The organism is Ruegeria sp. CDSC079 (genome assembly GCF_059610505.1).
The window spans coordinates 223291-335677 of sequence record NZ_JBXWNT010000004.1; the positions used below are offsets into that span (position 1 = coordinate 223291).

111 protein-coding genes and 1 tRNA gene (2 of these 112 running past the window's edge) are annotated in these 112387 nt (G+C 57.3%); 58 read left to right on the forward strand and 54 right to left on the reverse strand.

The window, feature by feature from the left end; all coding sequences use genetic code 11:
* Both AC2FIC_RS09215 and AC2FIC_RS09220 read left to right on the forward strand, forming a co-directional pair.
* Window positions 1-2140, forward strand: the 3' portion of a protein-coding gene (locus tag AC2FIC_RS09215; RefSeq protein WP_496691064.1) for a baseplate multidomain protein megatron. 1823 nt of this gene lie to the left of the window's left edge; the window shows 2140 of its 3963 coding nt (coding positions 1824-3963); its start codon lies beyond the left edge, outside the window; it ends in the stop codon at window positions 2138-2140.
* Between the two features lie 5 nt (window positions 2141-2145).
* Window positions 2146-2442, forward strand: coding sequence for a DUF7742 family protein (locus AC2FIC_RS09220; protein ID WP_496691065.1), 297 nt, complete (start codon window positions 2146-2148; stop codon window positions 2440-2442).
* On the opposite strand, the gene AC2FIC_RS09225 is transcribed toward AC2FIC_RS09220, so the two are convergent.
* Window positions 2423-2782, reverse strand: coding sequence for a TraR/DksA family transcriptional regulator (locus AC2FIC_RS09225; protein WP_496870143.1), 360 nt, complete (start codon window positions 2780-2782; stop codon window positions 2423-2425). The genes AC2FIC_RS09220 and AC2FIC_RS09225 overlap by 20 nt on opposite strands.
* Before the next feature lie 63 nt (window positions 2783-2845).
* On the opposite strand from AC2FIC_RS09225, the gene cysE reads away from it, so the two are divergent.
* Window positions 2846-3655 (forward strand): serine O-acetyltransferase, encoded by an 810-nt coding sequence (gene cysE, locus AC2FIC_RS09230; RefSeq protein ID WP_496676121.1) that lies wholly within the window; start codon window positions 2846-2848, stop codon window positions 3653-3655.
* Between the two features lie 61 nt (window positions 3656-3716).
* On the opposite strand, the gene AC2FIC_RS09235 is transcribed toward cysE, so the two are convergent.
* From AC2FIC_RS09235 to AC2FIC_RS09255, 5 genes are all read right to left on the reverse strand, one after another.
* Window positions 3717-5021: a pyruvate dehydrogenase complex dihydrolipoamide acetyltransferase gene (locus AC2FIC_RS09235; protein ID WP_496691067.1), complete on the reverse strand. Its 1305-nt coding sequence runs from the start codon at window positions 5019-5021 to the stop codon at window positions 3717-3719.
* A gap of 15 nt (window positions 5022-5036) precedes the next feature.
* A complete protein-coding gene (locus AC2FIC_RS09240) occupies window positions 5037-6407 on the reverse strand; it encodes a pyruvate dehydrogenase complex E1 component subunit beta (RefSeq protein ID WP_142633211.1) in 1371 nt (456 codons plus the stop codon).
* 15 nt (window positions 6408-6422) lie between these two features.
* On the reverse strand, window positions 6423-7412 hold the full coding sequence (pdhA, locus tag AC2FIC_RS09245; protein ID WP_142633213.1) for a pyruvate dehydrogenase (acetyl-transferring) E1 component subunit alpha: 990 nt from the start codon (window positions 7410-7412) through the stop codon (window positions 6423-6425).
* A gap of 175 nt (window positions 7413-7587) precedes the next feature.
* Window positions 7588-7887 (reverse strand): FtsB family cell division protein, encoded by a 300-nt coding sequence (locus AC2FIC_RS09250; protein WP_185956602.1) that lies wholly within the window; start codon window positions 7885-7887, stop codon window positions 7588-7590.
* A 126-nt stretch (window positions 7888-8013) separates the two neighbouring features.
* Complete coding sequence (locus AC2FIC_RS09255; protein WP_496688400.1) at window positions 8014-9204, reverse strand: phosphoglycerate kinase; 1191 nt, start codon at window positions 9202-9204, stop codon at window positions 8014-8016.
* A 133-nt stretch (window positions 9205-9337) separates the two neighbouring features.
* On the opposite strand from AC2FIC_RS09255, the gene AC2FIC_RS09260 reads away from it, so the two are divergent.
* Entirely contained in the window at window positions 9338-9844 is a 507-nt protein-coding gene (locus AC2FIC_RS09260) for a peptidylprolyl isomerase (protein WP_271947577.1), read from the forward strand.
* A complete protein-coding gene (locus tag AC2FIC_RS09265; RefSeq protein WP_142633219.1) occupies window positions 9837-10385 on the forward strand; it encodes a peptidylprolyl isomerase in 549 nt (182 codons plus the stop codon). The genes AC2FIC_RS09260 and AC2FIC_RS09265 overlap by 8 nt, the downstream gene beginning before the upstream one ends.
* A gap of 59 nt (window positions 10386-10444) precedes the next feature.
* Here the strand turns inward: AC2FIC_RS09265 and aqpZ are convergent, their stop codons facing one another.
* A complete protein-coding gene (aqpZ, locus tag AC2FIC_RS09270) occupies window positions 10445-11131 on the reverse strand; it encodes an aquaporin Z (protein ID WP_271947574.1) in 687 nt (228 codons plus the stop codon).
* Window positions 11132-11308: 177 nt separating this feature from the next.
* Between aqpZ and AC2FIC_RS09275 the strand changes: the two genes are divergently transcribed.
* Complete coding sequence (locus AC2FIC_RS09275; protein ID WP_496691068.1) at window positions 11309-12082, forward strand: hypothetical protein; 774 nt, start codon at window positions 11309-11311, stop codon at window positions 12080-12082.
* A 77-nt stretch (window positions 12083-12159) separates the two neighbouring features.
* Here the strand turns inward: AC2FIC_RS09275 and AC2FIC_RS09280 are convergent, their stop codons facing one another.
* The 4 genes from AC2FIC_RS09280 to AC2FIC_RS09295 all read right to left on the reverse strand — a co-directional run bounded on the left by AC2FIC_RS09280 (window position 12160) and on the right by AC2FIC_RS09295 (window position 15548).
* A complete protein-coding gene (locus AC2FIC_RS09280) occupies window positions 12160-12660 on the reverse strand; it encodes a bactofilin family protein (protein WP_271947570.1) in 501 nt (166 codons plus the stop codon).
* The gene (locus tag AC2FIC_RS09285; protein WP_496691069.1) at window positions 12650-13975 is read right to left on the reverse strand and encodes a DUF5930 domain-containing protein; all 1326 of its coding nucleotides are present in this window, start codon (window positions 13973-13975) and stop codon (window positions 12650-12652) included. The genes AC2FIC_RS09280 and AC2FIC_RS09285 overlap by 11 nt, the downstream gene beginning before the upstream one ends.
* A 210-nt stretch (window positions 13976-14185) precedes the next feature.
* Entirely contained in the window at window positions 14186-15058 is an 873-nt protein-coding gene (locus AC2FIC_RS09290; protein ID WP_496691070.1) for a ferritin-like domain-containing protein, read from the reverse strand.
* Window positions 15059-15086: 28 nt separating this feature from the next.
* Window positions 15087-15548, reverse strand: a complete 462-nt coding sequence (locus tag AC2FIC_RS09295) for a peroxiredoxin (protein ID WP_496691071.1) — start codon at window positions 15546-15548, stop codon at window positions 15087-15089.
* An 80-nt stretch (window positions 15549-15628) separates the two neighbouring features.
* Between AC2FIC_RS09295 and AC2FIC_RS09300 the strand changes: the two genes are divergently transcribed.
* The 4 genes from AC2FIC_RS09300 to AC2FIC_RS09315 all read left to right on the forward strand — a co-directional run bounded on the left by AC2FIC_RS09300 (window position 15629) and on the right by AC2FIC_RS09315 (window position 22164).
* The gene (locus tag AC2FIC_RS09300) at window positions 15629-19000 is read left to right on the forward strand and encodes a YhdP family protein (protein ID WP_496870146.1); all 3372 of its coding nucleotides are present in this window, start codon (window positions 15629-15631) and stop codon (window positions 18998-19000) included.
* Between the two features lie 44 nt (window positions 19001-19044).
* On the forward strand, window positions 19045-20091 hold the full coding sequence (gene queA, locus AC2FIC_RS09305) for a tRNA preQ1(34) S-adenosylmethionine ribosyltransferase-isomerase QueA (protein WP_496691073.1): 1047 nt from the start codon (window positions 19045-19047) through the stop codon (window positions 20089-20091).
* A gap of 111 nt (window positions 20092-20202) precedes the next feature.
* Complete coding sequence (locus tag AC2FIC_RS09310; RefSeq protein WP_282021879.1) at window positions 20203-21477, forward strand: MFS transporter; 1275 nt, start codon at window positions 20203-20205, stop codon at window positions 21475-21477.
* Between the two features lie 108 nt (window positions 21478-21585).
* Window positions 21586-22164, forward strand: coding sequence for a DUF924 family protein (locus tag AC2FIC_RS09315; protein ID WP_142633241.1), 579 nt, complete (start codon window positions 21586-21588; stop codon window positions 22162-22164).
* On the opposite strand, the gene AC2FIC_RS09320 is transcribed toward AC2FIC_RS09315, so the two are convergent.
* Window positions 22161-22595 carry a hypothetical protein gene (locus tag AC2FIC_RS09320; RefSeq protein WP_496691074.1) on the reverse strand — a complete coding sequence of 145 codons (435 nt, stop codon included), beginning with the start codon at window positions 22593-22595 and terminating at the stop codon, window positions 22161-22163. The genes AC2FIC_RS09315 and AC2FIC_RS09320 overlap by 4 nt on opposite strands.
* 214 nt (window positions 22596-22809) lie before the next feature.
* Between AC2FIC_RS09320 and lpdA the strand changes: the two genes are divergently transcribed.
* Window positions 22810-24204, forward strand: a complete 1395-nt coding sequence (lpdA, locus tag AC2FIC_RS09325; RefSeq protein WP_271947557.1) for a dihydrolipoyl dehydrogenase — start codon at window positions 22810-22812, stop codon at window positions 24202-24204.
* A 109-nt stretch (window positions 24205-24313) separates the two neighbouring features.
* Here lpdA and AC2FIC_RS09330 read toward each other — a convergent pair whose 3' ends face one another.
* On the reverse strand, window positions 24314-25699 hold the full coding sequence (locus AC2FIC_RS09330) for a M20/M25/M40 family metallo-hydrolase (protein WP_496691075.1): 1386 nt from the start codon (window positions 25697-25699) through the stop codon (window positions 24314-24316).
* 324 nt (window positions 25700-26023) lie between these two features.
* Here AC2FIC_RS09330 and hemA point away from each other — a divergent pair, with 324 nt between their 5' ends.
* The 4 genes from hemA to AC2FIC_RS09350 all read left to right on the forward strand — a co-directional run bounded on the left by hemA (window position 26024) and on the right by AC2FIC_RS09350 (window position 31506).
* Window positions 26024-27247, forward strand: coding sequence for a 5-aminolevulinate synthase (gene hemA / locus AC2FIC_RS09335; RefSeq protein ID WP_142633250.1), 1224 nt, complete (start codon window positions 26024-26026; stop codon window positions 27245-27247).
* Window positions 27248-27375: 128 nt separating this feature from the next.
* A complete protein-coding gene (locus AC2FIC_RS09340; protein WP_496691076.1) occupies window positions 27376-28587 on the forward strand; it encodes a helix-turn-helix domain-containing protein in 1212 nt (403 codons plus the stop codon).
* Window positions 28588-28657: 70 nt separating this feature from the next.
* Window positions 28658-29779, forward strand: coding sequence for a flavodoxin-dependent (E)-4-hydroxy-3-methylbut-2-enyl-diphosphate synthase (gene ispG / locus AC2FIC_RS09345; protein ID WP_496691077.1), 1122 nt, complete (start codon window positions 28658-28660; stop codon window positions 29777-29779).
* Between the two features lie 305 nt (window positions 29780-30084).
* Window positions 30085-31506, forward strand: coding sequence for a pectate lyase family protein (locus tag AC2FIC_RS09350; protein WP_496691078.1), 1422 nt, complete (start codon window positions 30085-30087; stop codon window positions 31504-31506).
* 39 nt (window positions 31507-31545) lie between these two features.
* Here AC2FIC_RS09350 and AC2FIC_RS09355 read toward each other — a convergent pair whose 3' ends face one another.
* A complete protein-coding gene (locus tag AC2FIC_RS09355) occupies window positions 31546-32304 on the reverse strand; it encodes a DsbA family protein (RefSeq protein WP_142633258.1) in 759 nt (252 codons plus the stop codon).
* Window positions 32301-33683 carry a M48 family metalloprotease gene (locus tag AC2FIC_RS09360; RefSeq protein WP_496688382.1) on the reverse strand — a complete coding sequence of 461 codons (1383 nt, stop codon included), beginning with the start codon at window positions 33681-33683 and terminating at the stop codon, window positions 32301-32303. Before AC2FIC_RS09360 ends, AC2FIC_RS09355 begins: the two co-directional genes overlap by 4 nt.
* On the opposite strand from AC2FIC_RS09360, the gene AC2FIC_RS09365 reads away from it, so the two are divergent.
* From AC2FIC_RS09365 to AC2FIC_RS09375, 3 genes are all read left to right on the forward strand, one after another.
* Window positions 33682-34845, forward strand: coding sequence for a pyridoxal phosphate-dependent aminotransferase (locus AC2FIC_RS09365; RefSeq protein ID WP_496691079.1), 1164 nt, complete (start codon window positions 33682-33684; stop codon window positions 34843-34845). The genes AC2FIC_RS09360 and AC2FIC_RS09365 overlap by 2 nt on opposite strands.
* Before the next feature lie 66 nt (window positions 34846-34911).
* Window positions 34912-36132, forward strand: a complete 1221-nt coding sequence (locus AC2FIC_RS09370) for an N-acetylmuramoyl-L-alanine amidase (RefSeq protein ID WP_496691080.1) — start codon at window positions 34912-34914, stop codon at window positions 36130-36132.
* A 95-nt stretch (window positions 36133-36227) separates the two neighbouring features.
* Entirely contained in the window at window positions 36228-38717 is a 2490-nt protein-coding gene (locus AC2FIC_RS09375) for a penicillin-binding protein 1A (RefSeq protein WP_496691081.1), read from the forward strand.
* On the opposite strand, the gene AC2FIC_RS09380 is transcribed toward AC2FIC_RS09375, so the two are convergent.
* Complete coding sequence (locus tag AC2FIC_RS09380) at window positions 38711-39544, reverse strand: aminoglycoside phosphotransferase family protein (protein ID WP_496691082.1); 834 nt, start codon at window positions 39542-39544, stop codon at window positions 38711-38713. The genes AC2FIC_RS09375 and AC2FIC_RS09380 overlap by 7 nt on opposite strands.
* Window positions 39545-39621: 77 nt before the next feature.
* Here AC2FIC_RS09380 and prfB point away from each other — a divergent pair, with 77 nt between their 5' ends.
* The 4 genes from prfB to AC2FIC_RS09400 all read left to right on the forward strand — a co-directional run bounded on the left by prfB (window position 39622) and on the right by AC2FIC_RS09400 (window position 43754).
* The gene (gene prfB / locus AC2FIC_RS09385) at window positions 39622-40749 is read left to right on the forward strand and encodes a peptide chain release factor 2 (protein ID WP_496691083.1); all 1128 of its coding nucleotides are present in this window, start codon (window positions 39622-39624) and stop codon (window positions 40747-40749) included.
* 14 nt (window positions 40750-40763) lie between these two features.
* Window positions 40764-41456 (forward strand): M50 family metallopeptidase, encoded by a 693-nt coding sequence (locus tag AC2FIC_RS09390; RefSeq protein ID WP_496691084.1) that lies wholly within the window; start codon window positions 40764-40766, stop codon window positions 41454-41456.
* 94 nt (window positions 41457-41550) lie between these two features.
* Window positions 41551-42945 (forward strand): amidase, encoded by a 1395-nt coding sequence (locus tag AC2FIC_RS09395; protein WP_496691085.1) that lies wholly within the window; start codon window positions 41551-41553, stop codon window positions 42943-42945.
* A gap of 29 nt (window positions 42946-42974) precedes the next feature.
* Window positions 42975-43754, forward strand: a complete 780-nt coding sequence (locus tag AC2FIC_RS09400; protein WP_281971948.1) for a DUF2189 domain-containing protein — start codon at window positions 42975-42977, stop codon at window positions 43752-43754.
* Between the two features lie 16 nt (window positions 43755-43770).
* Here the strand turns inward: AC2FIC_RS09400 and AC2FIC_RS09405 are convergent, their stop codons facing one another.
* The 4 genes from AC2FIC_RS09405 to AC2FIC_RS09420 form a co-directional block, all read right to left on the reverse strand.
* Entirely contained in the window at window positions 43771-44613 is an 843-nt protein-coding gene (locus AC2FIC_RS09405) for a helix-turn-helix domain-containing protein (protein WP_496691086.1), read from the reverse strand.
* A gap of 186 nt (window positions 44614-44799) precedes the next feature.
* Window positions 44800-45360, reverse strand: a complete 561-nt coding sequence (gene ilvN / locus AC2FIC_RS09410; RefSeq protein WP_496691087.1) for an acetolactate synthase small subunit — start codon at window positions 45358-45360, stop codon at window positions 44800-44802.
* A gap of 6 nt (window positions 45361-45366) precedes the next feature.
* The gene (locus tag AC2FIC_RS09415; RefSeq protein ID WP_496691088.1) at window positions 45367-45759 is read right to left on the reverse strand and encodes a hypothetical protein; all 393 of its coding nucleotides are present in this window, start codon (window positions 45757-45759) and stop codon (window positions 45367-45369) included.
* Between the two features lie 8 nt (window positions 45760-45767).
* The gene (locus AC2FIC_RS09420; protein ID WP_496691089.1) at window positions 45768-47519 is read right to left on the reverse strand and encodes an acetolactate synthase 3 large subunit; all 1752 of its coding nucleotides are present in this window, start codon (window positions 47517-47519) and stop codon (window positions 45768-45770) included.
* Window positions 47520-47941: 422 nt separating this feature from the next.
* Between AC2FIC_RS09420 and AC2FIC_RS09425 the strand changes: the two genes are divergently transcribed.
* Window positions 47942-48787 (forward strand): HalD/BesD family halogenase, encoded by an 846-nt coding sequence (locus AC2FIC_RS09425; protein WP_496691090.1) that lies wholly within the window; start codon window positions 47942-47944, stop codon window positions 48785-48787.
* Window positions 48788-48865: 78 nt separating this feature from the next.
* Here AC2FIC_RS09425 and AC2FIC_RS09430 read toward each other — a convergent pair whose 3' ends face one another.
* A complete protein-coding gene (locus AC2FIC_RS09430) occupies window positions 48866-49513 on the reverse strand; it encodes a response regulator (protein ID WP_496691091.1) in 648 nt (215 codons plus the stop codon).
* Window positions 49510-50943, reverse strand: a complete 1434-nt coding sequence (locus AC2FIC_RS09435; protein ID WP_142633292.1) for a cache domain-containing protein — start codon at window positions 50941-50943, stop codon at window positions 49510-49512. Before AC2FIC_RS09435 ends, AC2FIC_RS09430 begins: the two co-directional genes overlap by 4 nt.
* Window positions 50944-51188: 245 nt before the next feature.
* Between AC2FIC_RS09435 and AC2FIC_RS09440 the strand changes: the two genes are divergently transcribed.
* The 3 genes from AC2FIC_RS09440 (at window position 51189) to AC2FIC_RS09450 (ending at window position 55689) form a co-directional block, all read left to right on the forward strand.
* Entirely contained in the window at window positions 51189-52271 is a 1083-nt protein-coding gene (locus AC2FIC_RS09440; RefSeq protein ID WP_142633295.1) for a TRAP transporter substrate-binding protein, read from the forward strand.
* Window positions 52272-52390: 119 nt separating this feature from the next.
* Window positions 52391-53317, forward strand: a complete 927-nt coding sequence (locus AC2FIC_RS09445) for a TRAP transporter small permease subunit (protein ID WP_496691092.1) — start codon at window positions 52391-52393, stop codon at window positions 53315-53317.
* A gap of 17 nt (window positions 53318-53334) precedes the next feature.
* On the forward strand, window positions 53335-55689 hold the full coding sequence (locus AC2FIC_RS09450; protein WP_496691093.1) for a TRAP transporter large permease: 2355 nt from the start codon (window positions 53335-53337) through the stop codon (window positions 55687-55689).
* Window positions 55690-55823: 134 nt separating this feature from the next.
* Here AC2FIC_RS09450 and AC2FIC_RS09455 read toward each other — a convergent pair whose 3' ends face one another.
* The 4 genes from AC2FIC_RS09455 to AC2FIC_RS09470 all read right to left on the reverse strand — a co-directional run bounded on the left by AC2FIC_RS09455 (window position 55824) and on the right by AC2FIC_RS09470 (window position 58037).
* Complete coding sequence (locus AC2FIC_RS09455) at window positions 55824-56213, reverse strand: VOC family protein (protein ID WP_496691094.1); 390 nt, start codon at window positions 56211-56213, stop codon at window positions 55824-55826.
* A 6-nt stretch (window positions 56214-56219) separates the two neighbouring features.
* The gene (locus AC2FIC_RS09460) at window positions 56220-57044 is read right to left on the reverse strand and encodes an arginyltransferase (RefSeq protein WP_496688360.1); all 825 of its coding nucleotides are present in this window, start codon (window positions 57042-57044) and stop codon (window positions 56220-56222) included.
* A gap of 75 nt (window positions 57045-57119) precedes the next feature.
* On the reverse strand, window positions 57120-57551 hold the full coding sequence (locus AC2FIC_RS09465) for an RDD family protein (RefSeq protein WP_142635100.1): 432 nt from the start codon (window positions 57549-57551) through the stop codon (window positions 57120-57122).
* A gap of 63 nt (window positions 57552-57614) precedes the next feature.
* Window positions 57615-58037, reverse strand: a complete 423-nt coding sequence (locus AC2FIC_RS09470; RefSeq protein WP_496691095.1) for a DUF2852 domain-containing protein — start codon at window positions 58035-58037, stop codon at window positions 57615-57617.
* Window positions 58038-58319: 282 nt separating this feature from the next.
* Here AC2FIC_RS09470 and AC2FIC_RS09475 point away from each other — a divergent pair, with 282 nt between their 5' ends.
* From AC2FIC_RS09475 to AC2FIC_RS09490, 4 genes are read left to right on the forward strand one after another with little or no spacing between them, the layout of a single operon-like run.
* On the forward strand, window positions 58320-61109 hold the full coding sequence (locus tag AC2FIC_RS09475; protein WP_496691096.1) for a [protein-PII] uridylyltransferase family protein: 2790 nt from the start codon (window positions 58320-58322) through the stop codon (window positions 61107-61109).
* Entirely contained in the window at window positions 61096-61368 is a 273-nt protein-coding gene (locus tag AC2FIC_RS09480) for a hypothetical protein (RefSeq protein ID WP_281971953.1), read from the forward strand. The genes AC2FIC_RS09475 and AC2FIC_RS09480 overlap by 14 nt, the downstream gene beginning before the upstream one ends.
* 38 nt (window positions 61369-61406) lie before the next feature.
* Window positions 61407-62609: an RSP_2647 family RNA methyltransferase gene (locus tag AC2FIC_RS09485; RefSeq protein WP_496691097.1), complete on the forward strand. Its 1203-nt coding sequence runs from the start codon at window positions 61407-61409 to the stop codon at window positions 62607-62609.
* Window positions 62606-63148 (forward strand): RSP_2648 family PIN domain-containing protein, encoded by a 543-nt coding sequence (locus AC2FIC_RS09490; RefSeq protein WP_142633313.1) that lies wholly within the window; start codon window positions 62606-62608, stop codon window positions 63146-63148. Before AC2FIC_RS09485 ends, AC2FIC_RS09490 begins: the two co-directional genes overlap by 4 nt.
* 71 nt (window positions 63149-63219) lie before the next feature.
* Here AC2FIC_RS09490 and AC2FIC_RS09495 read toward each other — a convergent pair whose 3' ends face one another.
* A complete protein-coding gene (locus tag AC2FIC_RS09495) occupies window positions 63220-63906 on the reverse strand; it encodes a M48 family metallopeptidase (RefSeq protein WP_142633315.1) in 687 nt (228 codons plus the stop codon).
* A gap of 171 nt (window positions 63907-64077) precedes the next feature.
* Between AC2FIC_RS09495 and AC2FIC_RS09500 the strand changes: the two genes are divergently transcribed.
* Window positions 64078-65562, forward strand: coding sequence for an inorganic phosphate transporter (locus AC2FIC_RS09500; protein WP_496691098.1), 1485 nt, complete (start codon window positions 64078-64080; stop codon window positions 65560-65562).
* Between the two features lie 36 nt (window positions 65563-65598).
* On the opposite strand, the gene AC2FIC_RS09505 is transcribed toward AC2FIC_RS09500, so the two are convergent.
* The 5 genes from AC2FIC_RS09505 to AC2FIC_RS09525 form a co-directional block, all read right to left on the reverse strand.
* Entirely contained in the window at window positions 65599-66783 is a 1185-nt protein-coding gene (locus AC2FIC_RS09505) for a vWA domain-containing protein (RefSeq protein WP_281971955.1), read from the reverse strand.
* Between the two features lie 3 nt (window positions 66784-66786).
* Window positions 66787-66957: a hypothetical protein gene (locus AC2FIC_RS09510; protein ID WP_185956603.1), complete on the reverse strand. Its 171-nt coding sequence runs from the start codon at window positions 66955-66957 to the stop codon at window positions 66787-66789.
* Between the two features lie 16 nt (window positions 66958-66973).
* Window positions 66974-68326 carry a DUF2927 domain-containing protein gene (locus AC2FIC_RS09515; protein ID WP_496691099.1) on the reverse strand — a complete coding sequence of 451 codons (1353 nt, stop codon included), beginning with the start codon at window positions 68324-68326 and terminating at the stop codon, window positions 66974-66976.
* The gene (locus AC2FIC_RS09520) at window positions 68323-68772 is read right to left on the reverse strand and encodes a GNAT family N-acetyltransferase (RefSeq protein WP_496691100.1); all 450 of its coding nucleotides are present in this window, start codon (window positions 68770-68772) and stop codon (window positions 68323-68325) included. The genes AC2FIC_RS09515 and AC2FIC_RS09520 overlap by 4 nt, the downstream gene beginning before the upstream one ends.
* A 115-nt stretch (window positions 68773-68887) precedes the next feature.
* Window positions 68888-69733: an AAA family ATPase gene (locus tag AC2FIC_RS09525; protein ID WP_271948074.1), complete on the reverse strand. Its 846-nt coding sequence runs from the start codon at window positions 69731-69733 to the stop codon at window positions 68888-68890.
* Between the two features lie 373 nt (window positions 69734-70106).
* Between AC2FIC_RS09525 and dksA the strand changes: the two genes are divergently transcribed.
* Window positions 70107-70529 (forward strand): RNA polymerase-binding protein DksA, encoded by a 423-nt coding sequence (gene dksA, locus AC2FIC_RS09530; RefSeq protein ID WP_142633326.1) that lies wholly within the window; start codon window positions 70107-70109, stop codon window positions 70527-70529.
* A 70-nt stretch (window positions 70530-70599) separates the two neighbouring features.
* Window positions 70600-71751: an FAD-dependent monooxygenase gene (locus tag AC2FIC_RS09535; RefSeq protein WP_496691101.1), complete on the forward strand. Its 1152-nt coding sequence runs from the start codon at window positions 70600-70602 to the stop codon at window positions 71749-71751.
* Between the two features lie 4 nt (window positions 71752-71755).
* Here AC2FIC_RS09535 and xth read toward each other — a convergent pair whose 3' ends face one another.
* Together xth and AC2FIC_RS09545 are read right to left on the reverse strand one after the other, a co-directional pair.
* A complete protein-coding gene (xth, locus tag AC2FIC_RS09540) occupies window positions 71756-72535 on the reverse strand; it encodes an exodeoxyribonuclease III (protein ID WP_496691102.1) in 780 nt (259 codons plus the stop codon).
* A 290-nt stretch (window positions 72536-72825) separates the two neighbouring features.
* Window positions 72826-73149: a HesB/IscA family protein gene (locus AC2FIC_RS09545; protein WP_496691103.1), complete on the reverse strand. Its 324-nt coding sequence runs from the start codon at window positions 73147-73149 to the stop codon at window positions 72826-72828.
* 75 nt (window positions 73150-73224) lie between these two features.
* On the opposite strand from AC2FIC_RS09545, the gene AC2FIC_RS09550 reads away from it, so the two are divergent.
* Entirely contained in the window at window positions 73225-74397 is a 1173-nt protein-coding gene (locus AC2FIC_RS09550; protein ID WP_496691104.1) for a deoxyguanosinetriphosphate triphosphohydrolase, read from the forward strand.
* On the opposite strand, the gene AC2FIC_RS09555 is transcribed toward AC2FIC_RS09550, so the two are convergent.
* A complete protein-coding gene (locus tag AC2FIC_RS09555) occupies window positions 74379-74930 on the reverse strand; it encodes a putative pterin-binding protein (protein ID WP_496691105.1) in 552 nt (183 codons plus the stop codon). The genes AC2FIC_RS09550 and AC2FIC_RS09555 overlap by 19 nt on opposite strands.
* A 131-nt stretch (window positions 74931-75061) precedes the next feature.
* Between AC2FIC_RS09555 and argS the strand changes: the two genes are divergently transcribed.
* The 6 genes from argS to AC2FIC_RS09585 all read left to right on the forward strand — a co-directional run bounded on the left by argS (window position 75062) and on the right by AC2FIC_RS09585 (window position 80694).
* The gene (gene argS, locus AC2FIC_RS09560; protein ID WP_496870154.1) at window positions 75062-76807 is read left to right on the forward strand and encodes an arginine--tRNA ligase; all 1746 of its coding nucleotides are present in this window, start codon (window positions 75062-75064) and stop codon (window positions 76805-76807) included.
* Window positions 76808-76894: 87 nt separating this feature from the next.
* Window positions 76895-77959 carry an SPOR domain-containing protein gene (locus AC2FIC_RS09565; protein ID WP_496691107.1) on the forward strand — a complete coding sequence of 355 codons (1065 nt, stop codon included), beginning with the start codon at window positions 76895-76897 and terminating at the stop codon, window positions 77957-77959.
* Complete coding sequence (nagZ, locus tag AC2FIC_RS09570; RefSeq protein WP_496691108.1) at window positions 77956-78963, forward strand: beta-N-acetylhexosaminidase; 1008 nt, start codon at window positions 77956-77958, stop codon at window positions 78961-78963. Before AC2FIC_RS09565 ends, nagZ begins: the two co-directional genes overlap by 4 nt.
* Window positions 78953-79747: a segregation and condensation protein A gene (locus AC2FIC_RS09575; protein ID WP_142633343.1), complete on the forward strand. Its 795-nt coding sequence runs from the start codon at window positions 78953-78955 to the stop codon at window positions 79745-79747. Before nagZ ends, AC2FIC_RS09575 begins: the two co-directional genes overlap by 11 nt.
* Window positions 79740-80387 carry an SMC-Scp complex subunit ScpB gene (scpB, locus tag AC2FIC_RS09580; protein ID WP_281994496.1) on the forward strand — a complete coding sequence of 216 codons (648 nt, stop codon included), beginning with the start codon at window positions 79740-79742 and terminating at the stop codon, window positions 80385-80387. The genes AC2FIC_RS09575 and scpB overlap by 8 nt, the downstream gene beginning before the upstream one ends.
* A gap of 64 nt (window positions 80388-80451) precedes the next feature.
* Complete coding sequence (locus AC2FIC_RS09585) at window positions 80452-80694, forward strand: hypothetical protein (protein WP_281971963.1); 243 nt, start codon at window positions 80452-80454, stop codon at window positions 80692-80694.
* Here AC2FIC_RS09585 and AC2FIC_RS09590 read toward each other — a convergent pair whose 3' ends face one another.
* The 8 genes from AC2FIC_RS09590 to AC2FIC_RS09625 all read right to left on the reverse strand — a co-directional run bounded on the left by AC2FIC_RS09590 (window position 80695) and on the right by AC2FIC_RS09625 (window position 86044).
* Window positions 80695-81774, reverse strand: a complete 1080-nt coding sequence (locus AC2FIC_RS09590) for a 2'-deoxycytidine 5'-triphosphate deaminase (RefSeq protein ID WP_281971964.1) — start codon at window positions 81772-81774, stop codon at window positions 80695-80697.
* A 61-nt stretch (window positions 81775-81835) separates the two neighbouring features.
* Window positions 81836-81912, reverse strand: a tRNA-Pro gene (locus AC2FIC_RS09595).
* A 61-nt stretch (window positions 81913-81973) separates the two neighbouring features.
* On the reverse strand, window positions 81974-82573 hold the full coding sequence (locus AC2FIC_RS09600) for a MerR family transcriptional regulator (protein ID WP_281971965.1): 600 nt from the start codon (window positions 82571-82573) through the stop codon (window positions 81974-81976).
* A gap of 18 nt (window positions 82574-82591) precedes the next feature.
* Complete coding sequence (gene ihfA / locus AC2FIC_RS09605; protein WP_037316145.1) at window positions 82592-82894, reverse strand: integration host factor subunit alpha; 303 nt, start codon at window positions 82892-82894, stop codon at window positions 82592-82594.
* A 96-nt stretch (window positions 82895-82990) separates the two neighbouring features.
* A complete protein-coding gene (locus tag AC2FIC_RS09610; protein ID WP_271947477.1) occupies window positions 82991-83962 on the reverse strand; it encodes a beta-ketoacyl-ACP synthase III in 972 nt (323 codons plus the stop codon).
* A gap of 21 nt (window positions 83963-83983) precedes the next feature.
* Window positions 83984-85072 (reverse strand): phosphate acyltransferase PlsX, encoded by a 1089-nt coding sequence (plsX, locus tag AC2FIC_RS09615; RefSeq protein ID WP_142633356.1) that lies wholly within the window; start codon window positions 85070-85072, stop codon window positions 83984-83986.
* Between the two features lie 22 nt (window positions 85073-85094).
* Window positions 85095-85301, reverse strand: a complete 207-nt coding sequence (rpmF, locus tag AC2FIC_RS09620; RefSeq protein ID WP_037316137.1) for a 50S ribosomal protein L32 — start codon at window positions 85299-85301, stop codon at window positions 85095-85097.
* A gap of 206 nt (window positions 85302-85507) precedes the next feature.
* Complete coding sequence (locus AC2FIC_RS09625; RefSeq protein WP_496691109.1) at window positions 85508-86044, reverse strand: YceD family protein; 537 nt, start codon at window positions 86042-86044, stop codon at window positions 85508-85510.
* A gap of 85 nt (window positions 86045-86129) precedes the next feature.
* Here AC2FIC_RS09625 and AC2FIC_RS09630 point away from each other — a divergent pair, with 85 nt between their 5' ends.
* From AC2FIC_RS09630 to AC2FIC_RS09640, 3 genes are all read left to right on the forward strand, one after another.
* Window positions 86130-86606 carry an outer membrane protein assembly factor BamE gene (locus AC2FIC_RS09630; protein WP_142633360.1) on the forward strand — a complete coding sequence of 159 codons (477 nt, stop codon included), beginning with the start codon at window positions 86130-86132 and terminating at the stop codon, window positions 86604-86606.
* Window positions 86607-86704: 98 nt separating this feature from the next.
* Window positions 86705-87439, forward strand: a complete 735-nt coding sequence (locus AC2FIC_RS09635) for a GNAT family N-acetyltransferase (protein WP_281994502.1) — start codon at window positions 86705-86707, stop codon at window positions 87437-87439.
* 41 nt (window positions 87440-87480) lie between these two features.
* Window positions 87481-89289, forward strand: coding sequence for an ABC-F family ATP-binding cassette domain-containing protein (locus AC2FIC_RS09640; RefSeq protein ID WP_496691110.1), 1809 nt, complete (start codon window positions 87481-87483; stop codon window positions 89287-89289).
* Between the two features lie 81 nt (window positions 89290-89370).
* Here AC2FIC_RS09640 and AC2FIC_RS09645 read toward each other — a convergent pair whose 3' ends face one another.
* On the reverse strand, window positions 89371-90126 hold the full coding sequence (locus AC2FIC_RS09645) for a 3-hydroxyacyl-CoA dehydrogenase (protein ID WP_496691111.1): 756 nt from the start codon (window positions 90124-90126) through the stop codon (window positions 89371-89373).
* A 197-nt stretch (window positions 90127-90323) separates the two neighbouring features.
* Here AC2FIC_RS09645 and AC2FIC_RS09650 point away from each other — a divergent pair, with 197 nt between their 5' ends.
* The gene (locus AC2FIC_RS09650; protein ID WP_496691112.1) at window positions 90324-91079 is read left to right on the forward strand and encodes a hypothetical protein; all 756 of its coding nucleotides are present in this window, start codon (window positions 90324-90326) and stop codon (window positions 91077-91079) included.
* An 81-nt stretch (window positions 91080-91160) separates the two neighbouring features.
* Here the strand turns inward: AC2FIC_RS09650 and tyrS are convergent, their stop codons facing one another.
* Complete coding sequence (gene tyrS, locus AC2FIC_RS09655; RefSeq protein ID WP_281971972.1) at window positions 91161-92408, reverse strand: tyrosine--tRNA ligase; 1248 nt, start codon at window positions 92406-92408, stop codon at window positions 91161-91163.
* Window positions 92409-92639: 231 nt separating this feature from the next.
* Between tyrS and AC2FIC_RS09660 the strand changes: the two genes are divergently transcribed.
* Window positions 92640-93716 carry an anhydro-N-acetylmuramic acid kinase gene (locus AC2FIC_RS09660; protein WP_496691113.1) on the forward strand — a complete coding sequence of 359 codons (1077 nt, stop codon included), beginning with the start codon at window positions 92640-92642 and terminating at the stop codon, window positions 93714-93716.
* On the opposite strand, the gene AC2FIC_RS09665 is transcribed toward AC2FIC_RS09660, so the two are convergent.
* Both AC2FIC_RS09665 and AC2FIC_RS09670 read right to left on the reverse strand, forming a co-directional pair.
* Window positions 93682-94572 carry a fatty acid desaturase gene (locus AC2FIC_RS09665; RefSeq protein ID WP_496691114.1) on the reverse strand — a complete coding sequence of 297 codons (891 nt, stop codon included), beginning with the start codon at window positions 94570-94572 and terminating at the stop codon, window positions 93682-93684. The two genes, AC2FIC_RS09660 and AC2FIC_RS09665, sit on opposite strands and share 35 nt — an antisense overlap.
* Before the next feature lie 3 nt (window positions 94573-94575).
* Complete coding sequence (locus AC2FIC_RS09670) at window positions 94576-94995, reverse strand: cupin domain-containing protein (RefSeq protein ID WP_496691115.1); 420 nt, start codon at window positions 94993-94995, stop codon at window positions 94576-94578.
* Window positions 94996-95080: 85 nt separating this feature from the next.
* Between AC2FIC_RS09670 and AC2FIC_RS09675 the strand changes: the two genes are divergently transcribed.
* From AC2FIC_RS09675 to AC2FIC_RS09700, 6 genes are all read left to right on the forward strand, one after another.
* A complete protein-coding gene (locus AC2FIC_RS09675) occupies window positions 95081-96499 on the forward strand; it encodes a protein adenylyltransferase SelO (protein ID WP_496691340.1) in 1419 nt (472 codons plus the stop codon).
* A 127-nt stretch (window positions 96500-96626) separates the two neighbouring features.
* A complete protein-coding gene (locus AC2FIC_RS09680) occupies window positions 96627-97331 on the forward strand; it encodes an endonuclease/exonuclease/phosphatase family protein (protein WP_496691341.1) in 705 nt (234 codons plus the stop codon).
* Window positions 97332-97404: 73 nt separating this feature from the next.
* A complete protein-coding gene (locus AC2FIC_RS09685) occupies window positions 97405-97818 on the forward strand; it encodes a Fur family transcriptional regulator (RefSeq protein WP_142633379.1) in 414 nt (137 codons plus the stop codon).
* A gap of 136 nt (window positions 97819-97954) precedes the next feature.
* Window positions 97955-98836: a DMT family transporter gene (locus AC2FIC_RS09690; RefSeq protein ID WP_496691116.1), complete on the forward strand. Its 882-nt coding sequence runs from the start codon at window positions 97955-97957 to the stop codon at window positions 98834-98836.
* Window positions 98837-98960: 124 nt separating this feature from the next.
* Window positions 98961-100238 carry a phosphopyruvate hydratase gene (gene eno / locus AC2FIC_RS09695; protein WP_496691117.1) on the forward strand — a complete coding sequence of 426 codons (1278 nt, stop codon included), beginning with the start codon at window positions 98961-98963 and terminating at the stop codon, window positions 100236-100238.
* A gap of 273 nt (window positions 100239-100511) precedes the next feature.
* Window positions 100512-100679: a hypothetical protein gene (locus AC2FIC_RS09700; protein ID WP_185956604.1), complete on the forward strand. Its 168-nt coding sequence runs from the start codon at window positions 100512-100514 to the stop codon at window positions 100677-100679.
* Between the two features lie 52 nt (window positions 100680-100731).
* Here AC2FIC_RS09700 and AC2FIC_RS09705 read toward each other — a convergent pair whose 3' ends face one another.
* From AC2FIC_RS09705 to mazG, 3 genes are all read right to left on the reverse strand, one after another.
* Window positions 100732-101181: a GNAT family N-acetyltransferase gene (locus AC2FIC_RS09705; RefSeq protein ID WP_496691118.1), complete on the reverse strand. Its 450-nt coding sequence runs from the start codon at window positions 101179-101181 to the stop codon at window positions 100732-100734.
* The gene (locus tag AC2FIC_RS09710) at window positions 101178-102119 is read right to left on the reverse strand and encodes a nucleoside hydrolase (RefSeq protein WP_496691119.1); all 942 of its coding nucleotides are present in this window, start codon (window positions 102117-102119) and stop codon (window positions 101178-101180) included. The genes AC2FIC_RS09705 and AC2FIC_RS09710 overlap by 4 nt, the downstream gene beginning before the upstream one ends.
* Window positions 102120-102182: 63 nt before the next feature.
* Window positions 102183-103040 carry a nucleoside triphosphate pyrophosphohydrolase gene (gene mazG, locus AC2FIC_RS09715; protein WP_496691342.1) on the reverse strand — a complete coding sequence of 286 codons (858 nt, stop codon included), beginning with the start codon at window positions 103038-103040 and terminating at the stop codon, window positions 102183-102185.
* Between the two features lie 66 nt (window positions 103041-103106).
* On the opposite strand from mazG, the gene AC2FIC_RS09720 reads away from it, so the two are divergent.
* The 4 genes from AC2FIC_RS09720 to AC2FIC_RS09735 all read left to right on the forward strand — a co-directional run bounded on the left by AC2FIC_RS09720 (window position 103107) and on the right by AC2FIC_RS09735 (window position 106733).
* Entirely contained in the window at window positions 103107-104270 is a 1164-nt protein-coding gene (locus tag AC2FIC_RS09720; protein WP_281971978.1) for a M20 aminoacylase family protein, read from the forward strand.
* A gap of 12 nt (window positions 104271-104282) precedes the next feature.
* The gene (gene speB, locus AC2FIC_RS09725; RefSeq protein WP_142633391.1) at window positions 104283-105248 is read left to right on the forward strand and encodes an agmatinase; all 966 of its coding nucleotides are present in this window, start codon (window positions 104283-104285) and stop codon (window positions 105246-105248) included.
* A 63-nt stretch (window positions 105249-105311) separates the two neighbouring features.
* Window positions 105312-106259, forward strand: coding sequence for an agmatinase (gene speB / locus AC2FIC_RS09730; protein ID WP_496691120.1), 948 nt, complete (start codon window positions 105312-105314; stop codon window positions 106257-106259).
* A 69-nt stretch (window positions 106260-106328) separates the two neighbouring features.
* On the forward strand, window positions 106329-106733 hold the full coding sequence (locus AC2FIC_RS09735) for a DUF1499 domain-containing protein (protein ID WP_185956634.1): 405 nt from the start codon (window positions 106329-106331) through the stop codon (window positions 106731-106733).
* On the opposite strand, the gene AC2FIC_RS09740 is transcribed toward AC2FIC_RS09735, so the two are convergent.
* Entirely contained in the window at window positions 106674-106961 is a 288-nt protein-coding gene (locus tag AC2FIC_RS09740) for a hypothetical protein (protein WP_142633397.1), read from the reverse strand. The genes AC2FIC_RS09735 and AC2FIC_RS09740 overlap by 60 nt on opposite strands.
* A 63-nt stretch (window positions 106962-107024) precedes the next feature.
* On the opposite strand from AC2FIC_RS09740, the gene prfA reads away from it, so the two are divergent.
* The 3 genes from prfA (at window position 107025) to AC2FIC_RS09755 (ending at window position 109735) form a co-directional block, all read left to right on the forward strand.
* Entirely contained in the window at window positions 107025-108080 is a 1056-nt protein-coding gene (gene prfA / locus AC2FIC_RS09745; RefSeq protein ID WP_496691121.1) for a peptide chain release factor 1, read from the forward strand.
* Complete coding sequence (gene prmC / locus AC2FIC_RS09750; protein WP_496675942.1) at window positions 108077-108922, forward strand: peptide chain release factor N(5)-glutamine methyltransferase; 846 nt, start codon at window positions 108077-108079, stop codon at window positions 108920-108922. The genes prfA and prmC overlap by 4 nt, the downstream gene beginning before the upstream one ends.
* 237 nt (window positions 108923-109159) lie before the next feature.
* A complete protein-coding gene (locus tag AC2FIC_RS09755) occupies window positions 109160-109735 on the forward strand; it encodes a DUF4167 domain-containing protein (protein ID WP_496691122.1) in 576 nt (191 codons plus the stop codon).
* Window positions 109736-109793: 58 nt separating this feature from the next.
* Here AC2FIC_RS09755 and rsmA read toward each other — a convergent pair whose 3' ends face one another.
* From rsmA to AC2FIC_RS09770, 3 genes are all read right to left on the reverse strand, one after another.
* Window positions 109794-110636 carry a 16S rRNA (adenine(1518)-N(6)/adenine(1519)-N(6))-dimethyltransferase RsmA gene (gene rsmA, locus AC2FIC_RS09760; protein WP_271947438.1) on the reverse strand — a complete coding sequence of 281 codons (843 nt, stop codon included), beginning with the start codon at window positions 110634-110636 and terminating at the stop codon, window positions 109794-109796.
* 84 nt (window positions 110637-110720) lie between these two features.
* A complete protein-coding gene (pdxA, locus tag AC2FIC_RS09765; RefSeq protein ID WP_496691123.1) occupies window positions 110721-111683 on the reverse strand; it encodes a 4-hydroxythreonine-4-phosphate dehydrogenase PdxA in 963 nt (320 codons plus the stop codon).
* Window positions 111680-112387, reverse strand: the 3' portion of a protein-coding gene (locus AC2FIC_RS09770) for a peptidylprolyl isomerase (protein WP_281971985.1). It continues 546 nt past the right edge of the window; only the last 708 of its 1254 coding nucleotides appear in the window; the start codon falls outside the window, past its right edge — the gene reads right to left on this strand; the stop codon is at window positions 111680-111682. The genes pdxA and AC2FIC_RS09770 overlap by 4 nt, the downstream gene beginning before the upstream one ends.

A 112387-nucleotide genomic window follows, 5' to 3' on the forward strand; every position in this document is an offset into this window, starting at 1 on the left:
CGAAGAAGAGGCGGCACAAATCCGTACGCCGATCGAAGATGGTTCACATAACGAGCCGTGGATCTGGCGATATAAGGACGTTCGCAACTGGTGGTCACAACCGCATCACGAGCGAATCAATGGTGTGCGTAGCGACAACCCGACTGACTGGTTGCCAGAGTCCAAGCCCATCTGGTTCACTGAGCTCGGTTGTGCGGCAGTAGACAAAAGCACCAACCAGCCCAACAAGTTTCTAGACCCAAAATCTTCAGAATCCGGGTTGCCGAAATATTCAAACGGGCTTCGGGACGACTTTCTGCAGACGCAATACCTCAGGGCGGTCCTTGGCTATTGGTCGGACGCAGATATCAATCCAGTTTCATCCAGCTATGGCGGCCCGATGGTGGACGTGTCCAATGCCTATGTCTGGGCGTGGGATGCGCGGCCCTATCCGACCTTTCCAAACCTGCGCAGCCAGTGGAGCGACGGGGCCAACTATGCCCGCGGCCATTGGCTTAATGGGCGTTCCGGCTCACGAACGCTGGCCTCTGTTGTAACCGAGCTTTGCCATGCTGCCGGTGTTACCGAGATTGATGTCTCGGGCCTTTACGGTTCCGTTCAGGGCTATGCGGTTGAACAGGTTTCGGATGCCCGTTCGGCATTGCAACCGCTCATGCTGCGGTATGGTTTCGATGCGCTTGAACGCGAAGGAAAGCTGATCTTTCAGATGCGGGATGGCGCACGTGCCCTGACCCTGAATGAAGAGCAGTTGGCCATCACTTCGGACATTGACGGACACGTGGAATATCGCCGCGAGGCTGAGGCGGAAATGTCTGGCCGTGTCAGGCTGCGCTTTGTTCAGTCTGATGCTGACCATGAAATAGCCTCGGAAGAGGCTGTGTTGCCTGATGATGAAACCCATTCGGTATCGGTAAATGAGATGCCGTTGTCCATGACGCGGGCCGAGGGGCGTCAAACGGTGGAACGCTGGCTGAGTGAGACGCGTGTCTCGCGTGAAACGGCTAGGTTTGCATTACCGCCTTCGCTTTTGAATGTCGGGGCAGGGGATGTTGTGCGGCTGGTCAGTGGTGGGCAGGAAGCGCGCTATCGCATTGACAGGCTTGAACAGGCTGAAATGCAACTGGCCGAGGCTGTCAGGATCGAGCCCGGCGTTTACACACCGCCAGATGCCCCCGCTGATGGAGTTACAGCGAAGCCATTTGTCGCTCCGGTGCCGGTGCTGCCGGTATTCTTGGACCTGCCTCTGATCACCGGTTCCGAAGTGCCGCATGCGCCATATCTTGCGGTTGCAGCAGACCCTTGGCCAGGAAGCGTTGCGGTGTATGCCGCATCAAGCGATGAGGATTACGCGTTACAACAGGTGATAACAGGGCAGGCCATAATAGGCTTCACCGCAAGCCCGATGCGAAGGGCCAGTAGCGGACTTTGGGATGAAGGCGATGCCTTACGTGTCAATCTTGTAGATGGCGTCCTGGAGTCCCGTCCACGGTCTGCCTTGTTAAACGGCGCAAATCTTGCAGCGATTGGCGACGGAACGCCCGGCAATTGGGAGGTGTTCCAGTTCGCGGATGCTGCTCTGCAAGAGGAAGGTGTCTATACCCTATCCGGCCGGTTGCGCGGCCAGCTGGGGACAGATGCAATCATGCCCGATGTCTGGCCCGAAGGATCAATGTTCGTGTTGTTGGACGAACGTGTCTTCCAGACAGGGTTGTTGCGGTCAGAACGTGGCCTGACCAAACATTACCGCATCGGCCCTGCAACCAGAGGGTACGAAGATCCCTCTTACGAGCATCTGGTCGAGGCCCTTGAAGGCAATGGTTTGCGGCCCTATGCCCCCTCTCATCTTCGCGTGCAGCAATCCAGCTCGAGGGACGTGTTCTCATGGGTGCGGCGGACACGTCTGGATGGCGATGACTGGTCCGGGCTGGATGTGCCGTTGAATGAAGAAACCGAAGCCTACCTTGTTCAGGTCCGGCAGAATGGTAGCCTGATCCGCGAAGAGGTCGTTGCCCAGCCGGATTGGCACTATACGTCATCCATGAAGGCCACGGATACTGTTACAGGGTCTTTTGAGGTTTCGGTTTCGCAGATATCTGCGGCTTACGGACCTGGATTGCCTGTCAGGCTGCAGGTCGGATAGGCGCGGTGCGGCCCGTATTGCACGGAGATGTCAGCACGGCGGCGCGTGTTTTGTTGAACGCGCCGCCCGATCAGCGTGACCGTTTATGCCGACGTATGATTGCCGAAGCTGAAACGGCTGATGGCCATGTAAGTAAAACAGGGCGGCTACACCCGTTGTTCGGCAACGGTTCGTTAATGGCTGCGGCGCGAAACCGGCGCCTTGCCGCCGAACCCTCATTCGATGATCTGCAGTATTGCCGGTGTTTTGAGACGGTGCTGCGTCATTTGATCCGGTTCCGCATCAACCAGAAGCACAGCTGACACATCTGGTTGCGGCGAGGTCCAATTCCAGTCGGCCATTTGGAATCGGCTCGCCGCAATCTTCGCAGAATCCGTATTCTTGACTTTCAATCCGCTTCAGCGCGGCCAAAAGGCGTCGGTATTCCAGGTCCCGATTGACTTGGTGCGCCTTGGCCATGGCCTGGTTCTGTAGCGCATCCATCCGGCTCAGACGACCGATAGATTGTTGATCCAGTTCAACAACAGATTGCGCATCTTTCCCGGCCTGCGACTGGCGCGCCAATTCGTCCAGCCTGACAAGGATTTTCTCGTTGATTTGCTTCAGGTCAGCCTCATTCATTTTCGTTGCTTTGCCGATCACGGGTTTGCGTTTGGCGTTTTAGCCACTAAATGGCATTCTAGGCGCAGCAAAGGATCAAAAGCCATGTTGGAAAAGCGCAGTCATGTCACACCCGTAGATCCCGTTTGGGATCGCATCACGACCGAGGCTCAGGCCGCGGTCGAGAATGAACCACTGATGGGTGGATTGGTGCACGCCTGTATTCTGCATCATCGCAGCCTGACCAGAGCATTGTCCTATCGCGTTTCCGCTAAACTATGCTCGAACGAAATGTCGATGATGGTTCTGCGCGAGATCGTGGACGAAGCTTATGCTGACGATCCCCATTTGATTGAGGCCGCCCGCGCAGATCTGATGGCGGTCTACGAGAGGGACCCGGCCTGCCACCGTCTTCTGCAACCGATCCTGTATTTCAAGGGTTATCAAGCGATGCAGGCCTACCGCGTCGCCCATTGGCTATGGCTCAAGGGGCGATATGATCTGGCCTATTTCTTCCAGATGCGGTCCTCCGAAATCTTCGGCATCGACATTCACCCGGCTGCCAAAATCGGCAAGGGGATCATGATCGACCATGCTCATTCCATCGTGATCGGTGAAACGGCCATCGTTGGCGACAACGTTTCGATGTTGCATTCGGTCACGCTGGGCGGGACCGGAAAAGAAGAGGAGCAACGTCACCCCAAGATTGGTGATGGCGTTTTGATCGGCGCCGGCGCCAAAGTCTTGGGCAATATCGAAGTGGGCCATTGTAGCCGGATTGCCGCCGGTTCGGTGGTGCTGCAAGAGGTGCCACCTTGCAAAACCGTTGCCGGTATTCCGGCCAAGATTGTCGGTGAAGCAGGATGTGACCAGCCCTCGATCTCGATGGATCATATGCTGGGCAAAGATCACTAGATCTGAAGGTTCTTAAAGAAAAAGGCCGCCCAGAAGAGGGCGGCCATTTTTTAGTCAGATATCAGGCCAGCATGACCATCGGGTTTTCCAGATTGTCGACGATCGCCTGCAGCAGCTGCGCACCGAGGGCACCGTCGATGACCCGGTGATCGACCGACATCGTAACCGACATGACCGTTGCAACCGTCAGTTCGCCATCGTCACCAACAACAGGTTTCTTTGCGCCAGTGCCGACGGCCAGAATGCCCGCATGCGGTGGGTTCACGATAGCGTCGAAATTGTCGATGCCGAACATGCCCAGGTTCGAGACCGCAAATGTGCCGCCCTGATACTCATGCGGGGCCAGCTTGCGTTCGCGGGCACGGGCAGCCAGGTCCTTCATCTCGGTTGAAAGCGCTGATAGCGACTTGGTGTCGGCGTCTTGCAGGACCGGCGTGAACAGGCCACCTTCGATCGCGACGGCAACGGCCACGTCCGAGGGTTTCAGCTGCAGAACCCGATCTCCCGCCCAGACGGCGTTGCATTCGGGCACCTGTTGCAGCGCATTGGCCAGGGCCTTGATGATGAAGTCATTGACGCTGAGTTTGACGCCACGGGCCTCAAGTTGCTTATTCAACTGACCGCGGAATTTCAGCAGTGCATCCAGCTTGATATCCCGGCGTAGATAGAAATGCGGGATGGTTTGTTTGGCCTCTGTCAAGCGCGCGGCGATGGTTTTGCGCATCCCGTCCAGCTTAACCTCTTCATAGTCGCGGGATTCGTACATCCGCATGACCATATCCGTCGAGGGGCCGGTTGGCGCGGCTGTGGAGGCTGGTGCTGATGCGGCCTGTACAGGGGCAGCCGCCACAGCAGGGGCTGCGGTTGCGCTTTCGACATCCGCCTTGACGATACGCCCATGTGGGCCGGATCCACTGATTTGCGCTAGGTCGAGACCTTTTTGCGCAGCGATGCGACGAGCCAAGGGCGAGGCGAAGATACGACCGCCATCTGCCTTGACCGGCGCTGCCGGGGCGGGGACGGGCGCTTCGGACGCCGCTGGAGCGGAAGCCTCGTTGCCCGTGGCGGCTGGCGCCGCCGCCGGAGCCGCTGCAGGCGTTGCACTGATATCATCAGCGCTTTCGCCTTCTTCCAGCAAAACCGCGATGGCGGTGTTGACTTTGACCCCTTCGGTTCCTTCAGGGATCAGGATTTTGCCGATTGTGCCTTCGTCAACGGCCTCGAACTCCATCGTGGCCTTGTCGGTTTCGATCTCGGCCAGCAGATCTCCGGAGGAGACGGTGTCGCCCTCTTTGACTAGCCATTTGGCAAGCGTGCCTTCCTCCATGGTCGGCGACAGGGCGGGCATCAGAATTTCGGTGGGCATCTGTCTGTTGCTCCCTTACCGGTAGGTCACTTGTTTGACGGCTGCGATCACCTCGTCGGTGGTCACCAGCGCCAGTTTTTCGAGGTTCGCTGCGTAGGGCATCGGAACATCCTTGCCGGTGCAGTTGATGACAGGCGCGTCGAGGTAATCAAACGCTTCCTGCATCACCACCGATGAAATGTAGCTGCCGACCGATCCTTGTGGCCAGCCTTCTTCGACGGTCACAAGCCGGTTGGTCTTCATCACCGAATTGATGATTGCACCAGTGTCCATCGGGCGGATGGTACGCAAGTCGATCACTTCGGCACTGATACCGTCCTCGGCGAGCTTGTCTGCAGCTTCCAGTGCGAACTGCATGCCGATGCCAAAGCTGACGATGGTCACGTCTGTGCCCTCGCGCCAGATGCGGGCCTTGCCCAACGGAATGCTCAGGTCATCCACCTGCGGCACTTCGAATGAGCGGCCATAGAGGATTTCGTTTTCCAGGAAGATCACCGGGTTCGGGTCACGGATCGCGGATTTCAGCAAGCCTTTGGCGTCGGCCGCTGAATAGGGCATGACGACTTTGAGGCCGGGGATCTGCATATACCAGGCCGCATAGTCCTGACTGTGCTGGGCTGCCACGCGTGCGGCGGCACCGTTCGGACCCCGGAACACGATGGGACAGCCCATCTGACCGCCGGACATATAGAGCGTCTTCGCGGCCGAGTTGATGATCTGGTCAATCGCCTGCATGGCGAAGTTGAAAGTCATGAACTCGACAATCGGTTTCAACCCGCCAAAGGCCGAACCAACTGCGATCCCGGCAAAACCATGTTCGGTGATCGGGGTGTCGATTACGCGCTTGGCGCCAAACTCATCCAGCAAACCTTGCGAGATTTTATAAGCGCCCTGATATTCCGCGACTTCTTCACCCATGAGGTAGACGTCACCGTCATTGCGCATTTCTTCGGCCATGGCGTCGCGCAGGGCTTCACGCACGGTTTCGGACTTCATCTCGGCATCAGCTGGCCAATCTGGGGACAGATCTACCTTAGGTGCGGCTGGGGCAGAGACAGGAGCAGGGGCCTCAACCGCAGCAGGGGCGGCTTCGGTCGTCGCTGCGGCTGTGGGTGCAGCCGCGGGCAGGGCGGAGGCGTCTTCGCCTTCTTCGACGAGGATGGCGATAGGGGTATTTACTTTGACCCCTTCGGTGCCTTCAGCGATCAGGATCTTGCCCATGATCCCTTCATCAACGGCTTCAAACTCCATCGTGGCCTTATCGGTTTCGATTTCGGCCATGATATCGCCGCTTGATACGGTGTCGCCTTCCTTGACCAGCCATTTGGCCAGCGTGCCCTCTTCCATCGTGGGGGAAAGGGCGGGCATGAGAATTTCGGTTGCCATGTCTTAATCGTCCTCTCAGGCGTAGATATCTGTCCAAAGCTCGTCCAGCGACGGCTCGGGGCTTTCTTTCGAGAATTCAGCGGCTTGATTGACGATCTCTTTGATCTCTTTGTCGATCGCCTTCAGGTCATCCTCAGTCGCGTGTTTGCCGGAAAGCAGCAGCTCGCGGACATGTTCGATCGGGTCGCTTTGTTCGCGCACCTTCTGAACCTCTTCGCGGGTGCGGTACTTGGCCGGGTCGGACATCGAGTGTCCGCGATAGCGATAGGTTTTGATTTCCAGAATGTACGGACCTTTGCCCGCGCGGCAATGGGCGACAGCCTTTTCGCTGGCCTCTTTGACCGCTAGCACATCCATGCCGTTGACGATCTCGCCAGGGATGCCGAACGCCTCGCCCCGATGGTAGATGTCTTTGGTCGAGGTCGAACGTGCCTGGGACGTCCCCATGGCGTATTGGTTGTTCTCGATCACAAAGATCACGGGCAGTTCCCAGATCGCGGCCATGTTGAAGGTCTCATAGACCTGCCCCTGGTTTGCGGCGCCGTCCCCAAAATAGGTGAAGGTGACGCGGCCGTTTTCCTGATACTTGTCGGCAAAGGCCAGACCGGCACCCAGAGGAACCTGCGCCCCGACGATGCCGTGACCGCCATAGAAATGCTTCTCTTTCGAGAACATGTGCATCGAACCGCCTTTGCCCTTGGACAATCCGCCCTCGCGCCCGGTCAGTTCTGCCATTACGCCGCCCGGATCCATGCCGCAGGCCAGCATATGCCCATGATCGCGATAAGAGGTGATCCGCTTGTCACCTTCTTCGGCGGCTGCTTCCAGTCCCACAACAACTGCCTCTTGACCGATATACAGGTGGCAGAAACCACCGATCAGACCCATGCCGTATAGCTGGCCAGCCTTTTCTTCGAATCGGCGGATCAGCAACATTTCACGGTAATAGGTCTTGAGTTCTTCCGCAGAAACGTTTGGTTTCTTTGTGGTTTTTCGCGCAGCCATTGTGGCGATCTCCCCCTCTCGGCAAGATAGTTTAGCGTTAAACTATCTAATAGAACATTTGAGGCTTTCTGGCGAGTGGAAATATTGCGCTGTTGTTTGACACGCGGAAAACCGTTCAGGTAGGGACGTATGCGTTACCACAGCAGGGATTTCCGACGAAGAATTTTGGTCCCGCTCAGCGGATGACAATCTCATCCGAGCGGATCATACCAAGGATCGAGCGCGCCTGCTGATCCAGTAAATCGAGGTCAAGATAGGTGTCTGAAAGCCTGCGGGTCAGATTTTCCATTTCGGCGATTTCGGTGCTCAACGCTGCAAGGTCGCGCGACAGAGCATCCCGTTCCGCTGCAATCTCGACCCGTCGAAACAGGCCATAGTCTCCCTGGACGGCAGCAAAGGTGAAATACACACCCAGCATGAAAGCCACCGAGAAAAAAGCAACTGAGCCCAAACCGGGCCGATGGGAACGGGACACTCTGTTTACCGCCGTATGAAGTCTGCCTCAATGTCGTGCCATTATGCTTGGCATCTGACTGCACTATGTCACAGGCGATTCGGCTTGTGAATCCCCCGATTCGCAAAATTACCCGTGCAGCTGAATTTATTGTTCCAGCGCGGCGACGCCGGGCAGGGTTTTTCCTTCCATCCATTCCAGGAATGCGCCGCCTGCTGTCGAGATATAGGTGAAATCCCGCGCCGCGCCGGACGCGTTCAGGGCGGCTACGGTATCACCACCGCCCGCGACCGAGACCAACTGGCCCGAACGGCTGAGCGCGGCAGCTTTCAGTGCGGCCGCATTCGTTGCGGCATCGAACGGTTCCAGTTCAAAGGCGCCCAAAGGGCCGTTCCAGATCAGGGTTCGGCTTTGGCTGATGACTTCAGTGATAGCGGCGACACTCTCGGGGCCTGCATCCAGGATCATGCCGTCTTCGGGGCATTGGTCTGCGGGCAAAACCTGATGCGGCGCATTGGCCTGGAAGGCTTTTGCAACAACCACGTCACACGGCAAAACGATCTGGCAACCAGAGTTTTCCGCCTTGGCAAGAATCTCTGCGGCAGTGTCTTTCATCGCGGTTTCGGCCAGCGATTTGCCGACACTGATACCTTGTGCCACCAGAAAGGTGTTGGCCATGCCACCGCCGATGATCAGGTGATCCACCTTGTCGATTAGGTTGCCCAGCAGCTCCAGCTTGGTCGATACCTTGGCCCCGCCGACCACCGCTGTCACCGGACGCTCGGGCGCGCCAAGGGCGCTTTCAAGTGCCTGCAGCTCGGCCTGCATCAGCCGACCAGCGCAGGCAGGCAGCAGGCGAGCGATGGCTTCGGTTGAGCTGTGGGCGCGGTGCGCAGCGGAAAAGGCGTCGTTGCAGTAGACCTCGCCCAGTTTGGCCATGCCGGCGGCCAGATCAGGATCATTCTTGGTTTCAGCAGCATGAAAACGGGTGTTTTCCAACAGCAATACTTGCCCGGCTTGCAGGGTGTCTGCGACAAGCTCGGCCTCGGTTCCGACGCAATCGGCTGCGAACAGAACCTGCGCACCAAAGGCGCTTTCCAATGTGGGGATAAGTTGTTTCAGCGACAGGCTCTCGCGCCGCTCTCCGCCCGGGCGTCCGAAATGGGCTAGAAGGATAGGCTTGCCACCTGCGGCGAGAATATCGCGTACTGTGGGTACGATGCGCTGAATCCGGGTAGCGTCGGTCACGACCCCATCCACCACGGGCACATTGATATCCACGCGCACCAGCACGCGTTTACCGTTCAGGTCCATATCGTCCAGTGTTTTCCAGCCCATCGCGCGATCCTCGTGTTTGGCAACCGATCTAGGCGGTTCTTTTCCTGCATTTTGCCCTCAGGTCAATGCGTCACTTGGCTTTCGCGTGCGTGGCGCATAGGTATTTGCGCAAGACAAACGACAGGAGGGCCACATGGCCGAGATCAAGGATCCCGAAAACACAATCATCATCGAGCTGAAGGGCGGCAATGTCGTCATCGAGCTGCTGCCAGATGTGGCCCCGCAGCATAGCGCTCGGATGAAGGAACTGGCGCGCAGCGGTGAATATGACAACGTGGCATTTCACCGTGTGATCGACGGTTTCATGGCGCAAACCGGTGACGTGCAGCACGGCGATATGGAAGACGGATTCAACCTGCGCAGTGCAGGCACAGGCGGGTCATCGCTGCCGAATGTTCCGGCAGAGTTTTCGAAACTGCCGCATGATCGCGGCACGTTAGGCGCGGCTCGGTCGCAGAATCCGGACTCGGCCAATTCGCAGTTTTTCATCAACTTTAGCGACAACCATTTCCTGAACGGCCAATACACGGTCTATGGCCGTGTCATCGACGGGATGGAGCATGTGGACGCCATCGTTCGGGGCGAGCCTCCCGCAAGCCCGGATCGTATGATCAGCGTTAAGGTGGCTGCCGATGTATAAGCTGGCCGCCGCATTTGTCCTGTTGGCCGGTCCTGCACTGGCCACGGGCCTAGAGATCGAGATTGAGGGCGAGGGGGCCAATGGCACCGTAACCGTTGATCTGTTTGACGATATTGCCCCCAAGCATGTTGAACAAATTAGCGCCCTTGCCGCTGCTGGCCAGTATGATGGCGTGGTGTTTCACCGCGTGATCGACGGCTTCATGGCTCAGACCGGTGACGTTGAACACGGTCGGGTCGGTGGCGATATGCGTCGTGCCGGTACTGGTGGTTCGGATCGGCCGGATCTGCCAGCTGAGTTCTCGGACTATAACTTTGATCGTGGTGTTATTGGCATGGCCCGGGCGCAGGATCCCGACAGTGCCAACTCGCAATTCTTCATAATGTTTGAACCTGGGCCGTTCCTGAACGGTCAATATACGGTTGTCGGTCAGGTCACTGACGGTATGGACGTTGTTGATGCGATCAAGCGGGGCGAAGGCCCGAACGGAGCCGTAATCGGCCAGCCGGATGCGATGAAAAAGGTCACCGTGACCGAATAGATAAAAGGACCCCGGTGCCTGGTCAGGTGCCGGGGTCTTTTTGTAAGCGTGCGCTTGGATCAGTCGTCAGACATGGCCTTCCAGATCAGCGCACCAATCGCGCCACCAATCAGCGGGGCAACCCAGAACAACCATAGCTGAGCCAGCGCTGGCCCATCGGCAAACAGGGCAACACCGGTTGACCGTGCCGGGTTGACAGATGTGTTGGTCACCGGGATCGAGATCAGGTGGATCAGCGTCAGCGCCAGACCGATGGCAATCGGCGCGAACCCTGCCGGAGCACCGCTTGAGGTCGCGCCCAGAATGATCAGGATGAAAAACGCCGTCAGCACGATCTCGATCACCAAGGCGGACATCATCGAATAGCCCATGGGTGAAGCCTCGCCATAGCCATTGGACGCAAAGCCTCCAACCCCGGCGAAATCTGGTGCGCCGCTGACGATCAGATACAGAACAGCCGCTGCTGCAATGGCTCCGATGACCTGAGCAATCCAATAGGGCAGCAGGTCCTTAGCCGGGAATCGTCCGCCGATCATTAAACCCAGACTGACTGCCGGATTGAAATGCCCGCCTGAAATGTGGCCAACGGCAAATGCCATAGTCAGCACTGTTAGGCCAAAGGCGAAAGATACGCCCAACCAGCCGATACCGACATCCGCGACACCAGCCGCTAAAACAGCGCTGCCGCAACCGCCAAGCACCAACCAGAATGTACCGAAAAATTCAGCCATGAGTTTTGTTGACATGAAAAGTCCTCCGAAAACCAATGGGCTGTAGTGTAATCCAAAACGCAGAAATATCGAAGCTACTCATCACACATAGAAATTCGGCGGAGAATGAAGGGGTATTTGGGCGCGCTTGCCACGTCAAAAGTGGGCAGATAGACCTATGGGTGTGGCATGGAAATATGGGTTCAGCCTACGATGACGTCAAAGACGAATAAGCCGGTTAAGGCCAAGTTATTGCCGGATGATCCGTTCTTCCCGCTTATTCAGGATGCTTATCGCGTTTTTAAACGTCCAAAGCCAAGCAGTATCGAAGTCTGCGAAGGGTGCTGCATGGAACCGGATATCGAGGCTGATTTCTTTCACCCACCCATTCAGGAACTACCGTTGCACTATCTTCTGGACTGGTATTTTGCAGCGAGTGATCCGGAAGGGATTGCCAAGAATACCTGGGCCTATCTTTTGCCGCGTGTGCTAGAGGTCTTGGCCTGTGGCGAAGAGGTAAGCTCTGTCGGGATCGAAGTCAGCCTGAGCCGGTATCCGACGGGACAGGCCCGGAACTGGTCGTCCGAGGAGTGGCGTGTCCTGGACAATTTCCAGAAACGCTTTCTCCTGAAGGCGATCGAAGGGGGCTCAGAAGAATGTCTGGACGATACGCTCTGCATGTTTCGCCTCGGGGGTTGGCCAATGGATAGCCTTTTGGCGCAAGTAGCCGCAGTTAAAACGGCGACTTTGGCAGAACGGTTCTGGCAGGACTGGTGTTACGGGTATGCGCCCTCGGTTTGGATCACGGCCTTCTGGGAAAGCCCGGACGGCACGGCTGCATTTGATTTTTACACGTCTGAAGTCATGTATCGAAGAATGCAGCAGCTTGCCTTTGATGATGGCACGCCAACAGATTTGTCCGAAAAGGCGCTGATGGTCGCAGAAGTGATCGAGGCCAATGCGACCTGGAACCAACCTGATCAGTGAAAGCCTTTCGGTCAGAATTGCAAAAGAAAACGCCGCAGGCTGTCCCGCGGCGTTTGTTTCCTGTCAGTCTGTCAGAATTACTGTTTGACGTCTGCAGCCGGGTTAGCGCCCGGTTTTCCGCTGCGGCCAGGGTTCAGAGGATCGTCCTGACGCTGAACGGAGCCTTCGAAATGCGCGCCGCTTTCGATGGCGATTGTCTTGTGAATGATGTCGCCTTCGACCCGTGCGGTCGAGGTCAGGCGCACTTTCAGGCCACGCACGCGGCCAACGATACGGCCGTTGATGACAACGTCATCTGCAGTGACTTCGCCCTTGATAGTCGCCGTTTCACCGATGGTCAGCAGATGCGCACGAATGTCACCTTCCACCGTACCTTCGACCTGAATGTCACCCGAGGTTTTCAGGTTGCCGGTGATGTGCAGATCCGAAGACAGGACCGATGCGGGTGGCTTGGGTTTGGGCGCGGTGCTGGCCTTGGTTTCCGTCGGTGCAGGGGTTGCCGGAGTGGCCGGAGCGGCAGGCTTGGCGGCCTCTGGGGCATTGGTTCCGGGCTCGTTGATTTTGCTCTTAGAAAACATTTCTTGCAGCCTTGATGTAAGTCATTGGGTTAACAGGTTTTCCGTTTACGCGGACCTCATAGTGCAGGTGCGTTCCGGTCGACCGTCCGGTGTTACCCATATCAGCAATATGATCCCCGCGCGAGACCCTTTGGCCAACCTTAACCCGTAACTTGGTGTTATGAGCGTAAAGTGTCTCAATTCCGAAGGCGTGCCGGATTTTGACCAGACGCCCGAAACCCGATTGCCAGCCCGCATGGGTGACTACGCCGTCGGCGGTCGCAAAGATATCAGTTCCATGTGCACCTGCAAAATCGGAACCGTTATGCATGCGACGACCGCCCGTTTTAGGGTCACGGCGCGTGCCAAAGCCACTGGTAAAGCGGACAGCCGCTTTCACCGGGCTGGCAAACGGGGCCTTTTCTGCTGCGATACGATAGAGGTTCAGCTGGTCCATCTGTTGCAACAGAGTGTTCGCGCGGATCTCGTCGGGGGTCAGGTCCTCACCGCGCGTGCTGAAGGAAATTGGGGTGAGGGGGCCACCCATGCCGCTATAGCCACGCCGTACTTCTTCAATGATACGGTCAGTTGGCATACCTGCCTGTCGGAACATCTTGTCGAGCGGTTCAACCGAGATGATCATTGCTTCTTCTAGCTGACGGAAAATTTCGTCGCTGCGTTCCTGCATCAGCCGGATCTCAAGCTCGAGATCGTCCCGCTGATCCAGTGCGTTCCGGGCGTCGGCTGCGATCTGATCACGCTCTTGCGCGGTGCGAGTCAGAGCAACGGTCATAAATTCCATCTGTTCGGGGCTGGCAGTGTTTGCCAACGTGAGCCCATCATCAGAATCTGATTGTTGCAGCGCCGCAAGCTCCTGACGGGCAAATTCCCGTTGTTTCATGGTGGTGCGCAGGGTGGACTGGATTACCTCGATCCCCGTTTCCAATTCACGGCGGCTGTTTTCGGACGCCAGCAGCTCGGATTGCATCGCAGAGATCTGTTCAAGCGCAGCGTTGAACCGGTCCTGAGCCATCAGAGCCTCATGAGCGCGCACGTCACGCTCTGCTGACAGGATATTCAGCCGCTCCTGATATGTCGCCTGATCGCGCTTGGCCTGTTCCCGGAAGTTGCCTGATCCGATGCTGTCCATCAACAGGATTGCCGTAGTGACCGCAGTCCAGCCAACAAACAGGGCAACACCAGCAACTGCAAAGATCTGTGTCTCTGAGCTGAGCCGGATGAACCGTGTGTCATTGTCAGATTTCAGAAAGACCCGGCGTTCCGGGAAGTGCTGCTCAAGCAGCGAATGTAGTTTGATTGCCAGACGTGTTCGCACGCGCCTTACCTCTCGATCCCCAAATTCGGGATCGGTTGTGAGTGGTCTCCGTCCCTTGGGGCAACTGAATAGAGGGGACGTCCGATTTGGGCAAGTTTGTTAACTAGTTCACACAACAAACAGGGTTAATCCCGCCAATTCTCGGCGAGAAATTGCCGATTACATCAACTGGAGGATGTTTCGAAGACCGCTATGACCGTGCATGCCAACCTAGCGGGCAGAGCCGGGCGGCGGCAGGCCTTCGGTCAGCGGCCAATAGAAATCCGGCGGTAATCCGGCTTCGGCCCGCTTTTCTTCGTTGAAGGGCGGTTTAAGAACGCCATGAAAATAGCGCCGGACCAGATCGTGAAAGATACCCTTTGGGTCAGCGTTCTCGCGTCCGCAAAGGAAATGGAACCACTTGGACCCGTAAGCAACATGCCCGACTTCTTCGGTGTAGATCACCTCGAGCGCGGCAATGGCCTGTTCAGCCTTTGCCTTGCGGAAGATGTCAATCATGCCGGGGGTCACATCCAGACCCCGCGCCTCAAGCACCATTGGCACTACGGCCAAACGGCCCATCAAATCTTCTGCTGTATCTTCGGCCGCGCGCCACATACCCGCATGGGCGGGCAGGGCGCCGTAATGACTGCCCATCTGTTCCAGGCAATCGCAGACCATTTCGAAGTGGCGCGATTCCTCTTCGGCGCATTTGACCCAGTCGTCGTAGAAACCGATAGGCATAGGGACATGGCCAAATCGGGCGATGATATCCCAATGCAGATCAACCGCGTTCAGTTCGATATGGGCGACCGCGTGTAGCAGGGCAATGCGCCCAGCCTCGGAGCCGGGGCGGCGCTTCGGCACATCCCGGGGGGACAGCAAATCTGGTTTGTCCGGTCGGGCGGGATTCAACGGCGGTGTTGCGGTGCCCACTTCAATCGCAGGAGCGTCCCCTGATCGCGCCGCAAACCAAGCTGCGGCATGGCGCTTGGACAGGGCGGTCTTTTCGCGCTCGTCTGCTGTGGTCAGAACTTCGGTCGCCATTTGGGTCAGTGTTTTCGACACCGGGATAACTCCGCTTTCAAGATTTGTGCGGGTCATAATCCGGATGACGACCGCGGTGAAGGGGTTACAGCGCGCGCACGGTTTCCAGTACCTCTTCCACATGGCCGGGCACTTTGACCTTTCGCCAGATGCGAGCGATCTTACCGTCGGCGTCAATCAGAAAGGTTGAACGCTCGATCCCCATCGACTTGCGCCCGTACATGTTCTTCTCGACCCACACACCGTAATCCTCGCAAACGGTCGAGCCTTCGTCGGACAAAAGTGGCGTCGTAAGACCGTGTTTGGCGACGAATTTGTCATGCTTAGCCACCGTGTCGCGCGAGATGCCGAAAACCTGGGCGCCGGCATCAGCAAAGGCTTGAAGTTGTTCCGAGAAACCGATGGATTCCTTGGTGCAGCCCGGCGTATCATCACGGGGATAGAAAAACAAAACGACGGCGCTGCCTTGCAGGTCTGACAGCGTAACCTCACCACCGCCGTCGCGGGGCAAAGTGAAACCGGGGGCGATGTCTGTAACGTCGGGCATTGGAAACTCCGCTAAAGGTTTTTAAGTGCTGCCTGACATCAAGGTTTGGTGCAAGCAGGTAATAGGGCGTGGGTCGGAATTTGGCGCGGCAAGAAGATACACAAGAAGGCCCGGACGGGAAGCCCCGCCGCCGTCGGTCACGCCGCCGCATCGCTGCGTGGGGGATCGTCGGAACCTTCCTGTTGCTTTGCCTGCTGGCCTTTGGCGGCTGGTTCTTTCTGATTGGCAAACAGCTGCACGCGCCCGACTGGATGCGGGCCCAGGCCGAAAAACGGCTGGATCAAAGCCTTGGGGGGATCAAGATCCGCTTTGGCGATGCCAGCTTTATTGTCAACGAAAACTGGTTGCCACGTTTGCGACTGACGGATGTGACCATAAGCGACGCGGCGGGACAACAGATCGCGCAAGTGGCGGATATGCGCACCCGGTTGTCGATGCGGTGGCTGCTACGGGGGAAAATCCGCCCGCGCACGATTACCCTGCGCGATGCCCAAATCGCATTGACCCGCGGATTGGACGGGGCGCTTTCGTTGACAGTCGGTTCTGGCAGTGCACCGGTTCAGAGGGCGCGGACATTGATCGAGTTGATCGAGGAATCTGACGATGTCTTTTTGTCACCACTGCTGTCGGGGCTGCGGTCGGTCGAGCTTGAGTCGTTGACGCTGGACTATCAGGATTTGCGCCTGTCGCGCGCCTGGGTTTTCGACGGCGGACATATTTCGATCATCCGTACCGGTGACGAAATGCGCATGTCCACCGGGTTCTCTGTTCTGACAGGGCGCGATTATGCCAGTTCGATTGAGGTAAATTATACCAGCGTACTTGGAACGCCCCAGGCAAGCTTTGGCTTTGCCATAACCGACCTGCCTGCCGAGGATATTGCAAGTCAAAGCCTTGCCTTGTCATGGTTACAGGTCCTTGACGCTCCAATCTCGGGCGCGGTGCGCGGCAGTGTTGATGGCAACGCGGCGCTGGGGCCGTTATTTGCGACCCTGAACCTTGCGGCAGGCGCGGTGCAAGCCAACCAAGAGACAAAACCGATCCCGTTTGAATCCGCCAGGGCTTATTTCAGCTATGACCCAAGTCGGCAGGAGCTGGATTTCGACGAGGTTTCTGTAGTCTCTGCCTGGGGGTCCGTTCAGGCCGAGGGAAGGGCCTTTTTGAGAGGTATCGAGAATGGACTGCTGGAAAGCCTGACCTCTCAACTCCGTCTCAGCAGCATCGACATCAACCCGGCTGGGCTGTTTCCGGAACCCCTCAAGTTGGCGCGTGCCGACCTTGATCTGAAGATGAAGCTGGCCCCGTTCGAGTTGCGCCTCGGACAGATGACGGTTGAAGACGAAAACCTAACGCTGCGTGCTAGGGGTAATCTGATTGGTGAAGCCGAAGGTTGGTCGGGGTACCTCGAGGCTCATCTGGACGAGTTGGAGTCAGGCCAGTTGCTGAGATACTGGCCCCAATTACTTGCTGAGAAGCCGCGTAAATGGGTGTCCGACAATTTATATGAAGGCCGGCTCTCGGATGTCGATTTTGCATTGCGGTTGAAGCCGGACACCAAGCCGGACATTTACTTGGACTTCGGGTTCGACGACGCCAAAGTCCGCTTTGCCAAAACTTTACCTCCGGTCCAGGACGCTCAGGGGCAGGCCAGCCTGATCAACCAACGGTTTACCGTGACTGCCGAGAAAGCGGTTGTCATTGCCGATCAGGGCGGCCCGATAGACGGGTCAGGAACATCCTTCATTATTCCGGATACGTCGATCAAAAAGCTTTCGCCGGCGATTGTGCGCGTCAAGGCCAACGGCTCGGCAACGGCCGCCTTGTCTTTGATGGATCGTCCCCCTCTGCAGCTGATGACAAAGGCAAATTTGCCCGTGGATGTGGCCTCTGGCGATGTGGAACTGTCAGGCACCTTATCTCTGCCGATGAAGAAGGGGCTGAAGTTCGATGAAACCCAGTTTCACTTTACTGGTAAGATTGGTGATGTGCACAGTGATCGCTTGGTCAAAGGTTTTGTCGTCAGCGCGCCTCAGTTGACTATCTCAGGTGACCAATCCGCCGTCGAAGTCGGCGGCGACGGATATTTCGGCGACGTGCCCCTGCAGGCAACCTGGCGCCAGCCTATTGGGGGCCGAGAACCGAAACCCAGTGAACTGAAAGGGCAGATCGAGATTTCGCCCCGGTTGGTGACCGAGCTGCGTGCCGGGTTACCAAAGGGTATGCTGACTGGAAAAGGCGTTGCCGAAATAACCTTGGGCATCGGTGCTGGCCGCCCCCCGAAACTGACGGCGACATCGGATCTGGAAGGCGTAGTGCTGTCTATCCCCGAGCTCGGGTGGCGCAAAGGCGCTGGTACCAAGGGGTCGATGGATGTCGAGGCAACGCTGGGCGATCAGATGCGCGTGGATACACTTCGGCTGGATGCGGCGGGGTTGAGTAGCCTGGCCTCCATTAATTTCAAAAATGGTGCTTTCGATCGTGTTGAGTTCAGCTCATTCGAACTGGGGAACTGGCTTGCGGTTCCGGCGGAGCTGATATCACGGGGATCAGCCTTGCCCGACATCAGGGTTTTAGGGGGCGTGATGAATCTGGGGGGCGCGACCTTTGGATCCTCCGAAGGTGGTGGCGGTGGTTCCGGGCAGGGGCCCGAGCTGGATGTAGTGTTGGATCGCCTCCAGATTACAGAGACGATCGCCCTGACCGGGTTCAACGGAAAATTTGCGACAACTGGCGGTGTCAGCGGCGCGTTCACGGCGAATGTAAACGGCGGTGCTGCTGTGCGCGGACAGGTGACCCCGCGCGGAGGGCGCAGTGCAGTCAATCTAATCTCTGGTGATGCAGGCGACGTTCTGAGATCGGCCAAAATGATAACCCAGGCGCGCGGTGGCAAACTGGACCTGCAACTGGAACCGGTCGGCGGGGCCGGGAACTTCGATGTCATCATGAAGATCGTGAACACCCGAATTCATGACGCCCCGGCCATGGCTGCCTTGCTGAACGCAATCAGCCTTGTTGGGCTTGTGGATGAAATGGCTGGGCAAGGCATCTTTTTCTCGAGCATCGAAAGCCGAATGCGGATTACGCCGACCGAAATCAAGGTTCTCAGCGGCAGCGCCGTCGGTCCTTCGATGGGATTGTCCTTCGACGGGACAATCGACACGGTTAGCGAAATGCTGAACTTGCGTGGCGCGATTTCCCCAATCTATCTGGTGAATGCGATTGGAAGTGTCTTCACCAAAAAAGGTGAAGGTGTGATCGCGTTCAATTATACTCTGACCGGCCCTTTGAAATCACCCTCTGTCTCGGTCAACCCTCTGTCAGGGCTTGCGCCATTGTTCTTGCGCAACCTTCTAAGGGAGCCCGCGCCGAAGGTTCAGGATGGGCCAAATGCACAGAAAGCCAAGCCGGATGAGCCCAAGCGCACCTTTGGATCGCCGCCAAAAGACAACTGAACAGGGATATAGCCGAATCTGATACGACCCTGTAAGGCGCGCCCATGAAACTCAGCGATTTCGATTTCCACCTGCCCGAGAATTTGATTGCCACCCGGCCTGCCAACCCGCGGTCTTCGGCGCGTTTGCTTGTGGCCGAGGGCGATGCAATCTCGGATGCGCATGTCTTTGACCTGCCAGATTGGCTGCGACCCGGTGACCGGCTGGTGTTGAATGATACGCGGGTCATCCCGGCACGCCTCAGCGGGCGGCGTCATCGCGACAGTGCGCAAGGGCCGGTGTCTGCGTCGATCGAAGCGACGTTGCTTGATCCGCAGGCAGACGGCACCTGGGCGGCGTTGATCAAGCCTCTCAAGAAGGTCAAGACAGGTGAGGTGATCCGGTTTTCGGATCAACTGAGCGCTGAGTTGGATAGGGTGGCGGACGGGCAGGCCTTTCTGCGGTTTAACCTTACGGGGCAGGATTTCGATGCTGCGCTGGAACAGGCCGGCGCCATGCCGCTGCCGCCCTATATTGCCGCCAAGCGCCCTGCCGATGCGCAGGACAAGACGGATTACCAGACGATCTGGGCGCGCAACTCCGGGGCAGTGGCCGCGCCCACCGCGTCGCTGCATTTTGACGAAGCGCTGATGCAAGCGCTTACCGCGCGCGGTGTTTCTGTTTCCTACGTTACGCTTCATGTTGGTGCCGGAACGTTTCTGCCTGTCAAGGTCGAGGACGTGACGACCCATAAGATGCATGCAGAATGGGGCAGGGTCAGTGCGGAAGCCGTCAGTGAAATTCGTGAAACCAAAGCCGTAGGTGGCCGTGTCATTCCGGTGGGCACAACCGCGCTGCGATTGATCGAAAGCGCCGCCCGCAGTGGGCAGATCGTACCCTGGGAGGGCGATACCGACATCTTCATCTATCCGGGCTTTCAGTTTTACGTCACGGATGCGCTGATCACCAATTTCCATCTGCCGAAATCCACGCTGCTGATGTTGGTTTCAGCTTTGATGGGGCAGGATCGGATGCAAGAGGTTTATGAGCACGCGATTGCGCAGAACTATCGGTTCTTTTCATATGGGGATGGGTCGCTTTTGATCCCTTGAGCGGCGTGTTGTCGGGATCGTTGCGTTTCGATGTCGTAGACAAGCTGGCTCAAAGCCGTTTTTGATATAAAAACGAATCTCTAGTTCAGGTTAGCAATCTCGGAGGCCTCTATGCTTCAGGTCATTACCAGCGCGTGGTCACTTCTTCTTGGCATGGGCCTGCTTATGATTGGCAATGGCCTACAGGGCACAATCCTGGGCGTTCGAGGCGAGATCGAAGGGTTTTCGACCCTTCAGATGTCTGTTGTGATGTCAGCTTATTTCGTAGGTTTCCTCGGAGGTTCTCGCCTTGCACCGGAGATGATCCGGCGGGTTGGACATGTGCGGGTCTTTGCTGCGCTCGCTTCTTTTATTTCGGCCGTGATGATCATGTATCCGATGTTGACCGAACCAGTCGCGTGGGCTTTGGGGCGTGTTGTGATCGGGTTTTGTTTCTCGGGCGTGTATGTCACCGCCGAAAGCTGGCTGAACAACGCGGCCAATAACGAGAACCGGGGCCAGGCGCTTTCGCTTTATATGATCGTACAGATGACTGGGATCATCACCGCTCAGGGGCTTATGCTGGTTGGCGATCCTGCTGGTTACGAGACCTTTGTGATCGCATCCATTCTGGTTTCGGTTTCCTTTGCTCCGATTCTGCTGTCGATTTCACCGACACCGGCATTTGACACGACCAAGCCCATGACATTGCGTGATCTGATGGGGAAATCACCACTGGGCTGCGTCGGCATGTTCCTGCTGGGCGGAGTGTTCTCGGCCCAGTTTGGTATGGCGGCGGTATATGGCGCGCGCGCTGGGCTGACACTGGTTGAGATTTCGACCTTCGTGGCCGCCTTCTATATCGGAGCAATTCTGCTGCAATATCCGCTGGGTTGGTTCTCGGACCGGATGGATCGCCGGTTCCTGATCATGCTGGCGGGCATCATTGGTGCTTGCGGGGCGGCCACTGCGATGATGTTCGGGTCGACCTCATTTCCGTTCCTTCTGGCCTCGGCCTTTGTGATTGGCGGCATGTCTAACCCACTGTATTCGCTTCTGATTGCGCATACGAATGACTTTCTGGAGCATGAGGATATGGCCGCGGCCTCTGGCGGTCTGGTCTTCATCAATGGACTGGGCGCCATTGCTGGCCCGCTGATTACCGGTTGGTTGATGGGCGATGACGTGTTCGGACCGTCGGGCTTTTTCCTGATCATCTTTGCACTGCTTGCAGCCACTGCTGTCTATGCGATGTATCGCATGACACAGCGTGCGGCGATTCCTGTGGACGAGACGGGCACCATGTCTCCGCTTTACCCAACGGCCTCGCCGGTGGCGTTCGAATTGGCGCAAGAGGTGGCTATCGAAGCCGCCGAAGCCGATCAGGAAACGCAAGATGTAGCCTAGGACACGAAATTATGTCGCAAGTGTTGCAAATTTTTACTGTCACAAATCTGTAAATCAGCCTTAAATGACGTTACGTCCCTGGGGAGGGCAAAACGACGGAGCAAGGCAATGGTAGGGCCTGAAGAAGTATTGAGTTTTTGGCTGGATCAAGTGGGTCCAGATGGTTGGTATATTGAGGATGAAGCGCTAGACGCAGAGATCCGCGAAAAATTTCTTTCCACATGGGAAATTGCTAATGAGGGAAAGTTCTCTCTCTGGCTGACATACCCCAGCGGGGCACTGGCCTATATAATTCTGATGGACCAGTTTCCTAGAAATATGTTCCGCGGCAGTGGTAAGGCGTTCGCCACTGATAAGGCGGCCTTGTCGGCAGCGAAATGCGCCATCGACAAGGGCTGGGATCTGAAGATTGACGAACCCGCGCGGCAGTTCTTTTATCTTCCACTGATGCACTCGGAAAATCTGTGTGACCAAGAGCGTTGTGTACGCCTGATGTGCCAGAATATCGACGAATCCAAGTCAACCAACCTGCTGCATGCAAGGGCGCATAGGGAGGTGATCCGAAAGTTCGGCCGTTTCCCCTATCGTAACGAAGCATTGTCGCGCCCCATGACCGAACATGAGGCCGCCTATGTAAACATGGGCGGGTACGGATCCACCGTCCGAGAGCTTCAGGCCGCAGGTTAGCCTTCGACCGAACAACCTTTGATTGTGATAATACGGTCGGCCACAGTGTCGGCCGTTTTTTCTATTGCGGTGCCGATGAAGGCGTCAGGCGTTTCGGCAACCGCAACGATACGAGACTGCGCCGCCTGCAGCGTATCTTCGATTTGGCTCAGGCGGTCGAGCGTTTGCGAGACCCGTTGGGCGGTGGCGGTGTCGGCAAGCGCGCCATTGACTTGTATTGTCGCGAGTTCAGTGCGAAGTGCTGCCAATTCACTGCGCACCTCTTGAACCTCTTCGCGCAAAGGGGCGACGATCTGAACCTTCTGTGAAAAATCAGACATCAGGGACTGCGCTGTTGTGGTCAGCTTCCAGCCCAAAAACAAACACAAGGCCACCAGGATAAGCGTGGCGTTGATTAGGGCGAGGACCAGATCTTTCAGCGTTTTAGCCATGTTATGCCTTTCGCGTAAATGGATTTAGAATGGAGCAACTGGGATACTTAGCTATCTTCTAGCGTTTCGAACGGGTGCGGTATAGGCTCGAACCTCTGCAATCCGTATGGGTTTACCTTGCGTAGCTTTTGTCGCGGGGACTAAGTGTTGAAGGGTGACTGGTATTAGTTTAATGGTAAACTAATTTGGAAATGACCTGCTCCGAGAGGGAAACATGGCAGCACAATCTTTTGATCTGATCGTAATCGGCGCTGGTCCTGGCGGGTATGTCGCAGCCATTCGCGCAGCACAGCTTGGTTTGAAAACCGCCGTGGTCGAGCGCGAACATCTCGGGGGCATATGTCTTAACTGGGGCTGCATCCCAACCAAAGCGCTGCTGCGGTCTTCAGAAGTGTTTCACCTGATGGAGCGCGCAAAGGATTTTGGGCTGAAGGCCGAGAAGATTGGATATGATCTGGATGCTGTGGTCAAGCGATCGCGCGGTGTCGCCGGGCAACTTTCGGGCGGTATCGGTCACCTGCTGAAAAAGAACAAAGTGACGGTTGTCATGGGCGAGGCGACGATCCCGGCCAAGGGCAAGGTCTCCGTCAAGACCGACAAGGGCAGCGAAGAGTTGACAGCCAAGAATATCGTTCTGGCAACCGGCGCGCGCGCCCGCGAGCTTCCCGGGCTGGAAGCGGATGGTGATCTGGTTTGGACTTACAAACACGCCCTGCAGCCGCCGCGGATGCCAAAGAAATTGCTGGTCATCGGGTCGGGTGCAATCGGGATCGAGTTCGCTAGCTTCTACAACACGCTCGGTGCAGATACGACGGTGGTTGAAGTCATGGACCGCGTTCTGCCCGTCGAGGATGCCGAGATCAGCGCCTTCGCCAAGAAAGCCTTTATCAAACAGGGCATGAAGATCATGGAAAAGGCGATGGTCAAGCAATTGGACCGCGCTAAGGGTAAAGTCACCGCGCATATCGAGGTGAAGGGAAAGGTCGAAAAGCACGACTTTGACACCGTGATTTCTGCGGTTGGCATCGTTGGCAATATTGAAAATCTGGGGCTTGAGGCTTTGGGTGTCAAAATCGACCGGACCCATGTTGTGACTGACGAATTCTGTCGCACCGGTGTCGATGGCCTATACGCCATCGGTGACATTGCCGGAGCGCCATGGCTGGCGCATAAAGCAAGCCATGAGGGTGTCATGGTGGCCGATCTGATCGCCGGTAAACATGCCCATCCGGTCAAGCCCGAAAGCATCGCGGGCTGCACCTATTGCCATCCGCAGGTAGCGTCGGTCGGCTATTCCGAGGCAAAGGCGAAAGAGCTTGGCTATGACATCAAGGTCGGCCGTTTTCCCTTCATCGGCAACGGCAAGGCAATCGCGCTTGGAGAGCCGGAAGGGCTGGTCAAAACAGTCTTCGACGCCAAAACCGGAGAGCTGTTGGGCGCCCACATGATTGGCGCGGAAGTCACTGAGTTAATTCAGGGGTATGTGGTCGGGCGCCAGCTTGAAACCACCGAAGAGGATCTGATGAACACAGTGTTCCCGCATCCGACTTTGTCCGAGATGATGCATGAAAGCGTTTTGGACGCTTACGGGCGCGTGATCCATATGTAACTCAGGGCAGGGGGTACCTCTGCCGATCTGCGGCACATTACCAAAAGTATCTTTGGCCAGATGAAGCAGCGAGCCAAGCTTCATCTGGCCTTTTGATTCCCGGATTTGGTTATCGGGTCAAAGCGTCGAGAATGCGCGCCCAGGACCGGATGCCTTTGTGAAAGCTCTTGACGTCATATTTCTCATTCGGTGAGTGAATTGCGTCATCATCATTGGCAAAGCCCACAAGCATTGAATCCATGCCAAGTTCCGTGTCGAAGTAGCCAACGACAGGGATTGACCCGCCCATTCCGGTAAAGACGGCTTCGCGCCCCCATTCATCGGATAATGCGCCTCGGGCGGCTTCGAATTCGGGGCGGTTGATATTCATGACGGATGCGGGCGCGCCTTCAAGATCGTTGTCCCACTGTACTTTCGCGTCGGGTGACAGGCGGTCTTCTACATGCTTGCGAATCTGGTCACGCAAGGCGTCAGGGTTCATGTCACCCACCAGACGGCAGGTGATCTTGCAATGCGCCTGTGAGGGAATGACCGTCTTCGAACCGGCGCCGTTATAACCGCCCCAAAGCCCGTTTACCTCAAGCGTCGGGCGCGCCCATTGTTGCTGCAATGTCGAATATCCTTTTTCGCCGTGTGGCTGAGAATACCCCACCGAGTTCAGATAATCCGCCTCATCGAACCCGCAGTTTTCCCATTGGCGCAACTGTTCGGCCGGGACCTCATGAACCCCGTCATAAAAGCCTTCGACAGCGACGCGACCGGTTTCGTCGTCATAGAACGAGGCGACGATCCTGGACAGCTCTCGCAGCGGGTTTAGCCCCGGTCCGCCGTAATGGCCCGAGTGCAGGTCGATCCGCGGACCGATGATGGTGAATTCGTCCTTGAGCATCCCGCGCAGCTGAGACGCGATTGATGGTACCCCACGCGACACCATCGAAGTGTCACATACCAATGCCAGATCCGCTTTCAACTCGGCCACGTTTTCACGCAGGAACGGGACGAGCGACGGCGAACCGGATTCTTCTTCGCCTTCGAAGAAGAAGGTGATGCGGCAGGGCAGGGTGCCATGGACGGCCTTCCATGCGCGGCACGCTTCGACGAAGGTCATCAACTGTCCCTTATCGTCCGAAGAGCCTCGACCCCGGATCACCGGCCCATTTTCGGTTTCTTCAATGGCCGGATCGAACGGATCCCGGTTCCACTGGTTCAGCGGGTCAACGGGTTGCACGTCATAATGGCCGTAGAACAGAACATGGGGCGCGCTGTTGTCCTCACCTATGTGGCCCACCACCATGGGATGTCCGGTGGTTTCACGTTTTTCAGCCTGAATTCCTATGCTTTTCAGGTCAGATACCAGCCAGTCAGCTGCCTGGTTGACCTGTTGGTCAAAGGCCGGATCGGTTGAAATTGACGGAATGCGGAGCAGTTCCATCAGGCGGTCGATTGAGGTTGGCAGATCGGCGTCGATGCGGTTCAGAACAGCGTCCAGCGACATGAGAGGGCTCCTGCTTGATTTGGATTTTCCGGAACCCTATCAGCGCCACTTTTGCCGTCTAGCCCGCAAGGACAGGAATCTGGTATAATATCGGAAACCCGGATGAGATAATGTGCTGTGCCTGCGTCGTTTCCTCGCGTCCAGGGGGCGTAACTTTACTTGTCGGTCAGGGTCAGAGCGGATATTTGATGCAAATCAAATAAGCTTTCACTGTGCTTGCGGTATCAAGCAGGCAGTGGGAAATGCTCTGGTGCAGATTCGTATCCTGCGCAGAAGAAGACGTTCGGTCGCCGTAATATCGGTCGGGCAACTAAGGAGAAACCGGTGGATTATACTGCTCAGCTTGATTCAGCGATCGCAAGGCTGCATGACGAAGGACGGTACCGGACCTTCATTGATATCGAACGTCGCAATGGTCATTTCCCGCATGCGGTGCGCACGCGCCTCGATGGATCGCAGCAAGATATCACCGTCTGGTGCGGCAACGACTATCTTGGCATGGGGCAACACCCTGTGGTGTTGGAGGCGATGCACGAGGCCGTGGATGCCGCAGGCGCCGGATCAGGTGGAACCCGCAACATTTCGGGCACAACGGTTTATCACAAACGGCTTGAGGCCGAGCTGGCCGATCTGCACGGCAAAGAAGCTGCGTTGCTGTTCACCAGCGCCTATATCGCAAATGACGCGACACTCAGCACTTTGCCGAAATTGTTTCCTGGTCTAATCATTTATTCTGACGCATTGAACCATGCTTCGATGATCGAAGGGGTGCGCCGCAACGGCGGGTCCAAGCGCATCTTCCGCCACAATGACGTCGCCCATCTGCGCGAACTGCTTGAAGCGGATGACCCCGCAACGCCCAAACTGATCGCCTTTGAGTCGGTGTATTCGATGGACGGCGATTTTGGCCCGATTGAAGAGATATGTGATCTGGCCGATGAATTTGGTGCGCTGACCTATATTGATGAGGTCCACGCCGTTGGCATGTATGGACCGCGCGGCGGTGGCGTGACCGAGCGTGATCGTCTTGCCCATCGGATCGACATCATCAACGGCACATTGGCTAAAGCCTATGGCGTCATGGGGGGCTATATCGCGGCCAGCACTAAAATGTGCGACGCGGTGCGGTCTTATGCTCCGGGCTTCATCTTTACGACGTCTCTACCACCTGCCGTTGCTGCGGGTGCCGCAGCTTCGGTTGCCTACCTCAAAACTGCGTCCGAATTGCGAGAGCAGCATCAGACGCAAGCAAAGATCCTCAAGCTTCGGCTCAAGGGGATGGGCCTGCCACTGATTGATCACGGCAGCCACATTGTGCCCGTGATTGTCGGCAACCCCGTGCACACGAAGAAACTCAGCGATATGCTGCTGGATGACTATGGAATCTACGTCCAGCCCATCAATTTCCCCACTGTTCCGCGTGGAACAGAACGCCTGCGTTTCACACCGTCCCCGGTTCATGGACCTGACGAAATGAACCGTTTGATCCAGGCGATGGACGAACTTTGGTCACATTGTGCGCTAAATCGCGCCGAACTTGCCGGTTAACCTAACGCTAAAGTGTGCAATTCGTATGCCGCGTGCTAAAATTACGCTAACAAAACTACGGCGCGAATCATTCTTTTAATGATTCGACCACGGCGTGAAACACGCACAGGCAGAATGGGGCAGCAGGGATGATTGGGCGCAGATCACAGCGCGGATCCGAAGGCGACACTGACGTCAGGCCCAAGGGCTTTGACGACTATGAGGTGCGGCTGGGCGACATGATGCGTGGTGAACGCGCAACAATGGGCAAATCCTTACTGGATGTGCAGCGCGAACTGCGGATCAAAGCCAACTACATTGCAGCCATAGAAGATGCCGACCCGGACGCCTTCGATACGCCCGGATTTATCGCTGGGTATGTGCGCTCTTACGCCCGCTATCTGGGGATGAACCCTGACGAAACTTTCTTTGCGTTTTGTAAGGAAAGTGGGTTTGAGGTCGCGCATGGCATGTCGGCCGAGGCGTCGGTGGTTCGAAAGACCTCGGGCAGCTTGCCGGCTCGCGGTCCGATGGGGCGCGATCCGTTTATCTCGCCAAACACTCCCTATATTCCCGGACGGGAATCGTTGGTCAGCCAGATAGAGCCGCGTGCCATCGGGTCGTCTCTGGTTCTGTTGGCTGTGATCGGCGGTATTGGATATGGCGGATGGTCCGTCCTGAACCGGATTCAGCAAGTGCAGGTGAGCCCGGTTGAACAGGCTCCGGTTGTCTTGTCTGATTTGGACCCGCTTGAGGCGGCGCGTGGCACCACCGAAGATCAAGTCGCGCTGATCGACACCCCCTCGGCTGAGGCTCTGGATAGGCTGTATCGCCCACAGGCCCTGGATTTGCCGGTGCTCGTTGCCCGTGATGCACCAATTTCTACACTGGACCCGCGTACCGTTGGCACCTTCCAGCCGCCTGAGCCGCCCAAGGTTGAGGTTGCCGAAGTCCATACGGTTCTTCGCCCGACATTGCCGCAGGTGGTTGAACAGATTGATACGACCCTGAAAATCGTCGCCGTTGATCCGGCGTGGATGCGGGTCACCGCTGCGGATGGAAGTATCATCTTCGAGGGTACGCTTGGAACCGTCGAACAGGGCAGTACATTCGAGGTACCGCTGACAGAAGAACCGCCTAACCTACGTGCAGGTGCCGCCGGATCTGTCTATTTCTCGATGAATGGTGACCATTTCGGCCCGGTCGGAGCACCAGGAACTGTCGCCAAAGGTGTCGTTCTGTCCAAGGATGCGGTTTCCGAACGCTATACGGTAGCTGATCTTGAGGCCGAGCAAAACGTCGCCCTCAAGCAATTGGTGGCGGAACTTCAGGCGCAAAGCTCTGCCGCACCGACAGAATGATCTGACCATTGCAGTGGCCAGTTAGGCTGACTATTTAAAGACCAACTCAGACAGTCTTGGACCCGTCCACATGTCCCTTAATCACGTGCGCCCATGGCGCAATATCTACCGCCGCAAATCTCGTCAGATCATGGTTGGAAACGTCCCCGTCGGAGGTGACGCTCCGATTGCAGTGCAGACGATGACCAACACGCTGACGACGGATGTGGCGGCGACTGTGGCTCAGGTGCAGGCCGCCGCAGAGGCGGGTGCAGATATCGTGCGCATTTCGGTCCCGGATGAGGCCTCGTCCAAGGCGCTGAAAGAGATCGTGCGCGAAAGTCCGGTACCCATCGTGGCGGATATCCACTTTCACTATCGCCGTGGGATCGAGGCCGCCGAGGCAGGCGCAGCATGCTTGCGGATCAACCCTGGCAACATTGGCAATGAAAGTCGGGTGAAAGAGGTCGTTCAGGCCGCGCGTGACCATAATTGCTCGATCCGGATCGGGGTGAATGCGGGAAGCCTGGAAAAGCACCTGCTTGAGAAGTACGGTGAGCCTTGCCCCGAAGCGATGGTTGAAAGCGGGCTAGAGCATATCCGTATTCTTCAGGACAACGATTTCCACGAATTCAAGATCAGCGTGAAAGCCAGCGATGTCTTCCTGTCGGCAGCTGCCTATCAGGGCATCGCCGAGGCCACGGACGCCCCCATCCATCTGGGTATTACCGAGGCCGGAGGACTGGTTTCGGGCACCATCAAATCGGCGATTGGTCTGGGCAATCTATTGTGGATGGGCATTGGCGACACGATCCGCGTCAGCCTGTCCGCGGATCCTGTCGAAGAGGTCAAGGTAGGGTTCGAGATCCTGAAATCTCTGGGCCTGCGCCATCGCGGGGTTAATATCATCTCATGCCCCTCTTGTGCGCGGCAGGGGTTCGATGTGATCAAAACGGTCGAGGCGTTGGAACAGCGTCTTGAACATATCAAAACACCAATGAGCCTATCGATCATCGGCTGTGTCGTGAACGGCCCGGGCGAAGCGCTGATGACCGATGTCGGCTTTACCGGCGGCGGTGCCGGATCGGGTATGGTGTATCTGGCGGGCAAGGCCAGCCACAAGATGTCCAACGATCAGATGGTCGACCACATTGTTGAAGAGGTCGAGAAGAAGGCTGCTGAATTGGACGCCGCGCAGGAAGCCGCTGAGTAATTTTCCAGCTTGATTGGCCATTGAATGACCAGTTCGGCAGGCATGCAGGGTCAATTCATAGGGCCTGCATGTTATTGGCCGCGTGTATCTGGTGGACCCCAATCCCAGACACCTCATTGTAAACGCGACGCTGTTGGTCCACATTATTGTTAGGAATGAGATTTTCATTCCCGCTTAGATTTGTTGTTTTTGTTTCAAGGGTTTCTTAGTCGTATGCCAGCAAGTGATCGTTTGAAGATTAGATTGTCTCCTGCCTCTTCGGCCCTCGGTCTTTGCGGTCCGAACTCTTACAGGGGGCTTATGCAATGCGCCGTAACTTGAAAGCCTTCGGCCTGGGTGTAGTTATCGCCGGGTGTTCGGGTTTCATGGTGGCAGATAGCGTAGTGGCCGATCAGCCCGCATTTCCCGGTGCGGTGGGATATGGGCAGAACGCTACGGGTTGGCGTGGCGGCGAAGTGTTTCATATCACAACCCTGGACGATATCGGCCCGGGCAGCCTGCGTAAGTGCGTCGAAAATGACGGCTCCGGACGGGTTTGCGTTTTCGATATTTCGGGGACGATCACCGTAGACACTCAGATGAAAGTGGCTTCGAACACCTATATCGCCGGACAGACCGCGCCAGGACAAGGGGTGCAGATCAAACTTGGCAAGGTTCTGGATTCACCCCTGATGATTTTTGAGGCGCAGGACGTTTTGCTGCGGAACCTCAAATTTCGGCCCGGACCCAGTTACAAGCCCTCGTCGAACGTGGACGGGCTTTCCATAGAGAGCAGTTCGAATATCTACGTTGACCGTGTCTCGATCCAATTTGCCACGGATGAGAATCTGGGCGTTGGAACGGAAAACCTGCCAAGCGAAGATATCACGATTGCCCGCAGCATCTCAGCCCTGGCTCTGGATAAGTCCACCCATACAAAGGGAAAGCATTCAAAAGGAGCTCTGCTGTGTTCCGATGATGGAACGGCAAGGCAATGTGGGCGGGTCACCCTGTATCAAAACCTGTTTGCCCATAACCGCGACAGAAATCCAGACATCCAGTCGTCACCATCTGGGCAAGTCGACATTATTAACAACGTGTTCTACGACGCGACCTCGCAATTCGGTGAGTTCTGGAACCATTACGGCGACACATGGATCGCCTATGTGGGAAACGTGGTCCTGCCGGGCCCCAGTACACGGAACAGGCCGCCCCCCGCCGCATTCGAGGTGTTCCCTTATGGCGCGGACAAAGGGTTCAGCATCTCGGTTTTCGAACAAGATAACCTGCATCTGGACAGCCGTATTGAGCTGCTATGCGACAGATCAGTGAAGGGCAAGATTGCGGATGATGCGGCGGTCGAATTCCTTGTGGCTGAACCTCACCAGCCGCTGTCGGTTGAACCTGCCGAGGTGAGCACGACATACGAAACCGTTCTTGGAACCGTGGGGGCCCGGCACGGGGATGACCAAGCTTTGGACAGTCTGGATGCGATGGTGATCGAAAACGTCCGCAGCTGTGATGGACATCGGATAAACGATCCGGGCGAGGTGGGCGGTTGGCCGGATTTGCCCATTGTTCACGCGGCAGTTGATACTGACCGGGACGGAATGTCTGATACTTGGGAAACAGGGCGGACTGGCCTGGACCCGAATGATCCCTCTGATGTCTGGGCGGACCGGGACGGCGATGGCTGGTCTAATCTTGAGGAATATCTAAGCCACCTTGCTGGCGACCCGATGCCCTGACGGAAAGGCCGGCTCCTGTTGCGGAACCGGCCTGCCAAATCAGCCTTGCTCGGCGCGAACGGCGTTCGCAATTTGCTGCATCTGATCTGCTTTCAGGTACCCGCGCAGCATTTCGCTGCCCAGCACAAACGAAGGCGTGCCCGAAATCTGCATCCGCTGCGCCAATTCACGGGTCTTTTGGATTTCCTCGGTGACCTGTTCGCTGTCCATTGCCGCCAGAATCGCGTCACTGTCCAAACCCAGCCCGTCCGAGATACGGCGCAAAGTAACCGGCGACGGTTCCCCGGTGAATTCGAGCAGGGCATCGTGAACCTGCTTATAGGCATCGTCCCCGGCAACATGTTTAGCGGCAACGGCAAAGCGGGATGAGATCATCGACGCGTCTCCGAGGATCGGAAACTCTTTGATCACAAGCCGAATATTGCCATCCTCGGCCAGCAGGCTGGCCACTTCGGGCACCGCACGGCGGCAATATCCGCAGCGATAGTCCATGAATTCGACCAGAGTAATATCTCCGTCCGGATTGCCGCCCACCCAGCTGTACCCGTCGTTGAAAAGCTCATCAGCATTGCTGGCGACAAGCTCTTTATCCGCCTGCGCTTCTTCAACGGCGTTGCGTTGTTCCAGAATGTTGATCGCTTCGATGATGACTTCGGGGTTTTCCAGAAGGTATTCGCGTACCTGCTCTCCGAATTGTTGTTTTTCGGCGTCGGTCAGCTGGCTCAGGTCCAGGGCCTGCGCCGATCCTGCGATCAGGGAAAGCCCCAGAAGGGCTGGTGCAGCGTGTCTGAGGATCATTTCCGTTTCCTTTTCGAATTACTCTTGTTTGCTTGTTCAAACGCAATCAACACATCTTGGGCCCGTTGCCAACCCGGTGATCCGACCGGCAACTGCGCAACCGCGCGTTTCGCGTGAATACCGGCGTCATCCAAACGGCCCTGCAGGGCATATCTTTCGGCTGTAACCGCCGATGCCATGCCAGTATTGCCTGTTTTGGCATAAGCTGCACCCAGGTCTTGCATCAATCTTGCGTTACGAAAATCTCTGGCCCGCGCTTTTTCAAGAATGGCCAAGGCTTCCACTGTCTTACCTTGAACCAACAGGGACCGCCCGTATCCGGCCAGGATAAGTGGGTTATTCGGCGCCAATTCAACGGCTTTGCCATATGCTGCTACCGCATCAGCCACTTGACGGTTTTCAAGCATGATCTGGCCTTTGAGGTCATAGTAATAGGGGTCATTGGGCCGGATTGCCAATGCACCATCAATCGCAGCGCGCGCTTTGGTCAGATCACGGTTTTGATGGTGGGCTGCTGCCTCGCGCATCAGTCGTATGTCCTGGGCGGTTTCTTCTTTGGCGCGCCGCATCGTCCATGTGGGCGAGCGGATGAAGGCCGATAGTTTACCTTTCGCCCTTGCGAACCAGTAATCGGCATTCTGGCTGGGTTTGGCTTTATCGCCGAACTCTTCCAGAAACGCCTCGGCGGCGCGCAACCTCTCGCGGCTGGTGGGGTGTGATCGCATGTATGGGTCCTGGTTGACCGTGTTTAACAGCTCTTGCCCCGCGAATTTACGGTGCAGAGACACCATGCCACTGGGCGAGATACCGGCCCAACGTAGATAGCTTGCTGCGCTGCGATCCGCCGAGGACTCTTCAGCGCGGGTGTGGCCAAGAAAGCTGCGCAGGGCTGCCGAATTAGTACCGGCTGCAATTCCGAATGCGGCCTCGCCGCCGCCAGCAGCTGCAGCAATCAGAGCCAAAGCCGTCCCAAGCCCGGCTTTTTGCCGTGCTGCATTCAGGTTTTCGTAACGGCGCGATAAATGCCCGTTGGCGATATGGGCCGCCTCATGTGCGATAACCGCCTGCAACATCTCGGGGCTTTCGACTGAAAGGATTAGCCCATAGTTCAGATAGATCGCATTGTAATCCAAAACGAAGGCATTGAACGTGCTGTCATTGACCACCAGTATCTGGACCCGGTTGGTATTTAGACCGGCGGCGCGCAGAACGGGAAAGGCCAGCTCTCGCAGACCGTGTTCAATATCTGGATCACGGATCAGGCTTTGGGCCTGAACAGCTCCTACGAGCCAGGTCACTGCAAACAGCAACAGGGCCGGGATTGACGCCAGCCTGGATACGCGTTCAAAAGCCATGATTGCAACATGGGAGATGGCCATGCGAAACTCAACCCGGTCCGGGGTCGATCCGTTCATCGTGATGGACGTGATGGAGGCTGCCCGCAAAGCTGAAGAAGCCGGCCGTCACATCATCCACATGGAGGTCGGCCAGCCTGGAACCGGCGCACCCAAAGGGGCGACCGAGGCATTGGCTAAGGCAATGGAACAAGGCCCGCTGGGATATACCGTTGCATTGGGTCTGCCAGCACTGCGCCGCCGGATCGCGCAGATGTATGGCGAGTGGTATAATGTCGATCTCAATCCCGAACGGGTGGTGATAACCCCCGGTTCGTCAGGCGGATTTCTGTTGGCGTTCACCGCGCTGTTCGACAGCGGGGATCGCGTGGGTATCGGGGCCCCAGGCTATCCGTCATATCGGCAGATATTGCGGGCCCTGGGGCTGGTCGCGGTTGATCTGCCCACCGCTCCGGAACACCGCCTGCAGCCGGTGCCAGCCGATTTCGCCGGGCTAAAATTGCAGGGGCTGATGGTGGCCTCGCCCGCCAACCCGACAGGAACCATGCTGAACCATGCCGCGATGGGTGCGCTGATCGACGCCGCACACAGCCAGGGCGCGTGTTTCATCAGTGACGAGATTTATCATGGTCTGGAATACGAAGCCAAAGCCGTCACCGCGCTGGAGCTGACAGATGAGTGCTATGTGATCAACTCATTCTCCAAGTATTTCTCTATGACAGGTTGGCGTGTGGGCTGGATGGTTGTGCCCGAGGATCAGGTGCGCGTTGTCGAACGGATCGCGCAGAACATGTTTATCTGCGCGCCCCATGCCAGCCAGGTGGCGGCGTTGGCTGCGATGGATTGTGATGAAGAATTGCAGGCAAATCTGGATGTCTATCGGCGGAACCGCGCGCTGATGCTGGACGGTCTGCCCAAAGCCGGTTTCACCAATATCGCGCCACCTGATGGGGCATTCTATGTTTACGCCGATGTGTCTGACCTGACAGACGACAGCCGTGCCTTTGCGGCTGAGATTTTGGATAAGGTCGGCGTGGCGGTCACTCCGGGGCTGGATTTCGATCCTCAGCGCGGGCACGGCACCATCCGTTTTTCCTATGCACGTTCGACTGGGGATATCGAAGAGGGGCTGCGGCGGCTTCAGCGTTTCATGGCTGATCGGGGCTTGATTTCTGCCCAAGCCTAAAGCGTTCACATCCAAGTGCGGGTCGGGTAGGCTGCGCTTCAATCGATCTCGGGAAAACTTGAGGCCATGAGCAGAATTATCTACGCCATCGCGCTGATCTGGGCGCTAGGCAGTACCGCAGTTGCGCAGGATTTCAGCGCACTCGCCCGTGTTTTGCCAGACCAAAGTTCGATTGTTGATGACGGGCGGTCCGGTGTAAGCATCCAGCTTGGGCTTAGCCAGGGGGTGCCTTATCGCGTTTTTACCCTGCGCGACCCGTATCGGATGATCCTGGATTTCCAGGAGGTAGACTGGACCGGTCTTGAGCGTGACCGCTTTCTACAGACTGGCCGTATCAGCGGTGTGCAGTTCGGCTCTTATGTACCGGGCTGGTCCCGCATGGTACTCGAACTGGGCGCGCCTCTGGCGGTTGAGACGGCGGATATGCGAGTGGACTCTGCGACTGGGGCCGCGCATTTGACGCTTGGGCTGCAAGGGACAGATTTCGACAGTTTCGCAGCCAGCGCCGGAACGCCCCGGCAAACCGGCTGGGATTTGCCCGAACCAGCAGAGACATCGGTCGCTCCGGTGGGGCAGGGCAACGGAACTTTGCGTGTCATGTTGGACCCCGGGCATGGAGGAATTGATCCCGGCGCCGAAGTTGACGGTGATGATGAGAAAACGCTGATGCTGACCTTTGCCCGAGAGCTGCGCGAGATGCTATTGCGCACGGGCGGATACGAGGTTGAGATGACGCGGACCGATGATCAGTTCGTTTCTCTTGAACGTCGTATTGCATTGGCACACCGTGCAGGTGCAGATGTGTTCATCTCTTTACATGCCGACATTCTGACAGAAGGGCGGGCTCATGGCGCGGCCGTTTATACGCTGTCTCAAGATGCCTCGGATGTGGCAAGCCACAAACTGGCTGAGCGGCACGACCGCAGTGATTTGATTTCGGGCGTCGATCTGAGCGGTGCGGATGATCAGGTTGCAGATGTTCTGCTGGACCTTGCGCGTCAGGAAACCAGGCCGCGTACGGATGCGTTGGCACAAATGCTGGCGAATGGAATGACGCAACAGGGTGGTCCGATGAACAACAAGCCAATTCGCACAGCCTCATTTTCGGTTCTGAAGGCAGCGGATATTCCTTCCGTTCTGATTGAGCTTGGCTTCCTTTCCAGCCCTAGAGATTTGAAAAACATACGAAATCAGGAATGGCGCATGGGAATGGCGCGCGGTATTCGGGATGGGCTAGAGAAATGGCGCCAGGACGATATGGTAAAACGATCCCTGATTGGACAGTGACCCCGTGGCGCAAACCGGCTATTATTGGCCATGGTGTTTTGACCCTGCACAGGTGCGACACTATATAGGCGGCACCGCGAGCAAAAGGCAGTAACGTGATCCGTTTCATTCTTTCGATTTTCGGGGCGATATTCAGCCTCGTGACCCTGGGTATTTTTATGGCTGCGCTGGTTATCGGCGCGGTGTTCTGGATGTATGGGCGCGACCTGCCCAGTCACGAATCCCTGGCGCAGTACAAACCGCCCACGATCAGCCGGATTTATTCTGGTGAGGGTCAGCTGATCGACGAATTTGCGCAGGAACGCCGTCTGTTCACCCCGTCAGAAGAAATCCCCGAACTGGTTAAGCAGGCCTTTATTTCGGCCGAAGACAAGAATTTCTATAACCATAAGGGCTATGATCCGCGCGGGATTATTGCCGCTGGTGTCGAGGCAGTGAAATCCAAGGGCGAGAATGTACGGGGTGCATCGACGATCACACAGCAGGTAATGAAGAACTTCCTGTTGTCGGGGGACCGTCGGGCCGAGCGCAAGATCAAAGAGATCATCCTGGCCACACGGCTTGAGAATACGCTGGATAAGGAACAGATCCTAGAACTGTACATGAACGAGATTTTTCTGGGCCAGAACTCGTATGGTGTAACCGCAGCAGCGCAAACCTATTTCAACAAGACCCTTCAGGAATTGGCTCCGCATGAGGCCGCCACTTTGGCGGCTATGCCCAAGGCGCCGTCGGATTATCACCCGGTTCGGCAGAAAGAACGCCTTGTGAACCGGCGCAATTACGTGCTGCGCGAGATGAACCAAAACGGTTATATCGACACGGCGACCTATGAGGCCGAGGTCGAGATGCCTTTGCGGTCTGTCCAGAATGGTGATTTCGAAAGTTTCCGCACCGCCTTACCGCCGCGGGATTACTTCACCGACGAAATCCGCCGCCAGCTGAGCGAAGATTTCGGCGAGGGCGAGTTCTTCACAGGTGGTTTTACTGTCCGCGCCTCTGTGGACGAGGAAATGCAAGTCAAAGCCGCGCACGCCCTGCGCGAGGCGCTGCAGAAATACGACCGGTCTCGTGGAAAATGGCACGGGACTGACGAAGTGATCGCCGAAGAAATTCTGGCGGATGAGGTGCAGTGGCGTGAGGCCTTGGCGATTTTGGAAATCCCCCGTGATGTGGTTCTGCCAACGCAGTGGTATCCCGCCGTAGTACTGGATGTCGGTGAGCAGGCCCTGACCGTCGGCATTGAAAATGGTCCGGCTGACGGCATCATCCCGCGTTCGGACATCAAGTGGATGCAGGGCAGCTTCTTCGACAACTTCAAACGCGGTGACGTCATTCTGGTGATGGCCGGGGAAGAAGGCCAATGGTCGGCCCGTCAGGTCCCCGAGGTTCAGGGCGGCTTTGTTGCGATGGATGTGAACTCGGGCCGGGTTTTGGCGATGCAGGGCGGATTCTCGTATCAGGATTCTGTGTTCAACCGTGCCACGCAGGCGCAGCGTCAACCCGGGTCAAGCTTTAAGCCTTTCGTTTATGCTGCTGCGTTGGACAGCGGGTATAGCCCTGCGACCATTGTGGTCGACGCTCCGATCGAAGTGAACACACCGCAGGGCCTGTGGCGACCCAAGAATTCGACCAACAAATTCTACGGGCCGACGCCACTGCGTACCGGGATTGAACAGTCGCGGAACCTGATGACCATCCGTCTGGCGCAAGAAGTCACGATGCCCGTGGTTGCCGGATACGCGGAACGCTTTGGCGTTTATGACCGGATGGGTGCTTTCCTGGCCAACTCGCTGGGGTCCGAAGAGACGACGCTGTACAAGATGGTTGCGGCCTATGCGATGTTCGCAAATGGCGGCGAGCGGGTTGAACCCACTCTGGTTGACCGTATTCAGGATCGGTTCGGCAAGACAATCTATCGCCACGATGACCGCCAGTGCCTGGATTGTAATTCGGCCTGGCTGGAACCTGATGAATCCCCCACGATCGAGACCAACCGCAGTCAGGTCATGGATGCGATCACCGCTTATCAGCTGACGTCGATGATGAAAGGTGTCGTGGATCGTGGCACGGCATCCCGTGTTGTCAATCTGCCGGTGCCCACCGCTGGGAAAACCGGGACAACCAATGAATCCAAAGACGCCTGGTTCATCGGCTTTACTTCGAACATCGTTGCTGGCTGCTATATCGGCTACGACCGTCCGCGCCCGATGGGCCGGGGCGCTTATGGCGGCACTTTGTGCGGTCCCGTGTTCCAAAGCTTCATGGAGACAGCTGTCGATAAATACGGCGGAGGTCCGTTCGAAGTGCCACCGGGTGGTCACTTTATAAAAATTGACCGGTTCAGCGGTGCACGTTTGCCATCTGATGCGTCCGGAGACTTTGTCGTGGCCGAGTATTTCCGCGATGGCGCCGACGGCTTTATCGACCGCATCTATGACGGTGGTTTTGCGATGGGTTCCGACCTGCCGCTGTTTGAAGAGGTCAACAGCTCGGGTCGTCAGGTGACCACGTCGACCGGCGACACCATCACCGTTGGCCCAAATGCCAGCCAGGGCGATTTGCAGGGCGGCGGGCTTTACTGATCCGCCGCGCGCAACAACAGATTCAAGAGCGTTGCCTCGGGCGCAGCTGAAACTATCCCATGGCCGCGCCACATGATGGATAGCGCACCTTTTGCAGCGGCCCATTGGGCAAGACGTTTCCGCGACACACCTAACGCTCCGGAGTAAAGCTGGAGGCAGCGTTCGATCTGGTCGCGGCTGCGAACCAGATCGGGCATGCCTTTGGGGTGCCGCAATGCGTTTGCAAGTTCAAAAGCAGGATCGCCCAGATACCCCTTTGCATCAATTACCCTTGCCCCTGAAGGCGTTTGAATTACGTTATCGGTGTGAAGGTCACCATGCAGCGGCACCACCTGCGGTTGGCTCGTCAGAAGGTTTGATGCCAGTTCCGTTGCGCGGATCACATCGCGTTGTAGCGCATCGGGGCAATCGCGGGCAAACGTGCAGTCAAACAGTGGATTGAATACCTTGTGCAATGGTCGCAGCTCGTCGAACGCAACCGTGGGCTTTTGGTGAAGGCGGTGGGCCATCTCCGAGAAAACCTGCAGCGCGCTTTCAGCGTTTCCGTCACGCGCGATGTCACCCAGTGTCGGACCCTCCAACCACTCCATCAATACGGCTTTGCCCGCTTCGGCATAAATGGCAACCGCGCCACGATCCCGCCAGAGCGACAAAAGCCCGGTCGAAGCAGCTTCGTTCCCGCGATCTGCGCGGTGGTATAGCTTTAGCGCGGCCGGCCCATAATCCCGCGCGTGAACTTTCCAGACTAACGCATGCTGGGCTTCGGCGATCAGTGTGGCACGGCATAATCCCCAGCAATCCATGATATCAGCCGGAACAATATGCATTCAGGTCTCCGCTGTCTTGTGGTGGCCCCACGCTCTTGCTATCACGCAGGCCTGATTGAGCAAGTTGGGACGTAACCATGCGCGCCGAAACCCAGAATACCGTGGCGGAAATTGAAAAGTCGCTAGAGCTGCTGGCGCAGCGCATGGACTATGAAACCGCACCCCATCGCCTTGAGGAATTCAATGCCCGGGTTGAGGATCCCAACCTGTGGGACAACCCCGAGAATGCGCAAAAACTGATGCGCGAGCGGCAGATGCTGGTCGATGCTATTGAAATCTATGAATCCATCAAAACCGACCTCAGCGACAATATGGAATTGATCGAACTGGGCGAGATGGAAGAGGACGAAGAGGTCGTCACCGACGCTGAAGAGGCGATCAGAAAGCTAAAAGCCAAAGCCGCCAAGAAAGAGCTTGAGGCGCTGCTGGACGGAGAGGCCGACGGCAACGACACTTTCCTTGAGATCAATTCGGGCGCAGGCGGCACCGAAAGCTGCGACTGGGCTTCGATGCTGGCGCGGATGTATGTCCGCTGGGCCGAGAAAAAGGGCTATACGGTCGAGCTGCAATCCGAGACCTCGGGCGAAGAGGCGGGTATTAAATCTGCGGCGTACAAAATTTCTGGCCACAACGCTTATGGCTGGCTGAAATCGGAAAGTGGCGTGCATCGGCTGGTGCGAATTTCACCTTATGACTCGGCGGCCAAACGGCATACCTCGTTCAGTTCGGTCTGGGTTTACCCGGTGGTGGACGACAATATCGAGATCGAGGTCAACCCGTCCGAGATTCGCATCGACACCTACCGGTCCTCGGGGGCAGGAGGCCAGCACGTGAACACCACGGACTCGGCCGTGCGGATCACGCATATCCCGACCGGGATCGTTGTTACATCATCCGTGAAATCCCAGCACCAGAACCGTGATATTGCGATGAAAGCGCTGAAATCCCGCCTGTACCAGCAAGAGCTGGACCGCCGCAATGCTGACATCAACGCAGCCCACGAGGCCAAGGGCGATGCGGGCTGGGGCAACCAGATCCGGTCGTATGTTCTGCAGCCTTACCAGATGGTGAAGGACCTGAGGACCAACTATGAAACCTCGGATACCAAGGGGGTTTTGGATGGGGATCTTGACGGGTTCATGGCCGCCACACTGGCCTTGAACGTGGCCGGAAAAAGCCGCTCCGAAGCACAGGGCGAGGGCTGATAGCAGCGCGTTCGATGCCCATGATGAAGCTGATCAAAGGACATTGGCAACTGATTGCGCTTGTCGCTTTGGTGTTTGTGTTCTGGTCTACGCCGGTTGTGGTGCCTCTGAAGATACTCATCGTTTTCCTACACGAGCTGTCGCACGCGATAACCGTCGTCCTAACCGGTGGTTCGGTCGAGAGCTTCTCGATCTCACCGCAGCAGGGTGGTCTTGTCACAGCGCGTGGTGGGCAAAGGTTCTTCAGCCTGTCCGCCGGTTATCTCGGGTCGCTGGCGCTAGGGATGGGGTTGTTGCTGATTGCATTGCGCACGCATTGGGACCGGGCGGTGCTGGGTGGATTTGGCGGAGTGATGCTGTTGGTAACAGCGCTTTATGTCCGCGATCCCTTTGCCATGGCGTTTTGTGCAGGTGTTGGGGCGGTAATGATCGGCATGGCGTTCTATCTAAGTCGGCCGATCTGTGATCTGGCTTTACGCGTGATCGGGCTGACCAGCGTGATCTATGTGCCTTATGATATCTTTGATGACACGATCCGGCGCTCGGGTGTCCGCTCGGATGCCTACATGCTGGCCCAAGAATTCGGCGGCACAACCATGATGTGGGGCGGGATCTGGCTTGTGTTAAGCGTCCTTTCCATCCTATTGTGCGTAAAACACTTTCTTGGGCACGACAGCAATTTGCATTTTGAGTCTCGATCCAAGTGACCTCGGGTGGTCTTTGGTAAAAAGATGCATTCAAACTGAGGGTTTAAATGAGGATACGCTCCGGCTAGGCTGACCAAAAAGGTGGAGCCCAGGGATGGATCTAGGCCAAATAACAGCTGCCGAATTGTTGAGCGCATTGTCCTCTGGTCGTTTATCGGCGGCTGAGCTGATGCAACTGACGCTAGAGCGGATCGGCGCAGTGAACGAGCGCCTGAATGCAATCGTGGCGATGCGTGATCCTGATGATTTGATGGCCGAGGCCCGTGCTGTTGATTCCGGACCAAACCGTGGTCCGCTGCATGGTCTGCCGATTGCCGTCAAAGACTTGGTGAATGTTGCGGGCGTCGTTTCGTCCCAAGGATCACCAATCCTGAATGGGTTCATTCCCGAAACAGACGATCTGTTAGCCCAGCGGATGAAAGAGGCCGGGGCAATCCTGATCGGTAAAACCAATACTCCGGAATTCGGATTGGGCTCACATACGTTCAATCCAGTATATGGCGTCACATGCAACCCATATGACCCCGAGCGTACCTGCGGCGGTTCATCCGGTGGAGCAGCAGTCGCGCTGGCGTCTGGCATGGTGGCGCTGGCCGATGGGTCTGACATGATGGGCAGCCTGCGCAACCCTGCGGCATGGAACAACGTCTATGGCTTCAGGCCCAGTTGGGGGCGGGTGCCAAACGAACCCGACGGTGACGGGTACTTGCACCAGCTTTCTACATTGGGCCCGATGGCGCGGAGCCCCGAAGATATTGGTCTATTGCTTGATGTGATCAGCGGCACTCATCCGTCCCAACCTTTGGGCCATCCGGGGGAAAGCGTGTCTCCGGTCCAACCCGCAGACCTGACCGGAATGCGTATCGGGTGGTTGGATGACTGGGGCGGAGCCTTTCCATTCGAACCTGGTATCCGCGAGATTTGCCGTGACGCGCTCGAGGTGTTCACTCAACTCGGGGCCAAGGTCGAACCCCTCGCACCGCCCTTTGACGCCGACCAGATGTGGAATAGCTGGATTACATTGCGTTCGTGGAGCGTGGCCGCCGGTCTTGCGTCTCGGACAGAACACCGCGCGTCACTGAAGGATACTGCGCAATGGGAACTGGACCGTGGTCTGGCGCTGACAGCGATGCAGGTCCATCGTGCCAGTGTTGTGCGAACCGAGTGGTTCCGACGTGCGACCGAAGTTTTCCAGGACTATGATGCGCTTATCCTGCCGTCGGCCCAGGTCTGGCCATTCGACTTGCAGCTTGCATTTCCCACCGAAATCAACGGCACCCGGATGGATACCTATCACCGTTGGATGCAGGTCGTGGTGCCGGTCAGCCTGGTCGGACTGCCTTGCCTCTCGGTTCCTGTTGGATTTGGATCCGAAGGCTTGCCGATGGGGATGCAGATCTTTGGTCCGCGCGGAGCGGATTCTCGCATTTTGTCCATCGGATCTGCATATCATTCTGCCACCAGTTGGCCGCAAAAACGACCCGCCTGAAAATCGACCGGATACGAAGGATAAAAGCCATGGACAAACAGTTTGGTGTTCCGAACATGGGGCGGGTAGATGTCGAAATGCTGCACGAGGCCCTAAGGCGAGGCTGGAGCGATTTTCGCCGCGCTCCGCTCTTTGGGCTGCTCTTTTCCGGGTTCTATGTTTTGATGGGTTGGCTGATGGTTTGGGTCACTCTCACGACCGGAACGACCTATTGGCTGATTTTGGCCGCAATCGGTTTTCCGATGCTGGGCCCCTTTGCCATGGTGGGGCTGTATGAGGTATCGCGGCGCATTCAAGAGGGTGAAGGTTTGGATTCTCGGGCCATATTTGGCGTAATCCTGGGTCAAAGCCGCCGTCAGTTGCCTTCGATCTGCGCCATCATCGTTGTGATGTTTCTGTTCTGGTTCTTTCTTGGCCACATGATCTTTGCTCTTTTTATGGGGCTATCGACCATGACCAATGTGTCTTCGTCCCTTGAGGTGTTCCTTACATCAAACGGGTTGACGATGTTGGCGGTTGGAACAGCTGTTGGCGCGATTTTTGTGACCATCCTCTACATGATCACGGTGCTTTCAATTCCGATGCTTTTGGACCGAGAGCTGGATTTTGTGACCGCAATGATTGCCAGCTATAGCTATGTGGCCGCAAACCGCAGATTGATGCTGGGGTGGGGCGCGCTGATTGCGGTTCTGACGTTTGCCGCAATGATCCCCTGGTTTTTCGGCTTGTTGATCGTACTGCCGCTATTGGGGCACGCCAGTTGGCACCTATACTGGCTGATCTCTCAGGGCGGGGAAATCGCGGGTTAACACGCCAGGATCGTTGTCAAGCGCGGGCCATGGCTTCTGGTCGGCGTGCAATGCGCGCGGCGGCCAGGACTGTCGAGGTGTCGTCCCCTAAATGTCTGAGCAATATCCGCCGTGTCGTCGTTGCGGTAGCTGTAGTTTTTGACAGGCAAATTGCGACACCGCGCCAACAGTTTGTTTGATTTTCAATTCCACGTGTCACCAGATAAATCCTGCTTTTCTGAGACGCACGACAGGACATGAGCATATAAATCTGCCGCCCGGCACAGGCCACAATACCCTGTACTTCGCGCTCTGCGACTGATGCTCCGGGTGTCTCGGAAATTGGTTCAAACCCTCTAACCAAAGTACATTGCGGTAACCTTCTGGCGTGAAAAAGCCTGTGTCTCAGGGGTTTTGTGCCATCAAGTTCTGTCTCGGTCGCATAATAGAACCCGCCGGGAAACAGAATTTCAGTCAGGGTGGCTGGGGTGGATCCCAGAAACTCGGTCAGGGCGACGGCAGCCGGGTGCTTGGACGGTTGGTCAATCTGATCCAAGGGATGGAGCAAAATCCGAGCATCAACATCAAAAAAGCGGCATATTCGGTCAAGGACATCGGGTCGGGGAAAGCTTTCGCCGCCAAGATAGCGATTGAACTGAGTTCGGTTCACTCCAAGCTGGCGGCACAGCTCGGAAACTGAATTATATTGTCCAGCAAGAGTTCGCAGATTGGCGCCGAACATCCTGCGTAGGTCGTCGGGGCTGCGGCTGTCGTTCGTCATTTTCGTCCCGGTACTTGTGTGTATTCCGAATAACCGCGACACAACTGGCCAACAAACCAGGCGCTGTCTGAAATCGTACAGATGACCCAGCGGACGCATCCCAACGCCGCGCTACCCTTGAAGGCTAACGCGATGATGCACAGACGCAATAGGTTAATTCTGATTTAGCTTAAACTTTTTAGGCAAATGTGACGTTGATGTTCACGTTTGGCGTATTGTGATCTTGCAAATTGGGTATTGCCGATACCCCGCCGCCAACTGGATGCGCCGGCGGGGCAGTTTTGGTCAATCGCCGCGCAACAGGGCTGCAACGCCGGTTCGGGCGATTTCGATCAGACCCAGCGGGCGCATCAGATCGGCAAAGGCGTCGATCTTGTCAGGTGCGCCAGTGATCTCAAAAATGAACGAATTCAACGTGCTGTCCACGACATTGGCACGGAAAATATCGGCCAGACGCAGCGCCTCGACCCGCTTGTCGCCGTCGCCGACCACCTTGATGATGGCCAATTCCCGCTCGACCGACGCGCCTTCGACCGTCAGGTCATGCACGTCGCGTACCGATACGATCCGGCCCAGCTGCGCCTTGATCTGTTCGATCACCTGCGGGGTGCCGGTGGTGACGATGGTGATGCGGCTGAGGTGGCCGGTATGGTCCACCTCGGCGACGGTCAGGCTTTCGATGTTATAACCACGACCCGAGAACAGGCCGATGACGCGGGCTAGAACCCCCGGTTCATTCTCGACCAGAACTGCGATGGTATGGCGTTCCCGTACGTCGGAAAACGTGGGTCGTAGGTTATAGGCCGAATGGCGGGTGGAGCCTTTTTTGATATGTAGGGCAGACATGCTGAGCTAGTCCTCTTCGTAGCGAAGGTTCGATACACCTTCGGCATTCTCCAGAATTTTCCAAATTGCGCCACGCAATGCATCCACCTTGGGGGCTGCGTGGTATTTCTTGAACATCTTTCTCACATGCTCGGTCTTTGGTGAGAACTGAACCAGATGGCCATCACCATAGTTTGAGCAGCCGAAAACCAGGGCAAACGGCTCGTCGTGATCAATTTCGTGATACCATCCCCAGTCCTCGGCACAGGCGAAGGAAACCTCAAACCCGGATGCGGCAAGCTCTTTACTCAGAAAGATGCTGAGTTCCTTGCCAAACACATCCGGATTGATGAAATCATCAGCTTCTTCGTTCAACTCGTCCGGGGTAGGCTGGAAGCGCGTTGCGTCAAAACTGATCATCTGCGCTGTCATACCAGTACCGAACCTTTGCTATCTATCACGCCCTGCGTCTCGGCCTCGCCCAGCAGCATCTCGTTGTGGGCCTTGCCCGACGGGATCATGGGGAAGCAGTTCTCGTGCTTTTCGACCAGACAGTCGAAGATCACGGGGCCGTCATAGTTGATCATCTCCATGATCGCATCGTCCAGATCGGCGGGGTCAGAACACAAGATACCCTTGGCGCCAAACGCCTCGGCGAGCTTGACGAAATCAGGCAGCGCTTCGGACCAGGAATGCGAATACCGTTCGCCATGCAGCAGTTCCTGCCACTGGCGCACCATGCCCAAGCGTTCGTTGTTCAGGATGAACTGCTTCACCGGCAGGCGATACTGCGTAGCGGTGCCCATTTCCTGCATGTTCATCAGCCACGAGGCCTCACCAGCCACGTTGATCACCAGCGCGTCGGGATGTGCCATCTGAACACCGATCGAGGCCGGGAATCCGTAACCCATCGTGCCCAGACCACCTGAGGTCATCCAGCGGTTGGGATCTTCGAAGCCAAGGTATTGAGCGGCCCACATCTGGTGTTGGCCAACCTCGGTCGTGATGTAACGGTTATGTTTTTTGGTCAGTTCTTCAAGGCGTTGCAGCGCGTATTGCGGTTTGATGGTCTTTTCGCTGTTGGTATAGGCCAGGCAGTTCACCTTGCGCCATTCGCCGATCTGTTCCTGCCATTTCGCAATAGCTGCGGTGTTGGTCTTGCGACCGCGCGATTTCCAGACCTTGAGGATGTCCTCAAGCACGTGGGCCACATCGCCAACAATCGGGATATCAACGCGGATCACCTTGTTGATCGAAGACGGGTCGATGTCGATATGCGCTTTTTTGGAATCGGGCGAGAACGCGTCGATCCGTCCAGTGATGCGGTCATCAAAACGAGCGCCGATATTGATCATCAGATCGCAATCATGCATCGCCAGATTGGCCTCATACAACCCGTGCATGCCCAGCATGCCCAGCCAATTCCTGCCAGACGCCGGATAGGCGCCCAGACCCATCAAGGTCGAAGTGATCGGGAAATCTGTTGCGTCTACCAGTTCCCGCAGCAATTGGCTGGCTGCCGGGCCCGAATTGATGACGCCGCCACCAGTGTAAAACACTGGCTTTTTCGCGGTTTCAATCGCAGCAACCAACTCGGTGATCTCTTCCAGATCGCCTTTCAGAACAGGTTGATAGTGTGAGGTAGATGGTTTCGGTGCGCTGTATTCTCCGGACGCAAACTGAACGTCCTTGGGAATGTCGATCAGGACCGGGCCAGGACGGCCCGAGGTGGCGACATGGAACGCCTCGTGCAGGGTATCGGACAGCGAATTCGTGTCCTTTACCAGCCAGTTATGTTTGGTGCAGGGGCGGGTGATGCCAATAGTATCAGCCTCCTGAAAGGCGTCCGAGCCGATCATGAAGGTCGGAACCTGTCCGGTCAGAACAACAATCGGGATCGAGTCCAGAAGCGCATCGGTCAGCCCGGTCACCGCATTGGTAGCGCCGGGGCCCGAGGTCACAAGCGCAACGCCGGGCTTGCCGGTCGAGCGGGCATAGCCTTCGGCGGCGTGAACCGCACCCTGTTCGTGACGCACCAGAATGTGGCGAATGTCGTTTTGCAGAAAGATCTCGTCATAGATCGGTAGCACGGCGCCGCCGGGGTATCCGAATACCGTGTCCACACCCTGATCCTTGAGGGCCTGAACTACCATCTTTGCGCCGGTCATCTCACGTGTCATCTGCTTTGCTCCATTGGCGACATGTGTCTTGCGTTTCGCATAAAAAAAGCCCCCGAGATTTTCGGAGGCGCATGGGTTCGATTATGGTTTACCGTTACCGGCCCATGCGCGTGGTTCCTACGATTACGACTAGCGTTCTCATCGCCAGAGGCTCCTTTTTGCGTGGGTTGGACATTATGGGCGGTGGAAAGGGGCGTCAACAGGCAATTGCACCAATTTTCTAACTTCTGGGTGGTATTTTGCGACATTTTATTGCGCATTTTGACGCATGTTCGGAACTTTCGGGATTTTCGCCCCTTTGCAATGCTTGGTGAGTGGCACGGAAGTGTCGAAATGCGTCATGCCGATGTCCGAAACGGGCATGATCGTGATTTTAGGCTGAGTCACGCTGGACTTAATTGCAGTGGCGAGGGAGGCCGAACATGTTGCAGGATCTGGTTGATCTCGGGCGATACCCGATAGACCGCCCCGGTTCATGGGCATATGAGCAGCTGATAGGTGATCTGAGGCGCGAGCTGGATCGGGACGGCTGTGCTGTTCTTCCAAGTTTCGTACACGAGGATGGCGTGGCGCGTTTGCTGAAAGAAGCCGATAAGACTGCCGTAGGTGCACATAGGTCATTTAGCCGAACGAATGCGTATTTCACCAAAGACGACCCGGCATTGGCGCCAAGCCATCCGGTGCGTCGATTTTATGATCGGTCGAATGCCTTTGTGCCAGCGGACAGTTTTTCCAAATCCGGACCGCTGCGACGTATTTATGAGTTCGCTGGTTTTTTACCTTTCATTCGAACGGCATTGAACGAGTCCGAAGACCGGTTCTTTCGCTACGATGATCCTTTGGCTGATGTCATCGTCAACGTGGTCGAAGAAGGGCAGGGGTTTCCCTGGCATTTTGACACCAACAACTACACCGTGACGCTGGCCATTCAGAATGGAGAATTCGGTGGTGAATTCGAATATGCCCCCAACCTGCGAAGCGCCGAGGATGAGAATTTCGCGGCTGTTTCTGCAGTACTGGACGGTGATCGGAAACGGGTGCACCAGTTGGTGTTGAACCCAGGGGATCTGCAGATTTTCAAAGGGCGCTATTCCTTGCACCGGGTCGCTCCCGTGAAAGGAGAGCGCAGACGATATGTCGGGATCTTTTCTTTTGTCGAAACCGAAGGCATGTGCGGTGGGGTGGAACGGACCCGTCAGTTATATGGGCGTGTTCTTCAGCATCACCATGACAAGGAAGGAGTCCGGCGTGACGCCCTTCTGGATTGACGGTAACTAAGAGTGCTCTCGCCCGTTGCCCGCCTGCCTGCGGAGGCTAGGCCGAGCAGCGCGTGCCGCGCTACGGGATCAGAACCCTGGGCTGGTGCCCTGTAGAACGCCGTGCTCCAGCGCATAGCGGGTCAGGCCGGCAGTTGAGGATATGCCCAATTTTCGTTTGATGTTCTTGCGATGGGTCTCGACCGTTCGCACTGAGATATCAAGGGTTTGGGCGACTTCTTTGTTCGACTTACCCTGTGCCAGCTCCAGCAAGATCGTCTGCTCGCGCCCGGTCAAAGCCTCGCGCGTTGTGTCGCCTTTGGGTTTGAGGGAACCGCTTGCGCCCGTGCACAAATATTGTTCACCCCGCATGACGGCGTCGATGGCCTTTTTGATTTCATCCGTTGGGACGTCCTTGAGCACGTACCCTTTTGCACCGTGGCTGAGAGCAGTCGAAATATATTCGGGGCTGTCATGCATGGACAGGATCAAAATGCAGGTGTCCGGTATGCGTTCAAGGATGATCTCAGTTGCGCTCAGACCGCTTAGCCCGGGCATATTCAGGTCCATCAGGATGACGTCAGGCTTCAGATTTGCAACCTGATCAACCGCTTTCTTTCCGCTGCTGAGTGTCCCGACCACGGTGATGTCGTCATAGCTTTCGAGGATCGACTGGATCCCCTCGGCCACCATTGGATGATCGTCGACAATCAGGACCCGGATCGTCTGGTCGCTCATGTACCGGCCTTTCGGTTCGGAGTTGCGTCTTCCTGTGGCGGCAACAGGTGGCTGAGTGGCAGGCTGACCTCGATCACTGTGCCGCTGCGGTGGCCGCGTGATGACAGAATACGCAGCGATCCGTCAAGTTGCTCGATCCGTTCCTGCATATTGCGCAACCCAATCCCGGTACTGCCCCGACCCGGAGAGTTGCGCAAACCGCGGCCATTGTCGGTTATTCGCATGGTTGCGCCTTTCTTGTGCCCGCGCAGATCGATGGTGACATGGGTGGCACCGGAATGGCGTTCGATATTGGTCAGGGCCTCTTGGGCGATGCGGTAGAGGGCGATCTTGCTATCCTGATCCAGCCGGTTGCGGAAAACAACGGTCGAGAAATCGGTCTCGATCCCGGTTCTCTCGCGGAAATCATCTGTCAGAGCCTCAAGCGCGGGGCCGAGGCCCAAATCGTCCAGCACGCCTGGGCGCAAGTCGCGACTGATGCGGCGGACCTCGCTGATAGCGGTTCCCAGATGCTCGATCCCCTTGTCCAGTGGATCATGCGCGCCCACATCATCGCCGCGCGACAGGCGACGGCGGGCGTTGTCCAACGCAAAGCGCACGCCCACAAGGATCTGGCTGATCCCGTCATGAAGCTCGCGTGCCACACGGCCGCGCTCTTCCTCTTGTGCGTCGAACACCCGTTGGGTCAGCTGTTTCAGCTTGGCATCGGCCAGACGTCTTTCGCGGATGTTCAACAGCATGCCCGAGGCAAAGACGATCAGAACAGCGGCCAGAACAATGGCGCCGATATACATAAAGGTACGCTGCACGCGCGCTTCAACCTCGGCCCGGGCGCTGGCAACGGCGGCAACGATGTCGTCGATGAAGACGCCGGTGCCCACAACCCAGCGCCAATCCTGAAGGCCGACGACATAGGCGATCATCTGCGCCTCTTCCCCGGTCGAGGGCTTTTGCCACATAAAGCTGTGCCAACCCGCACCCTGCCTGGCGAGGCGGATGAACTCATTCACCACCGGTGTGCCGTCGCTGTCGGTCAGACCCTCCCAATTTCGGTTGATGAACTCAGTCTGACGGGGGCTGACCAGATTGGTGCCGTCATAGTCATAGACGAAAAAGAACCCGTCCTGCCCATAGATCATGGCCGACAGGATTTGCGCGACCTGAGTTTTGGCGGCGGTGTCATCCGGAGCCGCGCGCCCGTAGATATAGGCAAACCCATTGCGCGCCTGAGTCACATAGTTGCGCAGCTCTTCCTTCTTGGCCTGAATCAAAGAGCGTTCCAGTGCTTCAATTTCGCGCTCGGCAGTGGCGCGCGCCTCATAGGCAACCATCACCGCAATCGCGGCCACCGCCACGACCAGCGGGATCGCTGCCACCAGCGACAGCTTTTGAGCATAGGTCAACGAGACCAGTTGTCGAAGTCTTTGCATGGACGAATCGATACGCAAGCCACAGCAAAATTGCAAAAAGATTGGGCGTCTGGCGGGAAAACGGCACCAAAAATCCCTGTTTTGCTATGATTGGACCGTTATTGCCTGTGCAATTCGCGCAGAAAGCCGCGTTTCTACGCAGTAGTAGGTATTCCCTTTCACTTCCTTGTGACTAGTCTTGCCGCTGTTGAATACGACAGGCCCGGACAATCCGGGTCATGATTATGAAGGGGAGGATCACTCATATGGACCGTCGTTCATTTCTGAAAACATCCGCACTGGGCGGCTCGGCTGCTGCAGCGACCACGCTGGCGGCACCGGCCTATGCACAGGGCAAGCGCACGCTGACCATGGTCACATCCTGGGGCCGTGGCCTTGCAGGTGTGTTCGACAGCGCGCAGCGTTGCGCCGACAGCATCACCACCATGTCGGACGGCAACCTGAACGTTGAGATCAAAGCAGCCGGTGAGCTGGTTGGCGCGTTCGAAGTGTTTGACGCGGTATCATCCGGTCAGGCCGATATGTACCACGCGGCAGACTATTATTTTGTGGGTCAGCATCCGGGCTATGCATTCTTTACCGCTGTTCCGTTTGGTATGACCGCCCAGGAACTGGTGAACTGGTACTACCATGCCGGTGGTATGGAACTGCATGACGAGCTGGGCGAAATCTTTGGCCTGAAATCCTTCCTGGCTGGTAACACCGGTGCGCAGGCGGGTGGCTGGTACTCGAAAGAGATCAACAGCCCCGAAGATTTCAACGGCCTGAAGTTCCGCATGCCGGGGCTGGGCGGTAAAGCTCTGGGTAAACTGGGCGCATCCGTACAGAACATTCCGGGCTCCGAAGTGTATCAGGCGCTGTCATCCGGCGCGATCGACGGAACCGAGTGGATCGGTCCGTGGGCTGACGAAAAAGCCGGTTTCCAGGAAATCACCAAGACATACTACACCGCGGGCTTCCATGAGCCGGGTGCGGGTCTTTCGCTGGCAACCAACCGCGAGGTCTATGACAGCCTGTCTGCCTCGCAGCAGAAGATCATCGAGATCGCCGCAGGTGAATGCCATCAGTGGAACCTGGCGCAATTCCTGGCCAACAACGGCGCGGCGCTGCAGCGTCTGCAGGCAGGTGGCGTCAAGGTCATGGAGTTCCCGGACAGCGTTTGGGACGCGTTTGGTGCCGCAAGCCAGGAAGTCCTGGACGAGAACATGGGCGACGAGCTGTTCAAGCGCATCCACGACAGCGCGATGGAATCCATGGCCGCGTCTTCGGCCTGGAACAATCTGTCGTCGGGTGTCTACACCTCGCAGCGCGACCGCGTTCGCGGCTAAGTCACTTCGATCTTTGAAATCGGTTCCCCCGCATGTCGGGGGAGCCTTTCCCGTTGCGCATCTGACGGTCGGACAAACTGTAACTCTCAAATGTGCAACTGACGCGACCTGGGGACAACATGCAGGACGAAAACGGTATCTCGTTCTTCGGCGCCCTGTGGAATGGACTGATATGGTTCATTCAGAGCATTGCCGAAGCCTTCATTAATTTCGGATACGCCATCACGCATCCGCAACTCTGGCTGGACTGGTCGGACAAAGAAGCGGTCATGCGCTTTGTCTATTACGGCGGGTCGGTCGAGTTCTTCTTTGTGGTTTTCACGCTGTTTCTGGTGTTGACGGCCATTGGTCTGTACTACCGCAACTTCATGTGGGCGATGGTGCGCGGGCTTGAAGGCTTTGCCAACACGACGGGGCGTTTCTTCGCCTGGGCAGGCCTTTTGATGGTGGTTCAGCAGATCATCATCGTGTTCATGCAGCGGGTCTTTACCCGCCCGGATATGTCCTTTGGGCTGGGTATCCCGTTTCAGATGGATATCAGCTGGTTCGCGGAAGAGCTGAAACTGTATAACGCCATGGTCGTGTGCCTGTGCTGCACCTACACCTTTGTACAGGGCGGCCATGTCCGCGTTGACCTGATCTATGCCGGCATCAGCCACCGCGCCAAACGTGTGGTCGACATGTGTGGTGCTGTACTGTTCATGATGCCGATGGCGGTGCTGACCTGGATGTATGGCTGGTACTTCATGTGGCGGCATCTGATCGTGCCGAAGCCCTCGGCCAGTGATACTTTGGACCGGCTGGTGGCCAAGTCCCGCGCGCTGCGCTGGAACGTGGAAACCATCGGGTTCAGCCCCAACGGATTCAACGGCTATTTCCTGTTCAAGATCCTACTGATCGCCTTCGCAGCGATGGTGTTCCTGCACGCGATTGCATTCCTGTACCGCTCGTATCTGGAATATGTGGAAGGCCCGGAAAGTGTTGGAAAATACCTCGACAAGGACAGCCTTGGCGAGGGTGAAGAAGCCTACGAAGGCGCGCATTAGGGACGGAGAACCAGACAATGCTATTCGGACTTGATGGCGTCGAGATAGGCCTCATTATCGTATTTTTCTGCCTCTTCGGAGGTATTCTATCCGGTTTTCCGGTGGCCTTCGCCATCGGCGGGGCAGGAGTGATCTCATTCGGCATCATCGCCGCATTGGACAGCGCAGGTTTGCTGATTCACCAGGCGATCGACACCGGCTCTGCGGCGTATCGGGATCTGGTCAGCACCGGGGTTAAACCCGATACCATATCAGTGTTCCGCTTCCCGGACTTACCAAGGATTGCCGAGCCTGTTTTTGTCTCGGGCTGGGAAACCGCGCTGGACCGCAACGTGTCGTTCATCGTGAACCGCATGAACGAGCGGGTTCTGGCCGGTCAGTCTATCGAAACCCTTCTGGCGGTTTTGATGTTCGTGCTGATGGGCATCACGCTTGAACGGTCGAAGATCGCCAATGATCTGCTGACCACAATGGCGCGCGTCTTTGGACCGTTGCCGGGTGGTCTGGCCGTTTCGATTGTGGTCGTGGGGGCGTTTCTTGCGGCCTCAACCGGGATCGTGGGCGCGACCGTTGTAACCATGGGCTTGCTGGCGCTGCCAACCATGCTGCGCAACAACTATTCGCCTGAATTGGCGACGGGTGTCATCGCGGCTTCGGGAACGCTGGGGCAGATCATTCCGCCCTCGATCGTGATTGTTTTGCTGGGAACTCTGGCCGGAGACTTGTATTCCACCGCGCAAGAGACGCGCGCGGTTGATGCCGGGTGTACAGACGCGCTGACCTATCTAGGTCAGCCTGCGGTCGTATCGGTTGGTACTTTGTTCCAGGCCGCCTTGCTGCCAGGGATCATGCTGGCGCTGCTATATGCGCTTTATGCCTTTGGCTATGCGCTGCTCAACCCGCATAAGGCGCCTGCGGTGCCCATGACCGGCGGCAGCGGAGAGCCCATTACCCGTTCAGAAGGTTTCACCTGGTTGCTGGGTGCGCCTGTCGCGCTGATCGTGGGTACAGTTCTACTGGGCAATCTGGGGGTTATCGGCAGCCAGAACGTCTCGGTCTCGGCCTTCTCCGATATCGGGCAGGGCGCATCGCTGCGGACCAACGTTTCCGAAACCTGCAAAGCCTCGATGATCGAGCTGCATGGTCAATCCGCTTGGGATCAGGCCGTGGCCGAGCAAACGGCCATTGATGACGCAGGTGGTGCCGCAGAATCAACTCGTCTGACCGAGGAAGAGCTTGCCACCGCGCAGCAGGAGAAGATTGCCAACGCCGCTCCGATTGGAACGGGTGTTGCGGTGATGGTTCTGTTGCTTGGTCTGACCATTGTGATGGGTCGGGGCATCGCGCCGTCTCGGTCGCCGCAGCCGCTGATCCTTGGGGCCATTGGTCTGATCCTGATGTTGCTTGTCGATATTCTGTTCGTGTCGCCAACAACGTCGTCAGGGTTGACCTTTGTGATGCTGGCGTTGCCCTTTGCCTTGGCCATCTATGGCTGCAAAGAGGCTGCGGCGCGCTGTGCCACCAATGATCTGATCCGGGTGGTCTTTCCACCGCTGGTTCTGATCATCGCGGTGCTGGGGTCGATCCTGGGTGGGGTGACCAACCCAACACCGGCGGCGGCTTTGGGCGCAGGTGGTGCGATCATGCTGGCGGCCTATCGCAAGCTGCAAGATCAGGAGCGGTCTGGCAAGGTCATCATCTGGGCCACCTTCGCCGTGGTCATTGCCCTGTTGATGGGGGTCAATTTTGATCTGCGCATCAATCAGAGCAGCGCCTCGGCCGAAACCTGGATTGCCTTCATCATAGCCTATGCGGCCTATCTGTATGCCCTGTTCGGTTTGCTGTTCGGCTGCTGGGTTCTGTATTCCAGCGGCGTGCTGACCCCGGTGGTGCGGGAAACCGCCAAGGTGACCTCAATGGTGTTCACCATTTTGATCGGGTCTCAGTTGCTGAACCTTGTGGTGATCTCGTTTGGCGGTGAGCATTATATCCAGCAGTTCCTCAAGAGCTTTGACAATGAATTCACGGTCTTCCTGATCGTGATGCTGGTGCTGTTCTTCCTTGGGTTCGTACTGGATTTCCTGGAAATCATCTACATCGTGATCCCGATTGTAGGCCCGGTAATCTATGGCGGGTCTTTTGATCCGAAATGGGTGACGATCATGGTGGCGGTGAACCTGCAGACCTCGTTCCTGACGCCACCTTTTGGATTTGCGCTGTTCTATCTGCGCGGGGTCGCGCCGAAAGAAGTGACCACCGGCCACATCTATCGTGGGATTGTACCGTTTGTGCTGATCCAGGTGGTAGGTATCGGAATCCTTTGGTTCTTCCCTGCGATTGTGACCATCGTGCCGGATCTGATCCCGAACTGATCGAAGTTAGGTGTTTAAAGGAAAAGGGGGCCTGCGGGCCCCCTTTGCTTTGTTGGTAGGTAAAAGGGGCCAGCCCCTTCTTGGCCTGTGGCCAATTCAGCCCCGAGGTATTTTGGGCCAGATGAAGATGAGGATCAGGTGAATTGGATCAGATCCCAGCGGTTGCCGAATGGGTCCTGCCAGACCGCTACGGTCCCATAAGGTTCATGGCGCGGGGATTCTTCGAAATGGACGCCTTTGGCCAGCATGGCCTTGTGGTCGCGGTCGAAATTGTCGGTTTCCAGAAAGAAGCCGACCCGGCCACCTGTCTGGTTGCCGATTGCGGTTCTCTGATCTGCATCGGCGGCCCTGGCGAGAAGAAGTGAGCCCCCGGTGGATCCGGGTGGGCTTACGCGGACCCATCTTTTTCCAGCGCCCAAGTCGATGTCCTGCGTCAGGGAAAAGCTGAGTGTATGCGTGAAAAAGGCGATGGCATCATCGTAATCCGGCACGACAAGCGTAACGGCGTGGAGGCTTTGTTGCATCAGGTTTCAGCCTTTGGTCGGGTGACGATCAGGCAATTGGATGCTGGCAACCTGTTCGGCGATGGGGGCTGTGGACAGCGGGTGGTGGCCGTCATGTGCAATGTCATAGGGATCCTTGACCCGTTTCCATTCGCCCTGACTGTACACTTCCAGCCCTGCAAAGCGGGATTTGTATCCCATTTTCGGGCTGCCAGGCACCCAGTAGCCAAGATAAATATAGGGCAGACCCGCCTCGCGTGCGATGTCGATGTGATCTAAAATCATGTACGTGCCCAGTGAATTCTGAGGCTGTTCCGGGCTATAGAATGAATAGACCATGCTCAGCCCGTCATCCAAGACATCGGTCAAACTGACAGCGATCAGATTGCCGGATTCCGGGTCTGAATATTCGACCACTCGGCTGCGTATGGGGGTCTCTTCGATCATGGCTGCAAATTCGAAGACGTCCATATCCGCCATGCCGCCATCCGCATGTCGGGTGTCAAGATAGGTGCGGAACAGGTCATACTGTTCGTCGGTAGCCCATGGGGAATTCGCCCGGCGTCGCAGATATGAGTTCCGCCTGACCGCGCGTTTCTGGCTTTTGCTGGGTTGAAAGGCCGAAACGTCGATCCGCGCGGACAAACACGCGGCGCAATCGGTGCAGGAAGGGCGGTATAGGACGTTTTGAGACCGTCGAAACCCTTGCTGGGAAAGGGAGTCATTCAGTTGATTCGCGCCTTCGCCTTGCAGGGCTGTGAACAGCTTACGCTCCATCTTGCCCTCAAGATAAGGGCAAGGCTGAGGGGCCGTAACGTAGAATTGCGGCGCGATTGGCAGCGTGTGTCGCATGAATGTCCTATGTTTCCTGAAACGGGATGATAACAACCGTTCCCGGAGCCGCCAAGTGATTCACGCGACAGTCTTTTAAGCGCGACGGTTAATCATAACCGTGCCTAGAAGAGTGTCAGTCAGGCCCTGGCCGCGCGCGCCGGTCAGCATCATGATGACTGAAATGATTTGCAGCACCGGAAATGCCATGCTGACAAAATAACCGGCTGTGTGTGCGACCGCTTTACCTGTGTCCATTCGTTCACCAAAAGCGTCGCGCAGTTCGACCCCCATGAAACGCATACCCAGAGTGGCCGAGCCGTTGGCGATTGTGACGACGCGATAGACAAAACTGACCACCGCATAAATCAGGGCGAGTATCAGTACGCCGAGCCCGAGGGTCAGGACGATGGCGACGGTACAAAGCAGTGAAATAAAGGCGATATCGAACAGCCAGGCCAGGAACCGTTTGGTCGTGACGGACTGGTAAAACTCGGGCTGTCGGTTCGGGTCTGGCAAGGAGTGCATACGGGTCATTCCGGTAGATGTTTCAAATACCCTGTCCCGATTGTCGGAACAGGGCAAGGTCGATCAGGCGTTATCGCCGGATTCGTCGCTTTCGCGGTTCTCGCGGACGCGTTCATCCATGAACTGGTCGAATTCGGCCTTGTCTTTCGCTTCGCGCAGGCGATGCAGGAACGCTTCGAATTCCTGTTGCTCACGCTCCAACCGAGCCAGAGTATCGGACTTGTAGGCGTCGAATGCGCTGTTGCCCGAGGGCTTCATTGCGCTCATGTGGCTGTGCCAGGATTTGCGACGGCTGCAGGACTTGTTGAACATACGTTTGCTCCAGATCATGTAGGCCAGAAGGGCCAGGCCAAGGGGCCAGAAAAAGATGAAGCCAAGGACCATGGCTGCGATCCAGGCCCCTTTGCCTTTATCGTCAAGCCAGGCTTCTGCGCGGCTGAGCCATCCCGGGTTTTCAGGGACGGCGTGTTCGGTCAATGCGGTCATTGGTGCTCTCCGGGTTAGATGTAAATTGTTTTCACATTGAATAGATGGGGGCACCAAACCCAGTTACAAGAGGTCAATGTGAAAATGATTTACATTTCTGAATTTCGGATGGTTGACCTGACATCTGAACAAGCGCAATTTCAGTCTAACGCACCACGGTTTCTTTCAAACATTGACTGGGTTGTCTGCTGCGGCGCTGTTTTGAGTTAAGCGCCAGATTGTTGCAATGTCGGGTTAGAAATTTGGCCACAGAAATACTAAAACCACGTCATCGGAGATGAAATGACAGGACTTCTTGCCGTCAACCGTGTACCGCGCGCCTTTGATCATTCACTTGGTTCCGAAGCGCGCGAAGCAGTGGGTGGCATAACACCTGAGCAGGGGGAACTGATCGCAGGGGCTGCGGGCTCCAGCCCCTATCTCAAAGGCCTGATTGATCTGGAAGCCGACTGGCTACCGCAAGCTTTGGCTCAACCGGACGCGATGCTTGCATCCATTATGGAAACCGCAAGGGCCTTGCCTGCGGATCAACTCAGGCCGGGGCTGAGGCAGGCCAAGAGGCGTTTGGCGCTGTTGACCGCCCTGGCGGATCTGGCAGGGGCGTGGCCGTTGGAAAAAGTTACAGGGGCACTAACCGATTTCGGGGCCATGGTAGCGGATGTTGCCGCCAAGGCCGAGATTGCAACCTTGATCCGGCGAGGTAAATTGCCGGGGATGACCGAAGATGATGTCGCCTCTGCCGCGGGAATGATCATTTTGGCCATGGGCAAGATGGGTGCGCATGAGTTGAACTACAGCTCTGATATCGACCTGATCGTTTTGTTTGACGAAACGCGCTATGATCCGGACGATTTCTATGAAGCGCGGCAAGGGATGGTCCGGGCGACACGGAATTTCTGCGCCACACTCAGTGACAAGACAGCGGATGGATATGTATTTCGCACCGATCTAAGGCTGCGGCCTGACCCTGCGGTGACGCCAGTTTGTCTGGCTGCGGAAGCTGCCGAAAGGTACTATGAAAGTCTGGGCCGCACTTGGGAGCGCGCCGCATATATCAAAGCGCGTCCCTGCGCTGGCGATATCGCTGCGGGGCAGCGTTTTCTGGATACGCTCCGCCCCTTCATCTGGCGAAGGCATCTGGATTTCGCGGCTATTCAGGATGCCCATGACATGCGCTTGCGTATCCGCGAAAACAAAGGGACAGGCGGTGCGCTGACCATTCCGGGTCATGATATGAAACTAGGGCAAGGCGGGATACGTGAGATTGAATTCTTCACTCAGACCCGACAGTTGATTGCCGGAGGTCGCGATACGGACCTGCGCGTGCGTGGTACTGTTCCGGGTTTGGCGGCTTTGGCCGGCAAAGGGTGGGTGCCCGAGGACGTGGCTGAAAAGCTTACCGATCACTACCGCGCGCATCGCGAAGTCGAACACCGCATTCAGATGATCCATGATGCGCAGACCCATAAGATTCCGCAATCCTCGGACGGGATTGAGCGGATTGCATGCCTGATGGGGATTGATAGCGCCGATCTGACTGCGGATCTGAAACGGCGGCTGACCGAGGTTCATGAGTTGACCGAAGGTTTTTTCGCCCCCGGCCCGACAGCCCGTGCACCTTTGCCAGAAGTTGAATTTGACGAAAGCATATTGGCGCGCTGGACGACCTACCCATCACTGCGTTCTCAGCGCGGGGCGCGGATTTTCGAACGGTTGAAACCCGAGCTGCTGACGCGTCTTGCCAAAACCGCCCAACCGGATGAGGCGCTGCTGGCACTGGACGGGTTCCTTCGCGGGTTGCCTGCGGGCGTGCAGCTGTTTTCTCTGTTCGAGGCCAACCCGCAGCTTATCGACCTGCTTGTCGATATAGTAGGCACGTCGCATGCATTGGCCGCGCATTTGTCGCACAACGCCTCGGTCTTTGATGCGGTGATTGGCGGCAGCTTCTTTGACGACTGGCCGGGCCAAGCCGTGCTCCAGGACGAACTGGAACAAGAGCTGTCGCAGGAACAAGACTACGAAAGCCAGCTTGATCTGGCGCGGCGCTGGTGCAAGGAATGGCATTTCCGGATCGGCGTTCACCATCTGCGCGGGTTGATCGACGGCGTGCAGGCGGGGCAGCAATATGCCGAACTTGCAAGCGCGGTGATCGCTGCGATCCTGCCATGTGTTGTGGAGCAGTTCACCAGCAAACACGGGCCCGCACCTGGTCGCGGTGCCGCTGTGCTAGGCATGGGATCCCTGGGGGCAGGGCGGATCAACTCGCAATCTGACCTGGATATGATCGTGATCTACGACCCGCTGGATCAGGACATGTCCGAGGGCCCACGGCCTCTTGCCACGCGGACCTACTATGCCCGGTTCACGCAGGCACTGATCACGGCGCTGTCGGCCCCGATGTCGCAGGGGCGACTTTATGAGGTCGACATGCGGCTGCGCCCCTCGGGCAATCAGGGGCCGGTGGCGACCAGTTGGGCCAGCTTCACGAACTATCAGCAGAATGAGGCCTGGGTGTGGGAACACCTTGCCCTGACACGCGCAAACCCCGTCGCCGGTGAGCCCTCACTGGCCGACGATATCGAGAGCTTTCGAACAGAGCTTGTTTCGCGCTCCCGCGATCAGGCGCAGGTTTTGCGCGAAGTTGCCGAAATGCGCGCGCGTCTGGCAGCCGCGAAAACCCCCGCCGGTATTTGGGATGCCAAGAATGGGGCCGGACGCATGATGGACATAGAGCTGATGGCCGAAACAGGCGCTTTACTGTCCGGTGTTGCAAAGCGCGATGTACATGCCGGGTTGGACGGTGCAGTCGCAGCCGCGCTTTTGGATGTCGCTCAGGCGCAAACGTTGAAGGATTGCTACGATCTATGCTGGTCTGTGCAATGCGCAGCTCGGCTGTTGTCAGGTAAGGTTATCGAGGCCGATAAAATCGGAGAGGGCGGTTCCGCCTTCCTGTGTCGGGCCACCGGGTATGAGCAGGTAGAACAGTTGCAGGCCGCGTTGCAGGAAAGCTACGATATCGCCGCCGAAATTATCGGCCGCGTGATTCAGGAGGATAAAGATGCCGCGCAATGACGATCCGAACGATCACAAAGGCCTGATCCGCGAGGCCTATCGCATCGATGGCATCACATTGCCCGAATGTCGCAGTATCTTTCTGGACTGGGCGTTAAGCCTTCCGGAGGGGCGTGATCAGAGGCAAGCCCTGTCTGACCTGCACGCCATCTATGCCAAAGATGAGGCCGATCACCCAATGACACAGGTGCTGACCGAAGGGTTGCAATCTGCTCAGGCGCCGAAACGGCGCGGTGGTTGGCGGTCTCGCAACCGCTAGGGCTTTCCCCTCGGCGCGTTCGCGACTATGAGGTCGCCATGACCCAAACTGCAGACCGTCCCCGTATCCGCCTGAAACCCAAAGCCAATGCGCGCGGCCTGCGCCATGGCTTCCCGTGGGTCTATGCCAATGACATTGTCACCGACCGTCGCACGCGCAAAATCCCTGCTGGCGCGCTGGCCGTGCTCGAGGATGAAAATCGCGCGCCGATCGCGCTGGTGGCGGTCAATCCTGAATCGAAAATCATGTGCCGTGTGCTGGACCGCGATCCTGACGCCGAGCTGACGGCTGATTGGTTCGAAACCCGTCTGCGCCGCGCGCTTGATATGCGCGAACGCCTGTTTGACTCGCCCTTTTACCGCCTGGTCCATGCCGAGGCCGATGGCTTTCCGGGTGTCATCATCGACCGGTTCGGTGAGGCGTGTGTGATCCAGCCCAACGCTGCCTGGGCCGAAGCGCATCTGGATATGTTGACCGATGCACTGACCGCCGTGACCGGCGTGACGACCGTGCTGAAAAACGCCTCGGGCCGGACACGCGGTCTGGAAGGGTTGGATGATGTCAACCTGACCTTGCGCGGCACTGTCCCAGATGCGCCTTTGCCCGTGTTGATGAACGGTGCAACCTATATGGCGGATTTGGCGGGCGGTCAGAAAACCGGCCTGTTCTATGACCAACGCCCCAATCACGCCTTTGCTGCGCAGCTGGTTCAACCCAAGGCACAGGTACTGGATGTCTTCAGCCATGTCGGAGGGTTCGGGTTGGCGATGCTGGCGGGTGGCGCCGGACAGGCGCTGTCGGTCGACGGGTCGGCCACGGCATTGGAGTTGGCCGCAAAAGGGGCCGAGGCTTCTGGCTTTGCCGATCAATTCGACACGCGCCAAGGCGATGCCTTTGATGTGTTGGCTCAGTTGAACGACGAAGGCGCTAAATTCGACGTCGTTATCTGTGATCCTCCCGCCTTTGCACCATCAAGGCAGGCGCTGGATGCAGGGCTGCGGGCCTATGAACGCATTGCGCGATTGGCCGCCACACTGGTCAAGCCGGGCGGATATCTGGGCTTATGCTCATGCTCGCACGCTGCTGATCTGGGCCGCTTCCGCGACGCCTCATCCCGTGGTATCGGGCGCGCCGGGCGCTCAGCCCAACTGATCCATACGGGCTTTGCCGGGCCCGATCACCCGCAACTGCCGCAGCTGGCTGAAAGCGGTTACCTCAAGGCCGTGTTCTACCGGTTATGAAGGCTGTACTCGATACCTGCGTCATCTATCCAACGGTGATGCGTGAGATGCTGTTGGGCACCGCCCGACTAGGTCATTTCACCCCTATATGGTCGGCGCGCATCCTCGAGGAATGGGCCCGCGCCGCACGCAAGCTGGGCCCCGAGGGCGAGGCGCAGGCCCGTGCCGAGATTGCCCTGACGCAGGTCAAATGGCCCAAGGCAGAACGCCCAGCCAATGATGGTCTGCAGGCTCGGCTCTGGCTGCCGGACGCCGCTGATATCCACGTTTTGGCCACTGCAGTAGCCGCGTCAGCGGATACCATCGTCACGGTCAACGCCAAGGATTTCCCCAGAAATATTCTTGCAGAAGAAGGGCTTGAGCGGCGTGACCCTGACAGTCTGCTGTATGGTTTCTGGTATAACGACCCGCAAGGGCTGGACCAGCTTGCACAGCAGGTACTGGCCGAAGCAAACCGCCTGTCAGGCGATACATGGACTTTGCGTGGATTGATGAAAAAAGCCCGCCTGCCGCGTCTGGGTAAAGCGCTGACTACCTAGGCGCGATCCCTGTTTCATCTGGCCAAAAATACCTCGGAGAGCGCGAGAGGCTGGCCTCTCGCCGCCGAGCCTCAGCCACGCGCCCAACGCTGCTCAAGCACTTCCAGTGCCGCAATCCGCTCATCCGTTTTGGGATGGCTCATCAACCAGGCGGGTACAACGCCCGCGCGTTGCTGCGTCAAATCCTCAAGCTTGTGAAACAGAGACTTTTGCGGGCCGATGCCGATTCCGGCTTTGGTCAGCAGGGCGGCGGCATATTCATCTGCTTCATATTCATCCCCACGTGACAGGCGCGACGCCAAAAGCGCAGTCAGCGCATTTGCAATCATCGCACCGATGAATGGGATGAACCGGCTCAGAAGCAGCATCAAGGCTGTCCGCAACGCATTCTGTCCAGAAAAATCAATCATCCGTCGCCGTGCATGACCCAAGGCCACATGCCCCAGTTCATGTGCGATGACGCTCGCCATCTCTTCGGCGGAAACCTCGCCATTGAGGAACTTGCGATAAAACCCGCGTGTGATGAATATTCGTCCATCCGGCGCCGCAAGCCCGTTCACCGGGTCGATTTCATATATATAGACCGGAACTCTCTCGATCCCCAGCGCCGCCGCCAGCCGGTCAGTCATACGCTTGAGGGCGGGATCGGCCAGTTCGGTCGATTTCAGGTCAAGCTCGCGATGAGTGCGCCAGACCGAGATCCGGTACATCACCACGGCATACAGAACCGCCAGAAGAATCGGAGTAATTCGGAGCATGGTTCTGATATGGGGATAAGCAGACACAAGGGCAAGGCATCAGCGTTTCCGTGGGCCTGAAAGGTCTCCAAGCTACCATGACGCAGTGGAAACTGGGTTCATTAGGATTCTAACTGTTGAAAAACGCCGCCTGCCGCCTTATCCGCACGGGAACTCGTCGGAGAATACACAATGTCCAACAATGACCACGAAGCCCGTCACCTGGAAACGCTTGACCGCGACCTTAGACGCTTTTCTCGGCTAGAAGTGGCAACCTCCCAGGTGGGTCGCCCATTTGTCGGGTCTGGCATCGCGCTTTCTTTTATCGTTGTCGCAGGTCTTGTGGCAGCCTTCCTGTTCGGACAAGGCAACAACACGCTGATCGTAGTGCTTGCGGCAATGTTTGGGGCTTATATGGCGCTGAATATCGGGGCCAATGATGTTGCCAACAATATGGGACCGGCGGTCGGGGCCAATGCGCTGACCATGGGAGGCGCCATCGCGATTGCTGCCATATTCGAAAGTGCCGGCGCGCTGATCGCTGGAGGCGACGTTGTTTCCACGATCGCGAAGGGCATTATCGCTCCTGAAAGCATGGGAACGCAGACTGTATTCATCTGGGCAATGATGGCGGCTTTGTTGTCTTCGGCGCTTTGGGTCAACCTGGCGACCTGGGTCGGAGCGCCTGTGTCCACGACCCACTCGGTTGTCGGAGGCGTCATGGGGGCGGGGATCGCCGCAGCCGGTTTTGGCGCAGTAAGCTGGGGGACGATGAGCAAGATCGCGGCCAGCTGGGTTATCTCGCCGATGCTTGGCGGTCTGGTCGCCGCAGGATTTCTCTGGTTCATCAAGTCGCGGATTATCTATCAGGACGACAAGATCGCCGCGGCCCGGAAATGGGTGCCGATGCTGGTTGGTATCATGGCAGCGGCTTTTGCCAGCTATCTGGCGCTGAAGGGGCTCAAGAAGATCGTCAAGATCGACCTCGGCACGGCTTTGTTGATCGGAGCCGCCTGTGGTGGGCTGGTCTGGGCCGTGATGATTCCGGTTATTCGGCGTCAATCCGAAGGTCTGGAGAACCGCAATAAATCCCTCAAAGTATTGTTCGGCATCCCTCTGATCGTATCCGCCGCATTGCTGAGCTTTGCACATGGGGCCAATGATGTGGCCAATGCCGTTGGGCCTTTGGCAGCCATCGTGCAAGCCTCTGCCTCGGGTGATTTCACCCAGGCGATTAGTATTCCCTATTGGGTCATGATCATCGGCGCCTTTGGCATTTCGTTTGGCCTGTTCCTGTTTGGGCCAAAACTGATCCGAATGGTTGGCAGCCAAATAACCAAACTTAACCCGATGCGTGCCTATTGCGTTGCGCTGTCCGCAGCCATCACCGTTATCGTGGCCAGTTGGCTGGGTCTTCCCGTAAGCTCGACCCATATTGCAGTGGGTGCCGTCTTTGGTGTCGGCTTCTTCCGTGAATGGGATGCTGAAAGACGGCTGCGTAAAGCCCGCATTACAGTGCCTGAGCGGACGGTTCTGGCACCGGAAGAACGCCGCCGGCGCAAGCTGGTGCGCCGCTCGCACTTTATGACGATCATAGCAGCCTGGATTATTACCGTGCCCGCGGCGGCTGTGTTGTCGGGTGTTCTGTTTCTGGGCATTCAGGCCATCGCCGGGTAATCCCGGCCTTGGCAGAACCTGATCCGCGGGCTGGCGTTATCGCGTCAGCTCGCGCATTCCTTTTTCCAGCCCGGCCAGAGTCATCGGCACCATCCGATCCTGAAAAATCTCGCGGATCATTCCGATTGAGTGGGTATATTCCCAATACTTCTCAGGCACTGGGTTAATCCACAGGTTCGATGCCCATTGGTCGCGTGCCCGCTGCAGCCAGATCTGGCCAGCCTCCTGGTTCCAATGTTCATTGGCACCGCCGGGATAGGCGACCTCATAAGGGCTCATCGAGGCGTCACCGACGAAGATGCATTTGTAATCGGGACCATAGGTGCGCAACACCTCATGGGTCGGCGTCTGCTGGTCCCAGCGGCGGATGTTGTCACGCCAGACACCTTCGTACAGGCAGTTGTGGAAGTAGTAGTATTCCAGATGCTTGAATTCGGTTCTTGCGGCCGAGAACAGCTCTTCCACCACTTTGATATGTGGGTCCATTGAGCCTCCGACGTCCAGAAACAACAGAACCTTGACGGCATTGTGCCGTTCGGGCCGGGTTTTGACGTCTAGATATCCATGCTCGGCTGTTGCGCGGATGGTGCCGTCCAGATCAAGCTCTTCCGCCGCACCCTCGCGGGCCCAGCGGCGCAGGCGTTTCAGCGCGACCTTGATGTTGCGCGTGCCCAGTTCGACCGTGTCGTCGAGGTTCTTGAACTCACGTTTGTCCCAGACCTTGACCGCGCGCTGATGGCGGCTTTCCTTCTGACCGATCCGCACGCCTTCGGGATTGTACCCATAGGCCCCGAAGGGCGAGGTTCCGGCGGTGCCGATCCATTTGTTGCCACCCTGATGGCGGCCTTGCTGATCCTTGAGCCGCTCTTTCAGCGTCTCCATCAGCTTGTCGAATCCGCCAAGGGCCTCGATCTCGGCTTTTTCCTCTTCGCTGAGGTGCTTTTCCGCCATCTTCGCCAGCCATTCGGCAGGGATGTCGACGGCTTCGAGGACCTGTTCGAACCCGATCTGTTCCAGCCCTTCAAAGCTGGCGGCAAAAGCGCGGTCGAACTTGTCGATATTGCGTTCGTCCTTCACCATCGACACGCGGGCGAGGTAATAAAACGCCTCGACATCATAGGTTGCCAGCCCCTTTTTCATACCCTCCAGAAAGGTCAGATATTCCCGCAGGGATACGGGGATACCGGCTTTGCGAAGGTTTTCGAAAAAGGGAACAAACATGGGCTACACCACAAAGCGAACCAGAACCAAGGACAGAATGAGCCCGACCAGCGCAAAGGCGATTCCATATCCGGCTGCATATTGCGCGATATCAGCGCCGCTGCCGTTGCGTTTGCGCGCGGTCAGCGCCCCAAGGAGCGCACCCAGCACCGCCAGTCCCAGAACCACTATCATGCGTTAATCGCCCCCGTTAATTGACTGGTCCTTCTGCGACGTCCTGCATAAGCGACCGGGCCACTACATCCGAGCCAAAGCCGTATCGTGCCCATCTCAGACTGTCCAGTCTGATGGAACGTGCCTCTGTGGAACGGCCGACTTCATTCAGGACCTCGGCTTTCAGCAACAACAACGTTGCAAGCTGCGAGGCGTTCTCGGCCCGTGTCATCACGTTGATAGCATCGTCGATTTCGGGCAGGAACTCTGGCCCATTGCCCTGCGAAAGCGCAAAGGCGCCCAGTTGGGTCGTGATGTAGGATTGATGCAATTCCGTGCCCGGTGTAGCGCGCAGAAACTGCAGGGCAATATCATATTGGCGCAACGCCTCTTGCGGATCATCGAACTGTTCCATGCGGCCCATCAGGTAATGAGGGTAAGCGCGCCGGTGATCGGTCCAACCTTGTTCCTTGCCAATTCGGGCTGCCTTGCGGGCCTGCCTCATGCGCGATTGCTGGCTGCGATTGGATTGCAAGGATTTCTGAATTGCTGAAATCCAGGCTCGTGGAGTTTCCGACATGGGCTGTACCGGCACCGCATCACCGCGCGGATTCAGACGCGAGAGAATTTCGGGTATGGCCGTTTCGACCTGTTCACGTGTCATACCGCTGTGCAGTTGGGATGAATATGCGGCCTTCAGGATCAACATGTCGAACCCGGTCAGAACCGTGTGGATATTGTCATCGTTGAATACCGAGTCCGGAAGGCGATACAGGTCATTCAGCGGGCCAAGCGCCTGTGCGATCTCTTCGTGCAGGCAGTCACGTTTTTCCTGCGGACTTGCATCGGCGGGAATGAAGATGCCCAGTCGCTGACGGCTGCTCAGTTTGGTCCAGCTGCTTTTCTGTTTGAACCGATCCCGGCGGTACTCCTCAAGGCTTGAGGCATTGGGCACCACGAAACATGCTGCCTGAGGCAGGATGGCCTGAATCTCTTTTTGACTGACCGCCGCGATCGTGATGTTGGCCTGACCGTCCTTGATCTGTTTGATGTCTATCCCGGCCTCGGTGCGCAGACGGGTCAGCAGGCGGCCCAGGTCCTTTTGAAGCGAGGGCGTCGCAGCCCCGGTCAACCGCACCGTGATCGGGGTTTCGAACCGCGTAAAAACAGGCAGTTCCGTACCCCCTTCCAGTGCGAAATGCAGAGAGATGAAATCCGCTGCCATGTTCTCATTCGACCGCGCCGGAGGCGAGGGGTATGCACGCGTAAAGGACTTGGCAGGGGGCAGGGGTGGTTCGACGTCCACAATCACGGATGGGCTTTCGGCAGGCTCAATCGTGGTACATGCGGTCAGGACAAAGCTGATCAAGATTGCGACCCATCGCGTCATGGGCGCTGATACTTGATGAAAGGTGTCTGTTTGCCAATCCTGTCATAGAGCTTTCGCGCGGTATGGTTGAAATCCTGCGTCAGCCAATAGACAGACGGTGCACCTTGCCGGTCCGCTTCATCGTAAACGGCCTGAATCAAAGCGCGACCGACCCCCATGCCGCGCGCCTCGGGGCGGGCGAATAGATCCTGCAAGTAGCACACGCTTTCTTCCTTCCAGGCATGGCGGTGGAACAGAAAGTGGGTCAAACCCACAAGCCCTCCGTCTGCCTGCGCGACGAAACAAGAAAAATCGTTCGGATCAACCCCCAGCAGTCGCGAGAATGTGCTGTCATAGACGGAATCCGGAACCGTGGTTTCATAAAACGCCAGATAATCCCGCCACATATCCGCCCAGTCCTCGCGATCAGTCGGATGCAAGGCTCGAATTGTTACTGTTTCTGGCATTGCTGAGTCCCGTTGGGTCTGATGGTAAATTGCCCGGACAAGCCGGGCAACCTGAGACCAATGCTTGCATCCGAGACTTGCTAAGGCAAGCGGCGATCACCGAGGGTTTACCGGCTCAGCGTTTGTTGCGGGCCATGAATGCCAGGCGTTCGAACAGGTGCACGTCCTGTTCATTCTTAAGCAGCGCACCGTGCAGTTTGGGCAGGGCATTGGCGCCATCGCGCTTGAGGTCTTCGGCGGTCAGGTCCTCGGCCAGCAGCAGCTTGAGCCAGTCCAGCACCTCTGAGGTTGATGGCTTTTTCTTCAGGCCCTGAGTTTCGCGAATCTCATAGAACTGGGTCAGAGCCGTTGTCAAAAGCGCATCTTTGATGCCGGGATGATGGACCTCGACGATGCGGCGCATCGTGGCCTCATCAGGGAACCGGATATAGTGAAAGAAACACCGGCGCAGGAAGGCGTCGGGCAGTTCCTTTTCATTGTTCGATGTGATGATGACGATCGGACGGTTCTTGGCGCGGATCGTTTCGCTGGTCTCGTAGACGTGAAACTCCATCTTATCGAGCTCTTGCAGCAGATCGTTCGGAAACTCGATATCGGCCTTGTCGATCTCGTCGATCAACAACACGACCTTTTCATCGGTTTCAAAGGCCTGCCACAATTTACCCTTGCGGATATAGTTCGACACGTCGTGCACGCGCTCTTCACCCAACTGGCTGTCGCGCAGACGACTGACGGCATCGTATTCATACAGTCCCTGCTGCGCGCGGGTGGTGGATTTCACGTTCCACTCGATCATCCGCAGCCCCAATGCTCCGGCCACCTGCTTGGCCAACTCGGTCTTGCCAGTTCCAGGCTCACCTTTGACCAGCAAGGGACGTTCCAACGTCACGGCGGCATTTACCGCAATGGTCAGATCGTCTGTGGCGACGTATTCGGCTGTTCCTTGGAAACGTGCGGTCATTGGCCCCTCATCAAGTGTCGTGCGAAATGCGCCCTTGGGGTTACCGCGCAGCAGAAATTTTGACAAGCCAGGTCGCTGCGTCGCATGAAGGGAAATTGCCGAGTAACTACAATGCTTTTGGTTGATTCGTGCGCTAACATCCGGTGCCGTCTTTTTGGCGTTGCCCTGAAATGGCCAGTTAATTTTCACAGAAAAACAAGGTTTTGTTGTTTGGTTGGACGTATTTAGATCACGCGCAATGGCGCGGCGCCGGGGCGACGTTTGCATAGTGACAATTACTGCGCTGTCAGATAAACGCTCCGCAGAAGGGGATTGCCGCATGTCAGGTAATGAGAGAGTGACCGGCGTTGCAGGCCACACCGAGGGAGCAAAAATGAAGCAGGAAGTTTTTCTGCCTGAAGATTACCGTCCAGCTGAAGACGAACCATTTATGAATGACAGGCAGCTAGAGTATTTTCGTCGCAAGCTGCTGGATTGGAAAAACGAACTAATGGCTGGCAGCCGCGATACGATCGAAGGGCTGCAGGACAATACCCGTAACATTCCGGATGTCGCTGACCGCGCAAGCGAAGAAACCGATCGCGCGCTGGAACTGCGCACCCGCGATCGTCAGCGCAAGCTGGTTGCCAAGATCGATTCTGCCATGCGCCGGATTGATGAAGGCGAGTACGGCTATTGCGAGATGACCGGTGATCCGATTTCGCTGAAACGTTTGGATGCGCGCCCAATCGCGACCATGACGCTTGAGGCGCAGGAACGGCATGAGCGTCGCGAAAAGGTCCACCGCGACGATTGATCGCTGGGAAAATCTGATAACATAGACGCCGGGGCCTTTTGCTCCGGCGTTTTTGCGTTAAGCCGGTGACATGAACATCAGCGGATCGAAATTCGGCATAGTCGGAGGTGGCATTGGCGGCCTCGCGGCTGCTTTGACCCTGCGACAGCGCGGCGCCGTGGTGACCGTGTTTGAGCAGGCACCAGAATTGACCGAGGTTGGCGCGGGCCTTCAGATCAGCGCCAACGGGATGGCTGTGCTGCGTGCGCTGAAGGTTGTTGCGGACACGCCCGAGGCTGGGCTTTTGTCCCATGGAACGGTCCTTCGTGATTACCGGGCAGGGCGGCTGGTCTGCAAAATCGTGCCACCCTCTGCCGGGCCTACCTATTATTACCATCGCGCTGACCTGCTTGATCTTCTCTACAAAGCGGCGGTTCAAAAAGGGGTAGAGTTTCACCTTGGTGCGCGTGTGGAACGGGTGCGAAAGCACCCGTCCGAGGCCGAAATTACCCTCGATACGGGGGCGAGATTTCGGGTTGATTGTGCAGTCGCCGCGGACGGCGGCCAAAGTGCAATTCGTGCTGACCTGACTGGCAGGGAAACACCGAAATTCACACATCAGGTTGCCTGGCGCGCGACGATTCCATGGGACCGACGCAACAAGAACCCTTGCGCTGTGCTAACCATGGGGCCGGGACGGCATGTAGTGACGTATCCTTTGCGCGATCAGACCCTGATGAACATCGTGGCAATCGAAGAGAGGTCTGACTGGCAGGAAGAAGGTTGGCGTCTACGCGGTGATCCCGAAGAGCTGAAGGCGCGATTTGCAGGTTTTGGCGGCTTGGTCAAAGAGATTTTGCAAGAGGTTCAGGACCCGAATATCTGGGCATTGTTCCTGCGCCCTGTTGCTGAATGCTGGCAGAATGGGCGTGTGGCGCTTTTGGGCGACGCAGCTCATCCGACGCTGCCTTTCATGGCCCAAGGTGCTTGCCTTGCACTAGAAGATGCCTGGACTCTGGGGCGGTCTTTCGAAGAACAATCCGGCGTTTCGCAAGCACTGGCCGCCTATGAAGCGACCCGTCGCCAGCGGGCAACTCGGGTGGTCGCTGCCGCTGGAGCCAACGCGCGCAACTTCCATCTACGTGGCCCTATGCGTGTCGGGGCGCAACTGGCGTTGATGGCAGTTGGATCGCGGTTGGGCCGAAAATATGATTGGATCTATGAGTTCGATGCCACGGCTTAGCCGATTACAGATCTAGATCTATCCAAACCGGAACATGATCTGACGGTTTTTCGTGCCCCCGAATTTCGGAATCGATTTTGCAATCGCGCAACAGGTCAGCGGCCTGAGGGGTCAGAAGGAAATGATCAATACGAATCCCGTCATTTCGGTTCCACGCACCCGCTTGATAATCCCAGAATGAATAATGTTCCGGACCTTGCGTGCCAGCGCGAAAGGCCTCGGTGAAGCCGAGATTCAGAATTTTCCGAAATGCGGCCCGGCTTTCAGGGCGAAACAATGCATCCTCGCGCCAGGCATCGGGACGCGCTGCGTCTTCGGCCTGGGGAATGATGTTGTAATCACCTGCCATCAGCGCGGGCTCTTCACCGTTCATCAGATCGCGGGCGCGATGATAGAGCCGTTCCATCCAGGCGAGTTTATACTCATATTTCGGCCCTGGGGCGGGGTTGCCGTTCGGCAGATAAAGCCCGCAGATACGCAGCGCCTGTTTGCCGACGACCGTGGCCTCGATCCAGCGGGCCTGTTCATCCTCATCATCACCGGGCAAACCCCGCGAGACGTCCTCGAGCGGTAGCTTCGACAGAATGGCAACGCCGTTAAAGCTTTTCTGACCGTGCGTTTCCACGTTGTACCCGCGCGCCTCAAAGATCTCTCTGGGGAAGTTATCGTCGACAGACTTGATCTCTTGCAGCAGCACAACATCGGGCTGGGCATCATCCAGCCAACGCGGCAATGCTTCGGCCCGCGCCTTGATTCCGTTGATGTTGAATGTGGCGATTTTCATGCGCGACCCTCCGACAGTCCTTGGCAACCTATCGCCCAGAACGGGCCCAACGGCAAGGCGGAGAACAGGTTTGCGAGGCGCTGCCTCGCGCTCCGAGGTATTTTTGGCCAGATGAAGAAACGGACCGTTAACCAGAATCTCCGAAAATCAGCTGGCGGTACAGGCGGAGGCGCCGATGACCGCGCCAGGTGAAGCTCTCCGGTCTAGAAATCGGAGAGCGGATCCCTGCTTCATCCGGCTAGAAATACCTTGGGGGTGTGGGGGTGTGGGGGTGAAGCCCCCACGGGTGATCACATTGAAAACGAAGTGCCGCAGCCGCAGGAGGAGGTGGCGTTTGGGTTTTCGATCACAAAGCGTGCGCCGATCAGTTCTTGCGTGAAATCAATCACCGCATTTTCAAGAAACGGCAGTGAGATTGCGTCGACAATGACCTTCTGCCCCTTACCCTCAAGAACCAAATCGTCCTCTTTGGGTTTGTCCAATGCAATTTCGTACTGAAAGCCCGAACACCCGCCACCTTCGACAGCGACACGCAGGGCTTGACCCTGATCGGCCGCGCCGATCTCGGCAAGGCGGTCAAAGGCGCGTTCTGTAACTATCGGGGGCAGATTCATGCCAAACTCCAAAGGTTTATTTCTTAACCACTCTACCATATAGAAAGCCCAAGGACAGGCGACAAGGACAGGCCGTTGGACAGAGCAGGTTTTGCCTCGAATCCCGACCGCGCAAGAGGGCGGTTGGTGCCAGAGGAAGAAAGCAGTTTCCGGTCATGCTTTCAGCGCGACCGGGACCGGATCATTCATGCCAGCGCCTTTCGGCGGCTCAAGCACAAGACCCAAGTTTTTGTTGAGCACGAAGGGGATAGCTATCGGACCCGGTTGACCCATTCGATTGAGGTCGCGCAGGTGGCGCGGACGATTGCCGGGGCCTTGGGTTTGAATCCAGAACTGACTGAAGCGGTTGCCCTGGCCCATGATCTTGGCCACACGCCGTTCGGACATACTGGCGAGGATGCCTTGCATGAGATCATGCAGCCGTATGGCGGGTTCGATCATAACGCGCAGGCCATTCGGATCGTCACCCGGCTCGAGCGTCATTATGCCGAGTTCGATGGGTGCAACCTTACGTGGGAAACCCTGGAAGGCATTGCAAAACACAATGGACCGGTAGAAGGGGCTTTGCCTTGGGCGCTGGCGGAATGCAATGCGGCTTTTGATCTGGAACTGTACACGCACGCAAGCGCAGAGGCGCAGGTGGCGGCCTTGTCTGACGACATCGCCTATAACAATCATGACCTGTTGGACGGGCTGAGGGCGGAGTTGTTCAGCGACGAGGACATTCAGCGACTGCCGATCGTGGGCGACTGTTATGCGGAGGTGGATCGCAAGTACCCGGGCCTCGACCCCTATCGCCGTCGGCATGAGGCATTGCGGCGGGTGTTTGGGGTTATGGTGTCGGACGTGATCGACACGTCTCGGGCTCTGATCGCAGGGTCCGGTGCCCAGAGCGTCGAAGAGATCCGGCATCTTGGCTATCCGGTCATTCAGTTCTCAACAGGCCTTTGGGCGCAACTGAAGGAAATTCGCGCTTTCCTGTTTTCGCGGATGTACAGGGCGCCGTCGGTGATGACGGTGCGCGCCGAGGTCAGCAAAGTGGTCGAGGATTTGTTTCCAATCTACCTTGGCGATCCGAAGCAAATGCCCGCGCGCTGGCACGCGGACATTGAAGAGGCTGAGGATGAGACTGCCTTAGCCCGGATCGTATCGGACTATATTGCTGGGATGACCGACAGGTTTGCGCTACAGGATCATGCCAGACTGACTGGCCGCCCGATACCGGCGGATCACTCGACCCCGATATAGGCCAAAGCCCAGACTTGTTGGCCCGTCTGATCCTGCGCCGCCTCAGCGTCGTCGGTGGGTGGGAAGACGATCATCGTTGGGCCATACCCTCCGATCCCCATGGGGGCGCCGTCGGCGTGGGTGGCGAGGATAGGCTGATAGGTCGAGATGCTTTGCCAGGGGATTTCAGCCTGATACCCGTCCATTGCCATCGGCTTGGCCGTCTTACCTTCGGCACCGGCTATGACCATCACATCCGACAAAAGCGGGCCGCTAAAGGTGATGTCGCGTTGGTTGGCCTCTGTGCCGTAGGGAATTGTGATCTCGACCTGATCCAAACTATCCAGCAATGTCGCGTCAAAGCCAGCTGCCCCGTCATGGGTGACCTCCAGATATCCCAGCAAGCCGCCGTCATTCTCGCCGCGCGCGGGCAGATTGGTTTCCTCAACCGCGCCGCCAAGGGTGACCAGCACATGGCCTTGCGGGGCAGGCATTTCAGCAAAAGCGGGCAGGGCGGTCGACAAGAGCAGGCACAGGGGCAGGGCAAGGCGCATAGGAATCTCCGTTTAGATAGATATGACCGACCTTAGCGGCGGCGGCTCTTATTCCAAGCGCATTCTGGCGCCGTCCATTGACCTTGCTGCACCGCGTGGTAAACCGCCGGGCAAGCAAAAGGACATTCGAAATGAACCTGTTTTCCGAGATCCGCAGCCTCGTGCTGGACGCGCTGGCACAGATGCAGTCCGAAGGCGCGCTGCCCGAAGGGCTGAGCTTTGACAACGTGGCCGTTGAACCGCCGCGCGATGCGGCGCATGGCGACATGGCGACGAATGCGGCTATGGTGCTGGCAAAGCCCACCAAGATGAAACCGCGCGACATTGCCGATGCGCTGGCCGGAAAGCTGGCCGAGGATAACCGGATCACCAGTGCCGAGGTTGCCGGGCCGGGGTTCTTGAACCTGCGGTTGGCGCCATCGGTCTGGCAGAGTGTACTGGCTGCGGTGCTGCAACAGGGCACGGACTATGGCCGCTCGACCATGGGGCATGGGCAGAAGGTCAACGTGGAATACGTCTCGGCCAACCCGACCGGCCCCTTGCATGTGGGTCATACGCGGGGCGCCGTGTTCGGAGATGCGCTGGCAAGCCTGTTGGCCTATTCCGGCCATAACGTGACCCGTGAATACTACATCAATGATGGCGGCGCGCAGGTGGATGTTCTGGCACGCTCGGCTTACGAACGGTATCGCGAGGCAAACGGGCTGAGCCCCGAGATTGCCGAAGGCCTGTATCCTGGCGACTATCTGATCCCGATTGGCGAGGCGTTGAAAGAGAAATACGGTGACAGCCTGATCGACAAACCGGAAAGCGACTGGCTGGAAGAACTGCGCGAGTTTTCGACAGACGCGATGATGGACCTGATCCGCGCCGACCTGAAGGCGCTGGGCGTTGAGATGGATGTGTTCTTCTCGGAAAAGTCGCTCTATGGCACGGGTCGGATTGAAGCTGCGTTGCAATCCCTGACCGACAAGGGCCTGATCTATGAGGGCGTGCTGGAGCCGCCCAAGGGCAAAAAGCCCGAAGATTGGGAACCACGTGAGCAGACCCTGTTCAAATCGACCGAGCATGGCGACGACGTGGATCGCCCGGTCAAGAAATCGGACGGGAGCTGGACCTATTTTGCCCCGGATATCGCCTATCACTATGACAAAGTGACCCGTGGGTTTGACGCGTTGATCGATGTGTTCGGCGCTGACCACGGTGGCTATGTCAAACGGATGAAGGCCGCAGTATCGGCTCTGTCCGATGGCAAGGTACCGCTGGATATCAAGCTAACCCAGTTGGTGAAACTGTGGAAGAACGGCGAGCCGTTCAAGATGTCCAAGCGGGCAGGGAACTTCGTCACATTGCGTGATGTGGTCGATCAGGTTGGCCCGGATGTGACCCGCTTCGTGATGCTGACCCGCAAGAATGACGCTGCCCTGGATTTTGACTTTGACAAGGTGTTGGAACAAAGCCGCGAGAACCCCGTTTTCTACGTCCAATATGCCCATGCCCGCGTGATGAGTGTTCTGCGCCGTGCAGCTGAGGCCGGGATCGACGCGCAGGACCCAGCGCTTAAAAGCGCCGATCTGGGTAAGATCGACCATGCCTCTGAGCTGACTGTTGCCAAGAAGCTGGCCGAATGGCCGCGTCTGGTTGAGATCGCCGCGCGTACCAATGAACCCCACCGCGTTGCCTTCTATCTGTATGAACTTGCAGGGGATTTCCACGCGCTTTGGAACAAGGGCAACGATGAAACCCAGCTGCGGTTTATTCAGGATGGCGATGTTGCCACAAGCCAGTCAAAAATCGCACTGGCCCGGTCCGTTTCTGTTGTGATTTCAGCAGGCTTGGGTATTCTTGGCGTTACTCCGGCGCAGGAGATGCGGTGAACAACACCGTCCGAACCGCCGGTACGAGGTAGGCAAGAAATGACCCGCGCGCCTTATTTTCGGCGCTAAACGGGCGGTGAGGCGGACATGGCAAGTTACGATTACCCGGGGCAAATGCGCCCCGAGCAGATGCATTATACGAATCAAGCTCATCCTCAGGATGGGTATGACCTCCCTAATGACTTGCACGGATATGACGAAACGCCCCATCCCGCAGGTTTGGGTCGTATTGTTAGTGCTCTGGGTGCCGTTGCATCATTGGCGCTGGTCGCTGGCATCGGTGTTTGGGGTTACAATTTGGTAATGCGCGATGTGAGTGGCGTGCCGGTTGTTCGGGCCTTAGATGGACCAATGCGTATTCAGCCGGATAGCCCGGGTGGCACCCCTGCGGATCATCAGGGTTTGGCCGTGAACACGGTTGCGGCAGTGGGCACAGCAGCGCCGCCTGCTGATCGGCTGATCCTTGCACCGCGCCCGGTTTCCCTGACAGATGAAGATACTCCGGTGGCACCGTTGCAACCGACACCTGCCGTACATGTGGTCGATGAAAACGTCTCTGACCGGACGGCCACACAGATGCGCCAGGGCGCGGTTGATACACTGGTTGCTGAACTGGCGGGAGAGGCGGAAAATTCCGATCAGGTTGGCGAGCAAAGTTTTCAGTTGGCCTCTTTGACCATCCCCGAGGAAGAGCCTGCTATTGATCCGGCTGATCTGGCTGCATCGCAACCGGACCCAGAACTGGCGGCTTTGCCTGGTGTGCGCCGGTCGCTGCGCCCGGTCCTGCGCCCCGCTGGCGGTGTGCGCAGCGCAATTACGTCAAACAGCACTACCGAAGACGCGATCAACGCGGCGGTCAAAGCTGCGGTCGGCTTGGATGTGGATCCTGAAACTCTGACCAAGGGCACCCGTATGGCCCAGCTTGGCGCCTATGAAAATTCGGACGTCGCGCGCTCGGAATGGGATCGCATGAATGGACGATTCGGGGATTATATGATTGGAAAACAGCGTGTTATACAGAAAACCTCAAGCGGTGGGCGAACCTTCTATCGTCTTCGGGTTCTGGGGTTTGACGATCTGAGCGACTCGCGCCAATTCTGTGCCGCTTTGCAGGCCGAAGGCGCTGATTGCATTCCGGTTGCCGCGCGGTGAATTTCGGCGCAGTCATTACGGACGCTGAAGGTCTGCGCCTGACGTCTGACGAGAAAAAACTGTTCCGAGAGATGAACCCATTCGGGTTCATTCTTTTTGCCCGCAATATCGAGTCTGCGGATCAAGTGCGCGCCCTATGCGACGATTTCCGCGAGGCTGTGGGGTGTAACTGCCCGATCACTGTTGATCAAGAGGGTGGACGCGTGCAACGACTGCGCACACCGCTGGCCCGAGAATGGATGCCGCCGTTGGATCACGTGGCCCAGAGCGGAGAGCAGGCCGAACGTGCTATGTATCTGCGCTATCGCCTGATTGCGAATGAACTGTTCGAGCTTGGGATCGACAGCAACTGCGCGCCCATGGTGGATCTGGCCCGGAACGAGACGCATCCGTTCCTTAAAAACCGCTGCTATGGATCTGATCCCAAAATGGTTTCTCGGATCGGTCGTGCGGTTGCCGAGGGGCATTTGGATGGCGGTGTATTGCCGGTGCTCAAACACATGCCGGGTCATGGTTTGTCCACGCTGGACAGCCATCATGACCTGCCCCATGTCGATCTGGCGCAAGAGGACTTGACCGAGGCCGATTTCGGCCCGTTTCGGGAGTTGAACGATCTGCCCATGGGGATGACGGCGCATCTGGTCTATGACCGGATTGACCCTCAACCTGCTACGATTTCTCGGACCATGATCAGCCTGATCCGCAAAACGATCGGGTTTGGCGGGCTGATCATGACGGATGATATCTCGATGAAGGCCCTGAGCGGAAATCCAGAAGAGATTGCCAATCAGGCGCTAACTGCAGGGTGCGATGTGGTTTTGTACTGCAATGGCTCTTTTGATGCCCGTGCTAAGGTGCTGAGCACCGCCGGAAAGATGTCCGAACAGGCACAGAAACGCGCTGAACGGGCGTTGGCGATGCGCAAAGCCCCGCAGGAACTTGACATCCAAGCCGCCGAAGCCGAACTTTCTCGCCTAATGGGCGGGCAGGTGTATGTCGGATAATCTTTTTAGCGAAGACCCCGTCTCGGTCGCGGATCGCCTTGCGGCAGAGGCATTGATCGTAGACGTCGACGGGTTCGAAGGCCCGCTCGATGTGCTGCTGATGCTGTCCCGCACACAAAAGGTTGATCTGCGCAAAATATCGGTTCTGGCGCTGGCGCAGCAATACTTGTCCTTTGTTGAAAAGGCACGGGCGCTGCGGATCGAACTGGCCGCCGACTATCTGGTGATGGCGGCATGGCTGGCCTTTCTGAAATCGCGCTTGCTGCTGCCTCCGGATCCGAATGACGAAGGCCCCTCGGGCGAAGAACTGGCGGCGCATCTGGCGTTTCAGCTAGAGCGGCTTCAGGCCATGCGCGATGCTGCCGCCCGATTGATGGGGCGCGATCAGCTAGGGCGCGATTTCTTCAAACGCGGGCAGGGCGAGGATGTCACGCGCATCCGCACCGTGACCTATTCCGCCACGCTGCTGGACCTGATGCAGGGCTATGCCCGCATTCGCACCCGTGATGAATTCCGCCCCTTTGTCATGGACCGTGACGCCGTATTCACGATGGAACAGGCGCTGGAACGTATGCGCCCGCTGATCGGCTTTGCCGGGGCCTGGACGGATATGGAGACCTATCTGCCCGAGGGCTGGGATGCCGACCCGGTGCGCAGGCGGTCCGCGACGGCGGCTACTTTTGCGGCCTCACTTGAGTTGGTGAAAGAAGGGCATATGGAAATACAGCAGAGCGAAACTTTTGCTCCAATACAACTACGCAAGAGGACCCAATCCCGTGACTGACGCGCCTCAGGAAGAAGGTACCGGCACCCTGTTCGAAGCTCCGCCTATGGCCGAGCAAGAACGCATGGTCGAGGCCGTGTTATTCGCCAGCGCCGAGCCGGTGACGATTGCCGATCTAGAAGTGCGGATGCCCCATGGCAGCGACGCGTCACAGGCGGTGGAAATGCTTAAGAAACGCTATGAAGGGCGTGGTGTTCGTGTGGTTCAGGTTGGTGAATCCTGGGCCATTCGTACTGCCCCAGACTTGGGTTTTCTGATGCAAAAAGAAACGGTTGAAACCCGCAAGCTCAGCCGGGCCGCGATCGAAACGCTGGCGATCGTGGCATATCACCAACCCTGTACACGTGCCGAGATCGAAGAAATTCGCGGCGTATCGGTCTCGCGCGGGACCATCGACCAACTGTTGGAGATGGAGTGGATCAGACTGGGTCGTCGTCGCATGACGCCGGGCCGTCCGGTGACTTTCGTGGTGACTCCGCAGTTTCTGGATCACTTTGGGCTGGAGAACGCCCGGGATTTGCCGGGGTTGAAAGAATTGCGCGCTGCCGGTTTGCTGGAGAACAGACCGCCTCCGGGAACGATCCCACTGGGAGAGGGGCAGGAAGACGAAGATCAAACCGAACTGTTCGAGGAAGAGTGATCACGTGGCCCTTTTGTTGCCGCACAAATCGACTATTTAGAAGCCTGGAAATCGGAGTTGAGCAATGAATGCCAATCGTATCATTGACATGATCGTGCGACAGGTCATGCGGCGGCTTGTCACCAAAGGGGTGGACAAGGGGTTCGACATGGCCAGCCGCGTGGGCCAGAAGTCGGGGCAAGGGCAGCCGCCGCACGAGAGCTCAGGTGCCTCTGATCAGTTGCAGGCGGACGGAAACCGCCAACGTCAGAACATGCGTCAAGTCCAACGCGTGGCCAATCAGATGCGCCGGTTCATCCGGTTCTGATCAGGTTACAGCCTTGAAATGCTTGGACAGTTTCAGCCCCTGTCCCTGGTAATTCGAGGCGATGCCCGCCCCGTAAAGCTGCGTGGGCATCTCTGACATCCGCTCATACACCAACCGTCCCACGACTTGTCCGTGTTCCAGCACAAATGGGGCCTCGTGACAGCGGACTTCCAACACGCCGCGTGATCCTTCGCCACCTGCGGCCGCATGGCCAAAGCCGGGGTCGAAGAATCCGGCATAATGCACCCGGAATTCCCCGACCATCGCCAGATAGGGGGCCATTTCAGCCGCATACATCGGCGGGATATGCACTGCCTCGCGGCTGACCAGAATGTAGAACGCACCTGGGTCGAGGATGATGCGCCCATCAGTGGTACGCACTTCTTCCCAATATTCTTGCGGGTCGTATTCGCCGATCCGGTCCAGATCAATGACACCGGTATGAGGTTTGGCGCGGTAGCCGACCAAATCAGTGTCGGGCAGCCGCAGGTCCACCGAGAACCCAAGCCCGTCCTGAATGACAGCGGGGCCATCGACCAGCGGGGATTCGGCGTGCAGGGCGCTTAGATCGGTATCGCTCAGCACGGCCTGTCCCTCCCGGAACCTGATCTGGTTCAGCCGCATTCCCGGACGCACCAGAACCGAGAATGAGCGGGGGCAGATCTCGGCATACAAGGGGCCGGTGTAGCCTGCAGGCACCCGGTCAAACTCGGTCCCGCCATCGGTGATCGTGCGCGTCAGAAGGTCCAGCCGCCCGGTCGAGCTTTTTGCATTGGCGGCCGCGCTCAGCCCCTGGGGCAGGGCCAGCGATTCCATCAACGGCACTAGATAGACACAGCCCTTTTCCAGCACAGCACCTTCAGAGATATCGATGCGGTGCATCTCAAACTCCGACAAACGTTCGGCTACGGTGCGACCTTCGCCTGCCAGAAACGAGGCACGTACCCGGTAAGCAACTGTACCTAAACGCAAATCAAGGCTGGCGGGTTGAATCTGGGCGGGGATGACCTCTGGGCTTGCGGTAATCTCACCGCGAGCGATCATCGCCTCTATCTGCTGGTTCGGGCATACGCCGGTCATTCCGATCCCCCCTGATGCCAGAGCGGGATCTGGCCTGTGTGCCATAAACGTCGGTGTGATTTGGTCGGGCTAGCAGGACTCGAACCTGCGACCTTCCGTCCCCCAGACGGACGCGCTACCAGGCTGCGCCATAGCCCGACGTTGAGGTGTTCATAAAGACTTTCCCGGCGGGGGCAAGAGGAAATCATCGCCTTTTTTCTTATCCCGCCGATCGGTTTTCTATTCGGTTCAACACGCTGCGCAGCTCTTGCGCGATGGGCGCTATTTGGCTGAGCAACTGGTCATCGAATGAGTTTCGAGTCCAGGCCAATGTCGCGATTCCGCCCAGCAATGGCGAGGCGTCGGGATAAGACGGCTGGGTTTGCGTCTGAGGTTCCGCATTTGGCGAATTGGGAGCAGGTTGCAGTTCGGGTTTTTGAGCGTCGCCAAGATCCAGATGTATCTGCTCTTGCGGAGGGGCTGGCTTGGCCGTGAATGGCACAACGACATTTGCATCGGGTGCGGGTTCTAGATTCGCCATTTCATCCAAGCCCTGGGACACTGAAGAAACATGCGCCACGCCCTGTTCACGCAAGATGCGCTGTACGCCTTTGATGGTGATCCCATCCTCATGCAAAAGCTTCTTGATGCCGCCCAGCAGGCGCATGTCGTTGGGGCGATAATATCTGCGCCCGCCCGCCCGTTTTACCGGTTTCACCTGATTGAAGCGGCTTTCCCAGAATCGCAGAACATGCGGCTGCACACCCAACCAGTCCGCAACTTCACTGATGGTGCGAAAGGCGTCTGGGGACTTGCTCATATTCGTGCCGTCCTGATCTTATTTGCGGTTCCCTGCGGCGACGCGATCTTTCATCAGATGCGACGGGCGGAAGGTGAGAACACGGCGAGGCTGAATTGGAACCTCTTCGCCTGTCTTGGGATTGCGGCCGATACGAGCTGTCTTGTCCCGAACACTGAACGTTCCAAAAGACGAGATCTTCACCTGTTCACCGCGCACCAATGCGTCGGACATATGGTTCAGAACGCTCTCGACCAGTTGCGCGCTTTCATTGCGTGAAAGGCCAACTTCACGAAATACGGCCTCGCTCAGATCCATTCGGGTCAGTGTTTTGTCGCTCATGCCAATTCCCCTGTTGCTATCAGAGCATAGGGTCAGGGCAAATTCGCTGTCAATATCAATGAATTGCGGGCGAGTGTGTAAGCTGAATTGCGCTTGTTACCACCGCAAGAGGACTGAGCCCCAGGCCAATCCACCTCCGATTGCCTCTGTGACCAGCAGATCACCCTGTTTGAACTGCCCACGCTGTTTCGCAACAGACATTGCCAGGGGAATCGATGCAGCCGAGGTATTTCCGTGGTCTTGCAGGGTAACGACAACGTGTTCCATAGGAACGCCCAATTTCTTGGCTGTGCCCTGGATGATTCTAATGTTTGCCTGATGCGGTACGATCCAATCCACATCTTTGTGACTTAGCCCAGCCTTCTCTAGGCAGGTTTCTGCGGTAGAGGTCAGACGTTCAACTGCCTGCCGAAACAGCTGGTTTCCTTTCATCCGCAGATAGCCTGTGGACTGGGTCGAGACGCCTCCATCCACATAGAGCAGGTCCTTATAGCGCCCGTCCGAGTTCAGGTCGGTTGCCAGTATGCCCCGATCGTCCGAGGTTCCCGCGCCCTCATGCTGTTCAAGGATTATCGCTCCGGCGCCGTCGCCGAACAAAACGCAGGTCGACCGGTCGGTCCAGTCCATGATACGAGAGAACGTCTCGGCGCCGATGACCAGTACGCGTTTGGCCTGGCCTGATACGATCAGCGCATTGGCATTGGTCATGGCATAGACAAATCCGGCGCAAACCGCCTGTACGTCAAAGGCGAAGCCTTTGGTCATGCCAAGCTGCGATTGAACCATTGTTGCGGCAGAGGGAAACGTCAGGTCAGCGGTCGATGTTGCAAGAATAATCGCATCAATATCATCTGCCTCCAGACCCGCATCGGCCAGTGCGGCACTGGCAGCCTTTGTAGCCATAATCGAAGTGGTTTCGTCTTCCGCTGCAAAATGCCGGCGTTCGATCCCGGAACGGGTCCGTATCCACTCATCAGACGTATCGAGCGTTTCTTCGAACTCGGAATTCGGGACGATGCGCTCTGGCAAATAGTGCCCGACACCAACTATAATTGAACGGCCTGCCATGCTGGGGTACTGCCTTTTTTGTTATTCACCGGCCTTCGACGGCGTGTCTGCGGCATCTTGTGCAAGCTCGGCTGTCGATGCAACCCGTGCTGCCAATTTTTCGGCGAAGCCGGACTCGGCCAGGGTAAAGGCCAGCTTTACAGCGGCTGACACGCCGGTCGAGTCTGCACCACCATGTGATTTGACGACGGTTCCGTTCAGGCCAAGGAAAACCCCACCGTTCACGCGCCGAGGATCAATTCGTTTCTTCAACCGCTGCAAAGATGTGATTGCAAGGATCGAGGCTAGTCGTGAGAGCGGAGAATATTTGAACGCCTCGCGCAGAAGATCTCCGATCAGGCTGGCTGTGCCTTCTCCGGTCTTGATGGCGACGTTGCCTGTAAACCCGTCTGTTATAATGACATCGGCTTTGTCTCCCGGGATGTCGCTGCCTTCGACAAAACCCACAAAGTCAAAGCTGGCCTGATCCGCAAAATCCGAGATCATGCCATGCGCTTCTTTTAGCTCGGCGCGCCCTTTATGTTCCTCGGTGCCCACATTCAAAAGGCCGATCCGGGGACGTTCCAACGCCATGCCGTTTCGGGCATAAGAGGCACCCATCAAAGCATATTGCAGCAGGTCCTTGGCGTCCGCGCGCACATCGGCGCCTACGTCCAGCATCACATTGAAACCCTGCGGATTGCGCGAGGGCCACAAAATCGCGATTGCCGGGCGGTTTACCCCCGGCAGCTTACGTAGACGCATCATCGACAGGGCCATCAATGCGCCGGTATTGCCACAGGAGACCGCGCCGTGGGCTTCACCCTGACGTACCGACTCCAGTGTGGACCACATCGAAGTTTGCTTGCCGTGTCGGACGACCTGGCTGGGCTTGTCCTCCATCGTGACCACATCGGGACAATCACGAAAAACGACGCGCCCGTTCAGGACACGCCGTTTTGCGACAAGTTTGCGCAACATGGCCTCAGGCCCGTGCAAGATGAACGCGATATCGGGGTTCTTATCCGCCGATTTGGCGATCCCCGCCACAACAGCAGCGGGCCCCGAATCTCCGCCCATTGCGTCAACCGAGATGGTAATCCGTCCGGCGTGCGTGGGCTGTTCTGTCATGCTTGGCCTGCGCTTTTAGGGCTTAGGCCGCGTCTTCGTCCAGGTCGATTTCGTCGGCCTGAGCGACGACTTCGCGGTCATCATAGTGGCCGCAGGACGCGCAGACGTGGTGCGGGCGCTTCAGCTCACCACAGTTGGCGCATTCGTTCGGGTTTGCAGCAACCAGAGCGTCGTGCGCGCGGCGGTTGTTGCGACGCGACTTGGAAACTTTGTTCTGTTGGACAGCCATGGTCTCAACCTTTGTCTACTAAGGGCCGGCAGATTCGCTGCGGGCCAGGTTTCATTCTTCGTTTTTCTCGTGGTTTGACGCGCGTTTAGGGGACGGGCCCCGCGATGTCCAACCCAAATTCCGATGAGCGCGCGAAAATACTGCGATTCTCAGCATGTTCAAGCGATTTTTCTGAGCGCCTGCTATGACAGGATTTCAGGCCCGTGTCACTCGTCTTTTTTCAGTGCATCGCGCAGCCCGGCCAAGCCCGCAAAGGGTTTGACATCTTCATCCGTTATTGCCTGTTTGCCGGGTTCGGTAAAGCCCGCCTGTTCCAATTCCGCACCTTCTTTCCGGGGATACTGGGGCAGGGCAAGCGCCAGCGCTTCGGACATGACCTCGGTCAGAGCGATTTCGGTCCCTAGCGGTTCAGATTCGTCACCCTCCGGGATTTCGAACTCCTCCTCGTCAGGGTTTGTCCAATCTGACAGAAACATCCGGGTCACCGGAATGTCGATCCGCGTGGTAACCGGTGTCAGCGTCACGACACAGGGTTGAATCACGGTTGCCCCCAGTTTTCCTGAAAGCGCCCAATCACGCTTTCCATGCGCACTCACCTCGCCGACAAAACTCAGCTTACGCAGCCCAAGCAGGCTCAACTCGTTCTTTAAGAGATCCAACTCCTGCGCGTCAGGGCGAATTTCAAAGGGCGTCGGTGCGTTCTGAGGCAGGTCGGCGACCCGTAAAGATGTCTGGTTGCTCATACGTGGCCCTTTCGTGTGTTGAACCGGGGTGGCGGTTTGATGTAATCGGATAGGGGCCGCACGGTCCCAAGGCAAGAGGGTGTGAATGTTGAAAGTTATGAGCAGGTTGAAACCAGCGTCCAGAACGCTCGTATTTGCGGCCTGTCTGACCGCTGCTGGTGCGTGTGCTCCGGTCTTCAAGAAACACGGATATGTCCCCACAGCCGAGGACCTGGCCGAAATTCAGGTGGGTGTCGATACACGTGAAAGCGTACTCGAATCCGTTGGCGCGCCCAGTACTTCAGGCGTTGTTCGCGATTCCGGCTTTTATTATGTGACATCACGCGTTCGTCATTATGGTCCGAAACGACCGAAAATCGTCTCGCGCGAGCTTGTGGCGATCAGCTTCGATGACCGGGGTGTTGTGCGCAATATTGAACGCTTTGGCCTTGAGGATGGAAACGTTGTGACGCTGGATCGTCGTATTACCGAATCCTCAGTTCAGAACCGTGGGTTCTTGCGGCAGCTGCTTGGCAATATCGGCAACTTCAACCCGGCAAACATTCCTGGCGCGACCAACTAATTCATAGTCACGTCTTGTCAACTTCACAGGGCGGTCACAAATCCTGTGTTATTGACCCTGCAAGACGAAACAGGTCAGCAACCCAGGAGGATGCGACCATGGCACTATTGCTCGGCAAGGGCCGGTACCGTGCGCGTCAGGCGCAAACACCGCAGGATGTTGCGGCGGCACAGTGTCTTCGAACACTGGCTTTCGGGACTGATCAGCCTGATCAGGATGAGTTCGACAGCCGTTGTACGCATATTCTGGTCGAGGATATGCGTGCCAACGGTAAACTCGTGTGCTGCTTTCGCATGTTGATGATGGAGCGCGGGGCCGAGATTGGCCAAAGCTATTCCGCCCAGTTCTATGACCTCTCGGCACTTGAAGGGTTTAAGGGGCGTATGGTCGAGATGGGGCGCTTTTGCGTGCATCCTGGTCGAAACGACCCAGACATTCTGCGTGTAGCCTGGGGGGCGATGACTGCATTTGTCGATCAGAATAATGTTGAGATGCTGTTTGGCTGCTCATCGTTTGCGGGTACAGAAACGGCGGAATATCTTGATGCTTTTGCGATGTTGAAACATCGCCATCTGGCCCCGAAACGCTGGTTGCCACGGGTCAAGGCCCCAGATGTTTTCCGGTTCGCCGCGAGATTGCGTCGGCGCCCGGATGCCAAAAAAGCCATGATGCGCATGCCCCCTTTGCTGCGTACTTACCTGATGATGGGCGGCTGGGTCAGTGACCACGCAGTCGTTGACCGTCACATGAACACTTTGCATGTCTTTACCGGCCTCGAAATCTGCGCGATTCCGCCCGCACGTAAACGTTTGCTGCGGGCCGTTGCCGGGTAATCGCCGTTGACGGCTCGACGCTGCGGGGGTAGCTGGCGGGCATGGCAAGAATTCCTTTATTGCAGATGTCCGGCATTTCCCTGACTTTCGGGGGCGATCCGGTTTTTTCAAACCTTGATCTGGTGGTTCAACCAGGCGACCGCGTCGCTCTGGTTGGGCGGAACGGATCCGGCAAGTCAACCTTGATGAAAGTGATGGCCGGTTTGGTAGAACCGGACAAGGGCGAGATTGTAATTCCCCCGGGTAAGTCAGTCGGTTACATGGAGCAAGACCCCGGAATGGAAGGGTTTGCTACGCTCGGCGACTATGCCTCCAGCGGGTTAGAGCCGGGTGAGCTTTACAAAGTCGAACGCGCAGGCGAAGGGCTGAAATTCGACCCAGCGCGCGCTGTTGAGACGGCCTCGGGCGGTGAACGCCGCCGTGCCGCGCTGGCCAAGCTGATGGGCGAAGCCCCTGATTTGATGCTGCTGGACGAGCCGACCAACCATCTTGACATCGAAGCCATCGCCTGGCTCGAGCGTGAGCTGGGATCGACACGGACGGCCTATGTGCTGATCTCACACGACCGTGCCTTTCTGCGCGCTTTGACCCGCGCGACGCTGTGGATCGATCGTGGGGCGGTCCGACGGCAGGAGCAGGGGTTTACGGCATTCGAGGCTTGGCGCGACAAGATCTGGGAGGAAGAGGACCAGCAACGTCATAAGCTTAACCGTCTGATCAAGTCCGAGGCGCGATGGGCCGTCGAGGGCATCAGCGCACGTCGCAAGCGCAACCAGGGTCGGGTCCGCGCCTTGCAGGACCTTCGATCTGAAAAAGCCGCACAGATAAAACGTCAGGGTTCGGCCGCGATGACCCTTGAGGCTGGACCAAAATCAGGGCGAAAAGTGTTTGAAGCCAAAGGCCTATCCAAGTCTTTTGGTGATCATCAGATCGTTCGCAACTTTGACCTGTTGGTACAGCGGGGCGACCGCGTGGCCTTTGTTGGCCCAAACGGCGTCGGCAAGACAACATTGCTGAAAATGCTGTTGGGACAAGAGAACCCGGATGAGGGTTCGGTCACGCTGGGCACCAATCTTGAGATTGCAGTATTCGACCAGGCCCGCGCACAGCTGGACCCCGAAATGAGCCTTTGGGACAGCCTGACCGGCGACCCCGAGATGCGTGTTTCCGGCAAGGCGGATCAGGTGATGGTGGGTGGCCAACCCAAGCATGTGGTCGGCTACCTCAAGGAGTTTCTTTTTGACGAGGGGCAGGCCAGAGCAGCCGTTAAATCACTGTCCGGTGGGGAAAAGGCCCGTTTGCTGCTGGCAAAGCTGATGGCCAAACAGTCGAACCTGCTGGTATTGGACGAACCGACCAACGATCTGGATGTGGAAACACTGGATCTGTTGCAGGAACTGCTGGACGATTATGACGGTACCGTTTTGCTGGTCAGCCACGACCGCGATTTCTTGGACCGTGTGGCCGCAACGACCATCGCGATGGAGGGTAACGGCCGTGCAACCGTCTATGCCGGGGGGTGGTCGGACTATCTCGCTCAGCGCGGCGAGGTGTCTGATAAGAAAGAAGTAAAAACAAAAGCTTCCAAGTCAAAGGTAAAGCAAGAGGCGCAGCCGAAACTGGGGCTATCATTTTCAGAGAAACACCGTCTTGAGAAATTGCCTGCCGAGATTGAGCGGCTTGAGACGGAAATCGGAAAGCTTGAAGAGCTGATGTCCGATCCCGAGCTTTTCAGCCGTGAACCTGTTAAATTTCAGAAGGCGACCGAGGCTTTGGTCGAGCGGCAGGAAAAGCTGGCCGCAGCCGAGGAAGAGTGGCTGATCCTCGAGGAAAAGGCCGAGGGCGCCTAGATCAGCTTTCGCGCTGTGGACGGCTATCCGACCACATTTCCTTTGAGCGAGCCGTTTTCATCGGTAGGTGATCAGTCACGCTCAGCGCATTCGCAGCGCGCCGTCGATACGGATGACCTCGCCGTTCAGATAACCCATTTCGACGATGAACCCGGCCAGTCGTCCGTATTCGCGGGGGGCGCCAAGGCGCACAGGGTTGGGAACGTCAGAGGCCAGTTGTTGCTGCACCTCTTCGGGCAGACCGGCCAGCATCGGAGTCATAAAGATTCCGGGTGCGATGGTCATCACGCGGATTCCGGACGAGGCCAGATCCCGTGCCATGGGCAGGGTCATACCTACCACACCACCTTTCGAAGCCGCATAGGCAGCCTGACCCTTTTGCCCATCAAAGGCCGCGATTGAGGCTGTATTGATGATGACACCGCGCGCGCCATCCGGTTCTGGGTCGTTCTTTGCCATTTCCGCGGCTGCAAGGCGTGAAACGTTGAATGTACCCACAAGGTTGATGTCGATCGTGCGCTGAAATGCATCAAGCGGGTGCGGGCCATCCCTGCCTACGGTTTTCATGCCAACCGCGATCCCGGCGCAATTCACTGCCGCGTTGATCGCTCCCATCTTCTCGCGGGCATGGGCGATGGCTGCGGCCACGGATGTTTCATCGGTCACATCCGTCTGGGCGAAATGCCCGCCAATTTCTGTTGCGACCTGGCTGCCTCGGTCCGCATCCCGGTCCAGAATGGTTACCTGTGCATTGTTTTCTGCAAAAAAGCGGGCCGTTGCCTCACCCAGCCCCGAGGCGCCTCCGGTGACAATGGCTGTGGTGGTCGACAGGTGCATCTGGATCTCCTTCCAAAAGATATGAACATACGTTCATTTAATATCAGCCAAGGGACAGTGTCCATAGGGGGGCGTCGGGCAGGCGGCCTTTCCTCAAGGCTTTCTCAGGTCAGCTTCAGGCGTTCTTAATGTTGAAATCTCAAATCGACACTGAACGCAATTGAGCGTCTGGGTGGCGCATTTGAGGAGGACAAACTATGCGAATTGGAACCAAATCAGGGCTTTCCGCTTTGGTTGCCGCTCCGTTTCTGGGGATTATGGCGGCTGGAAGTGCGGCCGCTGCACCAGAGGTCTGCAACTGGAAAACGGCGCGGGATGCTGCAAACAGCGGCGATTATGCGACCATGTGTGAGTGCACGCAGGTAACCCCCAGCTTTCTGGAGCGCTTGCAGAAACGAGCGGATTTCGAAACCACATTGCGAAACACATCCGCGCAATGCCCGGGGTTGGCCGCCTTGTTGACCGACTTTCCGACAGCATCAATCGTAAGCGCGGCAAATGCGGGCGAAGACCGCAGTTCGGACCCAAGCAGTCCGGTCACGCCGGTTGGCGGCGGTGGAACAGGGTCCGGCGGGTCGGGCGGTAACGGTCCCGGCAACGGCGGCGGCGATGATCCGGGTGGCGATAACCCGGGCGATGATCCGGGTAACGGTGGTGGGGATGATCCCGGTGACGACAACCCAGGTGATGATCCCGGCAATGGTGGTGGCGATGGCCCCGGCAAACCCGGAAATGGCAATGGTCCCGGCAAAGGGGGTAATGGTCCGGGTAAAGGCTGTAACGGCCCCGGAAATGGCAATGGAAACGCTGGGAACCCCGGCAATGGCGGGGGCAATAATGGCGGCTCTGGCCCCGGCACCGGAAACGGTGGAGGTAACAACGGCCACGGCGGAGGCCACGGCAATGGCGGCGGCGGCCATGGAAACGGCGGAGGCAAAGGGGGCAAGCGATAAGCCTACAAGTGACGGATATGCTCATGCCGAAACCGAAACGGCCACCCAATTAGGTGGCCGTTTTTCTTTGAGAGGTCTTAGTTATCCCAACTGAACCAGCGCGTGCCTCTTCTTGCCCGCACTCAGTTTGATGGGCGAGGACAAGGCGCCTGCGTCGATCATCAGACCCGCGTCTGTTAATGAAGCGTCGTCCAGTTTGGCGCCGTTTTCTGCAATCAGGCGCTTGGCCTCTTTGCCAGATTTCGCCAGGCCAGACTGTACGATCAGTTGCACGATGGATATCGGCAAGTCTGCTTCGCCGACCGTTAGGGTCGGCAGATCGTCCCCGACGCCACCTTTTTCGAACACTTCGCGAGCGGTGGCCTCGGCATTTGCCGCAGCCTCGGTCCCGTGCAGCAAGGAGGTGACCTCGTTTGCCAGGCGGATCTTGGCCTCGTTGATCTCGGACCCCTGCAATGCGCCAAGGCGGTCACACTCATCCACAGGCAGTTCGGTGTACAGCTTAAGGAACCGCCCAACATCCGCGTCGGTGGTGTTGCGCCAGAACTGCCAGAACTCATAGGGTGAGCGCATCTCGGCATTCAGCCAGACTGCACCGTCTTGCGATTTGCCCATCTTCTTGCCATCGCTGGTGGTCAGCAAGGGTGAGGTCAGGCCATAAATCTCGTTATCCAACACGCGACGGGTCAGGTCGATACCGTTGACGATATTGCCCCACTGATCGCTACCGCCAAGCTGTAGGACACAGCCATAGCGACGGTTCAGTTCAAGGAAGTCATAGGCCTGCAGGATCATGTAGTTGAATTCGAGGAAGGACAGCGATTGCTCGCGGTCCAGCCGGGATTTCACCGATTCAAAGGCCAACATCCGGTTGACCGAGAAATGCCGCCCGATATCGCGCAGGAAGTCGAGGTAATTTAGGTCGTCCAGCCACTCTTCGTTGTTCAGCATCAGTGCTGCGTTTTCTGCGCCGCTATCATAGTCGATATAGGCGGCAAACACCTTTCTGATGCCTGCGATATTGGCGTTGATCTGGTCCGGGCCCAGCAGGGGGCGCTCATCTGACCGGAAGGACGGATCGCCCACCTTCGTGGTGCCGCCGCCCATCAGGGTGATCGGCTTATGACCTGTTTTCTGGAACCAGCGAAGCATCATGATCTGGATCAGGCTGCCCACATGCAGGGACTTTGCCGTTGCATCAAACCCGATATACGCCGACTGACACCCGCTGATCAGCGCCTCGTCAAGGCCCTGATAATCGGTGCAGTCAGCCAGAAAGCCGCGCTCGATCATCGTGGCGATGAAATCCGATTTGGGGTGGTAGGTCATATCGTGCCCTTTGGGTTAATGTTGCGGGGCAGTGTATAGGCGGTGGGGATGACAAGGAAAAGGCACCTTATCCAAGAAAAACACGCGGCTTATGTGATCTGGCTTGCCTTGGGTTTGCGTTAACGTGCAGGTTGTGGGCAACGCGACGACAGAACGGGCGCGAACAGGCGAAAGAGGGCTGGCGTGGGTCGGGCAATTAGCAAATCAGGCGTATTGACTGCATTGGGTGCAATGTCGGGGACCTCGCTGGATGGCGTGGACGCGGCGGTGATCAAAACGGACGGTTACAGAATTCTTGGCTTTGGGCCCACCGGATACCGCGCCTATTCAGATGCAGAGCGGAAAACGCTTCGTGCTGCATTGGGGCAGTGGCATGGCCATGATGTGGATACCGCGGCGGAATTGGTCACGCTTGCCCATGCCGAAATACTGGCCGACTTCGATGAGATTGACCTGATCGGATTTCACGGTCAGACCCTAGCGCATGAACCAAGCGGGCGCGGTACGTTGCAGGTGGGTGACGGCGATGGCCTGACGCAGGCCTTGGGTGTCCCCGTCGTTTGGGATTTCCGCAGCGATGATGTGGCGATGGGGGGCGAGGGCGCTCCGCTTGCGCCCTTTTACCACTTTGCCTGTGCCAAGTGGATTGAGGCCAACCAACCGCTTTGTTTTCTGAACCTGGGCGGGGTCGGGAACCTGACCTATGCAGATCCCAGGTTTGATGGCCCTGAGATACCAGGTGCGCTGTTGGCTTTTGACACCGGTCCGGCCAACGCACCGGTTGATGATCTGATGCAGGAACGTCTGGGTCTGCCCATGGATCGCGACGGCGCGATTGCGCGCGGCGGCAGGGTCGAGGCCGGGGCGCTTGAGTTGTTTCTGGCAGAGCCCTTCTTTAACAGGATGCCGCCAAAATCACTGGACCGGAACGACTTTGCCGAGATGATCCGCCTGGTGCAGGAACTCTCTGACGCTGATGCGGTTGCCACGCTTACCGGCATGTGCGCCGCCGGAGTTGCGCAAGGGATCGAGCATTGCCCGGAACCGCCGTCGCGTGTGTTGGTGACAGGAGGGGGACGGCATAACCCGGTCCTGATGGAGATGCTGCGCGTTTCGCTGGATTGTCCGGTGGAGCCGGTCGAAGCGGTTGGTCTGGATGGAGATATGCTGGAAGCACAGGCCTTTGCCTATCTTGCTGTCCGTGTCGCGCGCGGGCTGCCGACCTCTTGCCCCGGCACCACAGGGGTCAAGGCGCTGGTCGGGGGCGGGATGGTCAGCGTTCCATCGAGCGAACGTAGTCTGACGTAAATTCTGAATACCCCTCAGAAGTCGATTTCAGATGTGCTTTGGTCCAGTCATGCAGCGTTGGCAGCTGGTGAAACGGCACGTTTGGAAAGGCGTGGTGTTCTGCGTGATAGGGCATGTTCCAGGCCAGAAATCGGACCAATCGGTTGGTGAACGTAGTGCGCGAGTTTTCAAGCATATTCGCCACCGGCGGGCAGAGGCCGTGTTCCGCAAGCAGGTACAGCCGAAGAACGGGCTGTGCCACCAAGACCGGCAACAGCCATAAGCTGACCACCAAAGGAGACACCAGCAGGCTTGCCCCTGCAAGCGCGTAAATGGCCAGCAGGACACGGGCCTCAATCCGCATGGCCTTATGTTGGCGATGCGGCAAATAGGGCGCCTCGATCCGGCCCATTGCGTTACTGATCAGAACGCTCGTCATCCCAGACCAGTAAGGCCAACCACTCAGATAGATCATCAGGCTGGGCCAGCTGTCGGGTCGCGGTTTGCCACCCAGCTCTGGATCTTTGTCCGGGTGGTTGGTCCATTTGTGATGTGCAAGGTGATAGTATCGAAACCAGGTAAAGGGCAGGGCGATTGGGATTGAGACAAGATGCCCAACCGCGTCATTCATCCAGCCGGTCCTAAACGGCGTTTTGTGGGTGCATTCATGGCTGAGGGTGAACAGAAACACCAGCAACACGCCTTGCGCCAGGATCAGCAGCGGCCAGAGCGGGATTTGCACGGCGATGCCTGTGCTGGTTGTGAATAACACCAATAGATACAGCACCAAGTGCCTCAGACCCGCCGCGTCAGACCGCATCTGCAGCCGGTCTTTGGCCTCGGCTGGGAGTGATGCGATGAGGGCGCGGTGATCCATCGGTCAGCCTCGGAGGATGTCGAACCCTGGAGCGGCGAGCTCGAACCCGTCAAACTCAAACCCCGGGGACACGATGCAAGAGACCAGCGTGTAGGCCCCCGTGCTGCGCGCGGCCTGCCAGTGATCCTTGGGCACGATCAGTTGTGGTGCGCCTTGCGACAGGTCCGGGGTCAGCATGTGGTCGGTCGCCGGGCCAGTTTCGGTTGCGCTGAGCGACAGCACCAAGGGCGCCCCCGCGTGATACAGCCAGATCTCGGTCGCATCGACGCGGTGCCAATGGCTGGCCTCGCCCTGGGCCAGCAGAAAATAGATACAGGTCCCGGTGGCGCGGCCGTGGTTATCAGCGCGCCAGGTTTCACGGAACCAGCCGCCTTCGGGGTGGCGTTGCAGATTCAGATGTTGAATGATCTCTTGTGCGGTCATGGGGCCTCGGTCGTTTCAGGGCGATTATGCACGGGATTGGACGATCCGCTATGGTATTCGTCCCGATCAGGAATATGTTTGGAACATGACTCTGATGATCCCCTTCGACAACAGTTACGCCCGTTTGCCAAACAGCTTTTATGCGCGGCAAGCGCCGGTGCCGGTTCGTGCGCCTCGCTTGATTGCTTTCAACTCCGATCTTGCGCAGATTCTGAGAATCACGCCCGGCGAGGTGCATGAAATGGCCGAGGCCTTTTCCGGCAACGCCCTGCCAGAGGGAGCAGAACCGATTGCACAGCTCTATTCAGGGCATCAGTTCGGAAATTATAACCCCCAGCTTGGGGACGGGCGCGCGGTTTTGCTGGGCGAGACAGTTGGGACGGATGGCGTTCGACGGGATATCCAGTTGAAGGGATCAGGCCCGACGCCGTTTTCCCGACAGGGTGACGGACGTGCATGGCTGGGTCCGGTGCTGCGCGAGTATGTGGTGTCCGAGGCGATGCACGCGCTGGGCATCCCGACTACAAGGGCGCTGGCCGCCGTTGAGACTGGCGAGGCCATTTTTCGAGAAGGTCCAATGCCTGGTGCGATCCTGACCCGTGTCGCGCAAAGCCACCTGCGCGTAGGTAGCTTTCAGGTCTTTGCCGCGCGTGGGCAGTTGGACAGCCTGCGTCAGCTGACAGATTATGCCATTCAGCGCCATTACCCGCAGGCCGACGGCCCGATGGGTCTTTTGCGCGCTGTTGTCGACGCACAATCGCAGTTGATTGCCGCATGGATGAGTGTGGGATTCATCCATGGGGTGATGAATACTGACAACTGCTCGATCTCAGGCGAAACCATTGATTACGGCCCTTGCGCCTTCATGGATAACTATCATCCCAATACCGTCTACAGCTCGATCGACCGCATGGGTCGCTATGCCTATTCCAACCAGCCCGAAATCGCCGTTTGGAATGCAGCGCAGCTGGCGACCGCGCTGATCCAGCAGTTCGAGGATAAAGAGGCCGCCGTTGCTGAGGCTACCGAGATCGTCCATGCGATGCCCGACCTGATACAGCAGCACTGGCTTACAAAGTTCCGGGCCAAGATCGGTCTTGTGACGCAGGAAGACGGCGATCTTGAGATGATCTCGGACTTGCTGAATTGCATGGCGCAGAACCAGGCGGATTTCACCAATACCTTCCGGGCGCTGGGCGGCGATCAGGCGCGGGATCAATTCACCGATCCGCAGGCCTTTGATCAATGGGCAGACGGTTGGCGGTCGCGGCTGTCTCGTGAAAAAAACCCTGCTGAGGTGATTAACAAGGCCAATCCGGCCTTTATCCCGCGCAACCACCGGGTCGAACAGATGATCCAGGCGGCGGTGCAGGGGGATTTTGACCCATTCCACCGGCTGAACAATGTGCTGTCCCGGCCCTATGAGGATCAACCCGGCGCTTTGGATCTGACACGGCCACCGGCACAGGATGAGGTTGTTCAGGCGACCTTCTGCGGTACATGAGTTCCTCACACCTGTTTTCGCAGTCAGCTACGTCGGTGTTTCGCCATGCGCTTGCTTTGGTTAAGCCGGCTTGCAATCAACGATGAGCAGCGCAATCCTGCGATCTCAAACGGACTTTCAGGAACCCATGTCTCAGACCGCAATCCTGCGCATCGCCAGCTATAATATTCAGAAATGTGTCGGACTGGATCTACGTCGACAGCCCCAGAGGATTCTTCAGGTCATCGAAAGCCTGCAGGCCGATATTGTCGTCTTGCAAGAGGCCGACAAACGATTGCCTCCGCGCCCTGCGGCCCTGCCGCATTTCATGCTTGACGAAGCGGGATGGCAGATCGTCGATTTGGGTGGGGCTGGCAGCTTGGGGTGGCATGGGAATGCAGTGATCTGGCGGGGTGATGCGATCCGTGTCCGGCAGACCGGGCATCACGAATTACCGGGGCTGGAACCGCGTGGGGCTGTCAGGGTCGAGTTTGACACACCAATCGGTCCGCTTCGGGTGATGGGCATGCATCTGGGGCTCTTGCCCGCCTCACGCCGTCAGCAAATCACCCACCTCAGACGGTGCGATGCGAATCTAGAGGATTTGCCAACTGTCTGGGCGGGGGATTTCAATGAATGGTCCCGACAGCCGGTTCTGGATCACCTGGCCCCGGACATGCGCTTTCTGCCGCCGTTCCCCAGTTTTCCTGCGGCGCAGCCCTTGGGCGCGCTGGATCGGATCGCGCTCGGCGCGGGGCTTGAGGCTGTTTTGCATGGCGTGCATTCGGTGCGACCAGCGCATATCGCCTCGGATCACTTGCCAATCTGGGCCGATCTACGGCTTGTAGCTTAGCCGGTAAATCCCCTGTAGCGCCGATCACGCATACGGTTTAATACAGAGAACCGAATATATGCCGAGGGTTCCTATGTCCGACACGATCATCGCCCGTTGCGAAGCCAAAGGCCTGCGTATGACAGGACAGCGCCGCACGATTGCACAGGTGCTGCAACAAAGCGATGATCATCCCGATGTCGAAGAGCTCTATTCGCGCGCCTCGCAAGTTGATTCTGGTATTTCCATCGCCACCGTCTATCGGACCGTCAAACTGTTCGAAGAGGCCGGGATTTTGGAGCGTCTGGAATTCGGTGATGGTCGCGCGCGGTACGAGGATGCCGAACGGGACCATCATGATCACTTGATCGACATGCAGTCAGGTGAAGTCATCGAATTTGTAGACCCTGAGATCGAAGCGCTACAGGAAAAGATTGCAGCTAAGCTGGGCTACAAGCTGAAAGGGCACCGGCTGGAACTGTATGGCGTTCCGCTGGACCACGACTGATCCATCACAAAAAACGAACGGCCTGCGCACGGGAATTCATGATTCCCAGGCGGATATTGCTTGCCTGACCGCCCGGCATCGGCTTTTGCTTGGATAGGGTCGGTTGAACGCGCCGCAATATTCTACGGACAAAACTATGAACAACGTGAACGGCATTTTGCTGGTCGTCGGCGCAATGGCGGCATTTGCACTTGAAGATATGTTCATCAAACACCTGTCGGTCACAGTGCCAACAGGACAGATCATGGTTCTTTTGGGCCTTTCCTGTGGTCTGGTCTTTGTTGGTATGGCGGTGTTCACCCGCAAACGCATCTTTGATGCTGCCGCGTGGCAGACTTTGCCCCTGATACGCGCGCTCTGCGAGGGGTTCGGGGCCGTGGCTTTTGTGACCGCGCTGTCTCTGGTCGATTTGTCAACGGTTGCCGCGGTGTTTCAGGCAATGCCTTTGGTCGTTACAATGGGGGCGGCGTTGTTCCTGGGCGAGCAGGTTGGATGGCGGCGATGGAGCGCAATCGGCGTCGGTTTCATCGGTGTTCTCCTGATCATCCGACCGGGGCTGGACGGGTTCCAGCCAGAAACCCTTTTTGTCGTGGCCAGCGTTGTGGCTATAGCCGCCCGCGATCTGATCACACGCAGGCTGGATGTGCGTGTGGCCTCGGCAGTAGTTGCGATGCAGGCCTATGGGGCGGTTACCATTGCCGGTCTAGTGCTGATCTCAATGGCCGGCCAGCCGGTCGTTGCACTGAACCAAGCGCAATTCGGGCCGTTCCTGGGCGCGATTGGATTTGGTGTTCTGGGGTACTACGGGATTGTCAGTGCAATGCGGATTGGCGATGCCTCGGCCCTGACCCCGTTCCGATACACCCGGCTGGTGTTTTCTATCGCGGCCGGAATGCTGATGTTCGGGGAACGCCCGGATATGATGACGGTTGCCGGTGCCTCGCTGATCCTGGGGTCGGGGCTCTATACCTTCCTGCGCGAACGGCGTCTGGCGCGGTCACTGGCTGTCGCGGCCTGACGGATCGTCGCAGGTTTGCGCAAACAGGCTCTCAGACCTGTGTTAGCGATAACATGAGTGGTTTACTTTTTGCCCTATACTGATATGAGGCTGGCAACTGATTGCAGCCACAGGGACGGGCCTCATGAGCACCATCATCGACATCCATGCACGCGAAATTCTGGACAGCCGGGGCAACCCGACCGTCGAAGTGGACGTGATCCTGGAAGACGGCACCATGGGCCGTGCCGCCGTCCCGTCGGGTGCCTCGACCGGCGCCTATGAGGCGGTCGAAAAGCGTGATGGTGACAAATCGCGCTATATGGGCAAGGGCGTGCTCGAAGCGGTTGCCGCCGTAAATGGTGAGATCGCCGAAGAACTGGTTGGGTTCGACGCGACCGAGCAGGTGGCGATCGACCAGACTATGATCGAACTGGACGGCACCGAGAACAAAGGCCGTCTGGGCGCAAACGCCATCCTGGGCGTTTCGCTGGCAACGGCCAAGGCGGCAGCGGATTTCACCACACAGCCGCTGTTTCGTTATGTCGGCGGCACCTCGGCCCGTATCCTGCCCGTGCCGATGATGAATATCATCAACGGTGGCGAACATGCCGACAACCCGATCGACATTCAGGAATTTATGATCATGCCGACCTCGGCCGCGAATATCCGCGACGCGGTGCGCATGGGGTCCGAGGTGTTCCATACTCTGAAGAAAGAGCTGTCGTCGGCAGGTCTTGCCACAGGTGTCGGCGACGAGGGCGGCTTTGCCCCCAACATCGCCAGCACGCGCGAGGCACTGGATTTCATTCTGAAATCCATCGAAAAGGCGGGCTACAAGCCGGGTGAGGAAATCCATCTGGCTTTGGATTGCGCCGCGACCGAGTATTACAAAGACGGCAAATACATCCTGTCCGGTGAGGGCAAGAGCCTGACCTCGGAAGAAAATGCCGACTATCTGGCGGCGCTGGTCAACGACTATCCGATCATCTCAATCGAAGACGGTATGTCCGAGGATGATTGGAATGGCTGGAAGGCCCTGACCGACGCCATCGGCGACAAGGTGCAACTGGTGGGCGACGATCTGTTCGTCACCAACCCCACGCGACTGGCGGAAGGGATTGAACGCGGTTGTGCCAACTCGATGCTGGTCAAGGTGAACCAGATCGGAACGCTGACCGAGACGCTGCGCGCCGTCGATATGGCCCATCGCGCACGCTATACGAATGTGATGTCGCACCGCTCGGGCGAGACCGAAGATGCCACGATTGCCGATCTGGCAGTGGCCACGAATTGCGGTCAGATCAAAACCGGATCACTGGCGCGGTCAGATCGGTTAGCCAAGTATAATCAACTGATCCGTATCGAAGAATCTTTGGGTGAGATTGCCGAATACGCAGGGGCCTCAATCCTCAAGCGCTGAAACCTGTAAGCCTGAATTTTGATTGCCTGGCCTGTGGAAATGGGCCGGGCTTTATTGTGTTGGATTGCAGGTTTTGCCCATGTCTAAATCTCAAATCGGCACTTTAGCATGATTGGGTCAGAAGAAACTTGGGAGGTTATGAATAGTATTATCTAGATATATTAATGGCTTATATAGGGGTCCTGCGCTGGCGGCCCTGATGTGTGAACTTTTTCCTTTTTGTTCTGTAGTGCGCATTCGTATCATATTGAAATAACAGATAAGGGGAACACTATGAATGGTTCGAAACTTCTTCTGGTAGCGTCTGCACTCAGCACTGTATTTCTGGTTGCTTGCTCAGAGCCTGGAACATATCCGATCACCGGTACGGCAGTGTCCCCTGACGATCCGGTGGCAAACCTCGAAGCTCCGGTTTACATCCGTCGCGGTGAGGCCCGGTAGGGTCTGTCAATCTTTCGCGGGTGGCCTTGTTGTTCAGCCAAACAGAAATGGATCAAAGGGTTTTGCTCATCAGCATATAGCGGTCACGAGGCTTGAAACCTGTACGTAGATACAGTTTCTGCGCAGTCTCGTTTGTACGATCGACTTCAAGATGCAAAGCTGTGAGCCCCGCGTTTGCCAACGCCTTGGGCAAATCCAGCAAGACTTCAGAGGCAATTCCGCGCCCTCGCACGGCGGGACGAATATAGATCTCATCCACGAATCCATCCATGCCGCCGAATTCAACCGACCACCCAAAGGTCAGGATGACATAGCCCAAGGGTGCGCGACCGGGGCCAATCAGGTAGATGCACCCAAAAGGTATTCCCTCGAGAAGAGGGGCAAGCGCATTGCGCGTCTGATCGGCATCCTGGGTAATGCCTTCTTCGGCGTGAAAGGCGGCGACCAGACCAACCAGACGTTCCAGATCCTCGGGGCGGGCAAGGCGAAGTGCGGCGCTCATAGTCGGGCCAGCCGATCCGTGAGCAGATCAAAAAACCCGCCAGCGTCAATTTCTCCGATGAACAGGGCGTTGGGTTTTCTGTCGGTAACACCCCACCAATCGGCAACTGTCATGCCCAAGGTCAGCTTTGATTGGGTCTCGACCTCGACATTCACCAGCCGCCCGGTAAACAGTTCGGGCTTGATAAGATAGGCTGTCACGCAAGGGTCGTGTAGCGGAGCACCTTTCGAGCCGTATTTGTTCTTGTCGAACCTTTCAAAGAAATCGGTCATCTCGGCCACCGCGACACCGGCCTTGTTTCCAATTCTACGGAAGGCATCGTTGCGCGTCTTGGTCACCAGAGCTTTATGCGTGACATCAAGCGACATCACCACAATGGGACGTCCAGATTTGAACACAATATCAGCGGCTTCTGGATCGACGTAAATGTTAAATTCGGCGGTTGGGGTGATGTTTCCAACTTCGAAATATGCCCCTCCCATCAAAACGATCTCTTGAACTCGGTCCACGATGTCAGGCGCTTTGCGGAACGCTGTGGCGATGTTGGTCAATGGCCCAAGGGGGCAGAGCGTAACGGAGCCTGGTTCATGCGCGCGCAACGTGTCGATGATGAAATCGACGGCATGTCCTTCGGACAGCGGCATCTGCGGATCCGGCAGAACCGGCCCATCCAAGCCAGTTTTGCCATGCACATGCTCTGCTGTGATCAGGGGGCGCTCTAACGGGCGGTCGCATCCGGCATAGACGGGGGTCTGGGTATGGCCAGCCAGTTCACAGACAATACGCGCGTTTTTTGCGGTTAGCTCTAAGGGTACGTTGCCAGCGACTGCGGTAATGCCCAAAACCTCAATTTCGTCGGGGCTGGCAAGCGCCAGCAGAATGGCGACGGCATCGTCCTGTCCCGGATCGGTGTCTATAATGATTTTGCGAGCGGGCATGATCGTCTCCGGAGGTCGTGAAGGTGGGACACTCGCAAGTGTCCGAGAGCTTGTCTAGCGGTTTTACGTTCCGGCCTTGGCCTTTGCCGGCGGGAGTTTGCCATTGGCCCGATGTTCCTCGATCTTCACCTCGTCCCAAAGCGCGTCCATCTCTTCCAGCGTGCTTTCCGTTGGGGTTTTCCCCCGTGCAGCCAGGCGCGACTCGACCTGTTCGAACCGGCGGGTGAACTTGGCGTTGGTCCGACGCAGGGCGGTCTCGGGCTCGACCCCAAGATGGCGGCCCAGATTGACCATAACGAATAGCAGATCGCCGAACTCATCCTCTAACGCATCCACATCCATGCGGTCGCGTGCCTCTTCCAGCTCGGCAGCCTCTTCGGTAATCTTGGCCAGCACATGGCTGGCATCGGGCCAGTCGAATCCAACACGGGCGGCACGTTTCTGCAATTTGAGAGCACGCAGCAGGGCGGGCAGGTTGGCGGCGACACCGTCCAACGCGCCTTGTTGTTCTTTACCAGCACGTTCGGCTGCTTTGATGGCTTCCCAGTCCAGTGTTTGCTGCTCTGCCGATTTGTCGCGGGATTCGTCGCCAAAGACATGCGGGTGCCGGGCGACCATCTTGTCCGACATGGTGCGCACCACGTCCTGAAAGGTGAAATGCCCGGCTTCTTCGGCCATTTGTGCATGAAAGACAGACTGGAACAGCAGATCCCCAAGTTCGCCCTTCAGCTCATCATAAGCCTCACGTTCGATGGCATCAGCGACCTCATAAGCCTCTTCGATCGTATAAGGAGCGACCGTGCCGAAATCCTGCTCGATATCCCATGGGCAGCCGGTTTGAGGGTCGCGCAGTCGGCGCATGATCTCTAACAAGCGTTCGATGCCAGCATCGCTGTCATGGATCAGAGGATTTTCGGCCATTGCGAACCCTTTCGTTCCGGTGTCAGATGCATCCATTCCGCAGTCACGATCAGGAGTCCACCCCAGATGCCCGTCGTCAACCGAATTGCCGATTTCTCTGCCGATATGGCCGCATGGCGCCAGCATCTGCATACGATCCCCGAGCTTGCATTCGAATGCCACGAAACCGCGGCCTTTGTTGCCGACCGGCTGCGAGAGTTCGGTGTCGACGAGCTGCACGAGGGCATCGCCACCACAGGGATCGTTGCGATCATCAACGGGCAGGGCGAAGGACCGACGATTGGTCTGCGCGCTGATATGGACGCTTTGCCTATCCCCGAGGAAACAGGGGTCGCGTACCAATCAACCAAGCCCGGAAACATGCATGCCTGCGGTCATGACGGGCACACCACGATGCTGTTGGGCGCAGCGCGCTATCTGGCGGAAACCCGAAATTTCCGTGGACGCGTGGCGCTGATCTTTCAACCGGCCGAAGAAGAGGGTGGTGGCGCGGGCGTCATGGTCGAAGAGGGGATTATGGACCGGTTCGACATTTCCCAAATCTATGCATTGCACAATGCGCCTGGAATTCCCGAAGGATCCTTTCAGACAACCCCCGGGCCGATCATGGCTGCTGTTGATACGTTCGAAGTTCACATTCAGGGCCTTGGTGGCCATGGTGCCATGCCGCATGAAACCCGGGATCCGGTGATGGCGGCCTGCGGTATCGCCCAGGCGATTCAGACCATCGTCAGTCGTAACAACTACGCTTTGGACAGTCTGGTGATCTCGGTCACGCAAATCCATACCGGCACCGTGAACAACGTGATCCCCGATACCGCCTTTATCAACGGCACTGTGCGCACTTTTGATCCGACTGTGCAGAAAATGGTGATGGAGCGGATGGAACAGATCGTACAAGGACAAGCCCAATCCTATGGTGTCGAAGCGCGGCTGGACTATGAGGTCAACTATCCTGCAACAATCAATGACGCCGACAAGACTGGTTTTGCCGCAGAAATCGCGCGTGATGTTGCCGGTGCAGATCGCGTGATGACCAATGTCGACGCGATGATGGGGGCCGAGGATTTTTCATACATGCTGCAGTCGCGCCCCGGCGCTTACCTGTTTCTGGGGCAAGGCGAGGGGGCCGGATTGCATCATCCGAAATACAACTTCAACGACGACATCGCGCCGGTTGGGGCGTCTTTCTTTGCGCGGATCGTCGAAAAGGCCCAGCCTTTGGGCTGACAGGAGAAAGACATGGCACTGGAAGATTCAAAGAATTTCGTCGATGAGGCGTTTACCAATCCTGAACTGAAAGGCGTCTCGTACGAGAATACTTTTGGGGGGGCGATGTCATTTTTGCGCCGCTTGTATACCAAGGATCTGACCGGGATCGATATCGCCGTAACCGGCGTGCCATTTGATCAGGCGGTGACGAACCGCCCCGGTACGCGTCTTGGGCCACGCGCCATCCGCGAGGCCAGCACGTTGCAATCCCCGGATGAGCCTTATGGCTGGCCGTTTGATGCGCTAAGCGAATTGGCAATCGTGGATTATGGGGACATGGCTTATGACTACGCCAATATACCTGCCTTTCCGGACACATTGACGGACCACATTCGCACAATTCTCAACGCTGACGTGGCCTCGGTGACGCTTGGTGGGGACCACTATATCAGCTTTCCGATCCTGAAGGCCTATGCCGAGAAATACGGGCCGATGTCCTTGCTGCAATTTGATGCGCATACGGATACATGGGCTGACGACGACATGTCCCGCGTGGATCATGGGACCATGTTCTACAAGGCGGTCAAATCAGGGATAGTGGACCCTAAGCGTTCCGTTCAGGTGGGTATTCGTACGACGAACGAAGATACTTTGGGGGTCAACATCATTGACGCTCGGGAGGTGTACGAGTCCGGTCCCGCCGCCGTGGCGCAAAAGATCAAAGGCATTCTTGGTGACAACCCGGTTTACCTGAGCTTCGATATCGACGGTCTGGACCCGGCCTTTGCGCCTGGCACGGGAACGCCGGTCTGGGGTGGACTGAGTTCGATTCAGGCCCAGATCATCCTGCGCGACATTGCTGGGATTAACATCAAAGGCGGGGACGTGGTCGAGGTTTCGCCGCCCTATGACACCTCAGGTGCGACAGCGATTGCAGGCGCACATGTGGCGACCCAAATCATTTGCCTGCTGGGATGGAACAAGCTGAAGCCTTAACCTTTGGTTAGCCATCTTTCCGGTATCAGGTTAGCAGCAGGGCAGGACGGAAGACATAACGGTATGACACAATTCAACCAACCAATCAGCGGTAACGATCTGGCGCGTTTTTCCGGCCCAAACACGTTTATGCGCCTGCCGCAGGCGGATACATTGGCCGGATTGGATGTGGCCGTAATAGGCATACCGATGGATATCGGCACCTCTTGGCGGTCGGGGACACGGTTCGGACCGAAACAGATCCGCAGCGAAAGTGCGATGCTGCGGCCTTACAATATGGCCACCTTTGCGGCGCCCTTCGACAGCCTGCAAATCGCCGACATCGGCGATTTGGCGATCAACACCTTTTCGCTGTCCGACAGCCTGAAGATCATCAAGGAGAGCTATGACGCGATTCTGGCGCAGGGTGTGACACCTGTGGCGATGGGGGGCGATCACTCGATCACCTTGCCGATCCTTCGGGCGATAGCCGCGAAACACGGGCCTGTGGCGCTGGTCCATGTGGATGCCCATGCGGATGTAAATGATGAGATGTTTGGCGAAAAGGAAACCCATGGCACAGTTTTCCGGCGCGCCTATGAAGAAGGGCTAATCGTGCCGGACAAAACCTTTCAGATCGGCATCCGAGGCTCTGGCTATGCGGCATCGGACTTTACCGAGGCCAAAGGGTGGGGCTTTCGCCAATACCCCGCATGGGAGCTTTGGCAGCAGAACCTGACGGTCATGGGCGCGCAGATACGCAATGAGATCGGGGATCATCCGGTCTATATCACCTATGACATCGACAGTCTGGACCCGTCCTTCGCCCCCGGAACCGGCACGCCCGAGATCGCCGGGTTAACCACACCGCAAGCGTTGCAACTGATCCATGCCCTGGGCGGGGCTAATGTCGTTGGGTGTGATCTGGTCGAGGTTTCTCCGCCGTACGATCCCTCTGGCAATACGGCGCTGACCGCTGCCAATCTGCTGTTTGAACTGCTGTGCATATTGCCAGGCGTGACGTCACGGTAGGGATCATGGCAGTCTCTTGTTTGCTATGCGGAACTGCATATGGTTCCGCAATCTAACAGAGTGGAAAAGATGAAAATGGCGCTGTGGCTGATTGCTGGTCTGATTGTCCTTGTGGGGGCGTATATACGGCTTGCGCCATCTGATCCCGCCATTTGGCACAATACCCCCGTCGGCGACGCGAACAGGGACCTCCGTGGTGGCGTCGTGCGAGTACTTGAAACGGGGCCGGACGGGTTGGCGCAGTTGAACGAAATCGCAATGGCCTCACCACGTACAAAGGTTCTGGCCGGGTCAGTTGATGACGGGATGGTCACCTATATCACCCGTACCAAAGTGATAGGTTTTCCAGATTACACAACCGCCCAGCAGAACGGCGATACACTGCGCATCTATGGCAGGTTGCGCTTTGGACGCTCAGATTTTGGGGTAAACCGAAACCGCGTTGATGGCTGGCTCGCGCGGATGCAACCCTGAGGACAAGCATCCTTCCTGTACCTCGCGCCACATCGGAACGTTCAGTGACATCTGACATTGTGCAGTGAAAATGCGACCGTCGACCTGCAGGCAGATCATCTCGCCCAATTCAACGCGTGACCCGGATTTGTCAGTGCAATAGCAGTCCTGTACCTTGCCGCCGGGACCGACGACATCGGCCATCACGGGCGTCGCAAAAAGCGATAGAACCAGAACCAACCGTCTCATGCGGGGCAGCTTAGCATACGGACAGCCCTTGACCATAGCCCCGGATTAAGAGACACCGCCCGGATGATCCCCGAAGAACGCCTTGAACAGATAACTCAGCGATTCCAATACCTCGAAGCAGCCATGGCAGATGGTGCTTTGGGCGGCGATATTGCTGTGCTGGCCAAGGAATATTCGGATCTCAAGCCGGTGGTCGATCAGATCATGGCATGGCGCCAGCTGGTCGCTGACCTTGCCGAGGCCGAGGCGATGCTGGCCGATCCCGATATGAGGGAGCTGGCCGAAGAGGAAATCCCCAACCTGCAGGCCCAAATCCCCGGTGCCGAAAACGCCCTGCAACTGGCCTTGTTGCCTAGGGATGCCGCTGATGCGCGTCCGGCCATGTTGGAAATCCGCCCTGGAACCGGCGGTGATGAGGCCGCGCTTTTTGCGGGCGATCTGCTGCGCATGTATCAGCGGTATTCCGAAGCGCGCGGCTGGAAATTCGAGATCCTCGAAGAGCAGGCGTCGGATCTGGGCGGCATCAAAGAGGTGGTTGCCCATATTAAGGGCGACAACGTCTTTGCCCGTTTGAAATACGAATCCGGTGTTCACCGGGTGCAGCGGGTGCCAGAAACCGAAAGTGGCGGGCGCATTCATACATCGGCAGCGACCGTGGCGGTTCTGCCCGAGGCCGAGGATGTCGATATTCAGATCGACGCCAATGATATCCGTATCGACACGATGCGCAGCTCAGGTGCGGGTGGGCAGCACGTGAACACCACCGATTCGGCCGTGCGGATTACACACTTGCCCACCGGGCTTGTGGTGACCAGCTCCGAGAAATCTCAACACCGCAATCGCGAGATCGCGATGCAGGTTCTGAAGACTCGACTCTATGATCAGGAGCGTCAGCGGATTGACAGCGAACGCTCGGCAGATCGGGCGAACCAGGTCGGGTCTGGCGACCGGTCGGAACGGATCAGGACCTATAATTTTCCGCAAGGCCGCATGACGGACCACAGGATCAATCTGACGCTGTACAAGTTGGATCAGGTGATGCAGGGCGATCTGGATGAGGTAATCGACGCATTGACCGCGGATGATCAGGCGCGTCTCCTGGCCGAGATGGCGCAATGACCGGCGGCCAGACAGCGGCTCAGGCCATGGTGGCCGCTACGGCAAGATTGCGTGCGGCTGGTGTGGCTGATCCGGCGCGGGATGCGCGGGTTCTACTCGCCCACGCCGCCCGGATCGAAGCAAGTCGCGTGACACTGATTACACCCGAAGAGCTTTTACCGGATATTGCTGAGCGATACGAGCAACTGATCTCGCTTCGGGCCATTCGTGTGCCCGTTTCTCATCTGTTGGGGGAACGTGAGTTTTACGGCCGTCGGTTCAAAGTTAGCCGGGACGTGCTGGATCCACGCCCGGAAACAGAGGTTCTGATCGAGGCCGCGCTGAGCGAACCCTTTGACTATGTCCTCGATCTGGGGGTTGGATCGGGGTGCATCCTGATCACATTGCTGTCCGAACGCACCAGTGCATCGGGTATTGGTGTGGATCTGAGTGAGGCGGCCTGCCTACAGGCCAGTGCAAATGCCGTGCAACACGATGTTCAGAACCGGATCGAAATTAAGCAATCCGATTGGTTTGGAGACATTGAAGCTAAATTTGACCTGATTGTTTCAAACCCGCCCTATATTTCCCTTCCGGAAATGGACACCCTGGCACCTGAAGTGCGGGACCATGAGCCGCGGATGGCATTGACAGACGAAGGTGACGGCTTGGGGGCCTACCGCAGGATTGCTGCCGCCGCCCCGGATTTTCTATTGCCCCATGGTCGGTTACTTGTCGAAATCGGACCCGAGCAAGGGCAAAGCGTCGCATCTTTGTTCGACGCAGCAGGATTGACAGACGTACGGATCATTCCCGATCTGGATGGTCGCGACCGCGTCGTTTTCGCCAGAATGCCTTCATGACGGAACGTTCTGAGGCCGAAATGCGCCGATTGATATAAAAAAGGTACAAAAATTGGGACAAACCTCTTGTCTGCACGCTCTGGACGTGTTTACTCAGGTGTAGTCAGAGAGGTTGACGCTGTTACAGCGGGCCCCTGACGCCAAGCCCAAAAAAGCCGACATCGTGTCATAGCTAAGCCCTTGAGCAGTGCAAGACGCGAACTGATCGGCAGCGAACGACAAGGCTGACTAAAGTAGATGAGATCTTCCAAATCCCGCTCTCGGGCAAAGAATAACCGCAATCGTCCTTCTGGCGGCAACGTCGTAAACCGAGTTTTCGACAGTTCGGGCCCAGAGGGCAAAGTGCGTGGCACGCCGCAACAGATTATTGATAAATATAATCAGCTTGCACGCGATGCTCAGTTGTCTAACGACCGTGTAGCTGCCGAAAACTTTCAGCAGCACGCCGAACATTACCTGCGTTTGCTTAGCGAAGCTCAGCGTGAAATGGATGCACGCCGTGAGGAGCAAGAGCGTCAGAATCGCGAACGCCAGGCTGAACGAGATCGTGAGCGTGCCGAGCGTCAGGAACGCGAAACCGTCCGCCAGTCGGATCCCGCTGAGGCACCTCAACCTGATGTGATGGGGTTTGCCGCTGACGCAGCTGCTCCGGAATCCGGGCTTGTAGAAACGCCTGAAAGCAAAAGCCCTGAAGAGGCCGAGAAAAAAGAAAAACCGGCCCGTCGGCCTCGGGCGCGCAAGCCCAAAGCCGCACCTGCTGCGACTGAGGACGCGCCCTCTGGCAACGGTGATACGCCTGAAGCGGCAGAGTAAATCAGCCAGTATAGAAAAGAAAAACCCTGCGGTCTGTTAGGCCGCAGGGTTTTTTGTTTCAGGATCTTTTGACTTCGCGGGCCAATGCGCAGAACGCTTCTAAAGGCACTTGTTCCGCACGTTCAGTGGGTTTGATCCCGGCGGTTATCAGGCGGTCTTCGATATCGGGTGCGACGCCTTTCAGTGAAGCCCGCAGCATCTTGCGGCGCTGATTAAAAGCGGCGGCGACCACGCGGGACAGTGTGGCAGGGTCAGCCGGATATCGTGGTTGCGGCAGGGCGGTTAGGTGGACCACAGCGCTTGATACCTTGGGGGGCGGGGTGAACGCGCCGGGTGGCAGTGACATGGCGATGCGCGCGTCGGCCCGCCATTGGGCAAGGATGGCCAAGCGGCCATAAGCTTTTCCGCCGGGCTGGGCGACGATCCGTTCCGCCACTTCGCGCTGAAACATCAGGGTCAGGCTTTGCCAGAACGGAGGCCATTGCGGCGGGGTCAGCCAGCGGACCAGCAACTCGGTGCCGACATTGTAGGGCAGGTTCGCCGCCACACGGATCGGAGGGGTCAGATGCGTAAGCGGATCAATCTCAAGCGCGTCACCGTTGATGACCTCAAGCCTACCGGGATAGGCGGCGGCGATGTCATTCAGGGCAGCGATACAGCGTGTGTCTTTTTCAACCGCGACAACCTTGCGCGCACCTTCTGAAAGTAGCCCACGGGTCAGCCCGCCGGGGCCGGGGCCGATTTCCAGAACATCGCATTCCGCAAGATCTCCGGCCTGCCGCGCGATCTTGGCGGTCAGGTTCAGATCCAGCAAAAAGTTCTGGCCCAGCGACTTGCGAGCCGAGAGTTGATGCGAGGCGATAACCTCGCGCAGAGGAGGAAGGTTGTCGATAGTGCTCATGATCCGATCACCGTGGCGCGGTTTGATAGGAGAGTGCCAGAGAATTTTTACCTCTGGCCGGGATATTTTCAGCCTGCTGAAGGATCAAGAGCTTTGTGCCATCTGCTGGGCAAGTTTCAGCGCTTCGATCAGGCTGGTGGGGTTTGCAAGGCCTTGTCCCGCAATGTCCAATGCAGTCCCGTGATCGGGTGAGGTTCGGATAAATGGAAGGCCTAGGGTAACGTTCACACCGAGATCGAAATCCAGCGTCTTGATCGGAATCAGAGCCTGATCGTGATACATGGCGATGGCGGCGTCATAGCGCGCGCGCGCTGCGGCGTGGAACAATGTATCCGCAGGGTGCGGGCCGGTTACGGTATACTCTTTGCGGGGCAGCTCCGCGATCAGCGGTGCAATCCAGTCCAGTTCTTCTTGTCCCATCTTGCCGCCTTCACCGGCATGCGGGTTGAGGCCCGCGACGGCTATCCGCGGGGTGGCAATACCGAACTGTGATTGTAATCCCTGAGCTGTGATTTCGATGGTTTCCCGCAAAAGCTCGGGCGTAAGCTCGCAAGGAACGCGTGAGAGCGGGATGTGGATGGTTGCTGGTACAACGCGCAGTTGGTCACTGGCCAGCATCATCACAACACGTTGGGACCCAGCCAAGGCGCCCAGAAATTCCGTATGGCCGGGGAATGAGAAACCTGCTCCGTCGATAAGTGCTTTCTTGTGGATCGGCGCGGTACATAGCGCCGATGCAGAACCGGACTGAACCAGCGCTACGCCGGTTTCAATGGCAGTGACAACTGATCTGGCGTTGGCTGGATTAGGGTGCCCAGGCCGGTTGGGGGCTGGAAAGTCCATTTGCAGTACGGGCAGGGCAGAGCCACAGATCTCGACCGCCTGAGAGGCGTCGCTGATCTGTACCGACGGTGTCTCGGGCGGCAAATGCGCGGCATCTCCAATATAGAAGAAAGGGCAGGTGGTTCTAAGGCTGGTCCAGGCTTTTGCGGCGATCTCGGGCCCAATTCCGGCCGGATCGCCGCAGCTGAGCGCGATTGGCTTCATTGTTCAACAATAGTTGCGTCGGCACGCATTTGCCCCAACAGGCTTTCTGCAAGTGTTTGCAGCCTTTGCTGGGTCAGAGCATTGGCGACATCTGCACGCGTTGTCTCTTCGCCAAGGTTGCGGGTACGTGTGCACAACATCACAAAAGCCAGTGTTTGGCCGTTGTTGCGGGTCAGCGTGGTTGAAACTTCGTTCAGGTCCAGTTTGGCCAGTTCCAACGCGATATCGCGCGGGATTTCCGACGGTTTGCTGACATTCCGCTCTAAGACTTCGGCTGGCTTGTTTTGCACGATACCGTACAGATCATCGCAAGTGTCTATTTCTTCTTTCAGCTTTTCGGCTGCGGCCAGTGTTTCCGCACTACGACCACCTGGCATGTAATAGACAGCATAGTCGATCTCGGAATAGGTGGGCGTACTCGCAGCGGTCTCACGCAAACCGCGCATCTGAAACAGTGCCACGGCATTGGGCAGCGGAATGGGCTGGGTGACGTCACCATTTTTGAGCCCGATGATGACCGGCTGCAGCGCCGGGGGCAGATCAGTCAAGTTCAACCAGTCAAGGCGCCCCCCATTGGTGCGAGTTCCGGCCGCCGAGTACTGTGTTGCGGCGGTTGAAAAGGAATCATAGCCCTCGATCAAGGCGATCTCTTCGGCCAGCAGTTGAACCTGTGGCAGGTTTTGTTGGTTCACAGGAATAATGAT

Coding starts and splice junctions, on each gene's coding strand:
- AC2FIC_RS09535 (WP_496691101.1), top strand. CDS start 70,600: ATGAACATCAGCGGATCGAAATTCGGCATAGTCGGAGGTGGCATTGGC.
- AC2FIC_RS09355 (WP_142633258.1), bottom strand. CDS start 32,304: ATGATCCTCAGACACGCTGCACCAGCCCTTCTGGGGCTTTCCCTGATC.
- AC2FIC_RS09650 (WP_496691112.1), top strand. CDS start 90,324: ATGCGAATTGGAACCAAATCAGGGCTTTCCGCTTTGGTTGCCGCTCCG.
- xth (WP_496691102.1), bottom strand. CDS start 72,535: ATGAAAATCGCCACATTCAACATCAACGGAATCAAGGCGCGGGCCGAA.
- AC2FIC_RS09340 (WP_496691076.1), top strand. CDS start 27,376: ATGATTGGGCGCAGATCACAGCGCGGATCCGAAGGCGACACTGACGTC.
- AC2FIC_RS09710 (WP_496691119.1), bottom strand. CDS start 102,119: ATGCCCGCTCGCAAAATCATTATAGACACCGATCCGGGACAGGACGAT.
- AC2FIC_RS09480 (WP_281971953.1), top strand. CDS start 61,096: ATGCCGCGCAATGACGATCCGAACGATCACAAAGGCCTGATCCGCGAG.
- AC2FIC_RS09315 (WP_142633241.1), top strand. CDS start 21,586: ATGGTAGGGCCTGAAGAAGTATTGAGTTTTTGGCTGGATCAAGTGGGT.
- AC2FIC_RS09680 (WP_496691341.1), top strand. CDS start 96,627: ATGTCTCAGACCGCAATCCTGCGCATCGCCAGCTATAATATTCAGAAA.
- cysE (WP_496676121.1), top strand. CDS start 2,846: ATGTTGGAAAAGCGCAGTCATGTCACACCCGTAGATCCCGTTTGGGAT.
- AC2FIC_RS09235 (WP_496691067.1), bottom strand. CDS start 5,021: ATGCCCACCGAAATTCTGATGCCCGCCCTGTCGCCGACCATGGAGGAA.
- AC2FIC_RS09690 (WP_496691116.1), top strand. CDS start 97,955: ATGAACAACGTGAACGGCATTTTGCTGGTCGTCGGCGCAATGGCGGCA.
- AC2FIC_RS09415 (WP_496691088.1), bottom strand. CDS start 45,759: ATGATCAGTTTTGACGCAACGCGCTTCCAGCCTACCCCGGACGAGTTG.
- AC2FIC_RS09495 (WP_142633315.1), bottom strand. CDS start 63,906: ATGCTCCGAATTACTCCGATTCTTCTGGCGGTTCTGTATGCCGTGGTG.
- AC2FIC_RS09490 (WP_142633313.1), top strand. CDS start 62,606: ATGAAGGCTGTACTCGATACCTGCGTCATCTATCCAACGGTGATGCGT.
- mazG (WP_496691342.1), bottom strand. CDS start 103,040: ATGGCCGAAAATCCTCTGATCCATGACAGCGATGCTGGCATCGAACGC.
- plsX (WP_142633356.1), bottom strand. CDS start 85,072: ATGACAGAACAGCCCACGCACGCCGGACGGATTACCATCTCGGTTGAC.
- AC2FIC_RS09755 (WP_496691122.1), top strand. CDS start 109,160: ATGAGATCTTCCAAATCCCGCTCTCGGGCAAAGAATAACCGCAATCGT.
- AC2FIC_RS09310 (WP_282021879.1), top strand. CDS start 20,203: ATGCTTCAGGTCATTACCAGCGCGTGGTCACTTCTTCTTGGCATGGGC.
- AC2FIC_RS09320 (WP_496691074.1), bottom strand. CDS start 22,595: ATGGCTAAAACGCTGAAAGATCTGGTCCTCGCCCTAATCAACGCCACG.
- AC2FIC_RS09260 (WP_271947577.1), top strand. CDS start 9,338: ATGGCCGAGATCAAGGATCCCGAAAACACAATCATCATCGAGCTGAAG.
- queA (WP_496691073.1), top strand. CDS start 19,045: ATGAAACTCAGCGATTTCGATTTCCACCTGCCCGAGAATTTGATTGCC.
- rpmF (WP_037316137.1), bottom strand. CDS start 85,301: ATGGCTGTCCAACAGAACAAAGTTTCCAAGTCGCGTCGCAACAACCGC.
- AC2FIC_RS09290 (WP_496691070.1), bottom strand. CDS start 15,058: ATGACCCGCACAAATCTTGAAAGCGGAGTTATCCCGGTGTCGAAAACA.
- AC2FIC_RS09500 (WP_496691098.1), top strand. CDS start 64,078: ATGTCCAACAATGACCACGAAGCCCGTCACCTGGAAACGCTTGACCGC.
- eno (WP_496691117.1), top strand. CDS start 98,961: ATGAGCACCATCATCGACATCCATGCACGCGAAATTCTGGACAGCCGG.
- AC2FIC_RS09685 (WP_142633379.1), top strand. CDS start 97,405: ATGTCCGACACGATCATCGCCCGTTGCGAAGCCAAAGGCCTGCGTATG.
- AC2FIC_RS09630 (WP_142633360.1), top strand. CDS start 86,130: ATGTTGAAAGTTATGAGCAGGTTGAAACCAGCGTCCAGAACGCTCGTA.
- rsmA (WP_271947438.1), bottom strand. CDS start 110,636: ATGAGCACTATCGACAACCTTCCTCCTCTGCGCGAGGTTATCGCCTCG.
- AC2FIC_RS09465 (WP_142635100.1), bottom strand. CDS start 57,551: ATGCACTCCTTGCCAGACCCGAACCGACAGCCCGAGTTTTACCAGTCC.
- AC2FIC_RS09405 (WP_496691086.1), bottom strand. CDS start 44,613: ATGCGTCCGCTGGGTCATCTGTACGATTTCAGACAGCGCCTGGTTTGT.
- AC2FIC_RS09735 (WP_185956634.1), top strand. CDS start 106,329: ATGAAAATGGCGCTGTGGCTGATTGCTGGTCTGATTGTCCTTGTGGGG.
- AC2FIC_RS09460 (WP_496688360.1), bottom strand. CDS start 57,044: ATGCGACACACGCTGCCAATCGCGCCGCAATTCTACGTTACGGCCCCT.
- AC2FIC_RS09400 (WP_281971948.1), top strand. CDS start 42,975: ATGGACAAACAGTTTGGTGTTCCGAACATGGGGCGGGTAGATGTCGAA.
- prfB (WP_496691083.1), top strand. CDS start 39,622: ATGCGCGCCGAAACCCAGAATACCGTGGCGGAAATTGAAAAGTCGCTA.
- AC2FIC_RS09430 (WP_496691091.1), bottom strand. CDS start 49,513: ATGAGCGACCAGACGATCCGGGTCCTGATTGTCGACGATCATCCAATG.
- AC2FIC_RS09590 (WP_281971964.1), bottom strand. CDS start 81,774: ATGACCGGCGTATGCCCGAACCAGCAGATAGAGGCGATGATCGCTCGC.
- AC2FIC_RS09520 (WP_496691100.1), bottom strand. CDS start 68,772: ATGCCAGAAACAGTAACAATTCGAGCCTTGCATCCGACTGATCGCGAG.
- AC2FIC_RS09510 (WP_185956603.1), bottom strand. CDS start 66,957: ATGATAGTGGTTCTGGGACTGGCGGTGCTGGGTGCGCTCCTTGGGGCG.
- AC2FIC_RS09505 (WP_281971955.1), bottom strand. CDS start 66,783: ATGTTTGTTCCCTTTTTCGAAAACCTTCGCAAAGCCGGTATCCCCGTA.
- AC2FIC_RS09450 (WP_496691093.1), top strand. CDS start 53,335: ATGCTATTCGGACTTGATGGCGTCGAGATAGGCCTCATTATCGTATTT.
- prfA (WP_496691121.1), top strand. CDS start 107,025: ATGATCCCCGAAGAACGCCTTGAACAGATAACTCAGCGATTCCAATAC.
- argS (WP_496870154.1), top strand. CDS start 75,062: ATGAACCTGTTTTCCGAGATCCGCAGCCTCGTGCTGGACGCGCTGGCA.
- AC2FIC_RS09640 (WP_496691110.1), top strand. CDS start 87,481: ATGGCAAGAATTCCTTTATTGCAGATGTCCGGCATTTCCCTGACTTTC.
- AC2FIC_RS09705 (WP_496691118.1), bottom strand. CDS start 101,181: ATGAGCGCCGCACTTCGCCTTGCCCGCCCCGAGGATCTGGAACGTCTG.
- prmC (WP_496675942.1), top strand. CDS start 108,077: ATGACCGGCGGCCAGACAGCGGCTCAGGCCATGGTGGCCGCTACGGCA.
- AC2FIC_RS09600 (WP_281971965.1), bottom strand. CDS start 82,573: ATGAGCAAGTCCCCAGACGCCTTTCGCACCATCAGTGAAGTTGCGGAC.
- AC2FIC_RS09330 (WP_496691075.1), bottom strand. CDS start 25,699: ATGTCGCTGGACGCTGTTCTGAACCGCATCGACGCCGATCTGCCAACC.
- ispG (WP_496691077.1), top strand. CDS start 28,658: ATGTCCCTTAATCACGTGCGCCCATGGCGCAATATCTACCGCCGCAAA.
- AC2FIC_RS09575 (WP_142633343.1), top strand. CDS start 78,953: ATGTCGGATAATCTTTTTAGCGAAGACCCCGTCTCGGTCGCGGATCGC.
- AC2FIC_RS09625 (WP_496691109.1), bottom strand. CDS start 86,044: ATGAGCAACCAGACATCTTTACGGGTCGCCGACCTGCCTCAGAACGCA.
- ihfA (WP_037316145.1), bottom strand. CDS start 82,894: ATGAGCGACAAAACACTGACCCGAATGGATCTGAGCGAGGCCGTATTT.
- AC2FIC_RS09280 (WP_271947570.1), bottom strand. CDS start 12,660: ATGTTTTCTAAGAGCAAAATCAACGAGCCCGGAACCAATGCCCCAGAG.
- AC2FIC_RS09610 (WP_271947477.1), bottom strand. CDS start 83,962: ATGGCAGGCCGTTCAATTATAGTTGGTGTCGGGCACTATTTGCCAGAG.
- AC2FIC_RS09525 (WP_271948074.1), bottom strand. CDS start 69,733: ATGACCGCACGTTTCCAAGGAACAGCCGAATACGTCGCCACAGACGAT.
- AC2FIC_RS09635 (WP_281994502.1), top strand. CDS start 86,705: ATGGCACTATTGCTCGGCAAGGGCCGGTACCGTGCGCGTCAGGCGCAA.
- AC2FIC_RS09350 (WP_496691078.1), top strand. CDS start 30,085: ATGCGCCGTAACTTGAAAGCCTTCGGCCTGGGTGTAGTTATCGCCGGG.
- AC2FIC_RS09470 (WP_496691095.1), bottom strand. CDS start 58,037: ATGACCGCATTGACCGAACACGCCGTCCCTGAAAACCCGGGATGGCTC.
- AC2FIC_RS09395 (WP_496691085.1), top strand. CDS start 41,551: ATGGATCTAGGCCAAATAACAGCTGCCGAATTGTTGAGCGCATTGTCC.
- AC2FIC_RS09435 (WP_142633292.1), bottom strand. CDS start 50,943: ATGCAAAGACTTCGACAACTGGTCTCGTTGACCTATGCTCAAAAGCTG.
- AC2FIC_RS09440 (WP_142633295.1), top strand. CDS start 51,189: ATGGACCGTCGTTCATTTCTGAAAACATCCGCACTGGGCGGCTCGGCT.
- AC2FIC_RS09370 (WP_496691080.1), top strand. CDS start 34,912: ATGAGCAGAATTATCTACGCCATCGCGCTGATCTGGGCGCTAGGCAGT.
- AC2FIC_RS09670 (WP_496691115.1), bottom strand. CDS start 94,995: ATGACCGCACAAGAGATCATTCAACATCTGAATCTGCAACGCCACCCC.
- AC2FIC_RS09425 (WP_496691090.1), top strand. CDS start 47,942: ATGTTGCAGGATCTGGTTGATCTCGGGCGATACCCGATAGACCGCCCC.
- aqpZ (WP_271947574.1), bottom strand. CDS start 11,131: ATGTCAACAAAACTCATGGCTGAATTTTTCGGTACATTCTGGTTGGTG.
- AC2FIC_RS09515 (WP_496691099.1), bottom strand. CDS start 68,326: ATGACGCGATGGGTCGCAATCTTGATCAGCTTTGTCCTGACCGCATGT.
- AC2FIC_RS09645 (WP_496691111.1), bottom strand. CDS start 90,126: ATGCACCTGTCGACCACCACAGCCATTGTCACCGGAGGCGCCTCGGGG.
- speB (WP_142633391.1), top strand. CDS start 104,283: ATGGCACTGGAAGATTCAAAGAATTTCGTCGATGAGGCGTTTACCAAT.
- AC2FIC_RS09665 (WP_496691114.1), bottom strand. CDS start 94,572: ATGGATCACCGCGCCCTCATCGCATCACTCCCAGCCGAGGCCAAAGAC.
- AC2FIC_RS09365 (WP_496691079.1), top strand. CDS start 33,682: ATGCGAAACTCAACCCGGTCCGGGGTCGATCCGTTCATCGTGATGGAC.
- dksA (WP_142633326.1), top strand. CDS start 70,107: ATGAAGCAGGAAGTTTTTCTGCCTGAAGATTACCGTCCAGCTGAAGAC.
- AC2FIC_RS09585 (WP_281971963.1), top strand. CDS start 80,452: ATGAATGCCAATCGTATCATTGACATGATCGTGCGACAGGTCATGCGG.
- AC2FIC_RS09720 (WP_281971978.1), top strand. CDS start 103,107: ATGCCCGTCGTCAACCGAATTGCCGATTTCTCTGCCGATATGGCCGCA.
- AC2FIC_RS09275 (WP_496691068.1), top strand. CDS start 11,309: ATGACGTCAAAGACGAATAAGCCGGTTAAGGCCAAGTTATTGCCGGAT.
- AC2FIC_RS09475 (WP_496691096.1), top strand. CDS start 58,320: ATGACAGGACTTCTTGCCGTCAACCGTGTACCGCGCGCCTTTGATCAT.
- AC2FIC_RS09255 (WP_496688400.1), bottom strand. CDS start 9,204: ATGGGCTGGAAAACACTGGACGATATGGACCTGAACGGTAAACGCGTG.
- AC2FIC_RS09420 (WP_496691089.1), bottom strand. CDS start 47,519: ATGACACGTGAGATGACCGGCGCAAAGATGGTAGTTCAGGCCCTCAAG.
- pdhA (WP_142633213.1), bottom strand. CDS start 7,412: ATGGCTGCGCGAAAAACCACAAAGAAACCAAACGTTTCTGCGGAAGAA.
- AC2FIC_RS09295 (WP_496691071.1), bottom strand. CDS start 15,548: ATGCCCGACGTTACAGACATCGCCCCCGGTTTCACTTTGCCCCGCGAC.
- ilvN (WP_496691087.1), bottom strand. CDS start 45,360: ATGTCTGCCCTACATATCAAAAAAGGCTCCACCCGCCATTCGGCCTAT.
- AC2FIC_RS09740 (WP_142633397.1), bottom strand. CDS start 106,961: ATGAGACGGTTGGTTCTGGTTCTATCGCTTTTTGCGACGCCCGTGATG.
- AC2FIC_RS09240 (WP_142633211.1), bottom strand. CDS start 6,407: ATGGCAACCGAAATTCTCATGCCCGCCCTTTCCCCCACGATGGAAGAG.
- AC2FIC_RS09545 (WP_496691103.1), bottom strand. CDS start 73,149: ATGAATCTGCCCCCGATAGTTACAGAACGCGCCTTTGACCGCCTTGCC.
- pdxA (WP_496691123.1), bottom strand. CDS start 111,683: ATGAAGCCAATCGCGCTCAGCTGCGGCGATCCGGCCGGAATTGGGCCC.
- AC2FIC_RS09485 (WP_496691097.1), top strand. CDS start 61,407: ATGACCCAAACTGCAGACCGTCCCCGTATCCGCCTGAAACCCAAAGCC.
- AC2FIC_RS09390 (WP_496691084.1), top strand. CDS start 40,764: ATGCCCATGATGAAGCTGATCAAAGGACATTGGCAACTGATTGCGCTT.
- AC2FIC_RS09455 (WP_496691094.1), bottom strand. CDS start 56,213: ATGCAACAAAGCCTCCACGCCGTTACGCTTGTCGTGCCGGATTACGAT.
- AC2FIC_RS09445 (WP_496691092.1), top strand. CDS start 52,391: ATGCAGGACGAAAACGGTATCTCGTTCTTCGGCGCCCTGTGGAATGGA.
- AC2FIC_RS09555 (WP_496691105.1), bottom strand. CDS start 74,930: ATGCGCCTTGCCCTGCCCCTGTGCCTGCTCTTGTCGACCGCCCTGCCC.
- AC2FIC_RS09660 (WP_496691113.1), top strand. CDS start 92,640: ATGTCGGGGACCTCGCTGGATGGCGTGGACGCGGCGGTGATCAAAACG.
- AC2FIC_RS09675 (WP_496691340.1), top strand. CDS start 95,081: ATGACTCTGATGATCCCCTTCGACAACAGTTACGCCCGTTTGCCAAAC.
- lpdA (WP_271947557.1), top strand. CDS start 22,810: ATGGCAGCACAATCTTTTGATCTGATCGTAATCGGCGCTGGTCCTGGC.
- speB (WP_496691120.1), top strand. CDS start 105,312: ATGACACAATTCAACCAACCAATCAGCGGTAACGATCTGGCGCGTTTT.
- AC2FIC_RS09700 (WP_185956604.1), top strand. CDS start 100,512: ATGAATGGTTCGAAACTTCTTCTGGTAGCGTCTGCACTCAGCACTGTA.
- AC2FIC_RS09265 (WP_142633219.1), top strand. CDS start 9,837: ATGTATAAGCTGGCCGCCGCATTTGTCCTGTTGGCCGGTCCTGCACTG.
- AC2FIC_RS09380 (WP_496691082.1), bottom strand. CDS start 39,544: ATGCATATTGTTCCGGCTGATATCATGGATTGCTGGGGATTATGCCGT.
- AC2FIC_RS09565 (WP_496691107.1), top strand. CDS start 76,895: ATGGCAAGTTACGATTACCCGGGGCAAATGCGCCCCGAGCAGATGCAT.
- tyrS (WP_281971972.1), bottom strand. CDS start 92,408: ATGACCTACCACCCCAAATCGGATTTCATCGCCACGATGATCGAGCGC.
- AC2FIC_RS09360 (WP_496688382.1), bottom strand. CDS start 33,683: ATGGCCATCTCCCATGTTGCAATCATGGCTTTTGAACGCGTATCCAGG.